Genomic DNA, 113,648 nt, shown 5'->3' with positions numbered 1-113,648 from the left:
CGCGTGCATTAGCGCTTAGCGATGTCATTGCGCCGCGCGCAAAGCCGGGAGAGGCGTTAATCCGCCTCGCATATCGGATGGGCGTGCCCGGTCACACGCTCGCATCGCCCTTTCGCCGGCCATCGGCAAAGCGGCTTTTGGCAACAGTCGACAGCCCGATTTGCGGCAATCGCGCCTCGGGTATTGCGCTTAGGGCTGGCCATTTTCAGGTGCACGGGGTCAAGCAGCCCATTGGCACGCTTGATTTTGCCGCTGGAACGCGGCTTGCGCCCGGGCTTGAGCGCACTTTGCATTCCTTCTCGTGGTTGGCCGATCTTGCCGCTTGTGGTCCCAGCAGCGATTGCACAGGCGTTGCTGAACGGATCACGAAGGGCTGGCTTGATGCGCATGAAGCGCGTCCCAAGCCATCTGTTAAAAGCGCGGCCTGGGATGTCGAAAACGCGGGCCTGAGGTTGATCGCCTGGCTCACCCATGCGCCCTTGGTGATGAGCGGCGATCTTCGCCCGCGCTTGCTGGACGCGATAGAAGACACGGCAAGCTGGCTTGATCGCAAGGCGCTGCGCAGTGGGGCGGGTCTTGGACAGGTTGCCGGATGGGCGGCGGTTACTGCGGCTGGCCTGCTTCTTCCCGATGGACGCCCACGCAGGCTTTATGGCGAGGCGGGCCTTATCAAAGCGCTGGGCGAGCTGGTTGCCGAAGATGGCGGCGGGCTTGGCCGGTGTCCGCGGGCACAGATGGACGCGATCCAGGTGCTGACCGATCTTGCTGCGTGTTACGAGGCTGTGGACCGCGATCCACCAGAAGCGCTTCTGGTGATGCGCGAGCTTTTGGTGCCACCGCTTTTGGCTTTGCGCCATGGCGACGGTGCGCTTGGCAATTGGCAGGGGCAAGGCGCGATTTCGGCCGATCAAGTGTCGGCTCTTATTGCGGCAAGCGGTGTACGAACGCGGCCTTTGAATGAGCCCAAGCACTGGGGCTATCAACGTGTGCGCGCAGCACAGACCACAGTGCAATTTGATGCAGGGCCACCGCCGCGTGCACGCCATACAAGATGCGGCTGTGCCTCGACCCTCGCGTTTGAAATGTCTGATGGCACATCGCGCCTGATCGTCAATTGCGGCGGTGCAGCGCTCGCAGGCGGGCTGGTGCCGGCGCATATCGGGCAGGGGCTTCGGGCAACCGCTGCGCACTCCACTCTCGTCCTTGATGATGCAAACTCGACCGCCGTTTTGCTTCACGGCAAGCTTGGTAGGGGCGCGGAGACGGTCGAGGTTGAACGGCGCATTATCGGGCGCGGGTCGGGATCTCAGCGCCGCGAAGGCACGCGTATCGAGGCAAGCCACGATGGTTATGCGGCGCGCTTTGGCCTTATTCATGAGCGCATTCTTACAGTCGCCAATGATGGCAATGAGATCGTGGGCGAGGACATCCTTGTGCCCGCCTCGCGCAAAGGCAAACGCGGCAAAGTGGGTTTCGCGATCCGGTTCCACCTTGGCAAAGGGGTTGAGGCCCATCTTTCAGAGGACGGCATGGGCGCAAGCCTCCTCACCCCTGACGGCAAGCTTTGGCAGCTGCGCCTGCGCGGTGATGCACCCGGAGCAATTGGCGGCGGCGAAGACATCAAACTCACCCGCGATGACAGCATTTGGGTCGATGGTGAGGGATACCCTCACGCAACCGAACAATTGGTGATACAGGGGCTGGCCTCGCGTGGCGGGGGACAGTTTTCCTGGCTCCTCAAGAAAATGGGATAGACCAAAGGTGGCATCTCCAAAATGACGAATACAGTGATCAAACGGGCGCTTCTTTCGGTGTCCGACAAGAGCGGCTTGGCCGATTTGGGCAAGGCATTGGCCGCGCGCGGTGTGGAACTGGTGAGCACAGGCGGCACGGCGCGTACCTTGCGTGAGGCCGGCCTTGAGGTGAGGGATGTGTCCGACCTTACCGGCTTTCCCGAGATGATGGATGGGCGGGTCAAGACGCTCCATCCCACGGTTCATGGCGGGCTTCTGGCCCTGCGCGACAACGAAGATCACGTCGCCTCGATGAAGGAGCACGACATCGGCGCGATCGATCTGGTGGTGGTCAATCTCTATCCGTTTGAGGCAACCGTTGCCAAAGGGGCAGAGCGTCAGGAGATCATCGAAAACATCGACATCGGCGGACCTTCGATGGTGCGCTCTGCGGCGAAAAACCATGGCTTCGTCACCATTATGACCGATGCGGCGGACTATGCCGAGCTGCTCGATGAACTGGACGCCAATGATGGCGCGACCTCGGATGCGTTTCGCATTCGCATGGCGGGCAAGGCCTATGCGCGCACGGCCGCCTATGACGCAGCGATTGCCAATTGGTTTGCTTTTGGCGATGCCTTCACCAATCCTTTGGGCATGGAAGCTCTGAAGGCAACCCCCTTCACCGACACCATGCCATTGGCGTTCAAGCGCTCGGACACGCTTCGCTATGGCGAAAACCCGCATCAGTCGGCGGCGATCTATGTGCCCCAAGTCACCGGCACCAACGGCGTGCCGCAAGCTGAGCAGCTTCAGGGCAAGGCGCTCAGCTACAACAATTTGAACGATGCCGATGCCGCGCTTGAGCTGGCGGCAGAGTTTGATGGAGGCGATCCCGCAGTCGTGATCGTCAAGCACGCGAACCCTTGCGGCGTCGCGCAGGCTGGCACTTTGCTGGACGCATGGAATGGCGCGCTGCAATGCGACAGCGTTTCGGCCTTTGGCGGGATTGTTGCGGTCAACACCGAGCTCGATGGCGCAACTGCTGAAGCCATCGCTAGCATCTTCACCGAGGTGGTGATTGCTCCGAAAGTGAGCGCAGAGGCACGCGAGATCTTCGCCAAGAAGAAAAACCTGCGCCTGCTGGAATGCGGCACAATGCCGGACCCGCGCCGTGGCGGCTTCTTTATGAAGACGATTGCGGGCGGAATGCTTATCCAGGGCCGCGACAATGGTGCGGTCACCATGGATGACCTGAAAGTCGTGACCAAGCGCGAGCCTACAGAACAGGAACTCAAGGATTGCCTGTTCGCATGGACCGTTGCGCGCCACGTTAAGTCCAACGCGATTGTTTATGCCAAGGACGGCATCACCGCAGGGATTGGCGCAGGGCAGATGAACCGGCGCGATTCGGCGCGAATTGCGGCGAGCAAGGCGGCAGAGGCGGCGCAAACCTATGAATGGGGTGAACCCCGCACCAAGGGAAGCGCGGTTGCATCGGACGCGTTCTTCCCCTTCGCTGATGGTCTGATCTCAGCTGCCGAAGCAGGCGCAAGCGCAGTCATTCAACCGGGCGGCTCCATCCGCGACGAAGAGGTGATTGCGGCCGCTGATGAAGCGGGCCTTGCCATGGTTTTCACCGGAATGCGCCACTTCAGGCATTGATGAGGCTTTGTTTTCCGCACGCCCATCCGGGCGCGCGTCCTCGCTAGACTGCCTCCGCTACGCTCCGGCAACGCTGCGGGCGGCCACTTGGCCTTGCGGTCCGCTCGGCGGCCCGTGCTCCGCGACTCTATTGAAATGTCGGGCTGAAAACGAGGCCGTAGGCGTCGCAAGGGCGACTGCCTGCCCGTCTAGCGAGGATGCCAAAAACTGAATTGGCGCGCGAATGCGCTTTCACGAAACAAAAAACGTAACCAAATCCTATGTCGCTACGTAGATATATACTGAGCGGCCCATTCATTTAGGCGCAAGCGGGCGGCTCTTATGGGGATATTCCCTTAAGCGCCAACCCTTGGCTAAGCGCTCGATACTTGGCCCCGATGAGACGATTATGAACCTGTTTACGCCAGACCTCTTTCGCAATTTCGCCCTTGGCTTTGCCGTTGGGAGCGTGATCATCGGGATTTCGACCTTTGATGTGCTAGGGAACACTCTTGATGCACCTGTCAATGCAGCGACCCCTATCGAAGCGGCTCAGCCAAGCGGTGAATTCCTGATCGTGCCCCTGGAGATCGAAGAATGAAGCGTTTTGGTATCCTTGCAGCTGCCGCCATTGCCGCAAGCGCAATCTATGTCGCAGCGCCCAATTCGCCTGCTCACGCCTTGGAAAAGCCGGTAAACGCGCCTGCTCCAAAGCGGATTGCCCGTGAAGGTGCGGGCCTTAAAACCGCAATTTTCGCAGGTGGGTGTTTCTGGGGCGTCGAAGGTGTGTTCAGCCACGTCAAAGGTGTCAAATCGGCTGTTGCGGGCTATCACGGCGGCTCTGCTGCCACTGCCAAATACAACCGCATCACCGCAGGCGGAACGGCCCATGCAGAAGCGGTCAAGATCACCTATGATCCTTATGTGGTGCGCTATGATGAGCTTTTGCGTATCTTCTTCTCGGTTGTCGCTGACCCGACCTTGAAGAATCGCCAAGGGCCCGATGTGGGCGCGCATTACCGCTCCGCTTTGGTCCCGACCAATTCAGAACAACGCGCTGTTGCAGAGGCCTATCTTGCACAAATGGAAGCGTCCAATGTGTGGAGTCGGCCTATTGTTACCAAGATAGAAAGCCAACGCACATTTTACCGCGCGGAAACCTATCATCAGGATTTCATGGCAAAAAATCCTGGCCATGGTTACATCGTGCGCTGGGACAAGCCCAAGGTCGACGCGCTTAAAGTCATGTTCCCGCGCGACTTCAAAGCAAGCTTCCTGCGCGACAACTGACGAATTTATTGCCTGCGAAGCGTTACGTGTCTGGCGCTTGTGCCCGGCACCCATTATATGACGCGCTATGGCAAGCGCGCATGATCACTCACACGGCAATGTCGATGCTCTTAAAGTGCTCGCGCGCGATGCTCTGATCGCTTGTGGTGAGCAGTGGACCAATATGCGCGAGGCGGTGTTCCTCGAACTTGCCCGCCACAACGGTCCCACATCTGCTTACCAAATCGCCGATGACCTTTCCCAATCGCGCGGCAAACGCGTTGCTCCCAACAGCGTATATCGCATCCTCGATCTGTTTGTGGCGAACAACCTTGCGGTAAAAATTGAAAGCGCGAATGCCTTTCTTGCAAACGCGCATCCGGGCGAGGAACACGACTGCGTTTTTCTTGTGTGTGATGCGTGCGGCGGGGCCTCCCATGTCGATAGCCATGAGGTAGGCCAAAGCTTGCGCGATATTGCAACATCGCAAAAGTTTCGCGCCCAGCGCCCAGTCCTGGAAATTCGCGGCACGTGCAACGATTGCGATTGATCGTCTCAGAGTTAGAGGCGCTTGCGGTATTGCGCGTGCGCCGGAGACATACCGGTTTTATGAGGCCAACCTGCCAATTGCGTTTGCAACCCGCTCATCGACAGACCTGAAATTGCAGTGTAACGTTGCCTCTATGAATCAACCACTGCAAACACCTCTGCTCGACACGGTTCCGACACCTGACGAGCTTCGCCAGCTCAAGCCTGAGCAATTGCGCCAGCTCTCCGATGAATTGCGTGCCGAAATGATCGATGCGGTAAGCGTGTCTGGTGGGCACCTTGGCTCGGGGTTGGGCGTGGTCGAACTGACCGTTGCGATCCACTATGTGTTTAACACACCGGACGACAAGCTGATCTGGGATGTGGGGCACCAATGCTATCCGCACAAAATCCTGACCGGCAGACGCGACCGTATCCGCACCATTCGTCAGGGCGGCGGACTTTCCGGTTTCACCAAGCGTGCAGAGAGCGAATACGATCCGTTCGGTGCGGCGCACTCGTCGACTTCGATTTCGGCGGCGCTCGGCTTTGCAGTGGCGAACAAGCTGAATGATAAACCGGGCCGCGGCATTGCCGTCATTGGCGACGGCGCGATGAGCGCTGGCATGGCCTATGAGGCGATGAATAACGCTGCGCAGGCTGGCAATCGCCTCGTCGTGATCCTCAACGATAACGATATGTCGATCGCGCCTCCGGTGGGCGGGCTGTCGGCGTATTTGGCGCGGATGGTGTCGTCATCCGAATACCTTGGCCTTCGCAGCCTCGCATCGCGCGCGGTCAAGAAAATGAGCCGCCGGATGCACGAAGGGCTTCGCAAAGCCGAAGAATATTCGCGCGGTATGGTGACCGGCGGGACTTTGTTTGAAGAGCTCGGCTTTTATTATGTTGGCCCGATTGATGGGCACAATCTCGAACATCTGATCCCGGTGCTGGAAAATGTCCGCGACACATCCGAAGGGCCCGTGCTGATCCATGTCGTGACCGAGAAGGGCAAAGGCTACAAGCCTGCCGAGGAATCCGCCGACAAGTACCACGGCGTGCCCAAATTCGATGTTGTAACCGGTGAAAAGCAGAAAGGTTCTGCTGGCCCGCCTGCCTATCAAAACGTCTTTGGCGATACGCTTGCGGATCTCGCCGACAAGGACAATCGTATTTGCGCCATCACCGCTGCAATGCCGTCTGGTACAGGCGTAGACCGCTTCTCACAGCGTCACCCCGACCGCAGCTTCGACGTTGGTATCGCCGAACAACACGGCGTCACCTTTGCAGCGGGCCTCGCTGCACAAGGCATGCGTCCGTTCGCGGCGATCTATTCGACCTTCCTGCAGCGCGCCTATGACCAGGTGGTCCATGATGTCGCGATCCAGAACCTGCCGGTTCGCTTTGCGATTGACCGGGCTGGCCTGGTGGGTGCGGATGGTTGCACTCACGCTGGGTCGTTTGACATCACCTATCTGGCAACCCTGCCGAACATGGTCGTGATGGCAGCGGCTGATGAGGCTGAGCTTGCGCATATGACCTACACTGCGGTCGAATATGACGAGGGGCCAATTGCCTTTCGTTATCCGCGCGGCAACGGCGTTGGCGTGCCTATGCCAGAGACGCTTCAGAAGCTGGAAATCGGCAAGGGCCGTGTGGTTCGTGAAGGCACCAAAGTGGCCATCCTTTCGCTTGGTGCGCGGCTTGAAGAGGCGAAAAAGGCTGCCGACTTGCTGGAGGCCAAGGGGCTTTCAACAACGGTTGCCGATATGCGCTTTGCCAAGCCACTGGACGAAGACCTTATCGCGCGCCTGATGCGCGAGCATGAAGTTGTCATCACGGTTGAAGAGGGCGCGATTGGCGGCCTTGGTGCGCATGTGCTGACCTATGCGTCCGATCAGGGCCTGACCGACAACGGTCTGAAAGTGCGCACTTTGCGCCTGCCAGACACGTTCCAGGATCATGATTCGCCCGATAAGCAGTATGAAGAGGCCGGCCTTAACGCCCCGAATATTGTCGAAACGGTTCTTAAGGCGCTGAAGCATAATTCTTCCATCGTTGAGGAAGCGAGCGCTTAATGCTCCTAGCAGCGGGCATGCTTGCCATGGTTCAAGCCGCGCCTGTTACCTTCGATTCCAACGCCTATTATGAAGCGTGGTCGAGTAAAGAGGTGCGTGCCAAAATCGAAGAATGCGGGTTTGAAGAGGTCCGGGTCTACAAGAATAAGGCCAAGGCCACCGTCGTGCAGGTCAAAGATACCAGCGCGAGCGATGCTGAATTGCGCTGCGCGGCTGAGCGTATCGACAAGACGTTTTACGGCTATGAGTTTTCGCCTGAGCTTGCAGAGCGGTTCTTCGCAATCAAGGCAGAAGTCGCCCGACCACGTCAGATCGCACAGGCCCGGGCAAGGTTTGCAAGAGAGCCTGAAAAAGGCCCTCCACCCGAACGCCTGACTGGTGAAACCGATGCTGCATTGGCGAGCAGGATCGAGACATTTTGCGGCCCCAAGGCCAAAGGCGCGCTTGACGCCGGGTTTGGCCCTGCAGGGATGGTTACCATCTCTCCGGAATGGATGGGACCAATGCAAGGCAACCTAGACGCCATCGCTGATCTTGCCGAAACCATGGGATGTTTGATGCAAGCAGCTGTTATCGCTGACCTTGAGGTCGGCTTCGTCGGCAATGATGTAGCGGCAGGATCTGCTGATTAACGAGTGCTCGGCACCGTAATTGCCAGCTGGCCTGCATCCAAGGTTGTTTCACCCGCAATCGGCGGCGCATCACTAGGCTGAACCGTGGGCTCGTCTTCGCTGGCGCTTTCCTCGTCCAATTGCGCCTCATATTCAGCGTCAGCCTCGGCCTCAATTACATCAAGACCCAGTTCAATCTCACGCAAAATCGCCGGAGGTTCAGGCGGTTCCTCGCCCTTGAGCAAGGCGATATCGCGGGCGCGGCGGTAGAGATAGATGTCACGCCGCGCTCCATAAGGATCGACCGTGTCGTTCAATCGCTCGATCTCTTCGTCAAGCGCCACGCGCGAATCCAAATTCGTCACAACGAATAGCGGAATACCGTATTCTGGCGTGTCAAACGGCTTGCCCACCACAAATGGCAGCAAGGCCTGATCAAGCGTATTGCCAATCAGGTCGCGCACATTGGTAGCGCCAGCAACCGGCACGTAGAGATAAGGCCCGCCGCCAACACCGTAGAAGCCAAGCGTATTGCCAAAACCATTGGGGCGATAAGGCAGGCCAATGCCCGGCTTTTCAGCGATATCGATCAGGCCGCCAAGACCAAGCGTGGAGTTGATCGAAAACCGCACAAGCGTTTCTGCCGCCTTGCCGATCTTACCTTGCAGGAGGAAATTGAGAAAGTTTGCCGGCTCACGCAAATTGCGTACGACATTGCCAAGCCCATCGCGCAAGGGCCCCGGCAGGCCTGAGCGATAGCCATCGGCAAGTGGTTCAACGAAAACTGCATCAACTTGTTGGGTGATGCGAAAGCTTGCTTCGTTCACAGCCACCATCGGGTCGCGGTCAACGGGTCCAACTTTGCCTTCAACGACGATCTCAGTTTCGTCTTCTTCGGGCTCATCCTCTCCCGGAGGCCCTTCATTTTCCTGAGCGGGCATCAAAGACCAATCGAGTGCCAGAATATCGGGAGCTTGCCTTTCCCAAGGCCGGGCTGTCTCCAATCGCGTCGCCACCTCAACAGGAGCCACTGCGGAAACCTCAAAAGCTGCATTGACCGGCGCTGGTCCTGCCAGAAGCGGGCCCATCAACAGTGGGTTCGCCATCATCATTAGTGAAGCGCTCGGCAATCCAGATACTCCCTTTCGGCTAGATTATGCTAGCTCATCCACGCTAGCACAACTAGCGGCAATTCCCATGGCCGCCATGAACTTGCTATGACTTAGGTAGTCCGAAGAATAGAAAAAGAGGTAAGCTCGCACCCATGTCCCTTTTGCAAATGACGCGCCAAGGCGCTGTAACGACCCTGACCATTGATCGTGCCGACACGATGAACCCGCTCGGCAGTCCCGGCGACGGGGATGAGTTTGCCCGTGTGTGCAATGAGATAAACCGGGACATGGGCGTCTCTTGCGTCGTGATGACCGGGGCAGGGCGCGCGTTTTCCGCTGGCGGCGATGTGAAGGCGATGCGCGATAAAACCGGGACGTTTGGTGGCAGCACACCTGCGATCTCTGATGGTTATCGCAACAACATTCACATGATGCTGCGCGCGCTGCACTCGATCCGAGTGCCCGTGATTGCTGCGGTCAATGGTCCCGCAATCGGATTAGGGTGTGATGTCGCATGCCTTGCCGACATTCGCATCGCGAGCGAAAAGGCCAGGTTTGGTGTGACCTTCCTCAAACTCGGCATCATTCCAGGTGATGGCGGCACATGGATTTTGCCGCGCGTAATCGGGATGAGCCGCGCTGCTGACTTGTTCTACACCGGCGATGTAATTGACGCAGGCACAGCGCAAGATTGGGGCCTTGTCAGCAAAGTGGTGCCGCACGACACCCTCATGGACGAAGCCATGGCCAAGGCCGAGAAAATAGCAAGCATGCCGCCCCATTCCTTGCGCCAAACCAAGATGCTTTTGCGCCAGGGCCAGCAGATCAATTATGACACCGCGCTTGAAATGGCGGCCAATACGCAGGCGATGATGCACACTACCCAGGATCACGCCGAAGGTGTGGCGGCTTTGCTCGAAAAGCGAGCAGCCGAATTCAAGGGGGAGTAGTCAGAGGCAACTGTCATGCGCAAAGTCGCGACCAAGCTCCTGATCATCGTCGCTGCCGTATATTTGCTGGTTCTGACGATCCTGTTCGTCTTCCAGGCTCGCTTCATCTATCCCGCGCCGCAAACCCAATCAGCATTGCCTCAAAGTTTTGAGGAGGTGATGATCGATACCAGCGACGGCCTGAGCTTGCGCAGCTTCTACCGCAAAGCTGCGCTTGATGAGCCGACGCTGGTCTATTTTCATGGCAATAGCGGCACTTTGACCGGTGCGAAGGTCGCAACGCAGCCTTTGGCCGAGGCGGGCATTGGCCTGCTTTTGGTGGAGTATCGCGGGTATGCAGGTCACGCTGGTGGACCGGGCGAAGAGGGCTTTTATGTCGACGGTGACGCTGCGATGGCGTGGCTTTTGGCAAAGGGCATCGCGCGGGAGTTGACGATCATCCGGGGCAATTCGCTTGGCACTGGCGTTGCGACCGAAATGGCTTTGCGCCACCAGCCCGCCGCGCTGATACTGACAGCGCCCTTTACCAGCATGCCGGATGTGGCTGCGAACAGCCTGCCGATCTTTCCGGTGCGTTTGCTGATGCATGATAGGTTCGATAACGCAGCAAAGCTTCCCAAGCTTACCATGCCGATCCTGATCCAGCACGGCACGATGGATGAGGTGGTTCCGTTTGAACTGGGGCTTGCGCTCAGCCAAACCAATCCAGCTGTCGAGTTCCAGCGCTTTGAGGGGGCCGGTCATGGCCTTGCCTTCGAGCGTGGATCAGGAGAGGCGCGGGCGGAGTGGATTAGAGGGCTTGGGCTTAATCGCGCGCGTTAAAACCAGCGCCAGATGCCAGCTGGGATGCCGCCGATGGGCATGTGCAGCCAGGTGAAGAAGACGAAGAATATGAGGCCCACTGTCCACGGAAGCGGGCCTGCTTTTGCAAACCCTGACAATCGCGGCCAATAGCTGGTCTTGGCTTCCCACAAGGCCCAGGCCTCGCCCATCAGCCTGCGCTTTTTGCGGTCTTGAAGGCGTGCACCAACCAAGGCCAGCACGCCCATCGCCGCCGCTGTAATGGTCGTGCGCCAGCTCCAGTGAATGACAATGTGAGAAAGCGCCCACAGGGCAAAGCCCCACATCATGGGGTGGCGGGTGATGGTGAAAACACCGCGGGGCGCCGCGCGGGCCTGATCCTTTGCCATGGGTGTGGGGAGTGCCGGATTGCCGATGAAAGACCCCGCGAGCAGGATCATCGCTGGCAGGCTCAAGAGTGTGGCGATCGCCCATCCGATCTCGCCTGATCCCGGCAGATCGGCGACGGGTGAAGCGACAAAGGCAAAGTAAATCCCCGCAAATGTGACCAAGCTTACGATGGAATAAACGAGTTGGAAAAGCTGTTCACCCAAAAGGGCGACAAGCGGCGCGCGCAAGGGATGCGACATTGCAAAATGTGTGCCGACAAAGGCGCTATTCGCCGCAACCAAGGCGATGAGTGCTGGATCCATAATGTAAAATGTAACATCGCTTGGCCGCAAAGCCTAGGCCGGCGCGCCGTTTTGGCCCCGCATTCTTGGAACTATCGCCCTTCGATAGAAATCAGCTCAACCTTGAAAACAAGCGTCGCACCGCCCGGTATCGGACCGCGACCGCGCGGGCCATAGGCAAGGCTTGCAGGGGCAGCCAGTTCGATGGTTTCGCCCACGCGCATCTCAGGAATAGCCATTTCCCATGCCTTGACCAGGCCGCTCAAAGGGAAAGTGGCGGGCTCGCCTCTATCGTAAGAGCTGTCAAAGGTCTTTCCATCGATAAAAGTGCCCGCATAATGGACCGTCACCGTGTCCGCAGGCGTCGGGCTGTCACCGGTCCCTTTATACTCAAGGTAGCGCCAGCGAAGGCCCCCTTCCATCGTGTACCAGCCATCCTTGGCTTGCAGCCCGGCGAGATAAGACTGCTGCGCATTGTGGTAGCTGCGCTGATCCTGTTCCGCAGCGGTTGAGGGGCCTGTTGCTTGCGTGGCAGTATCGCCGCTTTGGGCGTTCGCGCTGGTTGCAAAAACCATTCCGCAGGCAAACGCCGCAAATTGCAATGTGCGCCCAATCTGACCCAATCGCGTCATGTCCGCTCCTGTCTTTCAAATGGAGCGAGGCCAATAAGACGCCGCCCGCTTTGTTCGAACTCAGCTCTGCTTATCAGGCAGTTGTTGCCGTTGCTGTCGCTGCGTCCGCCATATCGGTCGAATGCTCTTCGCCATCATCAGCAAGCGTGTCGAGATGCATAAGCTTCTTGACCAGCGGACTGACGAAACAGACCAAAACACCAATGACTGTGGCGACAATGCCCATCGCCCAATATATCTCAAGCGCCGCATCGCGCGTCATCTCTCCGCCTTCGCCTTGGCCCATCAACGCGCCCATCGCGCCCGCGACGAAATTTCCGCCTGCCGTGCCGAAAAAGAAGGCCGCCATCATAAGGCTCGCCATGTGCTTTACCGACAAACGGTTGATCGCAGACAAGCCTACGGGGCTCAGGCAAAGCTCACCCGTGGTGGAAAGAAGATAGAAGATGAATATGAAGACGACGGGCGTCAGGAGCACACCCGCTTCATCGGCTGAACTAAAGTTCTCAGCGCCCCAAACGGTGACAATGAACGCCAAGCCCATTTGCGCAATACCAAGGCCCATCTTGGCAGGGGTTGAAGGTTCAATCCCCGTCCGCGCCATCCATTGCCACGCGATCGCAAAGATCGGCCCCAAAAGGACGATGTAGATCGCATTGACCGACTGGAAGAAGGTGGTGGGAACCCCGCCGCGATCAACATACCGATCAGTAAACAGGTTCATCGAGCCGCCTGCTTGTTCAAACAGGCCCCAGAACAAGGGCATGAGAAGGATGAAAAATATCATCGCATAGACCCGCTCGCGTGCCTCTTTGTCGAGCTTGAAGCTTTCATAAAGGACGTAGCCGAGCAGCGCTATGCCCGAGACGAGCAAGATGCCGCCAACCGCCTCCTGATACTGGATCAGGAACCAGATCACTGCGACACCGACGAAGCCGACACCGTATAAAAGCCACTCGAAATTGAGCCCGGCGACCTTTTGTTTGAGCTTGGCAGGCACCGGCGGCTCGCCATTGCCGCGCAGCAAGCTCTTGCCAAGCACAAAGACCACCAGGCCAAGCAGCATACCAAAGCCTGCAAGGCCAAAGCCCAACGCCCAGCTGACGGTCTCACCAAGGTAGGCAGCGATCAGAACACCGGTCGCAGCGCCCAGATTAATCCCGACATAGAAGATCGTGTAGGCCCCGTCGCGGCGTGTGTCGGTGCGGCTATAAAGCTGACCCACGAGTACCGAGATATTCGCCTTGAGGAAGCCCGAACCGACGATAATAAGCGCCAAAGCAAGCCAGAAGATGTTGAGCGTGGTGCCATCGCTTTGATAGCCAGAGCCATCTCCCTCAAACGCCATAAAGAAGTGGCCAAGGGTTAAGAGGATTGCGCCAAACGCCACCGCTTTACGCTGACCCAGATAACGGTCAGCCAGCCATCCACCGAGCACCGGCGTGATATAAACAAGGCTCGTGTAAGCGCCGTAGATCAGGTTCGCGCTGCCATCGGAATACAGCCAGTGCTTTACCAAATACAGGATCAGCAAAGCGCGCATGCCATAGTAGGAGAACCGCTCCCACATCTCGGCAAAGAACAGCATATAAAGGCCCTTGGGGTGGCCCATCACCTCTTCTTGAGGCCGGGTTAGCGCAAATGCGCCTGCCACGAGAAAGCCCGCCAGCGCCAATGCAGCGATTAAGGCCGCCCAGTCAGCGTAATTCCACAAGGCAATGTCTTTGAGTTCGCCCATTGCGATACCGATCCCTCTTGATTGTCTTAGCCCGCCTAACCAGCGGACATCTCATAACGGCGGCACACTAGCGGGCATTTTGCGCGTGTGAAGCTTTTGTTTCGCAGTGATCGCACAATCTTGCGCCCGTCCCTCTCCGCCCCGCATCGCTTGACGCGAGTGAGTGTATTATGGCACTGATGCACCTAGCGAGGCGATTATGACGAAGAATTCTCCATGACGGATTTGAACCCATGACACAGGCGCGGCCCGTATATCTCAAGCTGCGCGATCAGATTGCTGCAGGCATCATCGAAGGTGATTATGCCGAAGGGGCGATGCTGCCTTCGGTGCGCACTCTGGCAGCGGAAGAAGGCGCGAACCCTCTGACTGTCGCAAAGGCTTATCAGCAGTTCCAGAACGATGGCCTTGTCGAGGTGCGGCGCGGGGTCGGAATGTATGTCGTCAAAGGGGCAGCGCAGATCCTGCGCAAGCGCGAACGTGAGCTTTTCATTGCTGAAGAATGGCCTGAGATTCGCGCGCGAATGGAGCGATTGGGGATCTCCCCTGAAGATCTGGTGGAGCGCACCTGAGATAGATCGACCATAGCTGTGCACTGCGCACCGCCTGGGTAGCTCCGATCCGGTTGTTCATCGCGATCAGCAAATCCCTTCGATCCTTGCAGTTTATTCACTGTTCTGTCACTATCGTAACCAGTCCACCGCCTTTCGGGTCTAGGCATGGACGGTAATGTCAGGTGGACAGAAAATTCAGCTTGCGAAAGCTGTTGCACAAATAGGGTACGGTTAGGCGTCATTCCTGACCGCTCGGAGGAAAACATGATACGATCCGAACTTCTCGCTGAACTGCATAAAGACAACCCCGACCTTCGCGCTGACGAAGTGGAGCAGGTGGTCGATGTCTTCTTTGACGAAATCACTCAACGTCTTGCAGAAGGTGGCCGGGTTGAATTGCGCGGGTTTGGGGCGTTTTCGACCCGCGAACGCGAGGCGCGCGTGGGCCGCAATCCGCGCACTGGCGAAGCGGTGAAAGTCCCAGCCAAGCGCGTCCCATATTTTAAGGCCGGCAAGGAAATCAAAAATCGCCTCAACAGCGATTAGATTTCGCAAAAACCGCGAGTTGCTCAAAATTTTATGTCTGCTATCGCGCGCAGCTGCGAGCTAATGCGCCGGGCTCATTCTCAGAACTCATGTTCTGGGCTCATGTTCTGGGCTGGCGCCATAGGCGGGTGTGGCGGAATGGTAGACGCCGGGGACTTAAAATCCCCTGATCCTATAGATCGTGTGGGTTCGAGTCCCACCACCCGCACCATTGGTTATTCATCCTTGCCTCTGGTCCCGGATGATACCGCACCCCCCCCAAAAAAAAGCAGTCCGTATTCGCGAGCTGTGAACGTGCGCGCGCTGTGGTGAATTTATGGCGACCTTTCAAAGATTGAGGAATGGTTTCTTGCCACTAGGGATCGTTTCGAGGAGGCTCTTCGTCTTCCCATTAATTCTTGCGCTCTAGCTCACAGCCTCGCGCTGCTTACGCATTTTTACGCGCAGTGCAGCGGCCCTAGGCAGTCAGTGCGAGCGACGGATTTATGGATTATACAACCGGCGATCATCGACACGGCGTCTCCGACGAAGATACACCTGCTGCCTCGGAGCAACGTATTGTCCAACAAGCAGGTGAAGCTGCCAAGGAGCGTGCGCGATCCACGCGCCACCTCCCCTTGATCCGGGCAGCCAAACTTGTCGCGCCGCATGGCGAATTTGTCTGCGTGGTGCGCGATGTTTCGGAAACAGGCGTGCGCCTGCGCCTGTTCCATGCGACCCCGACTGGCACTCTGATTGAGCTGCATATGCCGTCTGGCGGCATCTATGAAATTTCTCCGGTACGGGAGGCGGGCAATGAAGTCGGTTTTGAGTTTAAAAATAGGATCGATCTTGCCGATTTCTTGTTAGCAACGCCGAGCGTTGCAAAACGGGGGCTAAGGCTTGGTCTTGCCTTCCCGGTACAAATTAACTCGCTGAGCGGGCCGGGCGAGGGCATCGTTGACAACCTTTCACAACAAGGTGCTCGCTTCTTTTGCGAAACGCCTTTTGCGCTCGACCAGGCACTGCGTGTGCAATGTCTGGAAGAGGAGATTCGTTTCGGCGAAGTACGGGCAAAAGTGCGCTGGCGGCGCGATAGCGAATACGGCATCGTGTTTGAAGATACGCTTTCGCTTGACCAGTTTGCAGAGCTCGCCGCGAAACTGCAGTGCCCCGACTTGTTGCGATAAAGCCGCTCGAACTTCTGCACCGGGCCCAAGACCCTAGGCAAATCCCGTAGTTTTTTGGACGATTTGCTACGCGTGTTTACGTCTCGCTAACCAATTTCCTTCACTCACCGGATTGAGCTGGCCGCGAATGTGCGAGCCAGAGGTTAAAAAGCCAAGCGCTCAAGACGGGGACCATCTATGACGCAAGGAAGCGTTCAAAATCCGGGAACATTGAACTGCGACGTTGCCATTATCGGCGCAGGGCCAGCAGGGCTGACCGCCGGATATCTGCTTACCAAGCAAGGCAAATCGGTCGTCATCATCGAGAAAGACGAAACCTACGTCGGCGGGATCAGCCGTACGGTTGAGCACGAAGGCTATCGTTTTGACATTGGTGGGCACCGCTTTTTCTCAAAAAGCCAGGAGGTCGTGGACCTTTGGAATGAAATCCTGCCCGACGATTTCATCCAGCGCCCCCGCATGAGCCGCATTTATTACGAGGGTAAGTTTTATTCCTACCCCCTTCGCGCATTCGAAGCGCTTTGGAACCTCGGCATCTTTCGCTCGACCGTGTGCATGGCGAGCTATCTCAAATATAAGCTGTTCCCGATCAAAGACGTGAAAAGCTTTGAGGATTGGACCACCAATCAATTCGGCAAGAAGCTCTATTCGATCTTCTTCAAGACCTACACTGAGAAAGTGTGGGGCATGCCATGCGATGAAATGAGCGCCGATTGGGCGGCGCAGCGTATCAAGGGCCTATCGCTTTGGAGCGCAGTTACCGACGGGCTTAAGCGCAGCCTTGGGCTGAACAAAAAGCCCAATGACGGGATGGAAACCAAGACCCTGCTTGAAACCTTCCGCTATCCCCGGCTTGGCCCGGGTATGATGTGGGATGCGGCGCGCGATCACATTCTGGCGACTGGCAAGGGCGAGGTCCTGATGGGCCACGGCCTTGATCGCCTCGCCAAAATCGGCCCCAATGACGAGGGTTACGAATGGTCGATGAGCGCGAAGGGTCCTGCGGGCAGTGCCACGATCCGCGCACGGCACGTCATTAGCTCTGCGCCCATGCGCGAACTTTCCAAGCGCATTCACCCGCTGCCACAATCAACCCTTCAAGCCGACAACCTTCGCTACCGCGACTTCTTGACCGTTGCCTTGATGGTGAAATCCGAGGACCTCTTCCCCGACAATTGGATTTATATCCATGATGACCGGGTGCAGGTTGGCCGCGTGCAAAACTTCCGCAGCTGGTCGCCTGAGATGATCCCGGATGAAAGCATGGCCTGTGTTGGCCTTGAATATTTCTGCTTTGAGGGAGACGGCCTGTGGTCATCTTCCGATGAAGACCTGATTGCACAAGCCACCCGCGAGATGGAAATTCTGGGCCTGTGCGACCCTGCCAAAGTCGTCGGCGGCGCAGTTGTTCGTCAGGAAAAGGCGTATCCCGTCTATGACGACGACTACGAAGCCAATGTCGATGCGATGCGTCATGAGCTTGAGGAAAAACACCCGAGCCTGCACCTTGTAGGCCGCAACGGTATGCACCGGTATAACAATCAGGACCACGCGATGATGACCGCTATGCTGACGGTTGAGAACATCGTGGCTGGAAAGCGCGTTTACGACACATGGTGCGTCAATGAGGATGCCGAATATCACGAAGCAGGCGATGAGGGCGCTGAAAAGGCCCTGTCTGCAAGTGGGCCAGATAGAGAGCCCGCAAGTGATGAGACCAAGCCGCTTAATGAAGATCAGATCGCAGCGCTCACGTCTTTGCGCGGTGTGCCAGAACGTATTGCCCGCGATGAGGCTTCTGAAACTGACATCCGCAAGAGCGCCTGATGAACCGGCTCGCGCCTTTACTTGCTAAGTTCAGCGATGCGCGGTTTGTCCGCTATCTGCTGGCAAGCGTTGGCGCGCTGGCGGTGGATTTCGGCAGCTTCCTTGCGCTTATGGCCATGGGCGTGATGGCAGCGCCTGCCTCTGCCATTGGCTATTCGTTTGGTATTCTGGCGCATTGGCTGATGTCGAGCCGCGCCGTTTTTCAGGACCGCGTGGCCGCCTCTGGCACTGCCCGCTCGCGGCAAAAGGCGCTGTTCGTGATTTCTGCCCTGGTCGGTCTTGCGCTTACCACGGCGATTGTCGGCATTGGCGATTGGAGCGGGATTGACCCGCGTGCAGCAAAGCTGGCCGCGATTGGCGTCAGCTTCTTTGTCACATGGTTGATCCGCGCAAAAATCGTCTTTCGCGAGGACACCTCGCTTCATCAGAGCGCGTGACCCATGTTGGTGGAACGCCGCAGATCACCCTTTCCGCTTGGCTTCCTTGGGAAGACCGCGCTCGTGTGGGCTTTGGTCAGCGCCTTTCTGATAACAGCTAGCTGGAGCGCGATCACCGGCCTCCATTTCTCAGACCCTGACGATATCTTGCGCCTTATCCAGGTGCGCGACCTTTTAGGGGGGCAAAGCTGGTTTGACGTGACGCAGACCCGCGTGGATGCGGCTGGCGGCGGGGTGGCGATGCATTGGTCGCGGCTCGTTGATCTTCCCTTGGCAATAGTGATTTTTGCGCTCACCCCGATTGTGGGTAGCGCAATGGCTGAAACAGTCGCGATTGTGCTTGTCCCGCTCATCACGCTGGGTTTTGTCATGCTGCTTGCCGCGCGCATCGCGTGGCGGCTTTGGGGCGATGAAGAGGCGGTTTTCACAAGCCTTGTGATCGTCATTTCGATACCCGTTGTGTTCCAGCTTTCTCCGATGAGGATTGACCACCATGGCTGGCAATTGGTCTGCGCGCTCGCGGCGGTGAATGGCTTGCTCGCGCGTTCAGCGGTTCGCGGCGGCTGGATTATCGGGGCAAGTTTTGCCGCTTGGCTTTCGATTTCCATCGAAGGCCTGCCTTTGGCGGCGATAACCTTTGCAGTGCTTGCCCTTCGCTGGCTGCGCGATCCCAAGGCGGGCGATTGGTTGGTGAGCGCGATCCAGGCTTTGGCCCTGGTCAGCGCTGCCCTCTTCGCCTTGACCCGAGGATTTGGCGATCTTGCCACCTATTGCGATGCGATCAGCCCGATTCATCTGGCGATGTTTGGCTGGGGCGCATTGTGCCTGACCTTACTGGCCCAACCGGCGCGCGTGCCTTTGGGGGTTAGGCTTGCCGGCTTTGCACTTGCAGGCGGCGGCGCGCTTGCCATGCTGATGCTGAGCGCGCCCGGATGCGCCAGTGGCGGCGGCTTTGCGCAGGTCGATCCTCTGGTGTCCAAAATCTGGCTTTCCAATGTGCTGGAAGGTCGGCCGATGTGGGAGCAGGTTCTGGCTATCGCCCTGCAATATATCGCAGCGCCTTTGATCGCGATCTTTGCTTGCCTTCAGTTGATGGTTCGCTCGCATGAAGGTTTGCGTGAGTTCTGGCGGGACTATGCGCTTATTCTTGGCGGCGCTTTGGCGGTCTCGATCTTTGTCGCTCGCACCGGCGCTGTTGCCTGCGTTCTGGCAAGCCCGCTTGTCGCGTGGCAACTGCGGCGCTGGATGAAGGCGATCCGTTCGATGGAAGGCCCTATCCCGCGCATGGCAGCCATGGTGGGCGTTGCCTGCGCGCTTCTGCCTGCCATTCCGGCCTTGGTGCTGACCAGCGCAATGCCTGTACGTGCATCGGTTGGGGGCGCAGCCGATGTGCCCATTCGGGTTGCTGATTGCCGCGTACAAGACGCAGCCGCGACGTTAAACGCGCTTCCCGAGGGCGAGATTTACGCTCTTCTTGATATTGCGCCCGAACTCCTTTTGGTGAGCGATCACAGCGTCGTTGCGACCGGTCATCACCGGGGTCATAAAGCGATGAAGATGCTTATCGAGACGGCACTTGCCACGCCTGAGGAAGCGCGAGAGGCTCTGCAACAGCGCGGTTCGCGCTATGTCGCGATGTGTCCTGCGCTGTACGAATCGCAAACATATGCGAGCATCAGGGCAGAGGGATTTGTCCCGCAATTGGCCAAGGGCAATGTGCCAGACTGGCTAGAACCTGTGGGAATTCCAGGAGACAACGGCCTAAAGCTGTGGCGGGTTAAGCCGGAATGAAATCCCCTCGGCTTTATGCCGGAATAAAATCCCCTCGGCTTTATGCCGGAATAAAGTCCATCGCGACGCCGTTGATGCAGTGACGCTTACCCGTTGGACGCGGGCCATCGCCGAAAATGTGACCCAAATGCCCGCCGCAATCGGCACAGTGCACCTCGGTGCGCGGCACGCCGATTTTGTAGTCGGTTGACGTGCCCACCGCGCCTTTATCAATCGGCTGCCAGAAGCTGGGCCAGCCTGTGCCGCTGTCATATTTGTGCGCGCTTGAATAAAGGCGGTTGCCGCAGCCTGCGCATACAAAGGTGCCGCGGCGCTTCTCTTTGTCGAGGGGCGAGGAATATGCCCGTTCGGTCCCCGCATCGCGCAGCACGTAATATTCAGAGCGCGTAAGCTTGCGCCGCCACTGTGCCTCGGTCTTGGTTACGCGGAAATTGCCATTGGCTGTGCGCGCCTGAACCTCGGACCCGCATCCGCCCAAAAACGGCAGCATGGCAACTATCCCGCTGGTGGCGAGGAACGAACGGCGGTTGGTCTTTTGTGACGGCATGTGAGAGCCTCCAATAAACACTGGTTTCACTCAGTGAATACGTAAGCCAGGCGCAAAAGGTTACACTTTGGCCGCCGAAAAAATCAAAATTGCGTGATTTCGACCTCGAGCTTGCGGAAACCGTGCACGAAATTGGCGCGCACCCGCTCGACATCACCGGCCACGTGAACCCGCATCCGCCGCTTGTGCATTTCTTCAAGAAGAATGCGCAATTGCAGCTCTGCGAGACGCGCACCCACACAGCGGTGAATGCCATAGCCAAAGGCGATGTGGCGTTTGGCGTTCTCACGCGAAAGGTCGAGCGTGTGAGGATCAGGGAAGATTTCTTCCTCGTGATTGGCAGCCAGATACCAAAGGATGACTTTTTCACCCTTCTTGATCGTCTTGCCAAACACTTCGGTATCTTCGGTGCAGGTGCGGCGCATATGCGCAAGCGGGGTCTGCATCCGCAGCATTTCCTGAACCGCGTTCGGAATGATGTCGGGGTTCTCTTCGAACTTCTTGCGCTGATCCGGGAATTTGTCGAGCGCGTGGACGAAGCCGCTCATCGAATTGCGGGTGGTGTCATTGCCGCCCACGATGAGCAGGATGAGATTGCCCATGAACTCCTCAGGGCGCATCTGGTTCATCGCCTCGGAGTGGATCATCATCGAGATGAGATCATCGCCGGGCTCTTTATCCTGCGTCCGCTCGATCCAAAGCGATTGGAAATAGGCCGCCATTTCGTGGAGGAAACCCCAGCGCATTTCATCGAGCTCGCGTACAGTGGCAAGCTCGGTATCGCCGGACCAATCCGACCAGAAGGTGAGCAGGCGGCGGTCTTCCCAAGGGAAGCCGAACAAGATGGCGAGCATGCCGGTCGTGAGCTCGATAGAGACCTTGTCGACCCAATCAAACACTTCGCCGCGCGGGAGGGAATCGAGCAGTTCGCCCGTTCGTGCACGGATTTCCGGCTCCATCGCGGACATGCCCGATGGCGTGAATTTGGGGGCAACAGTGCGGCGCTGGCCGGTGTGCTGCGGGCGGTCCATCGCAATGAACATCGGCAATTCGCGGCGATCGACGCCTGCCTCGGCGAGCTCTTCTTCGCTCAGCCGGTCAAGGATGGTGATGCCGCCGTGCTCCCAGCTAGACGAGAACACTTCGGGCAAGGCTTCGATATGCTGGATCGCCTTGTGGCCGACCACGGACCAATAAGGGCCAAAGGGGCTGTCATCGATATAGTGGAGCGGTCCGGCTGCCTGCATCTCGGCAACAATCGGCTGCCATTTGTCCTCGTAATAAATGTCCGAGCGGCTCAAATCCCATTTGTGGGAGTGCGTCGGAACATCCTCGGGATGCTTTGCGAAGTGTTCTGTGAGCGCCTTGTAAGCGGTGGGCGAAGTGCGCACTTCGGGACGCGCCATTGGATTGTGCGGTGCTACGGTGGCCATGTCTCTCTCCTGTAGGAAGCACGACTCTTCTCCCGTCGCACTATCCCCTCAAGTGTCATCCTGCCTTAACTGACAGCAATGTCAATATGAGTTTTGATCCGCCACTTATTTGGTCTGTTGTTTAGGCAACTATTCAGCTGGCTCCATTTGGGATGCTTTGCGCCGGAAAGACCAGCGCTTTTTCTTCGTGCCAGCATTGCCTGATTTCATCACTTTCTTGCGGAAGAGCATAGAGCCGCCTTTGACGAGGAGCACTACCCAGACCATCTGCCATGCAAGCGCGCCGATATGGGTCCACAAGGTCTCTTCCAAAGCTGCGCGGGCCAGCATCGCAAAAGGTGAGGACAACGGGAAGGCAATCGCCACCATCTCCAGCGCGGAGCCGGGCTGTGTGATGGTGTAGGCGGCAAGGAAGAACACCATAAGCTGCATCATGGTGACGGGCATGGACATGGTCTGAACTTCGCGAACCGTGCTCGCCATTGCGCCAATGGTCAGGAACAGCGCGCCCAAGAGCAGATAGGCCATGGAGAAATAGAGGACGCCGAGCAAAAGGAACATCGACCAGCCAACCGCAGGGCCGGGAAGCTCGCGGAAATTGGTCTGTGTGACGGTCACAATCGCGTCCTCTGCAATCGCCCAAAAGCCCCAGCCAAGCGTGCCCCAAACGGCAATCCCGACGAATGATACGCCCAGCATCGCGAACAGTTTGCCCATGAATACCGAATCCATGGGGATCGCAGCGGCAAGGATTTCGATGACCTTATTGCCCTTTTCCTCAGCCAGATTGGAGAGCACCATTCCAGCCAAAAGCATGGTCAAAAGGAACATCACCATTTGCGCAGCCTGCGCTGTACGAATGCGGTTTGTGCGTTCGGACGCTGCGCTCGATGTGACTGTTGTCGTCTGCGAGGAGGGAACCGTGAGCGGGCTTGCCGCCATCGCCTCGGCCGCCATTAATTCGACCGGGCCTTTCCACCGCCGAACTTGCCCTTCGGTGCCGACCACTTCGGGCGCGCTGAGCGTGCCGGTTATGATTGCGGCGTAATTGCCTCGGCGCTCTTCCATGAATGCGCGCGCGTCAAAGGCGGGATCGTCCGCTGCCTCGGTGACTTCGCGCAGCACCGGGACCGCGCCCCCCAATTGCGGGGCGAGCCTGTTACGCGCAGCCATAAGGGCCGCGCTGTCGTCTGCGGCCATGGCAACGCCCACTTCGATGACGGCGGCCTGGCGCGATACTTGCCCGCCAATACTGCCTGCCAATCCGCCCACCAGCACCGGGAACAGCGGGCCGATCAGGAAGAACAGGAACGCGCGGCTGAACAGGACAGCGACAAAATCGCGCCTGGCAATTACCCATGCCGCTTCGAGTTTTGACAGACGCGGAGATGCGTTGATTGCAGCTTGGCCCTCGGCGCTCATTTGGCGTCTCCTTGTTGATCCGCCTCAAGCTGTCGTGCTGCTGCCTCGCCAGCAATTGCGACAAAGGCATCGTGCAGACCAGCACGCTCGATAGAGAGCGACAAGATACCCGCTTCCCCTTCGATCAAAGTCTTGAGCAGCGGTTCGACCCCTGTTTCGGGCAGCGGGAAGTAGAAAAAGTCGCCTTCGCGCCGGGTCTCTTCGGGAAGGGCGCTGGTCCACCCTCCCTCGCGGGCTCTTGTCTCAAGACGGACTTGTGCCGGGATGCGGTCACGCGCTGTCTCAACGCTGCCTGCATAGGGCACTTTGCCACCGGCGATAATGGCAACGCCTTCGCACAGGCGCTCGGCATGGTGGATGACGTGGGTGGAGAAAATCACCGTCACGCCGTCTTCGGCAAGGTTGCGGATCATCCCTTCAAGCTTACCCTGATTGATCGCGTCGAGCCCTGAGAAAGGCTCATCCAGCACCACAAGGCGCGGGCGATGGACCAGAGTGCCGAGCAATTGCACGGTTTGCGCCATGCCTTTGGAAAGCTGGCGGATGGTGCGGTTTGCAGCGTGCGCCAGATCGTGGCGCTCCAGCAATTCCATGCCGCGCTCGCGACCTTCGGCCAAGGAAAGCCCGCGAAGCGCGCCCATAAAGGCAATCGCCTCGATAGACTTCATCGCAGGGTAAAGCCCGCGTTCTTCCGGCAGATAGCCGATCAGGCGGCCAATATCGTGGGGTCGGTCGTGGCCAAAGATCATCCGCACGCCGTCGTCCGGGTCGATGATGCCCAGCAGCATCCGCAAGGTTGTCGTCTTGCCTGCGCCATTTGGGCCAAGCACACCGTAAATCGCGCCCTCGGGCACTGACAGATCGACGCCATCGACCGCCTTCGTGCCATCAAAGCTTTTGACGAGCCCGCGCGCTTCGATGGCCAAGGGACGATCCTCGGCATTCGCACCTGATTGGAGGCTTGTATAAAGTGGTGAGCCGTTGTCTGGCGTCATGTGATCATTTACCGGCATATGCATGAAAAGGGCAGTTAAGGCGTGAAACTGAACGGGAGCAACCCCAACCATGGTTAACGGGCCTGCAACTTCTGGGCTTGAAGAACGCATTGGCGCCAAGGCGAAAGAGCTTGGTTTTGCCAGTGTTGGCTTCACGACGGCTGCAGAAGATCCCTTGCGCGCCAAACGGCTTGAAGAATGGCTGGGAGAAGGGCGTCACGCCACCATGGAGTGGATGGAAAACCGCCTCCACCACCGCCGCTCTCCGCAAGGGTTATGGCCGGAGGCCAAGAGCGTCATTGCGCTTGGCATGAGCTATGCGCCAGCACTTGATCCCCTCGCGCTTGAAGAGGCGGGAACCCGCGCGCGCATTTCTGTCTATGCACAAGGCAAAGACTATCACGATGTGGTGAAGAAGCGGCTGAAAGCACTGGCGCGGTGGCTAGTGGACGCGGTGCCGGGTACCGAGCTGAAAGTCTTCGTCGATACAGCGCCCGTAATGGAAAAGCCCTTAGGCGAGGCCTCAGGGATTGGGTGGCAGGGCAAGCATACCAATCTGGTAAGCCCGGATCATGGCAGTTGGCTGTTTCTGGGGGCGATTTATACGACGCTCGAATTGCAGCCCTCGACACCTCACCGCGACCAATGCGGGTCGTGCCGCGCGTGTCTCGACAGCTGTCCCACCGATGCCTTCCCCAATGCCTACACCATCGATGCAGGCCGCTGCATTTCATATCTTACGATTGAGCATAAAGGGCCAATTGCGGAGGAATTTCGCGCGCCCTTGGGCAATCGCATCTATGGCTGTGATGATTGTCTGGCGGTGTGCCCGTGGAACAAATTTGCCAGCGAAGCCTATGCCGCAAGCGAATTCCTGCCCCGCGCTGAGCTGACCGCGCCGCGATTGGCGGAACTGCTGGCGCTTGATGATGCAGGGTTTCGGGCGCTTTTTTCCGGCTCTCCGATCAAGCGGATCGGGCGCGACCGGTTTGTGAGGAACTGCCTTTATGCAGCAGGCAATAGCGGGGAGCCATCACTGCTCACCCAAGTCGAGCCTTTGATCAAGGACGCCGATCCGGTGGTCGCTGAAGCCGCCGCATGGGCAAGAGCTCAGCTCACCTAGGGTTCTGACCCTGGTCTTCGTTATTGTGCTCACCAAGCAAGGGTGCATCGCCAAGCGGGCCTTGCTCCCAATCGCTAAACCGGTTGGGATCGCGCATCTGAAAGAGCGCGCCTTCGCTGGGGTGGTGCGACCGCTCAAAAAAGCCAGTCGCGTTCAAGTGCTCGTCCTTGATCACTTCATCAAGATCAACTGCAGGCATACACGGGATGTTCGCCCCGCGCATGATTTGAACGCATTCATCCGTGGTCTTGGCCGCGCTCAGCTCGCTGATTTTTGCGTAAAGCTCTGGCGCACAGCGCACCAGCGTCGCGGTGTCTTTCCAGCGATCCTGGCTTGCAAATTCAGCGTCACCCAAAAGCTTAACCACCAGCGGGAAATGCGGAAGGATATAGGGCACGATGCTGATCCATCCGTCTTTGGTCTGGAAAGGCTGACGGTTGGGGTCGACCTGACGGCTGTAGCCTGCGCCATTGTTGGGCGGATCGAAGGTGTGGCCGTCCAAATGCTCTTTCATCATGAAGCTTGCGAAGGCTTCGAACATGGGCACTTCGATGTGCTGTCCGCGCCCGGTGCGCAGGCGGTGGGTGATCGCAGCCATCGTGGCATAGGCGGCGTGGAGCCCCGCGACCTTGTCTGCGATGAGCGAGGGGAGATAGCGCGGGCGTTCATTCCCATCGACGCGCGGCAAAAGCGATGTCGTGCCGGTCGCAGCCTGAATGACATCGTCATAGGCTTGAAGCCCTGCATAAGGACCGCCTGATCCAAAGCCGACGCAGTGGACGTAAATAATGTCAGGCTTAAGCGCTTTGACCGCCTCATAGCCAAAGCCGAGCCGCCCGATAGCCTCTTCGCGCACATTGTGGATGAACACGTCTGCCTCGCTCAAAAGGCTGCGCAAACGCTCCACATCCGGGGTCTGCTTAAGGTCGAGCATCAATGATTTCTTGCCGCGATTAAGCGCAATGAAACCGGGGCCCATGCCCGGTGTTTTCGCATGCTTTGCCCCGTAGCGGTAGACATCGCCCCCCGGCGCTTCGATCTTGGTGACCTCGGCGCCGTAATCGGCCAAAATCTGCGTTGCATAGGGGCCAAAAACAACGCTCGTGAGGTCGACGACCTTTAGGCCTTCGAGCATCGGCAAATTGTCTTGCGGGCCTATTGCCAAGGTTTAGCTCACATCATCTCTTTGATAGGAACTTGCGGGTCGGCAAGCAGCGCAGGATCAATCTTGCCCGGCTCGCTTTCCAGCAATTTGCGCCCTTGGACGTAGTCCTTCATCGTGCCGACACAATCAAAGGCAATGGGCCGCCCTTCCTTCATGTAGACAACCGTGAATTTGCGGGTCGCAGGGTCCCCGCGCACGATCGTGTCGTCATATCCGATGTTGAGCCCGGCGGTCTGGAGCTTCAAATCATACTGGTTGGACCAGAACCACGGCAGCGCGTGGTAGGGCTGTTTGTCGCCCATGATCGCCTTTGCCACTGTGTTCGCCATATCATTGGCGTTTTGCACCGATTCCAGCCGGATCACGGCGCTGTCGGCAAAGGGGTTGGCGTGGGCGGCGCAGTCTCCAATAGCAAAGACATCGTCCAGCGTCGTGCGGCAGAAGACATCGACATCCACTCCATTGGAGCCTGCTGCGCCCGCTACGATGAGCGGGCCAACGGCTGGCACAATGCCAATGCCCACGATGACCATGTCGCAAACCAGTGTCTCGCCATTGTCCAGCAGCACGCCGGTAACGTGGCCATCCTCGCCGATCACTTCTGCGACGCCTTGATTGAGGCGAATATCGACCCCGTGGCGGGCGTGTTCGGCGGCGTAGAATTCCGAAATCGCAGGGCCAGCCACCCGGGCGAGCAAGCGGTCCTGCATTTCAACCACAGTCACTTCGCAGTCGAGTTTGCGCAGCACAGCGGCCGCCTCAAGCCCGATATATCCGCCGCCAATGACAACCGCGCGCCGTGCGCCTCTTTCAAGGGCATCCATCATCCCATCGGCATCGCGGCGATCCCGAACGTAGAATATGCCTTTGAGGTTTGCGCCCGGAATGCCCAGCCGCCTCGGGTCTGCTCCGCCTGACCAGATCAGTTTGCGATAGCCAATTTTCGAGCCATCCAACAAAGTGAGTTCATGGCGCATCCAGTCGATTTCGCTGACGCCGTTGCCAAGGCGAAGCTCTACGCCCTTTTCGGCCCAGAACTTCTCTGGCCGGATCATAATCCGTTCCCAGGTCTTATCGCCAGCAAGGTATTCCTTGGACAAAGGCGGGCGCTCGTAAGGCGGGTGAGCTTCGCGCCCGATCATCATGATCGATCCCTCATGCCCTTGTTGCCGCAAGGCAATCGCCGCCTGCGCACCGCCATGGCCAGTGCCAACAATCACGACATCAGCCGATGCCGAGGTAGGTCCCGTTTCACTCATGCCGCGTGCGTTCGCCCAAAACGTGGGCTTTCGTCAAGCTTGAAGCGCCGAAATGAATGGGGCGATCACCGCTCCAGCAGGTTACGAGCCTGGCTTGCGATCTGGGCGAGCGCTGCAGGGGCAACAGGTGGCGCATTTTGAGCTCTTGCGATCATGGACCGGAATTGCACAATCGCCCGAGCATTGGTCTCTGCCCAGCTTGCAATCGCGCCTTGGGGGTCGTCCTTGCCCCCTTTACGACGGGTGAGGCGGCGCAAAAACTCGATCCGCATATGCTGGAAATCGCGTGCAAGCCCATCGACCAGCAAACGCTCCCACACATTGGAAGGCGACATATGTGCCGCCACCCCTTGCGCCCAATCAATCCCGATGCGCCGCCCGATATCGCCAAATGCCTGGGTGAGTACGGCAGGGTCAATCCCGGCTTTAAGCGCAAGACTGGCAAGGCCCACTGACCCGTCATAGTCGAACAAATCCGCCACTTTGCCAGCAAGATCGGCAGGCGCGCCCTGTTCGATAAAGCTTGCGCGAAGAGCGTTTGAGCGATCCAGCGTGTCCCCGCTAAGAAGGCTTTCGCGCTGTTTGTTCAACACGTCCACGCCCGCGTTAAGTTCAGCCACCATGGCGCCTGCTTCGACCCGGCCACCGGTTGTGCGAAGAACATCTGACATCAGATTGCCAACCGCTGCTGCTGCTCTTTCAAGCAGGGTGATGCGCGCAGGCTCTGGCATGGTGGAGGCGTCAATATCCGCCCACAACGTCTTGAGGTCATAAAGCCGTTCAACCACCACAAAGGCGGCGGCGACATCGCTTAAGCCAACGCCTTCTTCTTCGGGCAATTCAAACGCATGGATCAGGCCCAGCCGATTCACGATCCGGTTGGAAAGATCGGTTGCGATCAGTTCGCGCCGCAATTGGTGATCGCGGATGTAGGAGACATATTTGCTCTGCATCGGCTTTGGGAACAGATCGATGAGATTGCTTTCGAGCACCGGATCATCGGGCAAACCGCTTGCCTCGATCGCGTCCTGCAGGGCAAGTTTGGTGGAAGAGAGGATCACCGCAAGCTCTGGCCGGGTAAGCCCTTTTCCGTCCGCTGCGCGCCGCATATAGGTTTCGCTATCGCCAAGCCCCTCGGTGCGCCGATCAAGCGCGCCCATTTCCCCAAGGCTTTCAATCAGGCGAATATAAGAGGCGCTGGCCTCGGCCCCGCCTGCCTCTGCGATGGAAAGGGCAAGCGCTTGCAGACGGTTGTCCTCCAGCACGATCTCACCCACTTCGTCGGTCATCTGGGCCAGCAGCGTGTTGCGCTTTGGCGTGGTGATTGCGCCGTCACGGGTGGCAGCGGCAAGGGCGATCTTGATGTTGACCTCATTGTCCGAGCAATCGACCCCGGCTGAATTGTCGATGAAGTCGGTGTTGATGCGGCCCCCGTTCAGCGAGAAGGCGATACGCCCGGCTTGCGTAATGCCAAGGTTTGCGCCCTCGCCAATAACCTTTGCGCCAACCTCGCGTGCATCAACGCGCAAGGTATCGTTGGCAGGGTCGCCCACTTCGATGTGGTTTTCGCTTTCCGCCTTGATGTAGGTGCCAATGCCGCCAAACCACAAAAGGTCCACTTGCGCCTTCAGAATGGCTGAAATCAGATCGTCCGGCCCGATTTCCTTCTCTTCAATCCCCAGCATCGTTCGCGCTTTTTTGGAAAGCTTGATGCTTTTTGCTGCCCGCGAGAAAACACCGCCGCCTTTGGAGATGAGGGCAGGATTGTAATCCTCCCAGCTCGACCGTGGCAGGTCGAACATGCGCTTGCGCTCTTTCCAGCTGGTTGCGGGATCAGGATCGGGGTCGATAAAGATGTGGCGGTGATCGAAGGCTGCGACCAGCTGAATAGCTTTGGACAAAAGCATCCCATTGCCGAACACATCGCCCGACATATCGCCGCAGCCAGCGACGCGCACGCTGTCTTTCTGAACGTCGACCCCCATCTCTAGGAAGTGGCGCTGGACGCTGACCCAGGCGCCTCTGGCAGTGATGCCCATTGCCTTGTGGTCGTATCCGTTGGAACCCCCACTTGCAAAAGCATCGTCGAGCCAGAAACCAGCATCTGCCGCAATGCCATTGGCAACGTCGGAGAAGGTGGCCGTGCCCTTGTCAGCGGCAACCACGAAATAGGGGTCTTCGCCATCGTGCACACGCACAGCCTTGGGGTGGACCACTTTGCCGTTCACGATGTTGTCAGTGATCGACAAAAGCGTGCGGATGAACACCTGATAGCTTGCCCGGCCTTCTGCTGCCCATGCGTCGCGGTCGATTGCGGGCGATGGCAGTTCCTTGGGATAAAAGCCGCCCTTCGCCCCGCTTGGCACGATCACCGCGTTTTTGACCTTTTGCGCTTTCATCAGGCCCAGAATTTCAGTGCGGTAATCATCGCGCCGGTCAGACCAGCGAAGCCCGCCACGCGCTACTGCGCCAGAGCGCAAGTGAATGCCCTCAACCCGCCGCGAATAGACGAAGATTTCGCGCCATGGCACAGGCTTTGGAAGACCGGGGACTAGGGCAGAATCGATCTTGAAGGCGAGCGCTTCTTCGGCCGCTGGCGCAAAGGCGTTGGTGCGCAACATCGCGTCAATCACCGCGCGGTACAGCCGCAAGAGCCGGTCGTCATTGATCGCGCTGACTTTGGCGAGCCCCCTGGTGAAAGCTGTAATGGCAGACTTGATCGCCATCTCCCTTTCGTCAGAAGTGGCGCCTGCAAGATCGGGGTCATGGCGCGCTGTAAACAGGTCAACCATGGCAGCGGTAACATCGCTTGCCCGCTCAAGCGCATCGACCACGGGATAGATGGTGAAGTTCGCACCCGTCTGGCGCAGATAGCGATAGATTGCGCGCAGCCACACGGTCTGAGCCGCGCCAAGGCCATTGGCGACTACAAGCCGGTTGAAAGGATCATTTTCCGAATGGCCGTTAAGCACTTCTGCAATCGCGTTTTCGATTGCATCTGCGCGTTCGATCAGCCCGTCAATCGATGCCCCTTGCGGCGCGATCAGAGTGTATTCGTGGATTGTCCCAAGCGTGCCCCCCTCAAGCCGGGTGGGCACTTCGGACAGGACGCGAAAGCCAAAGTTTTCGAGCACCGGCACCGCATCAGACAGCGCAACCCGGCCCTCGACATGGTAGATTTTAAGCCGCAAATCGCCGCGCGTGTCATTGTCGAGCTTATACAGGCGGCACGACCGCGCTTCGGGTGCTTCGCTGGTCGCGATTGCGTGAAGCTGCGTGATATCGCGCGCTGCTTCTGCTGCGCCATAACGCAAGCGGTAACCGGGTGGGAACGCTTCGGCATAGCGCTGCGTGATCGCGGCGACGCGGGCGCTATCATTGCCCTTTGCAAGATGGGTTTCGACCGCCTCGCTCCAACCTTTGAGAAGGTCCTCGAGCTGCGCTTCAATCGCCTCAGCGTCGGGCATTTTGGCAATGCTGCGCGAATCAAGCAGGAATTGCAGCATGGCAAGCGAACCGCCATCGACTTGCAAATTCCAGCTCAGCAAATCGAGCCCGGTGGCCTCGGTCAAAAGCGCCTGGATTTGTTGTCTGAGTTGTGTCGAGAGATAGTCGCGCGGCAGCCAGACAAAGGCAAAGACGTGGCGACCAAGCGGCGATTGCACCAGGATGATGCGCGGGCGCGGACGGTCAACAAGGCTCATCATCGCGCTTACAAGCCGGGTGATATCCTTTTCTTCGAACGAGACCAGAAGATCGCGCGGCAAAGCGCTAAAGGCATGCGCGAGCGCTTTTCCGGCATGGCCTCTGGGGTCAAAGCCAAGATCCGCTGTCATAGTGGCAAGCGCGTTGCCGATGATGGGAACCTTGGACGGCGGCGCGGCGAGAGCGGCGCTGGTCCAGACGCCGGCATGAACGCTGAGCGCGGTTAACTTCTTGCCCTCTCTAACCGGCACAAGGAACACATCCAAAGGCGTGCGGCGGTGAACATTGGAGACCTGATTGGCCTTTACCGCCAGAAGCTTGCGGTCAGGTCCGCCTTTTTCGAACCATTCAAACGCGCGCTCAAACGACGCATCGGCAAGGATAGCCTTGGCGCTCTTGCGGCAAATGCCAAGCGCATCGCTGGTCTCGCCATCGCGGGTGCGGGTCAAAGAGCCAAGCTGTGTCAGCATCCCGCCATTGAGCCAGTCGAGCAGCTTTGCGCTGTCGCTTTCCCCAAGCGCTTGCGCATCGCGGGCCATGACGCTGCGCATCTTTGGCCAATCAGAAACGGCCGCGCGCACGTCTTCCAGGGTGTTGCGCAGATCGCTTAAAAGAGCGCGGCGCTGTTTTGCATCGACACGCGGTGTTTCGATGTAGATGAGCGATTCTTTGAAGGCATCCTTGTCGCCGATCGCTGTGAGGAGACCGTCCTCGTCGCGCGTGACGGGCGCAATGGGGTGGAGCAGTTGGTCAATCCCAAGGCCGCTTGCCGTGATCGTCGCAGCGATGGAATCGACCAGAAACGGCATATCATCATTGATGATAGCGATGCGCAGGCGCCGTTCACTTGTATCAGATTCGTGATGGATGACGCTGCTCGACGAAGCGCGCTTTTGGGCAGCCACAAGCAGGAACTCAACCGCGCCATCAAGGTCCGATTTCTCGATTTTTGTCTCACCGGGAAGGATCGAGGCCACAAGGTGCTTGGACAGCGCTTGCTTGAGGGTTTTGGGGGAGGCTTTTGAAGCCTTTGAACTCGCATCAGACTTCACGCTCATCGCCTAGGGCTCCTCTCCTGGCCTAAAGGCCGTCGCCACTGAAACATTGCCTCTGAAACATCGCCTTTGAAACCCGGCGGCACAGCCATGACATGGCCTGCAGTTCCATTAGACCTGTAATTTTATTATAACGGGACATTCTTATCGTGCCGCCCAATACAGCCCCTTGGGGTGCGCGTGCAAGCCCGATTAGCCCTTAGGCTGCAACGCTTTGGCACGCTTCAACGGTCAGCTCGAGCGAGCGCAGGCGCGCGGACGGATCATAGGTCGCGCCGCACAGGATGATTTCATCTGCGCGCGTGCGTTCGACGAAGGCTTCGATGTCTGCGCGCACCTTTGCGCGCGTGCCCATAGCGGCGGCCTGGCTCAAGTGATCGAGCATGGCGCGGGCAGGCGCGGGAAGCGTCGATGTATAGTCCGCAATCGGCGGTGGCAGCTTGCCCGGCGTGCCCGAGCGAAGCGCGACAAAGCTTTGTTGCTGGCTCGACGCGATCAGGCGGGCCTCTTCCTCGGTGTCAGCGGCAAAGACATTCATCGCGACCATCACATGGGGTTTTTCAAGCGCTTCGGATGGCTGAAAATCGCGCCTGTAAACTTCCAATGCGCTGTCGAGATGATCGGGGGCAAAGTGCGCGGCAAAGGCATAAGGCATGCCAAGTTTCGCGGCCAGCTGCGCGCCAAACAGGCTTGATCCCAGCATCCAAAACTCGACATTTGATCCAAGGCCGGGCGTGGCGGTGATGGGTAGCTCAACATCGCCGGTCAAAAGCGCGCGCAGTTCGAGCACATCTTGCGGAAAATATTCAGACGCCTTGTGAAGGTCCTTGCGAAGCGCGCGTTGCAATTCTGGCCCTGCACCTGGCGCTCTGCCCAGCCCAAGGTCGATGCGGCCGGGAAAAAGCGCGTCCAGAGTGCCGAATTGTTCCGCGATCTGAAACGGGGTGTGATTGGGCAGCATAATGCCGCCCGACCCAATGCGAATGGTGTGTGTCGCATTGCCGATATGGGCGAGCACGACGGAGGTTGCTCCGCCAGCGATCCCGTCCATCGTGTGGTGTTCCGCGACCCAGAAACGCTTGCAGCCCAGTTTCTCGGCATGGCTTGCGAGTTCGCTTGCACTGGCGAAGGCTTCGGACACGGTCCCGCCTTCGCGAACCGGTACAAGGTCGAGAACGGAAAACTGCGTCATGGATGATCCCTTCCAGCGGCTAACTTGCTGCTGGTTCAATTTGCGCAAGATAGCCTTGCGCGGTCAAGGCCTCAGGGCTCGACGGCGCCAAATCGATCACCGATTGCCAGCTTGTCCGGGCCGCGTCCTCGCGCCCGGAAAGCACTGCGATTACGCCTGCCTCAAGACCGATCGCCGGGTCTGCCGGGGCAAGCGTGCTGGCCTCCTCAATCGCGGTTTGCGCCTCGTCCAAACGCTCCAACCGGCGCAAAAGTGTGGCTTTTAACAGCCAGGTGCCTGCTTCATCAGGGATAAGCTGTGTCGACAAATCAAGCTCGGCAAGCGCGTCTTCCAGCTGGCCTGTCGCAACCAGAACGCGGGCCAAATCCGACGCGATGATCGCTTGCATGGGGGCAGAAGCGGCGGCCTGTGCATCGCTGCGCGCCGTTTTCAAAAGCGTGGCCGAACGCTCCAGATCCTGCGCTGCCAAAGCCGCATTGCCAGCCATGGCGCCAAAGCGCGCCTTTGCTCGCATTTCGTCGCCGGGCGTATCATCGCGCGCGGCGATAAAGGCACCAATTGCATCGTCCCAAAGGCCAAGCTCGGTCGCGGCTAGCCCAAGGCAATGGTTTGCAAGGATTCGGTCGCGCCCCGCGCTATCATTGCGGCGCAGCTGTGCAAGGGAGTGCGCGCGCGCTGCCTGATCTGGCAACATCCCAAGGCACTCTGCGAGCCAAAGAGCGGCAGGGTCTTGCTCAATGCTTTTTTCCTGCGGCGCACGCTCAGGGCGATTGCGCAGCTCGTCGGGCGTGCCAAGCGGGCTGATCACCGATGGATTAGGGCCAACCTGAAGGGCAAGAACCAGAAGGGATGTGATGAGGGTCAATTTCGGAGATTCCGTTAGTAAAAGCTGTCCACCAACGCCAAAAGCTGCGCGATATCGGCCTCGCGCGAAAGGCGGTGGTCGCCATCCTTTATCAATGTCACCTGTACGTCATCCGAACGAAGCGCTGCGGCAAGCTTGATACTGATCGCCCAAGGTACATCGTCATCGCGTTGGCCGTGGATCAGGCGAACGGGCGCATCAATCGGGATTTCACTCAGCAGCTGCAATTGCTCCTGCGCATCGGCATAAAAGCCCGGGTGCGTGGGGGTGGGCTCTGGGCCGTAAGGGTTTTCTTCGAGCACAATCTCGCGCCGTAGCAGTTTTTCCCGCTTGGCTTCGCTAAAGCCCCAGACGGTGAAATCGGGCGCCGAGGCGATGCCGATAATCCCGGCGAGCCGCTTTCCCAAAGCGGCTCCTAACAAAAGCATCAACCACCCGCCCATCGAAGAGCCCACGACCAGCACTGGGCCTTCGACATAGGCGTCAATCAGAGCCAGCACCTCGTCGCGCCAGCGTGACAAAGTGCCATCGGCAAAGTCGCCCGAGCTTTCCCCGCAACCGGTGTAATCCAGCAGCAGGCATGCGCGCCCTTTTGCCTTGGCATCTTCAAAAATAGCGGTCGCCTTGCCGCCTGCCATATCGGACATATAGCCGGGCAGGAATACGAGCGTTGGGCCCAAAGATGATGAACTCCCAGCGGTGTGCTTGAACGCAACGCGCCTGCCATCGGGCATTTCGTGAAAACGTGTGTCGGTCATCGGCTTTTCTTGCCCACAAGAGCGTATTTAGTGCAAGTGTTGTCATCAAGCTGACCGGGAGAGCGGCTAGGAGAGGCAATATGACAAAGACATCAAAATCTATCGGCACACCGTCCGTCACTCGGCGCGGGGTTTTTGCTCTTGCGGGAGCCTCCGCCGCCATTGCCGCAACCCCATCCGTTGCGACCACCCACGGCAAGGGCTTCACCCATAGCGTCGCCAGCGGTGAGCCGCAAAGTGCAAGCGTGCTTTTGTGGACGCGCTATGTCGCAGGCGAAGAGACCACTTTGACATGGCAAGTGTCGCCGCGTGAAGACTTTGCCGACATCGTGAGCGAGGGCGAAGTTGTGGCTTCTGCGACCCGCGATTTCTGTACCAAGGTGATCGCTAAAGGCCTGTCTGCCGACACATGGTATTTCTACCGCTTTATGTCGCCCGAAGGCACCGTGTCACCCATTGGTCGCACGCGCACTTTGCCTGAAGGCCCTACTGCGAATTTCCGCATGGCGGTGTTTTCATGCGCCAACTTCGGGTTTGGCTATTTCAACGCCTACGCGCACGCAGCCGAGGCCAATGACGTGGACCTCGCGGTGCATCTTGGCGACTATATTTACGAATATGGCGGGGACACTTATCCGTCCGAAAACCAACGCCACCCTGATCGCCGCGTTGCTCCGGGCGGAGAAATTGTCGCGCTTGCTGATTACCGCTTGCGCTATGCGTCCTACCGCGCAGACCCGGATTTGCAGCGTCTGCATCAAGTTTTGCCTATGATCGCGGTGTGGGATGACCATGAAAGCACGAACGATTCATGGAAAGACGGTGCGCAAAATCACCAGCCTGAGACAGAAGGCGATTGGGAGGTCCGCAAGGCCATCGCCAAACAGGTCTATCGGGAATGGATGCCGGTATCCGATGAACCCTACGCCGCCTATGACGTGGGCGATCTGGCAACGCTTTTCCGCATCGACACACGGCTGGAAGGGCGCGAGGAACAGTTTGACCTCGTCGGCATGATCCGGGATTCGCAAGGGCCCGATGAGATACGCGAGATTTACCGCGCGCTTCGCGAGGGCGCATGGTCAAATCCTGATCGCCAGCTTTTGGGCGCGCCTCAAGAGGAATGGCTGATCGATGGGTTCGCGTCTTCAAAGGCGCGCGGTGCCACATGGCAGGTGCTTATCCAGCAGGTTTTGATCGGCAAACTCTCCGCGCCCCAAGGCATTGCGGGCCTTTTGGGCGACAATGTCCCCGAATTTGCCCGCGCGCGCTTGACCGCCGCAAGTCTTGCCGCCGAAGTGGGCTTGCCGCTCAATATGGACGCATGGGACGGCTATCCCGCCGCGCGCGACCGCGTGTTTGACGGTGCGCTAGAGGCGAATGCCAACCTCGTCGTGCTGGCAGGTGACACCCACAATGCGTGGGAATTTGCCCTCAAGCATAAGGGCGAGCCCGTCGGCGTCGAATTCGCCACAAGTTCGGTCAGCTCACCGGGGTTTGAAGGCTATCTTTCAGGCTTTCCCCCCAAGGCGCTAGCCGGTCTTTTGGTCCAGACCAATGAGGAGCTTCAATGGGCCGACACATCGCAGCGCGGATATATGGTGGTGGAGCTTACACCTGATGCCGCGACTAGCGAATGGCGGTTTGTCAAAGGCATCAAAACCAGATCAACCGAAATCGCCGAGACGAGGACGGCGATTGCCAAGCCTCGTCCCGATTTTGCGACCTAGGTCCTGACCCTAGCAGGTCGCCTGCGAGAGCCTTTCAAAGCTGATGGGTTAAGTATCGGGCTGTGTGTCAGTCTATTACTCAGATTTCGCAAGGTTTATCCCCGCCGAATCATACGGCCTCGCCTTCGATTCCGCGCTTTGATCCAGTACAAAAAGATTGAGCCGAGGTGATTCAGACCTCGGCTCAAAAACGAAACCGACGCGCAGGACGGTCCCGACTGCAAACCCGTAATGAGGGCCTAGATTTAACAAATCAATCCTGCGCGACAGATTTAAGGCAAAAAATATGAAGCGAAGAATTGTTGATGCAAAGGCAGATCTCGACGGTGACATCACCCATGTCCGGTTCGATGGAAACACCAACTTTACCTCGGTTGGCCGCGCAATACCAATGGCCCGCCGCGGCGATATTCAGGGGGTGCACGTTGTCGAACGAAAAGGGGCAAAAACTCACTTGAGAACGAACCCTGACAGGCAATCACGAAACAACCTAGACCATATGGCGGGTGGCAAATAGATAACTCGGGGCGGGCTTTCGGGTCCGCCTCGTTTTCAATCCCGGCTGAAAATCTGTTCAATCGCCAGCTCGAAAATTTCCGCGATGGAAAAGGCGAGGGGGAGCGAAGGGTCATAGCGGCCTTTCTCGATGGCATTGACGCTTTGGCGCGATACGCCGAGGCGGTCGGCCAGGTCTGCTTGCGACCAATCGCGTTCTGCGCGCAGCACTTTGAGGCGATTTTTCATGTCTCGTCCCCGATCATACATCGCCCCCAATCATACATGGCCCCCAATCATACATGGCCCCCAACCATACATGGCCCCCAATCATACATGGCCCCACGTGCCATAGGTGATGCGGTTGACCACCGAGCCAAGGGCAAGGCCTGCAAACCAGATGATTGCATACCAATAGGCGTCGATATGCGGGACGAGGTCTGCGCTTTCGAGCATGCCCCAGACAGAGGCCGCGCTCATGGCAAGAGCTGAGGCGACGAGCGTCTGGCGAATGGTCAGCATCCGCATAAACTCATCGGTTTCCTCAAGGATAAGCCGCCCGATTGCCCAAAAGAACCCAGCGACGGCAAGGCCGGGCAACACGCCCACCCCAAGACGCACCGCATAGGGTAAATCGCCAAGCCTATCGAGGAAGGTGAGCGCTGCAAAAGACGCAAGATAAAGCGAGGTCAACACCGCCACTCGCTTGATATAATTGCGCTGTGCCTGACCTTTGGTGACGCAATCGCCCGTCCCTGCTTCGTTTTTGTTCAGCATCGACATGAAAGCGGCTGCCATACAAGCAAGCGGCACAATCATAAGCGTGAAAGCGGTTGCCTTGCCTTCGATGGCTCCTGACAAGACGAGCCCGACAACCGCGCCGCTCGTGCCAAAGGTCATGCCGATCCAGAACAGCGGGCCGCGGCCAAGAAAGCCAGCGGCTTTGCCCGGTTTTGCGGTGTCCGCGTTCATCAGCCACAAACCTTCGAACAGCGTCCGCTCTTACCCTGGATCGAGCCGTAGGCTGCACCAACCAAACCCATGGTGATCCCGAAACTCGCGGCCGAGCTAAGGTCAAGATAATTGGTGTAGAACGCGGTCGCGATGATGATTGCGGCCCAGATGAGAGATTTGTGAGTTGTCGTCATTGGTCAAGTGTCCTTTCAACTATGGAAAGCATACTTGTCATTGATTCGGATGAATGTCAAGCCTGCTTTCCAAAATGACCAAGCTGCTTTCCTACATGGGGGCCTCGGCATAGGGTACGCGCTTTGGCGTCCCGGTGCCTTATCCCCTGTTTGCAAAGGGTTTGAATGGTGGCTGATTTGAAAGTTGACACATCAATTGCGCATTTTGCGCATGACCTTCTGTTTCGATTGAATTTGTTGGAAAATGGGAGATTTTCAAAGGGCAGGCTTCGGTGTGCCATCGGCCCCGTTTTTTTCCGCATTACGGCGCATGATGACGCATGATGACGTATGATGACAGGGCGAGATTTCATCCCTATATACCCGCTCATGGCAAAGATGCTGACCATCACTACCACAACACCCACGGATTTCCGGGGGCGGCTGCTGCCAGTTTGATCCAGCACGCCGCGTCGCCCGGTTTCGAGGTGGCGCAGGTGTCCTCCCTGAAATCGGTTAGAACCCAAACACCGCTCTTTGCGTGCGTGACTTGATGTCCTAAAGCGCGCCAAACGATACGGAATAGACAATGACCGAACTGCTCAAAATCAGCCTTCCCGATGGCTCGTTACGCGAGGTGGAGCCGGGTTCAACGCCTTACGATGTCGCCGCCGCGATTGGCCCTGGCCTTGCCAAAGCCGCTTTGGCCGCGCGCGTGAATGGCGAAGTGCGCGACATCAATCGCCCGTTTGATGGCGACGCTGAGCTTGCGCTGATTACGGCCAAGGATGAAGAAGACGCGCTGGAATTGGTGCGCCATGACTATGCCCACCTTCTGGCAGAGGCGGTGCAGGCTTTGTGGCCGGGTACGCAGATCACCTTTGGTCCGGCGACCGATGATGGGTTCTATTACGATGTGATGGCGCCCTCTTCGCGTGAGCCGTTTGGGCTCGAAGACTTGCCCGCCATCGAGGAGAAGATGCGCGAGCTTATCCAGGCGGACAAACCGCTTCGCCGCGAGGTGTGGAGCCGCCAGCAGCTCATTGAGAAATGGGAAGCCGAGGGTGAGGCGTTCAAGGCTGAATGGGCCAAGGAACTGCCGGAGAACGAGGAATTGACGGTCTATTGGTCGGGCGATGACTGGCTCGACATGTGCCGGGGTCCGCACTTGGCATCGACCGGCAAGCTTGATCCGCAAGCCTTCAAGCTGATGCGCACCGCTGGCGCTTACTGGCGCGGCGACCAGAAGAATGCGCAATTGACGCGCATCTACGGCACCGGCTGGCTCAACAAGAAACAGCTGAAAGCACACCTCCACCGGCTTGAGGAAGCGCAGCTGCGCGATCACCGCAAGCTTGGCCGCGAGATGGATCTTTTCCACCTTCAGGAAGCGGCCCACGGCAGCGTGTTCTGGCACCCCAAGGGCTATCGCATCTGGCGCGAGCTTGAGGCCTATATGCGCCGCAAGATGGACGGCGCTGGCTACCGCGAGATCAAGACCCCGCAGGTGATGGACGCTCGCCAATGGGAGCGATCGGGCCACTGGGGCAAGTACCGCGAGAATATGTTCGTCATCCCCGACGAGGTGCCCAACACCGAGGATGAAGGCGACATAGTCTCCAAGGACGCAGACTGGATGGCGCTGAAGCCGATGAACTGCCCCGCGCACGTTATGGTCTTCAAGCAGGGCATCACGTCCTATCGCGACCTTCCGATCCGGCTGGGCGAGATGGGGTGTTGCCACCGTAACGAGCCGCACGGCGCGCTCCATGGCCTGATGCGCGTGCGCCAGTTTACGCAAGACGATGCGCACATCTTCTGCACCGAGGATCAAGTTGTGGAGGAGGTCCAAGCCTTCATCACCTTGGCCGATGAGGTCTACGGCGACTTTGGGTTTGAGTATAAGATCAAGCTCGCGCTTCGCCCCGAACAACGCTTTGGCTCGGATGCGGATTGGGACAAGGCGGAGCAGGAACTGCGCGATGCTCTGACTGCGAATGGGCTTGAGTGGGAAGAGCTTCCCGGCGAAGGCGCGTTCTATGCGCCAAAGCTGGAATGGCACCTCACTGATGCGATTGGGCGCACATGGCAGGTGGGCACTATCCAATCGGACCGCGTGCTGCCCGAACGCCTCGATGCGACATATATTGGCGAGGATGGTGAGAAGCACCGCCCCGTCATGCTCCACCGTGCGATCTTTGGTTCGTATGAGCGCTTTATCGGCATTTTGATCGAACACTTTGCAGGCCGTTTGCCCGTGTGGCTCGCGCCAACGCAGGCTGTGGTTGCGCCGATTGTTTCGGACATTGATGGCTATGCGACGGGAATTGAGGCGAAGTTGGAGGCGGCTGGCATTCGCGTCGCAAGCGACCTTCGCAATGAGAAGATCAACTACAAGATCCGTGAGCACTCCCTTGCGAAGGTTCCGCACCTTCTGATCGTGGGCAAACGCGAGGAAGAGGAAGGCACGGTTGCAATCCGCACTTTGGGTGAGAAGGACCAGAAGGTCCTGCCGCTGGATGAGGCAATCGCGATGCTAACCAAGGCTGCGAGCGCGCCGGACCTTAGGGCCTAGGGCTTGGAATTTCTCGACGGGTTTAGCGCAGCTCAAATTGCGGTTGCGGTTGCAGCGACCCTTGGTGCCGCCTTCATTCGCGGGCTGACGGGGTTCGGATTTGGCATCTTGCTGGTGCCGATCCTGGCGCTTGCCCTGACCCCGGTTGAGGCTGTGCTCTCGATCAACATCATGGCGGGGCTATTGGCTTTGACCGAAATCCGCCTGATCCTGCGCGAAGCAGAGCGAAGTGCATTTGTGATCGGTGCTTTGGTTGTGGTCGCAACTGCGCCGGGTCTGATGCTGCTTAATGCGACCCCTGCCAATCTGGCGCGGCTTTTGATCGCGCTAATCGCTTTGTCGGCCTTTTTCGCGATCCTTTTGCCAAAGCGCGGCGCTGCCCAGCCCGGTCCGATAACGACGGGCGCAGTAGGTCTATCAGCAGGCGTGCTTACAGGATTTGCTGCGATGCCAGGGCCGCCTGTTGTGCCCTATTACGTAGGGCGCGATATTCCGCGCATGACGGCGAAAGCCTCGATGATTGGCATTTTCGGCATCTCGGCCATGGCAGGGATTGGGTCAGGCGCAGCGATCGGCGTGCTTCAATGGCGCATTGTGGTGCTCGGCCTTGCGCTCTTCCCGCTGGTGATGCTTGGCAATTGGGCAGGCAGCCTTGCGTTTGGCAAGGTGAGTGATCCGGTGTGGCGGGGTTGCGTTGGCGTGGTTCTTGGCGCGGCGGCCATCGCTGCGCTGGTCAAGCTGATTTAGGACAGGCGCGCTAAATGAGCCCTTGCTAGTTAAGCCAACGCGCAGCGAGCACCGGGCCAGCATTCACTTCGCGAAGCACCAGAGCATAGCGATCTGCGCCGTCGATATTGAGCGCGCCTTTGGCAAGGGCATGGCTCGCTTCGCCGCCCTCCCAAACTGCCAATCGCCGTTCGCCCTTGAGAACATTGGTGTACGCAATGCTGCGGCCTCGGTTCTCTCCCCGGCCAATGGCGACCTCAGCTCCGGCGTCAACTCCGACCAGCACAAGTTCAGCCTGCCGGCGAGTTTTTCCAGCCAGCCCGATGCCGAACCCTCGCGCATCGCTACCGCGAACCCGAATTGCGGCGTCCACCTTTGCACCGGCGCGCGCGATCTTGCTGCGTATTGCGTCTTCGCGTGAACCCACTTCGCCAAGTTGCCCTGCAACGACCAACTGCGGGGTGTAGACCCCGTTGTATCCGCTAAGTCCGCGCTGCGCGTAAGCGCGCTGAAGGTCGGTGTTGGCTTCAGATGCGAGGCTGTCTTTCCATCCCAGATAATCCCAATAGGTGACCGGCCGCGAGATCACCACGATCCCTTCTTCCTGGTCGAGCCTTTTGGCCAAGCGGTCTGCCGGAGGGCACGATGAGCATCCTTGGCTGGTAAAAAGCTCGATCAAAACGGGTTCTGAGGGGGCAACATAGGATTGCGCGCCGCCGCTTTCGGGAAGCAGAGCAATGCCTGCTGCCAAAATCCCAGCGCCTACGATGGAGGCCTGAAAATACGGACGCATAATTTCTCTCACTTGGTTTTTCTCAAGTGGAGTTTCGCGGGGGATTGGGATTGGTTACACCTTAAAGGAGTGCGACCCTAAAAGCCGGTCCTAAAATGGGAGCGCTTGGCCCGCAAAAACCAGTGCGGCAGCGCAAGATAACACGACAACGCTGTTCAACGCTTCGGTTTGGCGTGCTTTTGCCGCCATGAATGTGCTGCGGGACAGTGCGATTGCTCGGCTCATCTTTTCGCTAATCGGCCCAAAGTCCTAACGATCAGTTAAAATCGAGCCTCAGGCACAGGGCATTTGCTGGCTTGCGCAATGAAATCCGCCGCCGCCTGCCAGCACCGCCTCAGCGGGAAGGCCTACGGTGGCACGGTCTGGGAACAGGGCCGCGATGGCTTCGACCCCCGCTTCGTCATGGGGAGAACCAAAGGTAGGTACCACCACAAGATGAGTTGTAATGGCAAAGTTCACATAGCTTGCAGGCTCAATCGCGCCATCGCGGGTGATGAGGCCGGGTGAGGGAATGGTGATGACCTCTACGCCCAAATCCTCAGCACGCGCCTTTGCATCGGCGTAAATGCCCGCATTGGGGTCGTCAGCGCCCGTGGCCTCAGGCACCACAAGACGCCCCGGCCCGACAAAGCGGGCAAGGTTATCGACATGCCCATCGGTGTGGTCATTGATCAGTCCATCACCCAGCCACAATATCCGATCAAATCCCAGAATCTTTGCAAGTTCAGCCTCAATCGCCTCACGGCTCATTCCCGGATTGCGATTGGGGTTGAGGAGACATTGCTCAGTCGACGCGGCAAGGCCTGTCCCATCGCCGTCCACCGCGCCGCCTTCAAGGATCATCGGTGACACTTTCAAGCGCAGGCCAGCATCATGGGCAAGCTCTTCCCCAATCTCTTGGTCGCCCTCCATCAGATATTTGCCGCCCCAGCCATTAAAGCCAAACCGGCAAGCGGTGCGCCCATTGGCACCCGTCACAACCAAAGGCCCGGTGTCGCGCAGCCAGATATCGCCAAAACTGCGCCGTTCGAGCGTTACGCCATCGCTCACCAGCGATCGGGCACGGGCCTCGTTGGCTTTATCTCGAACCAGAAGGCGCACCTCCTGCCCGCTATCGGCCACCGCATTGGCAAAGGCGGCGATTTGTTCTTGCGCCGGGCCAAGCCAACCGGGCCATTCTTCGGCAAGGTGCGGGAATCCAATCCACAACCAATCCTGGCGGGCCCATTCTGGCGGCATCAATGCCAGCTTTTCTTGGTTGCTCACTTATTCATTCCAATCGATTCAGATCGATTTCTCTTACAGATGAGCTTGCAGGCAGCAAGCAGCTTGGCCAAGTGTGCGCGCGATGACGGAACATGACGATCAGAATTGGAAAGGGGCTTTGACCCGTGCGCGCGCCCATGCGCCGTTTCTGGCACGCTCTCTTGATCGTCAGGAAGAACTCGAGCGGCTTTTAACCGCAGGCGAGGGGGAGGCAGCGCTTGAGTGGTCGCGGGGTCGCGGGGAGCACGAGGATGCAGGCATTGGCCTTCGCCGCCACCGTCTCGGCCTTGCAACTACCCTTGCGATTGGTGATCTTGCTGGCGCATTCTCGCTTGCCCGCGTCATGCAGGAACTGAGCTGCTTTGCCGACTATGCGCTGGATAAAGCGATCCGCACCGCGATCTGCGACCGGACAGGCGAAGATACAGGCAAAGGCATGATCGCTTTGGCTTTGGGAAAGCAAGGTTCGCATGAGCTCAACTATTCTTCGGATATTGATCCGATCCTGCTCTATGACCCTGAAACCCTACCGCGCCGCGCCAAAGACGAGCCGGGCGAAGCAGCGCAGCGTTATGCGCGTTCCATCGTCAAGCTGCTGTCTGAAAACACGGCGGAAGGGTACGTTTTGCGTGTCGACCTGCGCCTGCGTCCTGCAAGCGAGATAAGCCCGCTCGCAGTCCCCATCGCATCGGCCATGACACATTATCAAGGCCAAGCCCTCGCCTGGGAGCGCGCCGCATTTATCCGTGCCCGTGCAGCGGCAGGAGACGTTCAGGCGGGAGAGAGGTTCCTCATCGAAATTGCGCCCTTTGTCTGGCGCCAACAGCTTGATTTTGGGGCGATTGAGGAAATCCGCAAGCTCACCCACCGCATCCGCGAAGAGTATGACGGACCGCCAAATCCGGGACCGGGTTACGATGTAAAACGTGGGCGCGGCGGCATTCGGGAGATCGAATTTTTTGCACAAACCCATCAGCTCATCCACGGCGGGCGCGACCCTTCTCTGCGTTCGCGCAGCACGCGCAAGGCTCTCGACGCGCTTGCCAATGCAGGCCGGATTGAGGTGGATCATGCGCGTATTCTGGGCGAAGGCTATGACCGACTGCGGGTGATTGAGCACCGGTTGCAAATGGTCGAAGATCGCCAAACGCACAGCCTTCCCCAAGGCGAAAAACTGGAGCAGGTGGCATTGCTCGATGGCTTGGGGAGCGGCGCTGCGCTTGTTGACGAGCTGACCGAGCTGACCTCGCGGACCGGCGCAATTTATGACGAACTTATTGGACAGGCAGCCCCCAAGCCTGCCCCCACACCAGAGCCAGAGACCCGCGCGAAAGAGCTAGCGGCGCTCGGGTTTGATGAACCCGACCTTCTCGCTCAGCGCATAGAAGGTTGGCGCGACGGGCGATTTGCCTCGGTCCGTTCGCCTCAGGCTTTGGAAGCGTTCGACCGGCTGCTCCCCTTATTGCTCAACGCCATTGCACAAAGCGATGATCCGGGCCTTGCCATCACCCGTTTTGAAGGGGTTATCGAGCGCACACAGAGCGCGATAACCCTCTTCCGCCTGCTCGCAGCGGAGCCTGCTTTGATCGACCGACTGGTGGCTGCGCTGACCTTGTCGCCGGTGCTGGCTGGAACCCTTGCCCGCAGGCCAGAGACGCTCGACGTGCTGCTTGAACGCGAGCCGATTGATTTCAGCGACACCTATGCGCGCACGCTTGAACACATGCGCGACGGCGCAGAGCGCGATGATTACGAGGCCAAGCTTGACCAGATCCGCCATGTCATCAGCGAGGCGCGCTTCACCTTGGGGATCAGCCTGCTTGAAGCAGAGCACAAACCCTCGCGTATCGCGGCGGCTTTGTCTGAAATTGCCGAAGCGGCGATCACGGCTGCCCTTGAGGCAGCACACGAAGAATTTGCGCGCACGCATGGCCGAATTCCCGGCAGTGAGCTTGTCGTCCTAGGGCTTGGGAGGCTTGGTGGAGGCGCGCTTTCGCCTGCCTCTGACCTTGATATGATTTACCTGTTCACTGGTGATTTTGCTTCAGAATCGGACGGGGATAGGCCGCTTGGTGCAACGCTTTACTACAATCGCCTTGCAAGCCGAGTGAGCGCAGCGTTGAGCGTTCCGACGGCGCAGGGCGCTCTCTACGAAGTGGACACAAGGCTTCGCCCTCAGGGCAAGCAAGGCCCGCTTGCCGTGTCGGTGGAGGCCTTTGCCAAATATCAGGCGACTGCGGCTTGGACTTGGGAGCATATGGCCTTGAACCGCGCGCGCGTCCTTGCAGGCTCATCGCAGGCGAAGGCGCAAGTTGACCGGGTTATTGCCGATACGCAATGCATGGTTCGCGACCCGCAAAAGCTTAAAGCAGACGTGCTTCAAATGCGCGCCGATATAGCTGCGCACAAAAACCCCAAGGGCGAGCTTGATGTAAAGCTTCTTCGTGGCGGATTGGTGGATGTGGAGTTTCTCGTCCATTTCCTTCAGCTTCGTCATGGGGCAACGAACGCAGCCGATCATCCAGCGATGCTCTCCCCCGATTTTGCAAGCGCTATCCCTGCTCTGATTGAGCAAGGCTTGCTCGAGCGGGAACTTTGGCCTGCCTACGATCTTATGACTGATGTGCTCGTTGCAGGACGGTTGCTTGCCCCTGAGGGAAGCAAGCCACCGCCCGCAGCTGCCAAAGCCCTTGCGAACAGCTGTGGGCGCGCTAGCTACGCTGAGCTTGTTGCCGATGTAGCAACAGCGCGCCAATGCGTCGCGCGGTGTTGGGCGAAGAGTTTTGACGAGAATTTGGAGACTTAAAGCGATGACCGATTTTCCAACCGTGGGTGACACGCTTCCCGATATTGCGATGGGCACACCCGAAGGCGGCACGGTGAAGCCGTCCGATTTCGCTGGCAAGAAGCTCGTTCTGTTTTTCTACCCCAAGGACAACACGCCCGGTTGCACGACCGAGGCGAAGGACTTCACCGCTCTTAAAGGAGAGTTCGACGCAGCCGGCGTTGAGCTCCTCGGCATTTCCAAAGACAGCGCGAAAAAGCACCAGAACTTTATTGCAAAGCACGATCTGACAACGCCGCTTGCCACTGATGCAGAAGAGGGCGGGCTTTCCGATGCGCTTGGCATTTGGACCGAGAAACAAATGTACGGCAAAACCTATATGGGAATGGTGCGCACGACCTATCTCGTGGCCGCTGATGGCAAGATCGCGCAGGTCTGGAACAAGGTGAAGGTGAAAGGGCACGCCGAAGAGGTTCTGGCTGCGGCTAAGGCTCTTTAAGCAATCATGCAAAGCGCTGCTCAATCGGTTTCAAGTGCCATTCGCGGCGCACTCCTCACAAGCGACCCGCGTGCCAAATGCTTTGCCACGCGCGATGTTGCCCGGCGGTGGCGCAAAGGCGCGCTTGCCTTTGCTTTCGACGAAGCGATGCCAGAGGAGCCCGCACGGCCAGAGCGACCCGAGCTCCTCCCACCCAACAAAATGCCCAAGCGCGGCAAATTCGGCTCCCAGCGCGCTCGCATCGCCATGTGGCACAGTCTGGCGCACATCGAATTCGTCGCCATCGACCTGGCGCTCGATATGGCAGGCCGATTTGGCGCTGAGATGGGCGAGGAGTTTGTCTCCGACTTCCTTTATGTCGCCGCGGATGAGGCGATGCATTTTGCACTGCTGTCGCGAAAGCTTGAGAGCATGGGCAGCCACTACGGCGCTCTGCCTGCGCATGGCGGATTGTGGCAAGCAGCACATGAGACAAGGCACGATGTCGCAGCGAGGTTGGCGATTGTTCCGATGGTGCTTGAGGCGCGCGGTCTGGATGTAACACCGGCAACGCTAGAGCGGGTCAAAGCGGCCGGTGATGAGCATGGCGCAAAGATTTTGACCCGCATTCTTGACGATGAAATTCGGCATGTCGGGTTTGGGACCAAATACTTTTTGCGCATCGTCGCAGATTCTGGCGAGAGGCCCGAATCTGTCTGGAAATCCCTTGTTCGCAAGCATTTCAGAGGGCTGGTTAAGCCGCCATTTAACGACTCAGCCCGTCTTGCTGCCGGTTTATCGCGAGGTTTCTACGAAGACATTGCGGTTTAACGAATCACGCCGATAACACTTTCTTACAAGTTCGGTGCTCAAACCTGAGTCGCGAATCATTAACCACGCCAACTGAGGGTTTTCGGCCCTTTGAGAACAAAACATCGGCGTTGTTGTAAACTGTGAGTGGCGTAAAGCGCGCCAGATAGGACCGGGTCAGTATGAGCACGCTTTGGCGTCCCATTTCGAAAGCAGCTTCTGCATTATGCGCTGCTGCCATGCTTTTTGTGAGCCCCGGCGTTCACGCAAATTCTTCTGCAAACACGGCTGCTGATATCACCGCGCCAGTACGCGAAGCCCAGGCTGAAACCCTTGCCAATGGCGATGAGCGTTTCCGTGAACTGTTTGCAAGCTGGACCGCTCTCGATAGCGTGAAAACGCCTCAGGAAAACGAGCCGATCTCGGTTTTTGAACGTCCAACTGTTTCTGTCCCGTCGCTGACTCCTGTGAACGGCGCGCGTTTGACGAGCAATTTCGGGATGCGCAGCCACCCGGTGCGTGGCGGCCGCCGGATGCACAAAGGCGTCGATCTTGCAGCGCCGACCGGAACGCCGGTTTACGCCGCCGCCGATGGACTTGTTAGCCTTGCCCGCAGTGGTCGTGGCTATGGGCTTTACATCAAAATCGATCACGGAGCGGACCTCGAAACCCGTTATGCACACTTGTCGCGCCTCGCTGTTTCTGCAGGGGAGCGCGTCGAGAAAGGTGAGATCATTGGTTACGTCGGATCGACCGGTTGGTCGACTGGACCACACCTTCATTACGAAGTGCGCGTAGATGGGGTTGCAGTTGACCCAATTCACTATATGGTATCAGACAGAGAGCCAGCGAGGCTTGCCGAAACCGAGCAGACACTGCTCGAAGGACGGCGCCGGGTTGGTTCGGGCGGGGAGTAGTCCTCGCGAGTCGAGTTTGCGTCCGTTTATTCGGACTAGAGCTGCCCGCCTATGAGCGGGTCGGACATTGGAGAGGGTGTCCGATATTGGGCGGCGGGTTATCCCGCCGCCTATTTTTTTGCCTGTCTCATTCTCCCCCATACGAAATGGCTTGAGCAGCGCTGGCCTTGCGTTAGGTTGCTCCTAGAGACTGTTTGCCAGGCCTTTGTTGTGAGGCTTTGAGCGACTGGAATGGAGAGAGACATGAGTTTGCACCCGATCGCCCATGCGGCGTCGCGCCCCGACCACCCGGCTGTCATTATGGCTGGAAGCGGGGCGCAGATGACTTTCAAGCAACTGGACGAGGCCTCCAATCGCTTTGCCCATTTGCTGCGCGACCGTGGGTTTGGCCCATCGGATGCCTTCGGGGTGCTTCTGGAAAACCGGATGGAGTATTTCACCCTTATCTGGGGTTCGCAGCGGTGCGGGGCGATGTTGGTTCCGATTTCGACCCGTCTAACCGCTCCAGAAATCTCCTATATCTTGCGCGATTCTGAGGCGAAGATTCTCATCACCTCACCCGCTTACGCAGAAGTGGTCGAAGGGATCCGCGCCGAGCTTCGCGAACTTGAGATCCTCGTCGTGGATAGCGGCGGCGATGATGACTTTGATGCAGCTTTGGCAGAGCAATCGGCGGAGACAGTCACAGACCCGACGCCGGGCCAGGTGATGCTCTATTCCTCGGGCACCACGGGCCGCCCCAAGGGCGTGCGCCCACCGCCCCCACCTGATCCAGATGTGCAAGCGCCCGTCCCCCTGATGGGCTTGGCGACCATGGGTGCCGGGATGCCGGCGGATGGCTCAATGGTCTATCTGTGTCCTGCGCCCCTCTATCATGCGGCCCCGATCGGCTGGGCCTCTACCGCTCAGCGCTTGGGCGGTACAGTCGTGGTTATGGAGAAATTCGACCCTGAAGACGCGCTTGCGGCGATCGAGAAATACAAGATCACCGACAGCCAATGGGTGCCCACCCACTTCGTGCGCTTCCTCAAACTCGATGAAGAGGCTCGCAATCGCTACGACCTTTCATCGCACCAGCGCGCGCTTCATGCTGCCGCGCCGTGCCCTGTTCCGATAAAGCACGAGATGATCAGCTGGTGGGGGCCCATCATCAACGAATATTACGCCGGGTCCGAAGGCATCGGTATGACCTTGGTGAAATCCGAGCAATGGTTGGAGTACCCCGGCACCGTGGGGACGGCGATTTACGGCAAGCTCCACATTTGCGGTCCCGATGGTGAAGAAGTGCCAGCGGGCACCGATGGCCTGATTTATTTCGAAAATGATCTCCTGCCGAGCTATCACAAGGACCCTGAGAAGACGAAAGAGGCGATGCACCCCAAGGGCTGGATGACGCTGGGTGATATTGGCCATGTCAATGAGGCGGGGTACCTCTTCCTCACGGATCGCAAGAGCCACATGATCATTTCGGGCGGGGTCAATATCTACCCGCAGGAGATCGAGAATTTGCTGGTCACTCACGACAAGATCATGGACGCAGCCGTCATCGGAGCCCCGTGCCCTGAGCTTGGCGAGAAGGTCGTGGCGGTCATTCAGCCCATGACGATGGATGATGCAGGCGATGCGCTTGAGGCGGAGCTGCGCGATTTCCTTGCGCCCAATTTGGCCCGCATCAAAATGCCCAAACAGTTCGACTTTCGCCCGGACTTGCCGCGCGAGGCCAATGGCAAACTCTATAAGCGCGAGCTTCGCGACGAGTATGCAGCAAAGGCGGCAGGGTAAGTCATGAGCAAACCTGCTGTTCTGCCAGAAGACATCGCCCGCGAGGTGATCGCGCCTGAAAGCTATGCTGAATGGAACGGCGTGCTCGATACATTCGACCGGCTTCGTGAAGAGATGCCGGTCGCAAAAGTTATCGCCGAGGATGACGTGTTCGAACCCTTCTGGCTGATCACAAGATACGAAGATGTGATGCGCATCTCGAAGGACAACAAGACCTTCCTCAACAATCCAAAACCGGTGGTTTTTTCGACCCGAGAGGCAACGGCGTTCTCTCAAGCAGCGACCGGCTCCAACATGCTGGTCGATAGCCTTGTGGTCTTCGATGCGCCGATACACCCCAAATATCGCAAGCTCACCATGGATTGGTTCATGCCGCGCAATCTGGACAAGATCGAAGCGGAGATCCGTGCTCTGGCGCATCGCACGGTGGACCGGATGATTGAAGCCGGGCCCGAAGTCGACTTCGTCATAGAGGTATCGGGCCCTTATCCTTTGCATGTGGTGATGCAGATTCTCGGCGTTCCCGAAGAGGATGAGCCGCGCATGATGATGCTGACCCAGCAGATGTTCGGCGGGCAGGACGCTGACCTTTCGGGCACCGGCATGGACAACATGACGCCTGAGCAAGTGCTCCAGCTTGTCTCTGGCGCGGTAAAGAGCTTTGAGGACTACTTCGCCCAGCTCGCAAAAGATCGCCGCGCGAACCCGACAGATGATGTAGCCAGCGTCATCGCCAACGCACTGGTCGATGGAAAGCCGCTGCCGCCGCGCGATCTGGCTGGCTATTACATCATTGTTGCAACCGCTGGCCACGACACCACCAGCGCGTCGACCGCAGGGGCGATGATGGCGCTTGCCAATGATCCGGAGCAATTCGCGCGAGTGAAGGCGGACCGCTCGCTCCTGCCCGGCATCGTCGAAGAGGCGATCCGTTGGACGTCGCCGGTGCAGCATTTCATGCGCACGGCGGCCGAGGATGTCGAAGTGGGCGGGCAGCAAATCAAGGCGGGCGATTGGATGATGATCAACTATGTCGCAGCCAATCATGACCCGGCGCAGTTCGAAAACCCTCGCAAATTTGATGCGGCCCGCTCTCCCAATCGCCACTTGGCTTTCGGAGCAGGGGCTCACCAGTGTCTGGGGCTGCATCTGGCGCGGCTGGAGATGCGCATTCTGTTCGAAGCGCTGCTTGACCGGATTGAGAGCATTGCGCCTGCTGGCGAGGCCAAGCGCTCTAACAGCACATTTGTGGGTGGGCTAAAGACGCTGCCTTTGCGGATTACGCCCGCCTCGTAATGCAAGCCCCCATCCCGCGCGCGCTGGGGAGCGGGAGCTCAGACTAACCACAATCCGGCCTTACTTCGGGGCACCTGCAGGAAATTCTGAACGCTCGGAGCGTGATCAAGCTTTTTATATGTTGATATATTCGCAATAATTCAAGAGTTCGCGTGAAAGATATGTTCGGCACACGTATTATTGAAACAACAGATCCGATTTTACTGTCTTTTTCAGACAATATCTGTTAATAACACATTCATGGGATGGATTTGGAAACGTGCCGCTTTTTGTGAAGGCGGAGGCGTTTTTACGAGCAGCAAACTCGTGAAAACCGCCTCCCTTTATGAAAAGGAGGTGAGTTTATGACATTACTAGAAGCCCACAATCTGCCTTTCGCCATCGCGTTGGGCGCGCTTTTTGTAATCGCCTTGCTCCAGGTTTTTGGCGTAGGTGATTTGTTCGATAGCGCGAGCGACATTGAGATCGAAGTGGACGCCGATATCGCAGATGGGCTCCAGGCTAGTGGCTTTATGGACGGATTGTTTACCGTCCTTGGCCTTGGCAAGGTGCCGTTTCTTATCTGGTTATCCTGTCTGCTCTTTGTATTCTCGCTCACCGGTGTGGTGGGCCAATGGATCATCGGCGCAGCCATCGGTCAGCCGTTAGGGGCGGGGCTGGCAGCTTTACTGGCCGGCGCAGCGGCATTGCCCATCAATGGCATGTTAGTACGTCCATTGGCCAACATCCTGCCGCAAGATGAAAGTTCGGCGGTAGGTCTTAACAGCTTGGTTCGGCGTGATGCTGTCATTCAGACGGGAATTGCGCGGCTCAAATCGCCGGCCCGTGCTGAAGTGAAAGATGCCTTTGGGCATCCCCATTTTGTAATGGTCGAACCGCAAGACCCCGAGGCGGAACTGGCCGAAGGCGAAACAGTCATGCTCGTGCGCCGCGAAGGAGAGATCTTTTTCGGCGTGCGCTACGAAAGCCCGCTGCTTCAGCCATGAACCGAATTATTTGATTGGAGAAGAGATGGACCTGATTACACTTCTTATGTTTGTTGGTGGCGGCATTGCGCTGCTGCTGATCATCTTCATTATGCTGACGACGCTTTACCGCCGCGCATCGAAGGAAACCGCATTTGTGCGGACCGGTGTTGGCGGTGAGAAGGTCGTGATGAACGGCGGCGCTTTGGTGCTGCCTGTCTTCCACGAGACCATGCCGGTCAACATGAACACGCTTGTTCTCGCGGTTGTTCGCCGCGATGCGGAGGCTCTCATTACGCTCGACCGTCTGCGGATCGACGTGAAGGCGGAATTCTACGTCCGCGTTCGCCCTGATGCAGGCGCGATTGCGATGGCCGCGCAGACGCTGGGCCAGCGCACGATGCAACCGGAAATGCTCAAAGACCTGGTGGAAGGTAAATTCGTCGACGCGCTGCGTTCGGTCGCCGCTGGCATGAGCATGAACGAACTGCACGAACAACGCGCAGATTTTGTGCAAAAAGTGCAGCAAGTGTCGTCCAACGACTTGGCCATGAACGGGCTTGAGCTTGAATCGGTCTCGCTCACCGGTCTCGACCAGACCAGCATCGAACACTTCAACGCCAACAATGCGTTTGACGCAGAAGGCCTGACCAAGCTCACCGAGCAGATCGAAGCGCGCAAGAAACTGCGTAACGATATCGAGCAGGACACCCGCGTTCAGATGGAAAGCAAAAACCTCGAAGCGGATCAGAGAAGCTTCGAGATCAGTCGTGACACCGAGTATGCTCGGCTTGGCCAAGAGCGCGAAGTCGAAGTGCGCCGCGCATCGCAAATGTCTGAAATCGCGCGCGAACAGGCAGAGCGTCAGCGCGAAGCGGATGCTGCCCGGATTGAGGCGAAGAAGCAGGTCGATGCGCAGCAGATTGAGGCGGACCGCCTTGTCGAAGAAGCCCGGATCGATCAGCAACGCGCGCTTGAGATCGCTCGTCAAGAGCAGCAGATCGCGGTGCAGAACAAGTCGCGTGAGGAAAGCCAGGCCAAAGCCGAAGCGGATGCTGCGCGTGCTCTGGCGGTTGCCGCCGAAGAGCAAGTTGTGACCTCGCGTGAAAGCGAAATTGCAGAGCGTCAGAAGAAGATCGAGCTGATCGAAGCGGCGAAAGTGGCTGAGCGTGACGCGATCTCGATCAAGGTCGAAGCGGAAGCCGAAAAGGACGCGGCGGCCAACCGTGCTGAGGCTTCACGTCTCGAAGCCAAGGGTCAGGCGGATGCCGAAATCCTCCGCGCCGAAGCGGACCGTGTGCGCTTTGAAGTGGAGGCTGCAGGCCAACGGGCCGTCAATGAAGCTGCGAACATCCTTTCGATGGATCAGATCAGCCTTCAGACCAAGCTTGCTCTGCTCAAGGTTCTGCCAGAGGTCATCCGTGAAAGCGCCAAGCCGATGGAAGCGATCGATTCGATCAAGATCGTTCAAGTCGATGGGCTTACTCAAAAAGGCGGCGGTTCGTCGGGTGCACCGGGGGCCTCCGGTGGAGGCTCAGGCAATCTTGCGAACGACGCTGTCTCCGCAGCCCTCGCCTACCGCGCGCAGGCCCCTGTGCTTGACGGGCTGATGAAGGAACTCGGCCTTGATGGCTCATCGCTGGGCAGCCTTGCACAAGGTGCGGCAGCGGAAGTGGCACCGGCCAATGACAAATCGCTCGCCGAAATCATGAGCGATGTGGCCGAGCAAGTCGAAGAAGCCGAAGAGCGCCACGGCAGCCAAGAGGGCGAAGCGGCCGAATAACCCACTACCGTCACCCTGGCCTACGAGCCGGGGTCCAGCTGACTTAGCGACTGTGCAAAAGAAGCTGGACCCCGGATCAAGTCCGGGGTGACGATGTCTTCGGGAAAGTTACCCCGGCCACCGGGTCGAGCTCCGAGGCTGTGCGGGTTTTCTATTTTTCTGGAGTGTACAACACGCGATCGTGGGAGTGCGCCGACCCGAAATCAGGTGGCTCCGGAGATTTATCTATGACCGTTCAATCCTCGTAAAACGCGAGGAAGGTCGCAAGAAGCGATTCTACCGTTTCATCATTCGCTTCGAGCCCTGCTTCATTGACCAGGTCAGCTGCGCTGTCCGCATCAATTAACTGATAGTCACAAAGCCCGTTCTTCCAGAACCCGATATATCCAAGTCGATCAGCTGAATCGAGTTGCAGCCCGAAGCTAGGATTTGATTTGCACTCCGGAATGTCTCTGTTGTCATAAGGTTCGATTAACATGAACTGGTCGGCATCCAGTTCACGGACTCTATCGCCGAACCAGTCTGCCCATTTATCGAATGAAAACATCATGTCCATCTTTCAGACCTAGACTCTCCATACACTCGGGTCGAAAACGGGCATTCACACAAGAGAGGGTCTTAAAGAACTAGCCGCTTCTCAATTTTAGAATCAGCCCAACAACCTTTCCGCCATCGCGCGTACATCCGCGCCCATGTCTTCTCGCTCCAGCGCCAGTGCCAAGGTCGCCTCGACGAAGCCAAGCTTGCTCCCGCAGTCATAGCGATTGCCGTCGAACGTCACCGCGTGGAACGGTTGGGTTCCGATCATCTTGGCCATGGCATCAGTTAGCTGGATTTCGCCCCCTGCACCCTTTTCCTGCGTCTCAAGCGTGCGCATAACTTCGGGTTGGAGGATGTAGCGGCCTGAGACGATCTTGTTGGATGGGGCCTCTGACACCGGCGGTTTTTCAACCAGCCCGGTGACTTCGGTGAGTGCCCCGTTCTGCGCGCCGGGCGCGATAACACCGTAGCTGGAGACCTCTTCCATCGGCACTTCGAGCACGCTGATGAGATTGCCACCAACTTTTTCGTACGCGTCGACCATCTGTTTCATACAGCCGGTGCCGCCCTTCTTGCCGATCATCAGCTCATCGGGAAGGAAGATCGCAAAAGGTTCATCCCCCACAATCGCGCGCGCGCACCAGATGGCGTGTCCCAAGCCCATGGGTACTTGCTGGCGCACGGTCATGATGTCGCCCGGTGTTGCGCGGGTGGGGTCAAGCACACCCATGTCTTTACCGCGAGAGCTCATCGTGTCTTCAAGCTCGTAGGCGATATCGAAATGCTCAACGATGGCCGTCTTGCCGCGGCCGGTCACAAAGATCATCTGCTCGATCCCTGCCTCGCGTGCTTCGTCAACGGCATATTGGATAAGCGGACGGTCGACGATTGGCAGCAATTCCTTGGGGATCGCCTTTGTTGCTGGCAAGAAGCGAGTGCCCAGCCCTGCCACGGGAAAGACGGCTTTCTTGATCGGTTTCTGGCTCATTGGATTTGCCCCTGGATCCATTGTTATTGTTTGCACGCCACGTGCCCTGTGCGCTGCCCCCGTGTCAATGATGCGGATGGAGTGCGCGCGCTGAGTTGCGCGCCAGCGAGGTTTTGATAAGGCGTTTCTTCATGGACAAACTCATTATCAAGGGCGGCAACCGCCTTTCCGGCACTATTCCTGTTTCAGGCGCGAAGAATGCGGCACTGACGCTTATCCCATGCGCGCTTCTGACCGAAGAACCGCTCACCTTGCGCAACCTGCCTCGGCTTGCCGATATTGACGGTTTCCAGCATTTGATGGGGCAGTTTGGCGTAAGCGTAAGCATTCAGGGCAACAACCGCCCTGAAGATTTTGGCCGTATCGTCACCTATCAGGCAGCGCGTGTTACCTCGACCGTTGCGCCCTATGATCTGGTCCGCAAAATGCGCGCCTCTATCCTTGTGCTTGGGCCGATGCTCGCTCGAATGGGTGAGGCGACGGTTTCGATGCCGGGCGGCTGCGCGATTGGGAACCGGCCGATTGACCTGCACCTAAAAGCGCTTGAGGCGTTTGGGGCAGAGATTGAGCTCGCTGCGGGCTATGTCAAAGCTACCGCGCCAAAGGGCGGGCTTCCCGGCGGCGATTTTGACTTCCCCGTCGTCTCAGTGGGTGCGACCGAGAACGCGCTGATGGCAGCGGTGCTTGCGAATGGGACAAGCCGCCTGTTCAACGCCGCGCGCGAACCTGAAATTGTGGACCTGTGCAATTTGCTTGTCGCGATGGGCGCAGAGATTGAAGGGATCGGTACAAGCGACCTCACCATCCATGGGGTAAAGCGTCTGCACGGCGCGACTTACCGCGTCATGCCCGACCGGATCGAGGCAGGCTCCTATGCCTGCGCTGCGGCAATCACCGGAGGCGAAGTGCGATTAGAAGGAGCGAGCGCGCACGACATGGCCTCAACCCTCCACGCGCTCCAGAGCATTGGCCTCCACATTGAAGAGGATGCGAAGGGCGTCACCGTCAAATCGAATGGCGTGCTTAAACCCACCGACCTTACGACCGCGCCCTTTCCGGGTCTTGCAACCGATATGCAGGCGCAATTGATGAGCCTTTTGTGCAAGGCTGAAGGGACAAGCGTCCTTAAGGAAACCATCTTCGAAAACCGCTTTATGCACGTGCCGGAGCTTGCGCGTATGGGCGCAGACATCTCGACCGAGGGGCGCACCGCTATCGTGAAGGGCCCAGTGCATCTCACCGGCGCTGAGGTGATGGCAACGGACCTGCGCGCCTCAATGAGCCTGATTATCGCAGCGCTTGCCGCAGAAGGGGAGACGACGGTGCGCCGCATCTATCACCTTGATCGGGGCTATGAGCGATTGGAGGAGAAGCTCCAACTGCTCGGTGCCGATATCGAGCGGGTGGACGACTAAGGTTTGCGCCAAAGGGCGGGGCTTCGCCTTGGGTTGGCCTGCAAATCGCCTCAGACTGCCCTTCCGGTGCTCACGACCCCAAAGGTCGCTGCGCGCCGGGTGTCAGCCCCGCACAATTTTCGGCGAAACCCAAGCCAAAGCGTCTGTGCCTGAGTGTTAGTTGGTTTGGACGCTCCGCTGCGCCACCAACCACACCCGAATGGCGCTTGCGAGGCCCGGCGGGGTATCGGATTGGATGCGCTCCGCATCGATTTTTGCGACCAGCGCGCTCACTGGCGTATCTGCTTCATCCGCTGCTGCCTTGAGCATATCCCAGAAGACCGGCTCAAGACTGATGCTGGTCCTGTGTCCTTCAATCGCAATCGAGCGTTTGACCGGCGGGTGATAGGGCGGCGTCGGCATTTGGCTCACTTATAATGCTCACGCCGATCAGAGAATGTGCGTACACGCTTGCGCCATGCGCGGTAACTTCCCGGCTTCAGATTATCGCGCATAAGCTCTTTGACCTCGCGCTCTTTAAGGCCAAACTCGGCCTCGATCACGCCAAAGGGCATGTGGTCGCTCAATGCCATTTCGATGACGGCGCTGATTTCAGATTGTGAGAGGTTTGTGGACATTGGTGGCTTACCTTTGCGAGCCCCCTACTCTGCTATTGCGTCAACCGCCAGACGCCTAAGCATCAATGGCCTTTACAAGAATTTTGGGGTAGCGTCTGGCACCAAACTGTTTCTAGGGTTTGCGCCATGGCTTCTGCCCACCACAATCTCACGGACAAAGAGAAGGAAACCTTGCGCCTGATTGCACGAGGGCATGATGCGAAGTCTGCAGCAAACGAACTCGATCTTTCGGTGCACACGATCAATGAACGCCTGCGAAATTCGCGGCGCAAGATGGAGGTCACAAGCAGTCGCGAAGCGGCCCGAAGGCTTCTTGAAGTGGAGGCAGAGGCTGTCGAGACAGGACCCAAAGATTTAGCATACAAGGAATTGAGGGATGCAGATCTCCTCGCGGTCACCGATCCTCTTCCCATCGTCAAACAGGGCCGCACAATGGCCCTCTGGATTGGAGGAATCGCCATTATGTCTATAACCATTTCTGCTCTTATCTTTGCCCTGTCCGGCACGCTGACCCCGGCCCAACCCAACACGCAGATTGCGATCGCCGAGTTGGCGCCAGTAGATCCCGCGCCCGAAGAGGCTGCTCGCGCATGGCTCACACTGGTCGATGCCTCCGATTGGCAGGCTAGCTTTGAGGCGGCAGGCGCGGCTTTCCGAGAACCCAACACTGTCGAGGGGTGGCAGGCTGCGTCACAGCAAGCGCGAACGCCGCTCGGCTCGGTCACGAAGCGTGAGGCCATCAAAACCGAATTTGTGAATGCCCCGCCAAATGGCTTTATGCTCGTACGTTTTCTGACGAGTTTTGAAAGCGGTGCCACCACTATCGAGACTGTCACCTTGGAACGCGAGGCAGGTGGTCTCAAAGTCGTCGGCTATCTGATTGAATGAAACGGTGCAGCTTTATCTAGGCCGCCCGCGCCTTTGCCAGAAGCTTTGCAAAGCGGCTTTTCTTCGCATCGCCAAACGGCTGAAGCGTTGCGGCGCATTGGGCTAGCTCTTCGGTCGAGAGCGGGTGTTGGAATTGAAGGCCGAAATAATCGTCTTCATTCCAACGCACAGTCGCCAGCTGCGGCGGAAGGCCGGGCAGCTCAAAGCTGATAAGCCCCTGAGATCGAAGATCGTCTTCACAAATGATTTTTGCACCTTCGCAGGAAAGATCGACCAGCAGCGCGTCCATCGCATGACGTCTGTCCTGAACGCGCGCCATTGCCTCAAATCTGAGCCGCATTGGCCGCAAAGTGTGTTGGGTATCTTCGCGCAAAAACTCATCCAGAGTGATGGTGCATCCAAACCGGTATCCCGCCTGGCGCGACTGTGCCCAGACGCGTTCGACCGGGTAAGTCATGCCATTGGCGAGCTGTAAGAGGGTGCGCGATTCGGGCGGCACATCGTGCAAGAAGCCAAGGCCAACCCCTTTTTCGGACACATCGCGAATGAGACACAAATATTCGCCGCTTTGACACACAAGCTTTGCACGGCGCAGCATAAGGTTTGCCCTATGCGATTGGCGCTGCGATTGGTCCTGCGACTGGTCTTGTGCCTCGTGCTTATCGGCACGGGTTTCGTTTCGGTTCGACTGTTCCACCTTGCTTGCTCCTGAAGCGCTGGAGAAGATGTGGACCGAACGCACCCGGTAGCTCCCTCTTTTCGGAGAGCTTTTTCACAGGGTTCACACCTTCGTAACCTGTATTAAGGAAAGCTAGGCGAAGAGAGTTAAGAAAGTCCTAATGCGCAGTGTCCCCGACCACGTGGCGGCGCCTTGTCAAAGCTCTTCTGGCATCACAACGTACTTGTGAGCCTCGCCTATGCCAGACCTGTCATGCGACCGCCGTTCCCTCGATCTCGATCATGATGTCAGGGTGATAGAGTTCATTCACGCCAAGCAATGTTGAAACGATTTCGGCCCCTGCTTCGCCATGGATCGGCATGATCTGTTCGGCCGCTTCCATAAAGGCGGTCACATCGGTCACGTAAAAATTGAGCCGCACCAGATTGCTTGCATCCATCCCGGCCGAGGCCAGCGCGTCGAGAAGGCATTGCCACGCGGCCTTGTACTGCGCGACCATATCGCCCGGGTGCAGCGGCGCGCCTTCGGCATCGCTCGCGGTCTGGCCGGAGAGATAAAGCGTGCGTTCCCCGCCGTTTACCTCGACCCCGTGGTTAAGACCAAAGCCTTGCAGCCAGGCGCTCGGATTGTGTGTCGTCTTTTGCATTATTCCCTCCCTGTGATCTTTGTATATCGCCTGCGATCAATACATATGCTGGCCGCCATTGATGCTCATCGTGGAGCCGGTCATAAAAGCGCCGTTGTCGGATGTGAGGAACGCGACACCGCGCGCGATTTCTTCTGCCGTCCCAAGTCGGCCCACCGGAATTTGGGCGACGATTTTCTCCAGCACTGGTTCGGGAACAGCTGCGACCATATCGGTGTCGATATAGCCGGGCGCAATTGCATTGACGGTGACGCCAAACTTTGCCCCCTCTTGTGCGAGCGCTTTGGTAAAGCCGTGAATGCCTGACTTGGCCGCGGCGTAGTTGACCTGGCCATATTGACCAGCCTGACCGTTGATAGAGCCAATGTTGACGATCCGGCCCCATTTGCGCTCTCGCATACCGGGGAAGGTGGCTTTGGCCATGTTGAAGCACCCGCCAAGATTGACGCGCATCACGTCATTCCAATCCTCAAAACTCATCTTGTGCAAAGTGCCGTCGCGGGTGATCCCGGCATTGTTAACGACGATATCGACCGGCCCGTATTCTTCCGCGACCTTGGCGCATCCTTCAAGGCACGCCTCGTGATCGCCCACGTCCCATTTGTAGGAGGGGATGCCGGTTGCTTTGGTAAAGGCGGCCGCTGCTTCATCATTGCCGCCATAATTGGCGATGACCGTGTGGCCTTGGCGCTTGAGGCGTTGGCAAATAGCCTCACCAATTCCGCGCGTTCCTCCGGTGACTATGGCGACTTTACTCATGACTGATACCTTCCATCCGATGATGGCGCTAAGAGTAGCTGTGCCGTAGCGTCAGGCAACAAAAAACCCCGCTGGAAGGCGGGGTTGCATACGAATGTCTAATAGGCTGTCTTTCACAGAATTGGTCAGCGGATCGAGGCGATCGAGACGGTCGCGCTCTTGACTAAGGCGCACGCCAGCGGTCACGTCGAGATTGGGCGAGAGACGGAAGCTACCGCCAAGGTCGACCGTTTGTGCAGAGACTGCGTCGAGCGTGTTGCTCGACCGGCCAGCGATGCGCTCATCTTCAAGCTCAATGCGCGGTTGAAGGCGGCTGGGTTTGTCAACGCGGGTTGGCTTTGCCGGTTCAAACTGCGCAAGGTCGGGCATGCCCAGGTCCCGCAAGCTGTTATCAATAACACTCCGCCCTGATGGCGCGGTAGCTGCTGGAGCTTGTGCACGGGCAAAGCTTGTGTAGCCGCGCGCAGTGCCGAGGTTGAAGCGGTTCGCCTGAACACCGGCAAGCTGCGATCCGGTGCCGGGCGCTTTATCGATTGCTGAGCGGACAGATATGGCGCGCGCCACATCATTGTCGAGCCGGACGGCCACAGTCACTGTGCGCTCATTATTGGAGATGTTTGCACCCAATGGCGTGAACCGAATGCCGCGCTCACGCGCTTTTTCCGCAACCCGCGCAGCCAATGCTGGATCAACAGAGGCAGGCGTGAAAAGTTCAAAGGCAGAAGATTTGGATGCAAGATCGCTCTCGCCGAGGCTAACCACCGCAAGACCAGCGGACGGCAGGACAAGAGAAACAGCCGCAGCAAACCCAAGCAACGACCGAGAAGCGCGCTTGTGCTCGCCTCCTGTGCCCGCTGTCTTGATTGATCCCTGTTTCACTGCTCTTCCAATGCCTTTTGCTAAAATCTACCGTTATAGCGTTAGACCAAATTCTGTCTGAACCTTCGCTGACGTTACGTCTGCCTTGGCTCTCCGGTCACAAATAGCGACTCGACCTTTTTATTACCAGACAGTGTTAGAAGTATGACAGCGGCCCCCGCAATCGATTCTGCAAGTGCCCGCGCGGTTAACCTTGCACCTGTTGCGAAGAGCACACAGGCCACCTGACCTATGCCGCATCTCCATAAGCGCCCAGAAATGCCACAGGCGATCAATTCAGGCGGGGTAAAGGACCCCATTCCTAGGCGGTCACTCCACGATGGCTGAAAGTTGTCGGTGAAAGTGCGCTTGCCCGAAGGCCTGCGCCCGTTATAGAGCATAACGCAGGACGTTAAGAGGGACATACATTCGCTGTGACACGCGCAAAACTAGCATTTACTAAGCCCGCGAAACTCGCAATCGGTGCTCTGGCTATCGTAGGCCTTGCCGCGTGTGGAGGGTCTGAGCGCCCTCGCACTGAGCTTGCAGCAGCCCAAATCAACACGATTGGCGTAAACGCTTATCTTTGGCGCGGTGCGCTTGAAACGTTGAGCTTTGCCCCGCTTGCAACCGCGGACAGCAATGGCGGCGTGATCGTAACCGATTGGTACGCCAACCCTTCAAACCCGGAAGAACGGGTCAAGGTTTTCGTGGCGATCCTCGATCAGGACCTTCGCGCAGACGCACTTCGGGTGACCGCCAACCGTCAGGTTTCGCAAGGCGGAAATTGGGTCGATGCCCCGGTTCAGGCGGCGACTGTGCAAAAGCTTGAGGATATTATCCTTACCAAAGCGCGTGATCTTCGGCGTAAGGCTTTGTCGGGCAGTTAAGCCTGCCTGGTCTTGAAAGACCAATGCATCACGATGATCGGAAACAGGGGGCTGCGATGCGCGGCCCTCTTGCGCTTGTCGTGGGGCGCGTTAGCGAGAAATCATGAACGATACACGATTCGAACCGGCAAAAGCCGACAGGCGCTGGCAAGCTGCTTGGGACAAGGCTGGCACATTCAACGCCGATTCCAATAGCGATAAGCCAAAATCCTACGTGCTTGAGATGTTTCCCTATCCATCGGGGCGCATCCACATGGGGCACGTGCGCAATTACACGATGGGCGATGTGCTGGCGCGCTACAAGAAGATGCGCGGGTTTGAAGTGCTCCACCCGATGGGCTGGGACGCGTTCGGGATGCCTGCCGAAAACGCGGCGATGGAAAAGAAAGTGCATCCTGGCGCCTGGACCCGTTCCAACATTGAGGCGATGAAAGCGCAGTTGAAGCGCATCGGTTTTGCGCTCGACTGGACCCGCGAGTTCGCGACCTGCGACCCTGAATATTACGGGCATGAACAAGCGCTGTTCCTCGATATGTATGAAGCAGGGCTGATTGATCGGCGTTCGTCAGAGGTCAATTGGGACCCGGTGGATATGACTGTGCTCGCCAATGAGCAGGTGATTGACGGCAAGGGCTGGCGTTCGGGCGCTGAGGTCGAAAAGCGCAAGCTGGACCAGTGGTTCTTGAAGATCACCGACTTTGCCGAAGACCTGCTCGACGGGTTGGACGATCTCAAAGACTGGCCCGACAAGGTCAAGCTGATGCAGGAAAACTGGATCGGGAAATCGCAGGGTCTGGAGTTCAGCTTTGACCTCTCGAACGGAGAGAAGCTGCCGGTTTACACCACGCGGCCCGATACGATCTTCGGCGCGAGCTTTGTCGCGGTTGCAGCCGACCACCCTGTGGCGCAGGCGCTCAGCGGTGACCCGCAAGTCGCGGCATTCATCGAGGAATGCAAGAAGGGCGGCACCACGGCGGCGGCACTCGAGACGGCGGAGAAGCTGGGCTTCAAAACCAGCATCACTGCCAAGCACCCATTTTCGGGTCTGGACCTTCCAGTGTTCATCGCGAACTTTGTGCTGATGGATTACGGCACAGGCGCGGTCATGGGCGTACCGGGCCACGACCAGCGCGACTTTGAATTTGCGACGAAATACGAGCTTCCCATCACCCGCGTGGTGGCAAAGGACGTGTCGGAGGCCGATGCCCCCATGGGCGGCGAAGCGGAAAGTGGCGACGGCGTGATCGTCAATTCCGACTTCCTCAATGGGATGAGCGTTGAGGACGCCAAGGCCGATGTGATTTCCCGCGCCGAGGACGGCAGCTGGGGCAAGGGCACCACCGTTTGGCGGCTGCGCGATTGGGGCATTTCGCGCCAGCGGTATTGGGGCACGCCCATCCCCTTCATCCATTGCGATACCTGCGGGATTGTCCCCGTGCCCAAGGACCAGCTTCCCGTAACGCTGCCCGAGGATGTGGATTTCGAGACGCCCGGCAATCCGCTGGAGCGCCACGCCACGTGGAAGCACACGTCTTGTCCCAAATGCGGCGGGCAGGCGCGGCGCGAGACCGATACGCTCGACACATTCACGAACAGCTCGTGGTATTTCCTGCGCTTTGCCTCGCAGCCTGCGGACAAGCCGTTTGACGCTGAAGAAATCGCCAAGTGGATGCCGGTCGAGCATTATATCGGCGGGATCGAGCATGCGATTTTGCACCTGCTCTACGCGCGGTTCTGGACGCGGGCGCTGGCGCACATCGGCAAGTTTGATGTGAAAGAACCCTTCGCCTCGTTGTTTACGCAAGGCATGGTCACGCACGAGACTTACCGTTCGGGTGACAGGGGTTGGCTCTCTCCCGATGAGGTGCGCATCGAGGGCGAGAAGGCTTTCGCGCTTGATAGCGGCGAACAAGTCGAGCGCGGCCGCGTCATCAAGATGTCGAAGTCTAAGAAGAACGTCGTCGACCCTGACAATATCATCAATGACTACGGCGCTGACGCGGTGCGCTGGTTCATGCTCTCAGATTCGCCGCCAGAGCGTGATCTGCCATGGTCCGAGGCCGGGATTGAGGGCTGCTATCGCTTCGTCCAACGCCTGTGGCGCCTGTTCGATCAGCTTGATGAAAGCGCAACCGGCGAAGACAAACCGCTCGCCCGCCGCGCACACCAGACAATCGTGGCTGTTGCCGACGATATCGAGGCATTAAGCTTCAACAAAGCGGTGGCGCGCATTTATGAGCTCACCGGTGCGGCTGAAAAAGCCGCGCCAAGCGAGTCTCGTAATTTCGCCATCCGCGCGCTGCTCCATATGGTCAGCCCCATGATGCCGCACCTCGCCGAAGAAGCGTATGCCAAGATGGGCGCAGACCATCTGCTCGCTGACGCCCCATGGCCGACACACGACGAAGCCATGCTGGTCGAGGATGAGGTCACGATCGCCGTGCAGCACAAGGGCAAATTGCGCGACACCCTGACTGCCCCCAAAGGCGCGTCCAAAGAAGATTTGGAAGCGATGGCGCTCGCCTCAGAGAAGGTCCAGCGCTCACTTGATGGTGCAGAAATCCGTAAAGTCATTGTCGTGCCCGACCGGCTCGTTAATATCGTCACCTGATGAAGTGTAGCCCACCCTTTTTGGCCGCCTTTCTGGCTTTTGCCCTTGGCCTGCCCCTTTCAGGATGCGGGCTCCAACCGCTCTATTCGGGCGGCGCATCAAGCTCTGTGGCGCAGGGCCTCGCCGCAATCGACGTCCCCGCCATTCCGGGGCGCGACGGCTGGCTTGTTCGCAATGCGTTGCAGGATCGGCTGGGCGCGGCAGGCGATGTGGGTGGTTATCGTTACCGCCTTGATGTGCGGCTCGATGATGCGCTTGAGGCTTTGGGCGTACTCAACGATGATACGATCAGTCGTGAGCTTCGTATCCTGCGTTCGCGCTATCAATTGGTGGATTTGAGCACGGGCGAAATCCTGCTTGATGCGACCGCCGGGTCGGACGCGGGGATCGATGTGGTTTCCAGCGAATACGCCACAATTGCCGCGGAACAGCGCGCGCTCGAAAACCTGGCTCAAGAAGTGGCTAGCCGGATGGTAACTCGGGTTGCCTTGACGCTCCGGGAGCGTGAGCGCGCTGTGTCTCAATGAGGCCGGCATAATGAAGGCCAAGCACACCGAATTTTCCCGTGGGCTGCCCCGGTCTGCGTTTGAGGCCTCGATATTCTTCTTTTGCGGCCCAGATGAAGCGGGTGCCTCTGCTGCTGCAAACAAAGTGATCGCGGCTCTGCCTGAGGCAGGCGAGCGGATCGAATTGTCCGGCGGCGATCTCAAACGCGATCCAGCTCTGCTTGGGGATGAAGCGCGGTCAGGTTCGCTCTTTGGCGACAAACGCCACATTTTGGCGCGTGTGGCCGGCGAGGAAGCGCATGATGCGTTAAAAGCGATGATTGAAACGAGCGACGCAGGCGCGGGGCAAGCAGCGCCAGTACTGATTGTGGCAACCTCTGCGACGGACAAATCGCGTACCGCAAAACTGCTCGAAAAGCGGCCTGACGCGCTTGTCACCATGTTTTACCAGCCTGACCTACCCAGCGTTGCAGGTGCGGTGCGCGCCATGGCGGATGCGGCGGGTTTGCGTCTGGGAGGCGATATGGCCGAGCGAATCGCACGAGCCAGCGGCCTCGATGTGCGCCTCGCCCAGTCCGAAGTCGACAAGCTGGCGCTTTATCTTGACGCATCATCGCAAAATCCGAAGACCGCGAGCCCGCAAGACTTCGCAGAGATTGGTGCCCCCACCGATGACGATGGCTTTGGCCCCGTGGTTAACGCAGTTTTTGGCGGTGAGCTTGGGAAATTGCCAAACGAACTTAAACGGATAAAGGAGCTTGGCCTTAATCCGGTTGGCCTTTTGCTAGCTCTTGAAAGGCGCGCCACGCAGCTTACGCTTATTGCCGCCAGGCTCGGCCCCCGAGGCTCTTTTGACAATTTAGGCAAGGGCGAGAAAGCCCAGCTCGGCATCTTCTGGAAAGAAGAACGCGAAATCCGTCAACAGCTTGGCCGCTGGCCGGGCGTGAAGCTTGATCGCTTGATCCCGCGTCTCACAGCCCTTCATCAAAGCCTGCTGTCAAACAGTCAGGCCGCAGAGCTCTTGCTTGCGCAAGACCTCACTCAAATCGCCAGATTTGCTGCGAAACGGTAGCATTTTCGGACAAGCGCAAATTCCCACACTGGCGCAAAATGTAAACCTGTGTAAGAACCCCTAAGCATACTTTAACGGTGCAGCGTTAGGGGGGCCTGCGATAGCGGGCAAAAAACATGAATTCCCACACCGGCGTGCTGCTTGATGCAGCGCAGTCCGAAAAACTAGCGAGACCAATCGCGCCTTCGCTGGAAAAGCGCCGTTTGCGCGCTTTTGCGGTAATGATGATTGTGGATGCCGTCTTGCTGCATCTGGCTTTTGCACTGGCAAGTTTGATCTACCAAGGGACGTGGTGGGGTCCGCGGAACATGGTTGCGGTGCAGACTATGTTGCCGGTCTTCTTTACCATTGCTCTTTACAATGGGACCTATGGCGGCAAGTCACTTGGCGATTGGATATTTGCATCCAAACGCGCTCTTATGGCGCTGGTGGTTTCAACCGCGCTGATCAACTTCCTTGCGTTTTATACCAAGTCTAACGCTGAATTCTCACGTGTTTCGGTCACTCTGGGCCTGATTTTGTCTGCTTTGGCGCTGGTTTCCTTCCGCCGGGTGTTGCTGACATTTATCAACCGCTTCTGGCAGGGGCGCACCACCAATGAGCTGGTCATCGACGATGATGGTCCAAGCTTTGTCGCGGAAAAAGGCGAGGTCATTCTTGCGTCTGATTACGCGCTTGACCCCACAAGCCATGACCCTTTCATGTTCGACCGCTTGGGTAAGCTCCTGCAAAATCAGGATAAGGTCGTAGTGAGCTGCCCTCGTGAGCGGCGCGCACAATGGGCGTTCTTGCTCAAATCCGCGGGCGTTCACGGTGAGATCGTAAGCCAGCCTGCCCACGAGCTGGGCGCGCTGGGCGTGCATCACTATGAAGCGCAAGACCGAACCACGCTGATCGTATCCAACGGTCCCTTGAAACTGCGTTCGCGCATCTCGAAGCGCCTTTTTGACACAGCGATCGTAGGCGGGGCGTTGCTGGTTTTGTCACCGCTGCTGGTGTTGGTTGCCATTCTTATCAAGCTAGCAGATGGCGGCCCTGTCCTGTTTGTTCAGCGCCGCATGGGCCGGGGCAACACCTTCTTCAATATGTTCAAGTTCCGCTCGATGAAGGTGGAAAAGAACGATGCCGAGGGTGCGCGTTCGACGGGCCGCGAGGATGACCGGGTAACCCGCATAGGGGCCTTTATCCGCAAAACGAGCATTGATGAGCTGCCCCAGCTGATCAACGTGCTTAAAGGCGATATGTCGATTGTGGGCCCGCGCCCACACGCGCTTGGCAGCCAGGCGAACAACAAATATTTCTGGGAAGTCGATGCGCAATATTGGCGCCGTCATTGCCTAAAGCCGGGTCTCACGGGCTTGGCGCAGGTTCGCGGTCACAGAGGTGCGACTGAGAAGGAATCTGACCTCACCGACCGCCTACAATCAGACCTTGAGTATATCTCGGGCTGGTCACTGCGGCGTGATATCGAGATCGTATTCAGGACTGCTCTCGTGCTCAGTCACGACAATGCCTATTGATGATTGAGCGGTCACGTCTGGGCCTTGCGGCCGCCAACACGTCCCGACCTAGTCCTGAGGTACGCTAAAGGTGCCGGTGACCCGGCCGTCGGAGCCTGTTTCACTTGAACTGCCGCCCGCTGCACGCCCGTCGATCGTCGAAAGGCCGCTCGCCAGGTCAATTACGAGGCGTCCGCCGTTTAGCGTGTCACCGCCCCGGCGCAACGAAACATTGCCCGCCATGGTGATGATCCGCCTGTTAAAGTCATAAACTGCCACATCACCCGACGCTCGTTCATTTCCGCGCGTCACAACGACACTGCCATTAGCGGTAATACGCTGCACATCCAGCGAGCCATCATCGGTGTAATTGGCAAGCATCCGATTGGAGCGCACTATCAGCCCTGCCTGATTGACGGTGACGCCGCCGCCTAGAACCACGCGGTTAGCGCGGTCGTCAAAGTCGATACTGCCTGCATCAAAGGAGACAGGCGCACGGGTGTTGTGTGAGGAAATGCTCTGCGCCTGCAGCGTCATGCCGCCTGCCAGAACACCGCCCAATACCAGCCCTCCAGCGGCCCAGCCTAAAGCAACTTTTGCGAGCGCAATCTTTCCCAGTTTTGCAGTCATAGTGCGTTCCATCATGGGACCCTCAATTTGCCCGGCACCATAGTGAACCGTGCATTCCCATCAAGCGAGATCGTGCGCGCATCAAGGTCTGCACGCATGGTATTGGCGCTAAAACTACCAGCAGGAACCACGCCTTCGACTCCGTCAGACCCGGTCATCGTGCGGCTTTCAAGATTGAATGAAACGCCGCTTGCTTGAATCGCATAGCCGTCTGCGGTGCGCACGCGCATGGTGCCATCGACATCGACCACCTCGCTGTTGATGTCATAAACCCCGCCTTCAGCCGAAAGCCGCGCGGGGCCATCTTCGAGCAGGAGTTGAGCGAGAAGGTCGTTCATGCGCACTTTACCTTCGGCGCTGGAGCGCTGAACCGCTTCGCCTGCGGTGATGGAAAACGGGCGGCCTTCATTATCGCGGCCCCGGTACATGGCATTGTCAACGCTCAGGCGTTCTTCGATTACAGACACCTGCGTGCGATCAAGCAGAAAGCTGACTTCGCCGCGCGGCGACAATGGCGTGATAATCATCAATGCTGCAAGCACGCCCACACCCATGGGCAAAGCGCGTGCAAGAAACCCGACAAGTTTGTCATGGGCACCGCCAGGCGTCGCAAAATCCTGTCTTTTGCTGCGAAGCGCCTGTGCGCGCTGGGTTTCGATGCGGCGTTTGATGACCATGGGACGCCAGCTTAGCTATAGTAACCTTCATTGTGGCTGAATATGTCGCGGCCATCCCAACCAGCGATGTCGAGCGCGGCGCGGGTTGGCAGAAAATCGAAACAAGCCTGTGCGATTTCCATCCGGCCCTCACGTTCCAACCGCACGATCAACTCATCGCGCAGGCGGTGGAGGAAGCGCACATCGGATGCTGCGTAGTCACGCTGCGCCTCGTTCAGGACAGGTCCGCCCCAGTCAGACGATTGTTGCTGCTTGGAGATATTTTCGCCGAGCAGTTCATCGGTCAGGTTCTTAAGTCCATGCCGGTCGGTATAGGTCCGCACCAGCTTGCTGGCGATCTTGGTGCAGAAGACCGGCGCTGCGACGACGCCCAGATAAAACTGGATGGCGGCAAGATCAAAGCGGCCGAAGTGATAAAGCTTTACCCGGTTCGGGTCGGCCAGAATGCGCGAGAGATTGGGCGCGTCATAATCGCTGCTCGGGGAAAAGCGCACAAGGTGCTCATCACCCGAACCATCGGAGATTTGCACCACGCAAAGGCGGTCCCGGTGAGTGATAAGACCCATCGTCTCTGTATCGACCGCAAGATCGCTCGTGCCTTCAAGGACGCCGTCTGGCAGGTCTTCTTCGTGAAAATGTACTGTCATATTGCGCCTGCCCCTACGCCACATTGCAATAGAGGGAAAGGGGGGGATATTGGGTAGGCGATGTCTCGCCTCTGCCTTGCTGCTAAGTGTACCCACAAACCCATGGCGAGCGACCAAATCCCTGAAAGCTGGCGAGCAGCGCTAGAACCGGTACTGGCAACCCCTGAGGCCAGAAAGCTTGGCGGGTGGCTGAGCGCTGAGGAGAAGGCGGGCAAGATCATCTATCCCCCGCGCGGGGCCCGGCTTGCGGCATTAGAGGCAACGCCTTTACCAGAAGTGCGCGTGGTGATCCTTGGCCAAGATCCCTATCATGGGCCGGGACAGGCGCACGGGCTCAGTTTCTCGGTGCAGGACGGGGTCAAACAGCCGCCGAGCCTCGTCAATATCTTCAAAGAGCTTGAAAGTGACCTTGGTATCCCCCGCCCGCAAACCGGCAATTTGACGCCGTGGGCAAGGCAAGGCGTGCTGCTTTTGAACAACACACTAACCGTGCAAGATGGACAAGCGGGCAGCCATGCAGGGCGCGGCTGGGACGCGATCACGGATGCCTGTGTGCAGGCCGTTGTAGACGCCGGCGCGGTTTGCGTTTTTATCCTTTGGGGCAGTCATGCCGCGAAAAAGGCGGGACGGGTAAAGGGGCTTGGCACTGCTGCGCACCACCTGGTCCTTCAATCCCCGCACCCCTCACCCTTGTCCGCCCATCGCGGCTTCTTCGGTTCCAAGCCGTTTAGTCAGGCGAATGCGTTTTTGGACGCCCAAGGGCGCGGAAGTATTGATTGGGCACTATGATCCCAGCATTCCCACTTGCATCAAATGCGCTGCATAGGCGCGAAAGGAGCACCGAGACGATGAGCGAGAACCCCGAAGATATCGTCCTTTATGAGGTCAACAATGGCGTCGCGCTGGTCACGTTGAACCGCCCCCATGCGATGAATGCAATCAACCGGCAGCTAAGGCGTCGTTTGTATGATGTGATGCGCATGGCCGACGCCGATGGAGCGGTCAAAGTGGTGCTGCTGACGGGCGCTGGTACGCGCGCCTTTACCGCTGGCCTCGACCTAAAAGAGCTTGGCAGCGAAGAGGGCGCATTGGGGGCGGCCAATGACACAGACCCTGCCAACAATCCTGTCAAAGCCATCGAAGTGTGCCGCAAGCCTGTGATCGGCGCGGTGAACGGAGTTGCGATCACGGGCGGTTTCGAAGTGGCGCTTGCCTGCGATTTTCTGGTTGCGGCGACCAATGCGCGCTTTGCTGACACCCATGCGCGGGTCGGGATTGTGCCGGGCTGGGGGCTTTCACAAAAACTCTCACGCATGATCGGGATCGGGCGGGCGAAAGAGCTCGCCTTCACCGGCAATTTCCTTGACGCTGAAACGGCTTTCAAATGGGGCCTTGTCAATCATGTGGTGGAGCCAGAAGACCTTCTTGCAACGGCTATGAAACTGGCCGCAGACGCAGCGAGCATCGATCCCGAATTCTTGCGCAGCTATAAGCAGCTTATCGATGATGGTTATGCCGTGAGCTTTGGTGAAGGCATGGCGATTGAGGCCGAGCGATCATCCTTGGCCAATTCGCAGGTTGCCCCCGGCGAGGTCGAAGCGCGACGGTCCAAGGTGCAGGCGCGCGGGCGCTCGCAATAAAGCGGGTTACTCAGCAGTTGGCGGCGTAAGCTTGCGCAAGGTCATATTGCCAAGGCTGCTTTCAAGGCGCAGCTCGCCGTCCACCAATTGCCCCATCACGCCGTCGAAATCAGCAACGCCCAGATCATTGCGGTGAAAATCAAAGACGATGGTCTGGCCCTCGCGCACTTTGCGGTTCCCTGAAAGCTTGAATGGCCCGGAAAGCACCTGATAGCTTCTGAGATAAAGCTCGATTGTCTCTGGCTTGTCGCAAGTGTCACCCGGTGACCATTTACCATCCATCACAGGTGTCAGGATGAGTTCGCCATTGGCACACAGCCCGCGTACATCGGCAAAGGAAAAGGGCTCGCCACTGTCGGCCCATTGAATGCGCAGGAAGGGGCCGTCTTGGGCATCCTCAACCGCGCTCCATGTGAATTCAGGCGGGACCGGCTTGGGCTCACTTTTAAGGACGATAGCCTCGTTGATCTCTTGCCAGGTGCCCTTCGCTCTCAAATCGAGCCCACCCACCGAAAGGCCCCATTGGAACGTTCCATCTTCGCGCACGATCATGCCCATGGCCGTCTCGAAGCTGTTTCCGTCATAGCGGCCTACAAACTTCGATTGTTCCTGGGGTTGCGACGCCTCTTCGGTTTCATTTTGATCGGGTGAAGGCGTCTCTTGGGCAAGGGCCGCCGAGGGAAAGCCTGCCACCAAAGCGAGCAAAAGAGGTTTCAAATCCATCATCAGGCAATAACAGGCCTGATCCGCAAAAGCGAAGGGCGGATCAAAATACGCTGGTAAGCCTCAATCCAACCGTGACGCCGGTCTTGCGCGAAGCAATAGCGCTGTCATCGATTTGCAGGTCAAAGGTGAGGCCGTGATTGTCGGCAAATTGGTAGGTGTAGAACAGCTCAACACCCTGCTCATCTTCAAGCCCCAACCGAAAGGCCACATCCTCAACCAGCTCATCGGTGAGCGAATATTGGAAGTATGCAGCGCCAAACCGGTCTTGTGGGCGAAACCGCGGATTGCCCGAAACACCGAAATAGCCCGAATAATCGAGGAAAGTCGGGTCTCCCATCGACGCCTGAAAGCGGGCGATGATGCCCCAACCTTTGCCCGGAGCCTCGGCATAGCGGGCGACATATTGATAGGCGGAAAGCTGTACCGCGAGCTCGCCGCTTTCATTGCCGAATGTGCCGATTGGCTGCGCGGGCGGGGTGAGCGCGCTTGGCAGGATATCGCGGGCAAAATCGTCACGAGACGAACCGACAAGAGCGAAGGTGTAGTAGCCCGGATTGCCCTTGATACTGGTGATTTTCGTGGCGGATGCCAGAAATGCGACGCCGTTCCTGAACGGGTCTTCCAATCCGCTGCGTTGATATTGGCTGTCCACATCAAACACCCAAAGCCGGTACAAGGTTTTGCCTTTAGGTAGGGTCAGCATCGCGCCTGTTACTGTGTTCGGAGCGACGCCAGAGGGCGGTAATGCGATGCCAAGGTTTTGAAAGCCGAAGTGCCCGTTGCTTTCTATCAGCGGGATAGCGGCAGAGACATCCAGAAGGTTCATCTTTCCCACTTCCAAAGTGGTGCCGTTCTTCCATTTGTATTGAAGGCTGGCGGACAGATCGACTTTGCCTCTGCCCTCACCCCTGAACAATGCCGTATTGCCCGGGACAAGGCCGATTTCGCCGTTGGAATCCTCGCCCCAACGAAACTCTGGGCGCAAATTGAGGGTGAGGTTGGACGAACCGCCAATAGCGCTCGCATTGGCTCTGATGAAACCATCAATTCGCCCGCCATACCGCAGGGTTGAGGGCGCATCCCCCGAAATGGGTAGATCGGAGATGTGTGAGGCAACGAATTTGACGTTGACGGGATCGGCTTTTGGAGAAGACAGCGGCGTGGTGACTTCTGCCTCGGGCAAAGGCTCTGCGCCTTCAGGCGCCGTTTGCGCCAAAGCAGGGGCTGCGGCCGCCAGTGCAATCAAGCTCAAAAACACCTGGCACGCGCGCATTGCGCTGCCCTTGCAGATAATCATTGCCTCTTTGATCCTCTCTCAGAGGCACCCTGCACTGTGCCTTCCTTATCGGCAATACAGATGGCCGATAAAGTAAGTGAAAATCAAGGCAGTACGTTAGACTATTCTATCGCGGACCGCACTTTATCTACCGCTGTATCAATAATATCACCGCAAGGAATGCGTGGTATTTATCGCGGTAATTCAGACACTCCCATGAGAGCTTCGTCCACGGCGCGGGCACACTGGCGTCCTTCGCGAATGGCCCAGACCACCAGGCTTTGGCCCCTGCGCATGTCGCCGCAAGCAAACACGTTCTCGACGCTGGTGGCGTAGTTTTCTTCATTCGCTGCGACATTGCCGCGATCGGTAAGCTCTACGCCCGATTGGTCGAGAAGGCCCGCTTTGATCGGACCGACAAAGCCCATTGCAAGGAAGATGAGGTCCGCTAGGATCGTGAATTCGCTGCCCACGATTTCGCGCATCTGGTGGCGGCCGTCGTCGTCCTTGACCCATTCGACCCGCGCGCATTCAAGGCCGGTGACTTTCTCGCCGTCGCCCACAACGCGTTTGGTAAGGACCGCCCAGTCGCGCTCAACGCCTTCTTCGTGACTCGACGAGGTGCGAAGCTTCAAGGGCCAGTTCGGCCACGTCATTGCCTTGTCCTCTTTTTCAGGAGGCTTGGGCATGATCTCAAGCTGTGTAACCGACGCGGCGCCCTGACGGTTGGAGGTGCCAACACAGTCAGAGCCCGTGTCACCGCCGCCGATCACGACGACATGCTTGCCTGTGGCCTTGAGTGTTCCGCGCGGAGCGGCTCGGGCTTCGTCGTCGCCTGCGTTACGCTTGTTCTGCTGGGTCAGAAATTCCATCGCGAGGCGAACGCCATTCAATTCAGCGCCAGGAATTTGCAACTGGCGTGCATTCTCCGCGCCGCCTGAAAGCACCACGGCGTCATAGTTTTCCTGCAAGGACTGGAACGAGATATCGACGCCCACTTCCTTGCTGGTTTTGAACGATACCCCTTCGGCTTCCATCTGCTGACAGCGCCGGTTGATGAGGTGTTTTTCCATTTTGAAATCTGGAATGCCGTAACGAAGAAGTCCGCCGATCCGGTCGTTCTTCTCAAACAATGTCACCGAGTGGCCCGCGCGCGCCAATTGCTGCGCGGCCGCCATGCCGGCAGGGCCAGAGCCCACAACGGCGACCGATTTACCGGTCTTTTTCGCAGGCACTTGCGGCGTGACCCAGCCTTCTTTCCATCCGCGATCAACAATCGCGCATTCGATCGATTTGATCGTGACCGGCTGATCAACGATGTTGAGCGTGCACGACGCCTCGCAAGGCGCGGGGCAAATACGACCTGTGAACTCTGGGAAATTGTTGGTGGAATGGAGAACGTCCAAAGCGTTCTTCCAATCGTTTTCGTAAACGAGGTGGTTCCAATCCGGGATCATATTGTTCACCGGACAGCCGTTGTGACAATACGGAATCCCGCAATCCATGCAGCGCGAGGCTTGGCTTGTCAGCGTCTCGTCATCGGGCTGCACCACGAATTCGCGGTAATTGTTCAACCTCTCTTTGGGGTCGAGATAGTCGCGATCACGCCGGTCGAGTTCGAGGAAGCCTGTGTCTTTACCCATTGTTCTGTCTCTTTATTCCCCGGTCTTTATTCGGCCGCCACACTTGCCGCTTCAAGGCGCTCTGCCTCGATTGCTTGCAAAGCGCGTTTGTAATCGGTCGGCATGACCTTCACGAATTTGGTGAGAGCATTGTCCCAGTCAGCCAGAAGATCAGCGGCGACCTTGCTCCCGGTATGGAGCTGATGGCGCTCTACCAAGATACGCAGACGCTCTGCATCGTGACGCAGCATATCGCCCATGCCAAGGTCGTTGACAGAGCGGGTGCGCTGGCTTGGCCGGCCTGTTCCCTCGTCGACGTCGGCTTCCGAAGAAATTGGCACAAGCTCGACCTGAGCGTGGTTTACCAGCTGCGAGAAGTCGCCGGCCGCATCATAGACATAAGCCACACCGCCGCTCATGCCCGCTGCAAAGTTGCGTCCCGTTTTGCCAAGCACGACGACAACGCCGCCCGTCATGTATTCGCACGTGTGATCGCCAGTACCCTCGACGACGGCAATTGCGCCCGAGTTGCGAACCGCAAAGCGCTCTCCGCCAACGCCTGAGAAGTAAGCCTCGCCCGAGATCGCTCCGTAGAGGACGGTGTTGCCGACGATGATGTTCTCATTCGCCGCGCGTGGCGCGTTCTCTGGCGGACGCACAATAATGCGCCCCCCCGACAGCCCCTTGCCGACATAGTCATTGGCATCGCCGACCAGATCAAGCGTCACCCCATGTGCAAGCCATGCGCCAAAGCTTTGGCCGGCAACACCCGTCAGGTTGATACGAACCGTGTCCACCGGCAGGCCTTCATGCCCATAAATCTTGGCGATTGTGCCAGAAAGCATGGTGCCAGCGGTGCGGTTGACGTTGCGGATCTCGTAATTGAGCTCCACCGGCGTCTTGGCGCTGATCGCCTCGCTCGCATCGGCGATAAACTTGTTGTCGAGCGCTGCATCAAGACCGTGGTCTTGAGTCTCGGTGTGGTTGAGAGGGGTGCCTTCGGGAAGCTCTGGTGCGTAAAGCAGGCGATCAAGATTGATCCCGCGTGCTTTCCAGTGGCGATGCATCCGGGTCATGTCGAGACGGTCGACCCGGCCAACCATTTCCTCAACCGTTCGGAAGCCCATTTCGGCCATGATTTGGCGCAGCTCTTCGGCAACGAAGAACATGTAGTTGACCACGTGCTCAGGCTGTCCAGTGAAGCGCGCGCGCAGCACAGGGTCCTGTGTCGCTACGCCAACGGGGCAGGTGTTGAGGTGGCATTTGCGCATCATGATACAGCCAGCTGCGATCAGAGGCGCGGTGGCAAAGCCGAATTCGTCAGCGCCCAGAAGCGCGCCGATGGCGACATCGCGCCCGGTGCGAAGCCCGCCATCAACCTGCACCGCGATGCGCGAGCGAAGGTCGTTGAGAAGCAGTGTCTGCTGCGTTTCGGCAAGCCCGATTTCCCAGGGGGAGCCTGCGTGCGTCAGCGAGGTCAGAGGCGATGCGCCTGTCCCGCCGTCATAGCCCGAAATCGTGATATGATCGGCTTTCGACTTCGACACACCAGCGGCAACCGTGCCCACGCCCACTTCGGAGACAAGCTTCACCGAAATGCGCGCAGATGGCTGCACGTTTTTAAGGTCGTGGATCAACTGCGCCAAGTCTTCGATTGAGTAAATGTCGTGGTGCGGCGGCGGGGAAATGAGGCCCACACCCGGCGTCGAGTGACGCACCGCGCCAATGCGCTTGTCGACCTTGTGACCCGGCAATTGCCCGCCTTCGCCCGGCTTTGCGCCTTGCGCCATCTTGATCTGAATATCGTCAGAGTTTGCAAGATATTCAGCCGTCACACCAAAGCGGCCCGAGGCCACCTGTTTGATGCGGCTGCGCATCGAATCGCCGTTTTCGAGTGGTTGGAAGCGGAACGGTTCTTCGCCTCCTTCACCCGTGTTTGAGCGCCCGCCAATGCGGTTCATCGCAATCGCCATGGTCGAGTGCGCTTCGTGGCTGATCGAGCCAAGGCTCATAGCGCCGGTAGAGAAGCGTTTGACGATTTCGGACGCGGGTTCGACTTCATCAAGCGGAAGCGGTTGGTCCGCTTTCTTGAACTCCATTAGCCCGCGGATTGACAGGAGCCGCTCATTTTGATCGTTTACGCTTTTGGCAAACTCTTCATAGTTTGCGTGATTGTTCCCGCGCACAGCGTGCTGCAATTGTGCGACGTTTTCCGGCGTCCAGGCGTGCTCTTCACCGCGCAGACGGTATTGGTAGATGCCGCCCACATCGAGCATCCCCTTGTAGAGCGGATTGTCGCCGTACGCTTGCGCATGGCGGCGGATTGCCTCCTCGGCGACCTGGTCGAGACCAACACCTTCAATGGTCGTGGCGGTGCCAGTGAAATACTTCGCGACAAATTCAGACGACAGCCCAACCGCGTCAAAAATCTGCGCGCCGCAGTATGACTGATAGGTCGAAATGCCCATTTTGGACATGACCTTGCGAATGCCCTTGCCCACCGCCTTGATGTAATTCTGCTGAACTTTCTCTGGGCTAAGCTCTGAGTGCTTCTTGGCGCGAATATCTTCCAGCGTTTCGAACGCGACATAAGGGTTGATCGCTTCTGCGCCGTAGCCTGCAAGCACGCAGAAATGGTGCACTTCGCGCGCTTCGCCGGTTTCAACGACGAGGCCCGTTTGCATCCTGAGGCCTTGACGCACGAGGTGATGGTGCACCGCTGCTGTCGCCAAAAGCGCTGGCATCGGAATGCGGTCCTCACTTTGTGCGCGGTCAGAGATTACGAGGATGTTCTGGTCTTGCAGCACCGCTTCGGTTGCGGCCCAGCACATTTCCTTGATTGCCATCTCAAGGCCCTCAGCCCCGGTGCTGGCATCCCAAGTCATGTCAACCGTCGTGCAGCGAAACGCGCCGTCCAAAACCGCTTCGACCGAGCGGATTTTGGCCAGGTCATCATTGGTGAGGATCGGCTGTTCGACTTCCAGGCGCTTGTGCGTACCTGCATCATGACCAAGCAAGTTGGGGCGCGGGCCGATCATCGAAAGAAGGCTCATCACCAGTTCTTCACGGATCGGATCGATCGGCGGGTTGGTGACCTGCGCAAAGTTCTGCTTGAAATAATCGTAGAGCAGCCGTGCTTTGTTCGACAGCACCGCAATCGGCGTGTCGGTTCCCATCGAACCGATAGGATCATCGGCATTCACCGCCATGGGCTCCAGGAATTTTGTCACATCTTCCTGAGTGTAACCAAAGGCTTGCTGGCGCTGGAGGAGGGATGTCTCCGAGACCAGAACCTCGGAAAGCTCAGGCTCAATCTCAACGATATCGGCAAGCTTATACTGCGCTTGCTTCAGCCAATCGGCATAAGGCTCCGCCGTCGCCAAATCAGCTTTGAGCTCTTCGTCTTCAACGATGCGGCCTTCTTCAAGGTCGATCAGGAGCATTTTACCCGGTTGCAGGCGCCATTTGCGAGTGATGTCTTCCTCAGCAAACGGCAAGACGCCGCTTTCCGAGGCAAGGCACACAATGTCGTCCTTGGTGACGCAGAAACGCGCCGGGCGAAGGCCGTTGCGATCCAATGTTGCACCGATTTGGCGGCCATCGGTAAAACACACGGCTGCTGGACCATCCCATGGCTCCATCAATGCCGCATGGTATTCATAAAATGAACGCAGTTGAGGGTTCATCTGCTCGTTCTTGCCCCAGGCTTCCGGGACAAGCATCATCATCGCGTGGGCAAGCGAATATCCGCCTGCAAGCAGCAATTCCAACGCGTTATCAAGGCAGGCTGTATCCGATTGCCCATGGGGGATGATAGGCCACATCTTATCAAGGTCAGGCCCGAGAAGATCGCTCTCCATCGTGCGCCTGCGCGCATTCATCCAGTTCACATTGCCGCGAACGGTGTTGATCTCGCCATTATGCGCAATCAGCCGGAATGGGTGCGCCAAACGCCAGCTTGGGAAGGTGTTGGTCGAGAAACGCTGATGCACAAGGCCCAGCGCCGAGATGCAGTCAGGATCGCGCAAGTCATCGTAGAAGCTGCGCACTTGCTCACACAAGAGAAGGCCCTTGTAGACAATCGTACGGCTGGAAAAGCTCGGTACATAAAGGTCGGTGAGGCCGGGAAGCTCGTGCTTCTCGGCGAGTTTGGCGAGCGGGTTCTGCACCTGCTTGCGGATCACGATAAGCTTTCGCTCAAATGCGTCCTGATCCTCGCAATTTGCGCCTTTGCCGATGATCGCTTGTTGGATCACAGGCATCGAATCGATCACAGCCTTGCCAAGGCCATCCATCGTTGTCGGCACATCGCGCCAGCCAAGGAAGACCTGACCTTCTTTGGCGGTAAACTTTTCAAACTGTTCGGTGACAAAGGAGCGCGCCGCCTCGTTCTGCGGCATGAAACACATCGCAACGCCGTATTCGCCGGGCTGCGGCAGGTTCACATCGTGCTTACCCGCCCACTTGCGATAGATCGGGTCAGGGATCTGCATGAGCAGACCCGCTCCATCGCCCAGCAACGGATCAGCGCCCACCGCGCCCCGGTGGTCAATCCGCTCCAGAATCTGAAGCGCTTGCTCGATAATGGCATGACTTTTCTCACCCTTGATATGGGCGACCATGCCTACTCCGCAGGCGTCATGTTCATTTACCGGGTCGTAGAGACCCTGGGAATCGGGGTATCCCATGGCGAGGTTCCAATCTGTCAGATGCCACTGCTCGAAGGCTTGTGCGCGAAGCTTCCCGCAGCGGCGAGTATAATCGAAGCCAGGCATCGTAATGCCCGCGCTCCGTTTGAAACTCTATGGCAGATGGAATGGATATATTGCAACCGCGAAGGCTGAAATTTTATGTCGCCGAGGTCGAAGTTTTGGTTGTTTTACGCAAGGCCACTTGCAAAAAACGCGCAATCTTAGCCAAAATTGCCCGATTAAGCTGCTCCGCGAAGGTCTTGCAGCCGTGCCAGGGCGCTGCGCAATTCCTCTTCGGTTTGGCCAATCACATTGTCGTTTGAACGCGCGCGCGTGCCTTGATCAAATCCGCGCTCTGTAAACAGGGACAGCGCTTTGAGAGCTTGGGCCAAAGCAGCTTCGCGGGTGGCTTCGCCATGAACGGCGCGTGCACGCTCTTGTGTTTGGTGTTCATGCAGAGCGCCGGCGAAACGCTCAACCATTTCGACAAGGCTCAGGTTTTCCGCAGGCTTCTGGCGCAGTTTTTCCAGAGCATTTTCCGGGTTCTTTGTGACCGTTGCATCAGCAGGTTCAGGCGAAAGGACGGTCTTTGCAGAGTTTTCTTCAACCCAAACGCCATTGCGCTCTGGCAGCGATGCAAATTCGCTCAGATCAAGTGCGCGCGGCTTTTGGTTGCGTACCATGGTTCCGACGTGTGCGTCTTGAGCCGTTAGTGGAGTTTGAACAGAGTCTGGAGTTTGCGCTGCTTCGCAGGTTGCGCCCTCGCACGATTCGATCAAAGCGTCCTTGAAGTGTTTGCGGGTAAAGGCCCACTCGCCTTTTGCATTGCGAGACGCTTCATCCCCGAAGTCCTCTGGCGCTTCGATATCGTAGCCGCGCTGTGCCAATTCCCCGAGCTTGGGTTCACGTTGACTGAATTCGTCTCCAGCCGCATCGCCTACTTGTTCGAATGCTGGGTCTGCGTCCTCCACTTCAGAAAACTCAGACGAACCGTGCGAAGGGGTTTCTTCAAGCGGGGCATCAAGGCTTTCGCTGCCCAGATCAGCGGCGGGATTGATCGGTTGAAGTTCGCGCGATTTGAGTGCGAAGACAAGGCCGCCTTCGCCATCCATCAGTTTTGTCCGGTGTGACAACGCGCTGGCAACAATATAGCCAAGCAGAGCGCCAGCAAGACCGAACCCAACCGCAAGGATGATACGCATCATAAGCAATGGGAGGTAAATTCCGGTCAGGGAAGAAACGCGAGCAATTGGCTGGTCAGGAAGAACTGCGGTCATCAAGGCAAGCAGCAAGCCGCCCCAGATCGTCACCATCGGCACGAAGGCGCGGTGTTTGGGAACAGATAGAAATGAAGAGGCCTTGCGCGCGCTGCTCTTTTGTTTGCGCGGCGCAGACTTGCCGTTTTCTACGGCCTCAGCGTGCTGACGGACAATTTTGCCGATGTGATTGCTCGATTGCATTGCGCTTTTTGCCTTCTTTGGGCCCTTTGGCGCTTATGTTTCGCCTTAGGCCTGTAACCCCTGGTCGCGGCCCACCGGTTGCGATGAGCCTGCGTCTAGGCTCTGAGCTAAAAGGATATGGTAAACATCGAGATAACGCCGCGCATTCAAATGCCAGTCGTGGCGTGTCTGCACGTGTTTAAGGCCATTTTCGCGCAAAGAGCTCCATTCCTCACGCCGCTCAAACAGATCGGCAAGAGCCTCAGCGCAGGCGGCCGGATCGTCAGGTTCAAACAAGACGCCGGTTTCGCCGTGAGTGATAAGCTCGCGGTGACCCCCGACGTTGGAGGCTGCGACCAACCGTGCTTGCGCCATCGCCTCAAGCGGCTTTAGCGGAGTGACTAGGTCGGTGAGACGCGAGGCTTTGCGAGGATAGGCAAGCACGTCGATCAATGAATAATACCGCTCCACCTCATCGTGAGGGACGCGGCCTGTGAAGATCACCGCTTCGGGTTCGGGAAGGGCGCTTGCCGCTGTGCGCCACTGTTTGTCCATATTGCCAGCACCCACAAGGAGGAGCCGCGCATCGGGATGCGATTGGCGCAAAAGAGGCATCGCCGCGATCAAATCATCGACGCCCTCATAATCATAGAAACTTCCGATGTAGCCGATGACAGGGGTTTCAGGGGAAAGCCCAAGGTCGCTTGCGAGGGCTTCATCGCGCGCAGGCGGCTCTCCAAACAGGGTAAGGTCAACGCCATTAGGCATCACGCCGATTTTGCCGCCGGGTATGCCGCGCTCAATCAAATCATCGCGAAGGCCGTTGCAAATGGTGAATACGGCATCGGCGCCTTGCGCGATTTGCGTTTCAAGCCGCCGGGTGAGGCGATATTTCATCGACCCTTCGCTGCCGGTAAGATTGCCAACGGCTGCATCTTCCCAAAAGGCGCGGATCTCATAAACGAACGGCACGCCGAGCTTGCGCGCGGCACGCATCGCGCCGCCGCCACAAAGTGCAGGGGAATGTGCATGGATCACATCCGGGCGCCATTCTTCAGCGAGCTCTAGGATTGCATCCTTCAAGGCTGCCATTTCGCGAAACTCTGCCACACCCGCAGGGCCCTTTGGTGTGCCCGGTGTGCGGTGGAAGGTGAGCCCATCAAAGGTCTCGGTTCCCTCAGCCCAGTTCGCCTCATTATTGTGACGCTGAGACGTGATACCGCGCACTTCCAGGCCCGCCGCCTCTTGCGCCTTCAAAATAGCGCGCGTGCGAAAGGTGTAGCCGCTGTGCAGAGGGAGCGAGTGGTCAAGGACGTGCAGAATTCGAGTCATAGCAGGCGCTTTAAACCAATTGTGCTTAACGCTGCGTCAACCGCATTGCGGTAGTGCGTCGCATATGATCGACTATTTCGCTCTCGCTTTAGGGCATGGCCTGCTTGTGCTTGCATTCTTGCGGCTGGTTGTTCGCGACAATCTGGATATCGATCCTGCGATCACTCAGATGAAAGAAGCGGCTCAGGCGAAAAAACCCAAAACGCGGGCCAATCGGCGAAAGGTCGAGGCACCTTCTGCGCATGAAGAGGGTGCGCCCAAGCCATGATCGATTTCGTCTTCCTCGCCTTTATCGGCTTTGTTTTGGCTCTGGGTTTGAAGCGTCCTTATTTGTGGGTGTTGCTGTATGTCTACATCGACATTCTTGCCCCCCAGCTGATCGGTTATGGCGTTATCCAAAGCGTGCCGGTTTCGCTGATCGCATTTGGCGCGGCCTTTGTCGGCTGGGTCTTGTTCGACCGCAAAGAGGGTGCGCGTTTCTCCTTGCGCCAGGGCCTTCTTCTGGCCTTGCTCGTCTGGTGTTTTATCACTCTCCAATTTGCCGATTTCCCCGAGGAAGCGGCGACCAAATGGGATTGGGTGTGGAAGGCAATGGTTTTTGCCATCTTCCTTCCCTTCACCGTGACGACACGGGCCCGGATCGAAGCGCTCGCGCTTACCTTGGTGCTCACTGTTGGGATGATCGTGATCTCAACGGGTATGAAAACGGTGCTGGGCGGAGGTGGATATGGCAGCCTTAAATTCTTCGTCAAAGACAACAGCGGGATTTACGAAAGCTCGACGCTGGCAACGGTGGCGATTGGCTTGATCCCGGTGATCATATGGTTCACCCGGTTCGGCACCATTATAAAGCCACACTGGTCGGTCACCGCCTTTGCGGTCGCCTTATGCTTTGCCTGTTTGATGATTCCCATCGGGACCGAAGCGCGCACCGGCCTTGTGTGTATCGCAGCCCTGGGCATATTCTTGCTTCGCTATACCGAAAAACGCCTCATGTTTATCGCCGCAGCCCCTGTGCTGGGCCTGATGGCGCTGCCCTTCTTGCCGCAGAGCTACTACGACCGCATGGCCACCATTGCTCAACCGGGCGGCGATGAAAGCGCATCTACCCGGATGCAGGTGTGGAAGTGGACCATCGATTACGCCTCTGAGAACCCTATGGGCGGCGGGTTTGACAGCTATCGTTCCAACTCCTTCACCTACACCATGCCGGTCAAGGAGCAGAACGGGAACACCACCACAACGCAATACCGCGCAGTGACCGATGAGGCGCGCGCCTTCCACTCGTCTTTCTTCGAGCTATTGGGAGAGCAGGGTTATCCCGGCCTTATTCTTTGGCTTCTCTTACACGGGCTAGGCGTCCTCCAGATGGAGAAGACTTACCGGCGGTGGAAGGGCAAAACGGATGAAAGCGAGGCGTGGATTTCGCCGCTCGCGGCCGCCTTGCAGATTGCCAGCCTCATCTACCTCATCGGCGCGACCTTCCAGGGGATCGGGTATCAGCCGGTGATGCTTATGATCGTAGGACTTCAAATCGGGCTTTATTCCTACGTCACGAGGCTTGATTCGGCCAAGCGTGAAGCGTCTGCAGATCGCGCCAAGCCGGGCTCTCGTGCGCGCTCTGGTGATGGGGAACAGGCAAAGCGCGGCCCCCGCAAAAGACGCGGTGCCGTAACGGCATAGCGCCAAGCCCCCTTCCTCCCCTCGCTTTATCGTTGCGTTTGGGCCTTTCGCCTGCCATTACGCCGACCGACTTAACGTAAACGTAAACCATGCGAGCGCGTTCGAACGCACATCGCTTTAGGGAAGGGAGCCACGCACATGACACCTCAAGATCTGGCCGCCAAAACTGGCGAAAACATCGGTACTTCGGAATGGGTCGAAATGACTCAGGAAAAGGTCAACATGTTTGCCGATGCAACCGGCGATCATCAGTTCATCCATATCGACGAAGAAAAAGCCAAGATGACCCCGTTCGGCGGCACCATCGTGCACGGCTTTATGACCTTGTCGATGATCCCCTATCTTGGCGCGAACAGCGACACGCCGAAGATTGATGGTGTAAAGATGGGCGTGAACTATGGCGGCAACAAAACCCGCTTCATCGCGCCTGTTCGCGTTGGAAAGCGCATTCGCGGCCATTGGAAACTTCTCGAAATGGTCGAAAAACGCCCCGGTCAGTGGCAGCAAACCGCCGAAATCACCATCGAGATCGAGGGCGAGGAAAAGCCGGCTTTGATCTGCGAATGGATCACCATGCTTTTCGTTTGAGGAATTTCTGAGTCCCTGCGCAGGCAAGGACCTTCCTCGACCGATCACCAAGTTTCAAAAAACCCCCGCCTTTGCGGGGACACGCCTTAGAAAAGGACACCCCCATTATGTCACGTGACGCAGTCATCGTCTCCACCGCTCGCACCCCAATTGGGCGCGCTTACAAAGGCGGGTTTAACGCCACTCCGGGCGCAACGCTCGGCTCCTTCTCCTTCGCAGCAGCGGTCGAACGCTCTGGCATCGATGCAGCAGAAATCGACGATGTGGTTTGGGGCGCAGTGCTGACCCAGGGCACGCAGGCTGGCAACATCGGTCGCCAGGTCGCTCTTCGCGGCGGCGCGCCAACTTCAGTTGCTGCGCAAACCATCGATCGTCAGTGTTCATCGGGCCTTATGGCTATCGCGACGGCTGCCAAGCAGATCATTGTGGACGGAATGGACGTTGTCGTTGGCGGTGGTCAGGATTCCATCTCGATGGTCCAGACCCCTGAAATGCGCGTGGCTCCCGATCCCTCGTTGATCGCTATGCACAAGGATGTTTACATGCCCATGCTCGGCACCGCTGAAACGGTCGCTGCGCGTTACAACGTCAGCCGCGAGGCGATGGACGAATACGCTCTGCAATCGCAAATGCGCACTGCCGCTGGTCAGGAAGCTGGTCACTTCGATGCCGAAATCGTGCCTGTGACCACCACCATGATGGTGAAAGACAAGGCAACCGGCGAAGTCAGCAGCCAAGAAGTCACCATCACCAAGGACGAAGGCAACCGTCCTTCAACCACATTGGAAGGTCTGCAAAGCCTCCAGCCGGTCATGGGTCCGAACATGACCATCACCGCCGGTAACGCATCGCAGCTTTCCGATGGTTCCTCCGCCAGCGTGTTGATGGAAGCCAAGGTTGCTGAGCAAAAGGGCCTCGAACCACTGGGTCGTTATGTTGGTATGGCGGTTGCGGGCACTGAGCCTGACGAAATGGGCATTGGTCCTGTCTTCGCTATTCCAAAGCTTCTCAAAGCCAACGGCCTTACCATGGACGATATCGGCCTTTGGGAACTCAACGAAGCGTTTGCTGTGCAGGTTCTTTACTGCCGCGACAAGCTTGGCATCGACAACGATATCCTCAACGTCAATGGCGGCTCGATCTCGATCGGTCACCCTTACGGCATGACGGGCGCACGTTGCACCGGCCACGCGCTTATCGAAGGCAAGCGCCGCGGCGCGAAATACGCGGTTGTCACCATGTGTGTCGGCGGCGGCATGGGCGCAGCGGGTCTTTTCGAGATCTTCTAAAGCTCGTCACTTTTGGAATAATAGGGGAGCGCTAGACGTTGGTCTTTGCGCTCCCTTCTTCCCTGTCCAACCAATGCTGGCTATAATTCTGGGTCGTACTCGCTACAGCCCAGTAGCAAAACGTCTGCATGGTTTTCGGGCTGGCATTTGCCGTCAAGCAAGGCGGTAATCCTTGCAATGCGGCGCAGCATAGTCCGCTCCAAAGGTGCCTTGGGGTTCCAGCTAGCGCGGTAATGGATGCCGGCCACCAGGACGATCATCTCATCGCGGGTGAGCGCGCTTATCTCTTTGTCAAACAGCGTCTGCGCGGCACTTGATGGTGATGAGAAAAACGCGCTTTCGACGCTGCCGTAGCGCAGGTCGCTAAGGTAGAAGGCCATGATCTTTTCCTTTGAAAGCGTCTCTTCGATGCCTCTCGTCCACCCTTTGCGATATTCGGCCACGCTTTCGCCTGCGGGGACAAGGATATCATAGCGCGTCGCCACTTCCTGCGTCAGCGTGGTGGGTCCGGCTCCGGGGGTTTGCGTGTCGAAGCCATTGTGCTGTGCGAAGTTCGGGTCTTCAACGGCGATGATCATTTCCACAAAAGCGGGCGTATCGACCTCATCAAGGCGGTTGTCTCTTGCCATTGAAGCGGCGAGAGATTTCGCCGAAGCCTGCGCATCAATGGTTTGCACCCACGCGTTGTATTCCCCCTCTGACATTCCCTTATCGAGCCAGGGTTCCGGCTCTGAACAGGCCGACGCAGCGAGTGTGGCGGCAAACACCGTAACAATTGTGAGCGAGCCGCATGAAAAGGTTTTCATGCGGATAGTTGTTCGCAAGTGCGCCATGCAGTCAACCCAAAAGGCTGGCTAGCGGCATCAAATTTCATTGGCGGCTTGCGCCCGCTGCTTGAGCGTAGCAGACTGGAAATATGGGGATCATCGAAATCATCGGCATCGCTGGCAGCGTAAGCCTGCTTTCGGGCTGGCGACTTTACCTGTGCGTGTTTGCAACCGGGCTTGCGATGCGATTGGACGCGCTGCCTGTGCCTGAACATCTCGCCAGCCTTGGCGTTCTGGAAAATCCATGGGTGATGGGGATCGCAGCCTTTGGAGCCTTGGCCGAGTTTTTTGCAGACAAGGTTATGTGGCTCGATTCGTTGTGGGACACACTGCATACTTTGGTGCGCCCGGTGGGAGGGGCACTGCTGGCGCTTGCGATTGTCGATCCGTCTGATCCGGCGATGCAGGTGATTGCTTTCCTTTTGGGAGGAGGGGCAAGCTTCTTGGCGCATGGCGGGAAAGCCTCGGCGCGCGCCGTTGTAAACACATCGCCAGAACCGGTTAGCAATGTGGCCGTGTCTGCAACCGAAGATGTCGCCACCATCGGCCTGCTTTGGCTGGCTTACGAATATCCTTTCGCCGCAGCAGGCATCGCTGCATTCCTTATCGTGCTGGTAACCGGCCTCTTGTGGATGGCGCAGAGGATTATCAAACGTCTGTTTTTCCGCAGCCCAAAAGGCGTTCCAGAAGGATAAGTCGGCGGCTTAATTGCCCCCCGATGCCTGCCCTTCATTGCTGGTATCGGCGACCATATTGCCATCAAGGCCTTTGACCACAGCGGCTTGCATGGGCCGGTTGAGCTTGGTGTGATCTTCGCTTGGGCCAAGCAGGCCGCTTACAAATTCGACCATCTGGCTAACCATGCCGCGTTCTTCGGCCGGTTTAATCCGAACTGTTTTGCCAGACTCAACCACTACAAAGTCATCGCCGCGCACCAGAACCGCGTTGGCAGAGCTGCTGGTTTTGACAAGATCGCCGACCTGCAACTGAGTGCCTTGCGCACCGTAAAGCGATTTGTCGCCGCGAATGACGGAAACCTGCCCATCGGCCTCAGAAATGCTCCAGCCGGAGTTTTCAGCCAAGGCTGCGCTCCCCATGCAAAAGGCCGCTGCTATGCAGACTGCTTTGGAAATTGGCGCTTTGGAAAACCGGATCATCATTGCCCCCATGGCTCAGTATCGAGTGAGAGGGTGACCTTAAGGCTAAGGGCTTACCCGTGGCTTTGAACTTATGCTTAAATCCGGGTAAAGGTGTTCCAGTTCAGAGGTTTGCGCATTTCGCCTTTGCGAACGACCTCATGGGTATGGGTTTTCAGGAATGCTGGACCACAAATTCCTCAACCACGGGCGCAACTTTTGTGCGCCAACGGCTGCCGTTGAAAATGCCATAGTGGCCCGCGCCCTCGGCCATGAAGTAACGCTTCTTGTCCTCGTCCAATCCGGTGGCGAGCTTCAAAGCGGCTTTGGTCTGGCCCAGACCTGAAATATCGTCGCGTTCACCTTCGATCGCGAGGAGCGCGGTGTCGGTGATCTGGGTAAGATCAACCACTTCGCCTTTATGCTCGAATGTGCCGTTCGGGATTGAGTGTTTCTGGAACACTTCTTCGACCGTTTGAAGGTAAAATTCTTCGGTCATATCGCACACGGCGCGGTATTCGTCGTAGAAATCCTTGGTCGCCTGCGCGCTAGCATCATCGCCCGTGGTAAGGTGTTTGAACATCTCATAATGGCTCATCATGTGGCTCTGCAGGTTCATGCTCATGAACGCTGAAAGCTGCATAAAGCCGGGATACACCTTACGCCCAGCACCGCGATATTGCATTGGCACAGTCGCGATCACCGATTGGCGGAACCATTCAATCGGGCGGTTCATTGCGTGGTCGTTGACCGAAGTGGGGCTTTCGCGCGTGTCGATTGGCCCGCCCATCATGGTGAGCGTCGCAGGAGTTCCAGGCGATTTGTGCTGGTTCATCAGCGCAGTCGCCGCAAAGGCAGGGACCGACGGCTGGCAAACGGCCAGCATATGGGGGCGCTGGCCGGGGGTCACTTGCTCGATATATTCAAGGAATTCGATGATATAATCGATGTAATCATCAAGGTCGAAGGAGCCTTCGTGCACCGGCACCGTCTTTGCATCAGCCCAATCGGTGATATAGACTTCGTGGCTTTGAAGCATCCGCTCAACCGTTCCGCGAAGGAGCGTGGCAAAGTGGCCGCTCATTGGAGCTACGATCAGCATTTTGGGACGGTTATCGTCCACCCCATCAAGGCGAAAACGCTTAAGATCACCAAAGGGACGGTTCATCACCGTTGCTTCGATCACCGGATAAATCCGGCCATCCACGTCGACCTCGGTAATGCCAAAAGCGGGCTTGCTGTAAGGAGCCGTCGCATGGGCGAACACGTCGAGCGCATTGGCTGTCATCGTACCCAGGCCCAATTTGGACCATGGGTTTGCTGGATGCGTCAGCATTTCTGAGCTCATTGAAGCAACCGTGCTCACTGAATTGAGCCAGCTGCGCTGGATTTCATAAGCTTTGTAAAGCATGTTTGGCCCGTCCGTTTTTTGGGCGCGCGACCCCATCACGCGGTGTTTTATAGATCCGTTACATGGGCATTGGCAGAATATTGTGCAATGCACAATAACCGACTTGCGCATTCAAGCCCCAACTTTTAGCGCTTTTAGAGGTGAAATTTGTATTCATCACGCCTACGTGGGGCTCAGTATGAGTGGGCAGATAACAACCGAACAGATCAGCGACGGCGAATTGAAGGTGAACCTTGGGGGCGAAAATGACGCTCTCGAGGAGGCTTCAAAGTCGCGTTCGCTTGCGCCATTGAAAATGGTTTACCGCGAGGCGGCGAAATATCCGCGCGAGGTGATCTTTGCGCTGATCGCTTTGTCTGTAACGGCGGCAGGCACGCTTGCGATCCCTGCGGCGATCCAACTGATTGTGGACCGCGGGTTTGGCACTGTCGAAGAAGGCACCGAAATCGCGCGCTGGTTCAGGTATCTGGGCATGATCGTTGTGGTGATCGCTCTTGGTACAGCCGCGCGGTTTTACTTTGTGAGCTGGATCGGGGAGCGCGTTGTCGCCGACATCCGGCGCAAGGTGCACCGCAATCTGCTGCGTTTGTCGCCCGCTTTTTACGAAGAAAACTCGCCCAAAGAAATCTCCAGCCGGATGACGTCTGACACGGCGATCATTGAAACGGTCGTCGGGACCACGGTTTCTGTTGCCTTGCGCAATGTGTTCTTGGGTATCGGCGGCACGATTTACCTGTTCTATCTGCTGCCCAGCTTCACCATCTGGTTGGTGGTGGGCATTCCGGTGATGGTCTTGCCCATCGTCATCTTTGGCCGCCGCATCCGCACCATCTCGCGCGACAGTCAGGACCGCGTGGCTGACGTTGGCGCTATGGTGACCGAAGTGCTTTCCGCGATGAAGATCGTCCAGAGTTTCGGGCAGGAAACCCGCGAGTCTGATCGGTTTGGTGATGCGGTAGAGCGCACATTCAATACGGCCAGAAAGCGCATCATTTTGCGCGCGGTGATGACGTCCATCATTATTTTCGCGCTGTTTGGTTCGATTGTCTTCCTGCTGTGGCGCGGGGCAGAGGCGGTATCGGTTGGCGAGATGACGTCTGGCACGCTCCTCGCATTTCTGGTGGGCGCGATGATTGTAGCGGGTGCGTTTGGCGCTTTGACCGAAGTGTATGGCGACCTTTTGCGGGGCGCTGGCGCGGCGAGCCGTTTGGCAGAGCTTCTCGAAACCGAGCCTGTGATCGCGCCGCCTGCGCGCCCCGAACAATTGCCGAGCCCTGCGCGCGGGAGCCTCTCGTTTCGGAACGTCACTTTCCGTTATCCAGCAAGGCCCGAAGACACCGCGCTCAATGATTTCAACCTTGAGATCGAGCCGGGCGAAACCATTGCGATTGTCGGGCCGTCTGGTGCAGGTAAATCGACGATCTTCCAACTGGTTGAACGTTTCTATGACCCGCAAGGGGGCACGATCCGCTTGGACGGTGTGCCTTTGACCAAGGCGGACCCGGCTGATGTTCGCCAGCGCCTTGCTTTTGTACCGCAGGAAGGCGTCCTGTTCAGCGCGAATGCCCGCGATAATCTTCGTTATGGCAATTGGGGAGCAAGCGATGAAGACATTTGGGACGCGGCGCGCGCTGCCAATGCTGAAGAGTTTTTGAAAGCGCTCCCCCGAGGGCTCGACACTTATCTTGGCGAAGGGGGTACGCAATTGTCGGGCGGTCAGCGTCAGCGTGTGGCGATTGCGCGCGCGCTTCTTCGTGATGCGCCGATCCTGCTCCTTGATGAAGCGACCAGCGCACTGGACGCACAATCCGAGCAATTGGTGCAAAGCGCGCTGGATGAACTAATGAAGGACCGCACCACGCTTGTGATCGCGCACCGTTTGGCGACCGTGCGCGCCGCGGACCGGATCATTGTGCTCGATCAGGGCGTCATCGCTGAACAGGGCACACACGCAGAGCTTTCCGCTGCCGGGGGGCTTTATTCGCGCCTTGCCAAGCTGCAATTTGCAAGTAATCAGGCGGCCTGAAGTGGTCCTCTGCGTTCAAGTGCAATTGACTTAAACCGCGCAGCGTGGCCATGACGATCACGATATGACTCTTCTCCAATTGCTCATCATTGCCGTGGTGCAAGGGATCACCGAGTTCCTGCCGATTTCGTCGTCAGGCCATCTCATTTTGATCCAGTTTTTCACCGGCTATCCCGACCAGGGCCCGCTGATTGATGTGGCGGTTCATGTGGGCTCTTTGCTCGCGATCATCGTCTATTTCTTCAAAGATGTGCTGGTCTTGGCGCGTGGTGGTTTTGCCAGCATCGGGGTAGGTGCAAAAGCGCCCAATGCTCCGCAAGAGCGGCGATTGTTCTGGTGGATCGTGCTTGGCACCATCCCGGCGGTTGCCTTTGGCCTGTCGATCAAAATGGGCGTTTTCAACGGTATCGCGAGCGGCATTTTCGGGGTCGAAATTATCGATGGTGATCTGATGGCGTCGATCCGTTTCACCGACCTCATCGCCTTCAACTTGATTTTCTACGGCATCCTCTTGGGGCTTGCTGACAAGGTGGGGCAGGAAGTCAAAGAATTTGAAGATATGAGCTGGCGCGATGGCCTTATCGTGGGGCTTGCACAGGCGCTTGCGATCATACCGGGCACGTCGCGTTCGGGGGTCACCATGACCGCTGCGCGCTTCCTTGGGTACAAGCGGGTGGAAGCAGCACGCTTCTCGTTTCTCCTGTCGATCCCAGCGGTCGCGGGGGCAGGCGTTTTGATCGTGCCGGAGATTTTCGATGCGGGGATGGAGCTGGCGCTCGATGCGCTTATCGCAGGCGCGCTTACCTTTGTGGCGGCGTTTGCGACCATGGCGTTCTTGATGAATTTCCTAAAGCGGGCCTCGATGATGGTTTTTGTACTTTACCGGGTGGCTATGGGCGTCGGGCTGCTCTATTTCTTCTAAGACCTCAAACCCATAGGCAGCGCGATCGAGGTTTGAGTCAAAATGGCTCAGTGCAAGGAGAAAAGGCGCAGGAATATGTCAATATTTCAAAACTTTTGGACGCTGCGATGGGCCATTTTGGCCAAATCCGTTCCGGACATCCCAATGGCTTTGCTCTCGAACCGGAGCCTGCTTGAAAAGGCAATAAGCCTTCCCGTCGCAGGCTTAGGCCCGATAGCTGTGCCATTGGGATGCCTCGACCGCGCTGCCTATGGGTCTGAGGTCTGACATGGCACTTATCCTCCTCTTCAACATTGGCGCTCTGCTGGGCTGGCTTGGTTCTATCGTTTTGCGGCTTGATGAGCCTGGCGCGGTGTTGCGCATGATGCTGGTCGGGATTGTCGCTAGTCTGACCGCTGGCCTCCTTGCCAACGGCGGCACGTTCCTGGGCTCGCTTAGCCTGTTGGGGTTTGGTGCTGGCGTGGGCGTCACATTGCCCGCAATTGTTGGCTATTACGCATTTGCCACTCGCCAGGCTTAGACGGGGGCTGCCCCAGAGCCGCGACCACCGCGAAGGTGGTATTCCAAAGTGCCCTTATTGATCACATTATCGACGTCAATGACGGCGGAATTAGCGTAGGTGAAACCCGGCGCGAGGTTGCGATAGAGCCGATCAAAATCGCGCTCCACCGTCTGGCGATAAAGATCTTCAAAGCTTTCGATCACAAAATATGTCGGTTGAAGATCGCTGATTACATAATCGGTGCGCATGACCCGGTCGACATTGAGCATGATGCGATTGGGGCTCTTGGCCTCGACCGCAAACTTTGCCTCGGTTGGCCCCGATAGAATGCCAGCACCGTAAGCGCGAATGCCGTCTGCCTCTTCGATGAGGCCAAATTCGACCGTGTACCAATAGAGCGCGCCCAATGATTTGAGCCGATTATACCGCATCGCCTTCCACCCAGCGCGGCCATATTCCTGCATATAGTCCGCAAACACAGGGTCGGTCAGCATCGGCACGTGGCCAAAGACATCGTGAAAGACATCGGGTTCTTGAATGTAGTCAAACGTCTCACGCGTGCGGATGAAATTGCCTGCTGGAAAGCGGCGGTTCGCAAGGTGCCAGAAGAATACATGATCGGGGATCAGCATCGGCACGGGGATGACGCTCCATCCGGTAAGCTTGCCCAATTCTTCCGACAACTCGCCAAATTCCGGGATGCCGCCACGCGAAAGGTCGAGCTTGTCGAGTCCCGCCAGAAAGGCGCTCGCCGCGCGTCCGGGGAGGACCTCCATCTGGCGCTTGAACAAATCATCCCACACCTGATGATCTTCGCTCGAGTAATCGGTTTGCGCAGGCTCAATCCAATCCTCGCCCACATGCGCAGGCTTTGCGAGTGGAGCGGTGAACACATCGGCTCCCAACTCTGGAAGTGCGGTGTAATCGGTGTCAGGATGCGCTTTTGTGGCCATAAAGTATCATTTGATACTACTGACCCACTAACGCAAGCACAATAAGGGGCAATCCATGGCGCTTAAGGGCAAAGAATACCGCGAACTTCTGGAGCCGATGACCGAAGAACTGGTGGGCATGGCGCGCTGGGCGCGGGCGACGGGCGCGCGGATTGTCGTGATCTTTGAAGGGCGCGATACGGCGGGCAAGGGCGGCGCGATCAGAGCGGTTCGCGACAAGCTGAACCCGCGCCAATGCCGCACGGTGGCGTTATCCAAGCCGAGCGAAGAAGAGCAGACGCAGTGGTATTTCGAGCGTTATGTAAAGCACCTTCCCCATGCAGGCGAAATCGTGCTGTTTGACCGTTCGTGGTACAACCGCGCAGGGGTTGAACGGGTGATGGGGTATTGCACCCAAGAGCAGGCAGAGGCGTTTTTGACGGTCGCCCCGACGTTCGAGAAGATGCTCACTGATGATGGCATATTGCTGTTCAAATACTGGCTTACCACCGATCAGGACCGTCAGGAGGAACGCCTTAAGGAGCGAGGCGAGGATCCACTGAAGCGTTGGAAACTGTCGCCTGTCGATCTGGCAGCGCGGGAGAAGTATCAGGCATACACTGATGCGCGCGAGGCAATGTTGAAAGCAACGCACACGGACCACGCACCCTGGACCCTGGTTGATTTCAACGACCAGAAGGGCGGCCGGCTCACGCTAATCCGCGACCTGCTCGACCGCATGCCCGATATGCACATCGAACCTCCAAAGATCGATTTTCCTGACCTTGGGCATGAGCCCTATGCGGAAAGCTATGGCGTGATCGAGCCGATCAAGGATTATCCGATAGATTGACAATTCCGCGACTTCGATATAAATATGATATCATAATTATATCGAAGGAGTTTCTCTATGTCTGGTCACTCTGTGCCTATGACGTCGAGCCGGGAGAGAGCCGGTTCTGCCTACAATGGCTATCTCATGCTGGCGATCTTCAGCGCTATCACATTGGCGGTGGTCTTTATGATCATTGGTGCGATCCCGCCCGAAGGCGCGGCCAAATCGGTCAAGTTGGCCTTTGTCGGGACGCTCGTCACAGGCGCGCTTGCAGTGCTGTTCGGCCTTATCGGTTTCTTTATGATCCAGCCCAATCAGGCGGCTGTCATCACCCTGTTTGGCGAGTATCGCGGGACGGTGCGCAAGGAGGGCCTGCAATGGGTTTGGCCATGGATGATCAAGCAAAAGGTCAGCGTTCGCGCCCACAACATCCATTCCGAAAAGGTCAAGATCAACGACCTGCGCGGCAACCCGATTGAGGTTGCCTGCAACGTGGTCTGGCGCGTTTCGGACACCGCACAGGCCGTGTTCGACGTCGATGATTACAAGGAATTTGTGAACATCCAGATCGAAGCGGGCCTTCGCACGGTAGGCGCGCGCCATCCATATGACGATATGTCTGATGACGACAAAACCACCCTTCGTGGCAGCGCCGATGTGGTCAACGCCGAGCTTCGCGAAGAGCTGAACGAGAGGCTCGCCGTAGCAGGGATCGTGGTCGATGAAGCGGGCCTTACCCACCTTGCCTATGCACCCGAAATCGCAGGCGCGATGCTGCGCCGCCAACAGGCAGACGCGGTCATCGCGGCGCGCAAGAAGGTGGTTATCGGTGCGGTTTCAATGGTCGAGGATGCTTTGGCCAAGCTTTCACAAGATGGCATCATCGACCTTGATGACGAGCGCAAAGCCGCCATGGTCTCCAACCTGATGGTGGTCCTGTGCGGTGACCGCGAGGCGCATCCGGTGGTCAACACGGGCACACTTTATCAGTAACCTGCAAACCTGAAGGAGGCAGCGATGGCTGCACCCTCAAACAAACCGCCTGGAAAAAAGGCATACGCATTGCGGCTCGATCCGGCGGTTCACGCTGCGGTCGAGCGGCTCGCGGGCGCGGAATTGCGGTCTGCCAATGCGCAGATCGAGATGCTTTTGCGCGAGGCGTTGGAGGCGCGCGGGATCAAGGTGGAGAAGACCAAAACGCCAAGACGCGGGCGGCCACCCAAGAGCTAGAGCTGCGCGCTGGCCTTGGTGATTTGCCGCCCGTCGCTGGCAAAGGCGCCCAGTTCAAAGCCGTCTTCGCCTTTGCGCATCACGAGATTGAGCGCATCACCTGCAATCGCTGGCGAGACACCTCTAAAGGCAAAGTGGCGCAGGCGGTTGTCGCCAAGTTCGCTTGCCGCCAATTGCAGGAGCAGCGAAGCGCTGAGCGGGCCGTGCACCACAAGCCCGCGATACCGTTCAACCGCGCTCGCATAAGGTGCATCATAGTGGATGCGGTGCGTGTTAAATGTCAGCGCCGAATAGCGGAACAGCAGGCGCTCATCGGGCACGATAAGGCGGTGCGCGTCCCACTCGCTTGCATCGAAAACGCCTTCTCCCGGTTCAGGTGGGCTCAGCGGCGCATCAGCAGCAGCGGCCTCGCGGTAGACGAGCGTCTGTGTTTCGCGCACCGAAAGCGTACCATTGGCCTTGGTCTCATGCTCGACATTGACGAAAGCAAGCTTGCCGGAACCCCCCTCTTTCTCAGCTATCGAGGCAACCCTGCTGGTGCGCTCAACCACGGCTCCAATGGCGATGGGAGCGATGAAGCGAATATCACTCGACGCCCACATCCGGCGCGGCATTTGGAACGGTGGAAGGAAGCTATCGGGGCTCTCATCACGGGCCGGGTGGCCATCTTCACCAAGCGCGGCGGTCCGCGCGTCAGGGGTACACAGCGCGAGGTGGATACCTTGCGGCATGATCCATCGCTCAGGAACGTCGATGTTGAATGTCGCGCACCACTGCGTCGCGGTTTGCGGGGTCAGCGTATCGTGAGACTTTTGCTCACGCCCGATCCAGTCGTCGAAACTCATGTCGCTCTCTCGAATACTGCGGCAATCCCCTGACCACCGCCAATGCACATTGTCTCCAGTGCGTAGCGAGAACCGCGTCGGTGCATTTCGGCTGCCATATCGGCAAGAATACGCCCACCGGTCGCCCCAATCGGGTGACCAAGCGAGATGCCTGAGCCGTTTACGTTGAGGATTTCGCGGCGCGTATCGTCCTCGCTCCAGCCCCAGCCTTTGAGGACGGCGAGCACTTGCGGGGCGAAGGCTTCGTTGACTTCGACAAGGTCGATATCGTCCCAGCTGTATCCGCGCCGCTCAAACAGTCTTTCGGTCGCAGGGACAGGCCCGATCCCCATGCGCGACGGGTCGCAGCCCGCCGCGGCCCATCCGCCAAACCAGAGCGACGGGGTAAGGCCCAGTTCTTCAAGCTTGTCCTCTGCCACGACAAGGCACGCAGCAGCCGCATCGTTTTGCTGGCTCGCATTGCCAGCAGTAACGATTGCCTCGGGGTCACGTTTCCCGTCAATGGCGCGCAATTGGCCCAGCGTTTCCATCGAAGCGTCTGAGCGGAAACCCTCGTCACGCGCAAAGGTTACCGGATCGCCGCGACGCTGAGGCACATCAACGGGGACGAGGTGATCGTCAAACTTGCCCGCTTCCCATGCGGCGGCGGCATTCTGGTGCGAGCGCACGGCGTAAGCATCGGCCTCCTCGCGGGTGATGTTGTAGTCTTTGGCCAAGTTCTCAGCTGTTTCGATCATGCCGGTTATGATGCCGAAACGCTCTATTGGCTGGCTCATCAGGCGGCCTCGCGAGAGGCGATCATGCAGCGTGATATCGCCCATCCGCGCCCCGCCGCGCCCTTGCAGCGTGTAGTGCTCGACATTGGACATGCTCTCACATCCGCCTGCGACCACCACGTCTGCCATGCCCGTCTCAACCATCATTGCCGCATTGGCGACCGCTTGCAGCCCTGACCCGCAACGGCGATCAAGCTGGTAGCCGGGAACTTCGAGCGGAAGGCCAGCGGCGAGCCATGACCAGTGTCCAATCGCAGGCGCTTCCGCGTTGCCATAACCTTGGGAGAAAACCACGTCATCGACGCGCTCCGGGTCGATGCCGCTACGCTCGACCAGTGCCTTCAAGATGATCGCGCCAAGCTCGCCAGCGTTCAGGCTGGAAAGCCCTCCGAGGAACTTGCCGACGGGTGTGCGAAGGGGAGAAACGATGGCGGCGCGCCGGGGTGATGAGTGGCTCATTAGCGGTTCCTGTAATCGGCGTTTTCATCGGACAGAGCAACGGTCCCTGCATCAATCAGCTTGGCGATTGCGCCAGAAGACAGGCCCAGTTTCTCGGCCAGCACTTCTTCAGAATGCTGTCCAAGGAAGGGCGCAGGGGCGGGGTTGCCTGCCTCATGTTCTGGCATATTCGCAAAAGAGCGCGTGGCTGGATATTCAAAGCCCGATGGGTTGGCAGGCGAGGGCCCAAAAAGCGGGTTCTGCGTCACAAGCACCGGGTCGTTTGAGGCCTCGTGATGCGAACGGTATTTTTCAAACGTACAGCCTTCTGTTGCCATGCGCCCGGAAAGTGTCTCGTAATCATAGGTTTGCGCCGCGGCTTGAAACAGGTCGAACAGCCGGTGGCGGTTTTCGAAGCGGGGGCGGTCGCCAGCGTTGAAATCGACGCCCAGTTCAGCTTCGAGCGCGGCAATTCCGTCTGCAACACCAAACGCAGCAACAAGGCCCGTCCATTGCTTGGGCGTGAGCGCTGCAACCATAAAGCGGGTGCCGCATTTCGTCTGGAAATCGCGCCCAAACGCACCCCAGATCGCATTGCCAAGCCGCTCTCGGTCGGACCCGCGATAGAGCATTTCGGCCATGGTGCCCGAATTGGCGAGCGTCCCGATTGCGACATCACCCAAAGGCACGCGCATCTCGCTCCCTTGTCCGGTCACCCCGCGGTTGTGGAGTGCGGTCATCAAGGCAAATGCGGAATAAGCGCCAGTGATAAAATCCCACGCTGGCAGTGGCTGGCTGATCGGCAGAGCGGTTTCAGGGTCCCATTCCTCTGGCCCCGTCATCAGCGGGTATCCAGCAGCGGCATTGACGGTGAAGTCCATCGCCTGACGCCCATCGTGCCAACCCATGATGCGCACACTAATCATGTCGCTTCGTTTGGCCTCCATCGCAGCGTGGCTGAGGAAGCTTTTTTCGGGCAGATTGGTGATGCACTGACCGGTTTTCGCAGCAAGCTCGACGCATAGTTCGCGCCCCTCGCCGCTGCGCAGGTCCAGGGCGACCGACTTCTTTGCGCGGTTCAGGTTCTCCCAAGAGAGCGAGCGGCCCTCTTTGGTCAGCATATAGCGGTCGTAATCAAGCCCGCCCGCCTTGTGGTCCACGCGGATGACTTCCGCGCCCATTTGCGCGCAATAAAGGCCCGCTGTTGGCGAAGCGACAAAGCTCGACACCTCTACAATCGAGAGGTCGTTTAGGAGTTGGTACATATGTGTCCCCGGTTGGGCCCAATGGTATTGGGACCCAAGAAATCAGCCGTTCAGAGCTTCCCATTCGCGCAGCATATGCTTGGCGATTTGAAGCTGGAGGATTTGCGTTGTGCCTTCGTAAATGCGGTAAATGCGCGCATCGCGGTAAAAGCGCTCGGCGTCGTATTCGGCCAGATAGCCCGCGCCGCCATAGACCTGCACCACACGGTCCACCACGCGGCCACACATTTCACTTGAGAACACCTTAAAGGCGGCGGCTTTGATAAGGATATTCTCACCCCGATCAGCGCGGCTTGTCACGTCGCGCATCATCGCTTCGGCGGCGTAGATCTCGATCTCGCTATCGGCGAGCATTTGCTGGATCAGCTGGAAGTTTGCAATCGGTTCGCCAAAGGCCTTGCGCTCATTGGCGTATCGGATCGCTGAATCAAGCGCCCGGCGCGCATAGCCTGCTGCTGTTGCGCCCACAGAAATCCGCCCGTTATCAAGGCTCTGCATCGCAAAGCGGAAACCCTTGCCGGTTTCGCCGCCTAAAAGCGCCTCTCCCGGAACCTCCACATCGTCGAGCATAATGTCTGAGATGTGGCTGCCCGATTGGCCCATTTTCTTGTCCGGTGATCCGGTGGACACGCCAGCCGCATTCATCGGCACCAGAAACGCGCTGACGTGTGCGTTCTTGGGAAGGTTCTCCTTCTCCGTACGCGCCATGATAAGCGCAACATCGGCATGGGGGGCATTCGTGATATAGCGTTTGGTGCCGTTCAAAACCCAGCCATTGCCATCTGCGCTTGGGCGCGCGGTGGTTTGCAGGCCAGCGCTGTCCGATCCCGATCCCGGCTCAGTCAGACCGAAGCAGGCGATCTTGCCTTCAGCAAGCTTTGGAAACCATTCTGCGCGCTGATCCTCGGTTGCACCGTTTTTAAGAGCGCTTGCGAACATCCCTACATTGATCGAGAAAATTGAACGATAGGCGGGTGCTGCATAAGCCATGATGTTCACGGTGCGCGCATATTGGCTCATATTGAGGCCCGCGCCGCCGTATTCTTCGGGCACGGTCAGGCCAAACAGGCCCATCTCGCGCATCTCTTGTATGATGTCAGCGGGGACCGCGTCGTTCTCAATCACTTGAGGTTCTGCCGGGATCAACCGCTCACGAACGTAGCGCTCCAATTGCTCGGCGAATTGTTCGAAAGTCTCTTCATCCATGCCCGGATTGAAGGTGGCTCCTGACTGCAATTGGCCAGTTTGAGGTGCGTTCATTCGTCCTCTTCCTCTTCAGCTTCCTGTGAGCCCTGCTCAGATGCGGCTGCAGTCTCTGGTGCAGTGCCTGCGAGCACGCCTTCGGGAAGACGGCGTTCGTCCAGCATTTCAGCCGCCTCATCGAGCGCCTGTGCCTCGTCCACGCTGACCGAGCCCGGACCATCCGCCCCGCCCGCATCACAGGCGCAGAGGAGGGCTCCGGACATCAAAGCAGCGCCTAATGCGGGCCACCTTGCGGTCATGGCCTAATTGATCTCTTCTGAGATTTCCGCAGCAGCAGCGGCGGCAGAAGCAGCTTCTGCAGCAGCAGCAGCTTCGGCTGCGACATTCGCCGCCGCTTCAGCAGCTTCTTCAGTTGTCTCAAGGCTTGGCGCCGTGTCAGCTGGATCGACTTCTTCAAGGACGGCGGGATCTTCCGCTGGCTCTTCGGCCACTGGCTCAAGCGCCTCGTCAGCGGGCATTTCAACCGTGTCTGGCATCGCTTCGGTTGATGCATCGTCAGTGCTGCCACATGCGGCAAGACCAAGGCTGCCAAGAGCGGCGATTACTGCGAGTTTCTTCATGTGGGTATCCTCCTACCAAACGTCATAATGTGTTCGGGCAACGGTGTAGCGGGCGAGGCGGCGTTAAGCCAAGCCCCAATTGATGGACCGAAACGGTACACTGGCCAAACAACGGCTCCCGCTGTTGCGGTTTGCCCGATATATCGCTAGGCATGAGAAGCTATCTGAAACCCTCCGCCCCTCCCATGCCGCAGCGCATTGCCAATGCGTTTGACCACGGGTTTTTCCTCGCTGTTCTTTTGTTGGCACTCCTCCTGTTCGCAGGAACTGCCGCAAATGCGCAAAGTGCTCAGCCGTTTTTGATCAAGGAAAACGGACGCAGTTTTCCGACGCTTCAGGCAGCAGTCGATGCGATTGGCGACCGGCGCGGAACGATTGAAATCGCACCTGGCACCTATCGCCAATGCGCTGTCCAAACCGCTGGCGTTGTTATCTACGCAGCGCGCGAAGCGGGAACAGTGATTTTTGACCGGCGCGCGTGCGAAGGCAAAGCGGCTTTGGTGCTGCGCGGCCTTGGCGCTGAAGTGCGCGGGCTTACCTTCACCAATATGGCAGTGGGCGATGGCAATGGCGCTGGCATCCGGCTTGAAAAGGGCGCTCTCAACGTTGCCTATTCGCGCTTTATGAACAGTCAGCAGGGCATTCTCACCGCCGACAATCCCACAGGGCGCATCTATATCCTGCGCTCTACCTTCAGCGGGCTTGGCACTTGCGAGCATTCAGCAGGCTGCGCGCATTCGATCTACATTGGCAATTATGGCGAGCTGACGGTGCGCGAAAGCCGTTTTGAAAAGGGCCGGGGTGGCCACTATGTCAAGGCGCGCACGGCCAATGTGATCCTCGAAGACAACAGCTTTGACGATGCACAAGGCACCGGCACCAATTACATGATCGACCTTCCCGCAGGCAGCAAAGGCACGATCGCCAACAACTGGTTCGTCCAAGGCCGCGATAAAGAGAATTATTCTGCGTTTATCGCTCTGGGAGCAGAAACCCTGCTGCACGATCCTGATGGTTTGGTGGTGAAAGACAACACCGCACGCTTTGTGCCGGGCCTCAACCGGGCAAGCGTATTTCTCGCCGATTGGACCAACTCCCGCGTCGTGATGAGCGGCAACAAGCTGGCGCGCGGTTTGACGAAATACGAGCTTCGGTAACTTGCGCGAATTTCTCACGGCGCTAACCTTGCGTGCATGAAATCAGCTTGGGCCACTGTTTTTTCGATCTTCGCGCTTTGTGCTGTCGTAGTCGCTTTTGTCAAACCTGAACCGTTGTGCGCTGATAGTTGGCCTGCCCCTTTTCAAGAAACTTACCTTTCCGAATGCGGCCAGTTTCGTCTGATTGTTGACCCCGCGCCCGATACAGAGGTCGATGCGTATTATGACAGTCAACACACCGGTTTTGCTTCGGAGCAGCCACACGCAAATGCAAAGCTAGAGGCACGCATCCAAAGCGGTGGTTGGGAGACCACTTGGCAGGGCCCTCTCGAAAATGTGATCGCTCCAACCCATGCGATGGTCAAGGATGATGGCCGCTATGTGGTTACTTTCGACAATTGGTATTCAACCGGTCATGGCAAGAATGTTCTGGTGATTTACCGCGAGGATGGCTCACTTGTGCGGTCAATGGAGCTCACCGACATCGTACCGCAGTATTATAAGGATACCCTTCCCCATTCTGTGAGTTCAGTCAATTGGCTCACAGATGCACTGTTTGTAGAAAACGAGGATGCGATCATTCTTGAGATAGATGGTCCCGGTTCCTCTTTCGCAGCGAGTGACGAAGACACCGTATTCCTCAAGATTGAACTGGATAGCGGTGAGATTGTCGCACGCCGCGAACCTGGTTGGTCAAACGCGCTTAGCGAGGCGGGAAGCCTCGCACTCGAACAAGTAAACGACAACATTGAATATCAGTTTATGTTGCGCAACCCAATCACCGCGCCCGAAAGTTGCGAGGTTTGGCGTTGGCGAAATTATCTTCGCGAAGCGTCAGAAAGGGAAAGGGGAGACGGCGCAAAGAATGTTTCTCCAACCGTCCTTTTGCCGTTCGGGGCGGAAGATCACAAACGCACTTTCGCGAATTTCAAGACCTTCACAACTGATCGTCGTTTGTCGAATAACCATCGGGCAGTTGCAGCGCCATGTGCACCTGACGTGCTTATCGCGATGGCGCGTGAAATCGCCGAGAAAGCCGAAGGCGAAGAGGTATCTGAGCCATATTCCAGTGTGACCCTATACATTTCGACACAAAAGGGCGTCTATGAGGAGGTCGCAAATCTCTTGTCAGCCACAGGTATGATGTTGGTCTGGTTGGACCCCAATCGACCCATTCCTCAAATCCCCGCAAGAATGCCCGATAATCTGACCCGCATCACGGAGCTAAGGGAATACAAAATGGAGCTGGAGGCAGAGATACGCGCTCAGAAATCAAGGTAGACCGAGCTTAACCACCAAACCCGTGAGCAAACGCCACCTTGCCGCTGGGCATTTCCTTAAACGCCGCCTCGGTGAGCGCGTGGATTGTCTCTTCATCGCCCGGTGCCTCTGGCCGAATTGTGACAGGAATTTCGGGACCCCTCATCTCAGCAAGTGTCCTGATTTGTCGCGCTTGGTAGCGAGATAACGCGCGTTGTGCGGATTGTCGGGCAGCTGGTGGTGCACCCGCTCGCTGACCGTGATCCCGGTCGCCTCAAGGCTTTTCACTTTGGCCGGGTTGTTGGTGAGAAGGCGGATGCTCCGCGCCCCGATCAGTTCCAGCATTCGTGCCGCCACGGGAAAATCGCGGGCCTCATCGGGAAGGCCGAGGCGCTCATTGGCCTCAACCGTGTCGAACCCCTGATCCTGAAGACGGTAGGCGCGAAGTTTGTTGATAAGGCCAATTCCGCGCCCTTCCTGACGCATATAGAGCAAGATGCCCCAGCCGCCGTCTTCGCGCGCATGGGTCGCCATAGCTTCAAGGCTTGCATCCAATTGCGGGCCGCAGTCGCATTTAAGGCTGCCCAAAACATCGCCGGTCAGGCATTCGGAGTGAAGGCGCACAAGAGGTTCACGGTCGCCCGATTGCTCGCCGATGATGAGCGCTACATGCTCGCGCGTGTCAGCGGTGGACCGAAAGGCGATGATCTCGCCCGTCTCGCTGGCCGACACCGGAAGGCGCGCGCGGGTGATGATATCGAGCCGCCCTGCATCGGTGTATGCGGCAAGGTCACTGGCAATAAGCGGATGAGGCTCGCCCCCTTCGACAGGGTCGACCATAAAGGCGGGTAAAACGCCAGCGATGCGCGCATATTCCATCGCCGCAACCGCTTCATCGGCCCAATCGATAGGCTCGGCTTTGAACGGGCCTTTGAACGGATTGTTGAGGTCAAGCGAAGGGTCGGCAATCGGGCGCGCCACATCCAGCGACATGGCCTCGCCCGAGCGGATAAGGATAGGGGTGTGTGGCAGATCGCTTTGGCCTTTACCGGGTGCCGCCTCTCGTTGATTGGTCAGCTTCAATGTCGCTGCGCGTGCTGCTGAAATCAGCAGGTGGCTCGACCTTGCCCCGCTCGCAATTGCCGTTTCAATCGGCAAAAGCACCGGCCCGCCCGCAAAATCCAGCGCCCAGCCATGCCTCAGCGCGTCAACCGCCTGCGCCGCGCGGCGCTCTGGCGAAGGGCTTTTCAGATCGGGGGCAGGCTTGTCGCGCATCGAATTTAGATATCGAACTCGGTCACAAGCGGAATGTGGTCTGACGGCTTCTCCCAATCGCGCGCGTCTTCCAACAGGCTGTGCCCGGTTGCTCTGGCGGCAAATTCGGGAGAGGCCCACATATGGTCAAGACGCCGGCCACGGTCATTCACGCGCCAGTCCTTGGAGCGATAGGACCACCAGCTAAAATATCGTTCCGGATCGCGGATGTGTTCACGGCCAATATCGACCCAGCCGTGTGCCTTTTGAAAGCGCTCCAGTGTTTCCACCTCGACCGGCGTGTGGCTGACAACTTTCAAAAGCTGTTTGTGGTTCCACACATCGCTTTCAAGCGGCGCAATGTTGAAATCGCCTACGATCAAGGTGGGCACGTCAAGCGACTTGGCCCAATCTGTCATGCGCTCCAGAAAATCGAGTTTCTGGCCGAATTTGGGGTTTTTTTCGCGGTCAGGCTCGTCGCCGCCTGCGGGGACATAGACATTGTCGATGCGAACGTTTTTGCCGCCAACTTCGCGGTCCACAACCTCCACGCCCACATGACGCGCCTCGCCATTGGCCTGCCAATCGTGACGGGTCACCTCGCGGATCGGAACGCGCGAAACCGTTGCGACCCCGTGATACCCCTTTTGCCCGCAGATCGCCTGATGTTCATAGCCCAGCGCTGCAAGCGCATCGGCCGGAAACTGATGTTCCTGACATTTGATCTCTTGCAAGCACAGCACATCAGGCCCTTGCATTTCGAGATATTTCTCAATGATGGGAAGGCGCAAACGCGCAGAGTTTATGTTCCAAGTGGCAACGCTAAGCATGCAGGGTCAATTAGGCGTAAGTGCCGCGCCCCACAAGCTTTGGCCTAGGCGCCAGACAACAAAAAACCCCAGCACCGGGGGGCGTTGGCGCTGGGGTTCCTTGTTAGCGTTCGTCACGCTTGGTCAAGACGGACTTTCACGAGAAAAGGGCAACAGGGGGGAAACCCTTTCTCATCCGTCTTACCTACGGTTTTACCGGGAGTTGGCTTTCACGTAAATGAACGTGGTCCTAGGTTTGTCGCAGAATTACAACTTTTCGAGGGCGAGGCGTTCATCCCGGTCGACGAGAAGAGCGACGCGGATCGCGGAAGGTGAATGTCGAATCAGGAACGGCAACGCCATAGCGGTGATTCCTGAGGCGAACGGTCGTCCGATGATTTTGCGCATCCAGGGCTACCCAGTGTGTGAGCTCCAATCCGCCGGGCGCGCCGGGCTTGCGCACAAAAATCAGGTTGATTCGGCCAAACTCAGGCTTGTTCGGGTCACGCACATCAATGCTAAGAACATCGCTGCTTCCGGTTGGCACAAGCGTACCGAACTGTTTTACGTCGCGATTAGGATCAAGCAGCGCGCCCAAAGGTGAACTCTTGATGGGCCAGCGTTCAACCTGATTGACCTCATAGTCGATCATGTAGAGCGATTTGCCGTTGGAAACCACGAGGAGATCTGCGTCCTTGCCGTAATCGAAGCGGATTTTGCCCGGACGCTTTAACGTCATCGTGCCTGCCACAGTGTTGCCGGCGCGGTCGATCTGGTTGAAGTTGGCCTTCATCGTCGAAATCGCGCGCAATGCGGTTATAGCGCGGTCAAGGTCGGCGCTGCTGGACTGGGCCTGCGCCGGAGGCGCCAAAGAAGGGGTGGTGTTTGAATTGCCCAGCGATAGGCCAAGCGCAAGAGTGCCAGCGGCAGCAAACGCAATGCCGAGCGGGCGGAGGAGTTTCATCGTTTTCATAAGATGACAGTTACGCTGATTGCGTTGAACTGTCGATGAACTTCGCGACGAACGTGGCGATGAATTTGCAGACACTGCAAGGCTTTCCATCCCGCAGTCAGCCAGACCTTACTTGATCTTGGCTTCCTTGAATTCAACGTGCTTACGAACCACGGGGTCATACTTGCGGAAGGTCATCTTCTCGGTGATGTTGCGCGGGTTCTTTTTGGTCACATAGAAAAAGCCGGTGTCAGCAGTCGACACGAGACGGATTTTCACGGTTGCTGGCTTCGCCATTGCAAATTCCTACAAATACAGGTGAGGCCAAATGGCCGTAAAAACAAAGAGCGGCGCTTGCTTGTATCCAAGCACGCCGCCTTACAGACGCGCGCCTCTGAGCGATTCACGGGGAAAAGTCAAGCAGAGTCGCGGTCTCAGGATGACAGTATCAGGATCACAGTCTCGGGGCCACGTCTCGGGGCCACAGTCTCGGGGCCACAGTCTCGGGGCCACAGTCTCGGGGCCATGGTCTTAAGGCTCACCAATCAGAACCGTTCACTTTACCGCGCCTGGATTTTACATCGCTGCGCACTTTCTTGGCCTTGAGGCGCTGTGTCTTGCCCACGCGGTTCACGCGGGATTTGGCGCGTTTCTTGGGAGCGCGATGCGCAGCCTCAAGCATTTCGGCCAAACGTGCGCGGGCAAGCGTGCGATTCGCTTCCTGTGTACGGTGTTGGCGCGCGGTGATGAGAAGGTCGCCCGATGTGGTCAACTTGGATCCTGCAAGCGTGCGCAGCCTTGCAAAAACGGGCGGGGGCAATCGCAGCGCGTAAATATTGACGCGCAATTGAACCTCGGTTGCAACCTTATTGGCGTTCTGACCGCCCGGGCCAGAGCCTGCGAGGAAACTCTCCTCGGCAAGGGCATGGGCGCGGTTGAGAAGCGCCTTATCCATCGTCCTGCTCTGGAGCGGCGGGCTGGGGTGAAACCGGTTCAGGCGCAACTGTTGGTGAAGCCTCGGGTAAAGCTGGCGGCGTAGGGGCCGTTAGCCCGGCGCGCAGGAAATCCTCGGGGAAAGGCGCGTGCGCTGTAATCGCGGGCTTGCCTTCACGCTCCACCGCAATCGTCTCTGCGTGAAGCATGGTGCGCGGTGCGCCCTTGTTCTGGCCGCGCACTGGCCCATAGACCGGATCACCCAAAAGCGGCGCACCTAACCCTTGCAATGCATGCACTCTGAGCTGGTGTGTGCGCCCTGTCTCGGGCCGGAAACGGATGAGCGAGCGCACGCGGTCGCCCTCTCCGATGGTTTCAATCAGCTCCCAATGCGAAACAGCAGGCTTGCCCTTTTTCGCAGCAATCATGCGCCAGCCTTTCTCAGCAGAGCTGATTTTGGAAAGCGACAGCTCAATCGTGCCGGATTGCTCGGCGGGCAGAAAGTCGATCACCGCGAGATAGGTCTTGGCCACAAGGCGATCTTCAAAAGCTTTGTTAAACCGTTTCAACGCCTTGGGATTGCGCGCCAGCAACAAACAGCCTGATGTGTCCGTATCAAGCCGGTGGACGGGGACCGGGCGGCGCTGAAACCCAAGCTTCAGATCGTCGAGATGGTCGTTAAGGCACGGCCCGCCGCGCTTTGGGCGATCCACCGGGAGCCCGGCTGGCTTGTTGATGACGAGCGCTTCGCCGTCTTCAAAGAGAATGGGGATGGAGGTCATAATAGCCCCCTATCGCCTCGCCCCCCGCTTGTCGAAGGGTGTTTCGCTAGACCAGCCTGGCCGAGAACAGTCCGCGCACCGCATTTCCAAGCTGAAAACCGCCCGCAAGATCATCCAGCGTCAATTCTGCCTCGCGCGCGCGGCCTTTCTCGATCAGATATTCGCGCAAGATGCCCGGTAACAGTCCATGCGACGTCGGTGGGGTGAGCAAGATTCCACCGCGCTCAACAAAAATGTTGGTGAAGCACCCTTCGGTTACAAAGCCGTCCTCGCGCACCAGAACCGCTTCGCTGCCGCCAAGCGCTTTGGCTGCGTTTAATGCGTCCTCGTAAAAACCGCGGTCGCTGGTCTTGTGGGCGAGGCGCCAATCGCTGGGGTCCAGCGGGTTTGGCAAGGCGACCACCGGGACAGGCCCGGCAAAGGCTTTCGGCAGGGGTGCGGTTTCAATGACGCTCGCCCCGCTTTTTGAGGTGAGCAGACGCACCTTGGAAGGCTCAGCCAGCTCAAACACCAGCGCTTGAATTTGATTGCGCAAAGCATGGCGATCAAACTCAAACCCGAAGGCCTTGGCGCTGCGTTTCATGCGCGCGAGGTGCAATTCGAGAAGCGCAATCCCTGTTTCAGGGTCGAACGCCATCGTTTCAATAAGGTCTGCGCCGCCAGCAGTGCTCCCCTGCGAATTCTGGCGCGCAAAGCCCGCTTTCACCTCGCACTCGCGGCGCTCGACCAAGGGCTCGCTATCGGCGACAATCGCAGAGCCCACGCCCAGAATGGCGCTGCCCTGCCCGTTTTCAATCGGGGTCAGCCGCAAGGTGCGGATTGCCACATTGAAGGCTGCCGACCCGTCAGCGCCAATCCGCCCAATCGCGCCGCAATATGCCCCTCGCGCATCGCGCTCTGTTTCTTGGATAAGCTCCATCGCCCGGATTTTGGGCGCGCCGGTGATCGAGCCGCAAGGGAACATCGCGCGCACCAGATCGCTGGCGCCCATGCCTTCTGCAAGCTTGGCGCGCACGCTGGATACCATTTGGTGGACGGTTGGATAGCTCTCAATCGCAAAGGGAGCATCGACCCGAACGCTTCCCGGCACCGCAACGCGCGAGAGGTCGTTGCGGATGAGGTCCACGATCATCAAATTCTCGGCCTTGTCCTTGACCGATCCTGCCAGTTCCTGCGCCAAGGCGGCGTCTGCCGCCGCATCACTCCCACGCGGGCGTGTGCCCTTCATCGGTTTTGCCTTTGCGCGGCCTTCAGGGTCGAGTGCCACGAACAGTTCTGGCGAAAAGCTCAAAAGCCAATGTGAGCCATCGAAAACAATGCCGCCGTATCCCGCATTCGCGCTCCCCCGAAGCTGCGCATAAAGCGCCAAGGGATCGCCGCGATAAGAGCCAGCCAGAGGATAGGTCAGATTGGCCTGATAAATATCTCCATCACGAATGGCCTCGCGAAGGGTCTCAAATGCGGCCTCATATCCCGCGGGTGACAATTGCGGTTCCATCGGACCAAGCCGCGCCTCACCATCTGCCCGTGCCGCAAGCCATGCGGGCACGTCTTTGGCTGCAATCCGCGTCGGCGCATCGAACAGTCCCAGCCACACAAGCGGACCCATCGCACCGCTTCGCGCAGCGGCAAGGGGAACAAGCTTATCTTCAAGAACGAGCCCCGCTTCATAAGCGATCATACCGGCAAGCTCTGCGTCATCGGGTTTGGCCTTTTGGCGCGCTGCCTCGGCCGCTTCGAGCGCCGGGATCACATCTTGGGGCCGGTGGGCTACAAACACCTCACGCGGCGCCGAATAATACAGCGCATCAGCCGCAGCGCCCACCCCACCATTAACCGGTGCGCGGGCGTCGTCGAGCAGTACGAAACACTCTGGACTATCAAGCTGACCCATCGCCTTCGAGCTTTAGGCCCCTCACACTTCCAAGTCGATAGGGACCTTTGGGTAAATCGAGCCTCGCGGTTGACCAAATCTTCGCTGAGCGGCACATCTTGGCCAAACGAATTCTGGGTAAAGGTAACACACGCGATGAGCGAGATATTTCTGGGTCTTGGTGGCAATGGCGAAAATCAGAGCCTCGCCCTGTCGCGGGCCAACCGCCATGGCTTGGTCGCAGGGGCAACCGGCACGGGTAAGACGGTCACACTCCAAGGTCTGGCTGAGAGCTTTTCCGCTGATGGCGTGCCTGTCTTCGTTGCCGATGTAAAAGGCGATTTGTCCGGCATTGCGATGCCCGGTTCGCCAAAGTTCAAACATGCCGAAAAGCTTGAGAGCCGCGCAAAAGAGCTTGGGATGGAGGATTACGCCTATTCCGATAATCCCGTGATCTTTTGGGATTTGTACGGCGAACAAGGCCACCCCATCCGCACCACCGTGACCGAGATGGGCCCGCTCCTTTTGGCGCGTCTGCTTGATCTGAACGACACGCAGGAAGGCGTCCTTCAGATCGTTTTCCGCTATGCCGATGACAATGGGCTCTTGCTGCTCGACTTTGGCGACCTGCAATCGCTTCTCCAATGGGCGAATGAGAATGCTCAGGAGTTGTCGGGCGCAGGATATGGCAACGTCTCGCGGCAATCGGTGGGCGCGATCCAGCGGCAATTGCTCTCGTTTGAATCGCAAGGCGCCGCCCACTTTTTTGGTGAACCCGCGCTTGAAATCGACGATTTTCTTCAAAAAGACGAAGAAGGACGTGGCTATGTGAATGTGCTGGCCGCTGACCAGTTGATGCGTTCGCCAAAGCTTTATGCGACCTTCCTTTTGTGGCTTTTGGCAGAGCTGTTTGAGACCCTTCCCGAAGTGGGCGATCCTGAAAAACCAACGCTCGTCTTCTTCTTTGATGAAGCGCACCTTTTGTTCGATGACGCGCCCAAAGCGCTTCAGGATAAAATCGAACAGGTGGTCCGCTTGATCCGGTCAAAAGGCGTCGGCGTTTACTTTGTCACCCAGAACCCGATCGACATTCCGGAAGAAGTCGCAGGGCAATTGGGCAACCGTGTGCAACACGCCCTTCGCGCCTTCACCAAGCGCGACCAACGCGCGATCAAGGCGGCTGCGGAAACCTTCCGGATCAACCCTGATCTCGATGTCGAAGCGGCCATTACCGAGCTCAAAGTGGGTGAGGCGCTTGTCTCCACCCTCGACGAAGAGGGCGCGCCCACGATTGTGCAACGCACGCTCATCAAGCCGCCTCGCTCGCGCCTTGGCCCGGTGAGCGCCAAAGAGCGCGCCATCATCCAGTCGGTGAGCCCGTTCGATGGGAAATATGACCAGGTGGTCGACCGTCAGAGCGCCGAAGAAGTGCTCGCGCAAAAAGCAGCGGACGCGGTAGAGACCGCTCAGGAAGTCGAAGAGAAAGGCGAAGAAGAGGTCGCCAAACGCTCACGCAAGTCCACATCGATCTGGGAGAAGGCGATGTCGCGCGGGGCCAAGGTTGCAGCGGGCGGCGTTGCTGGCGTGGCAGCCGCGGCTGTCCTCGGAAAGAAGTCGCGCGCCAATCCGGTCGCATCGGGGCTGACCTCGGCGGCGGGTTCGATCGCAACCGATTTGGCCGGCCCTATCGCCGGGCGATTTGTGCGCAATCTGATCGGCGGATTGATGCGGTGAAGCTGGCGTTGGCCAGCCTTGCAGCGCTCGCTCTTGGAGCGTGCACTCCTCCAGCGTTCCCTGAAGGTGCAAGCGGTGTATCGCCGCAGCCTGCAACGCCTGCCACGCCTGCCACGGTGGTGGTCGCCTTTGACCGTGAGAGCATAACGCCGCTTATCGTTGAGGGGCTTGCCGACCGTTCCACCGGGCGCGAAGTCAAAGCCAATGACCCGGTGCGCATCGCCAGCATTTCCAAACTGCTGATGGCGCTTGCAGCCCTGCGCTTGGCCGAACAGGGTGTGGTCGATCTGGACGCGGATGTGTCGGCGTATCTGGGCTACAAGGTCCGCAGCCCCGGCTTTCCCGATACCCCTGTAACGCTGCGGCAATTGATGGATCATCGCTCTGGCCTGCGCGACGCGAGCGGTTATGTAATCCCCTTGGGGGATAGCCTTGAGGAAAAGCTTCAGGACCCGGCAAGCTGGTACGCCGATGCGCCGCCGGGTAGAGCGCCGTTTGAATATGCCAATATCGGTTCACCCGTGGTGGCCAGCGTTTTGGAGGCGGCAAGCGGCGAGCGCTATTATGCACTCTTGAACCG

107 protein-coding genes and 1 tRNA gene (2 of these 108 running past the window's edge) are annotated in these 113,648 nt (G+C 58.0%); 54 read left to right on the top strand and 54 right to left on the bottom strand.

Annotated features, from left to right (window positions below; translation table 11 throughout):
* The 7 genes from EH31_RS14920 to EH31_RS14890 all read left to right on the top strand — a co-directional run.
* Positions 1-1,754, top strand: partial view of a heparinase II/III family protein gene (locus tag EH31_RS14920; protein ID WP_034961752.1) — the 3' portion only. The gene continues 196 nt to the left of window position 1, outside the view; 1,754 of the gene's 1,950 nt are visible here — the last part of the coding sequence; its start codon lies off the left edge, out of view; it ends in the stop codon at positions 1,752-1,754.
* Positions 1,755-1,775: 21 nt separating this feature from the next.
* The gene (gene purH / locus EH31_RS14915; protein ID WP_034961751.1) at positions 1,776-3,398 is read left to right on the top strand and encodes a bifunctional phosphoribosylaminoimidazolecarboxamide formyltransferase/IMP cyclohydrolase; all 1,623 of its coding nucleotides are present in this window, start codon (positions 1,776-1,778) and stop codon (positions 3,396-3,398) included.
* A gap of 349 nt (positions 3,399-3,747) precedes the next feature.
* Positions 3,748-3,978 carry a hypothetical protein gene (locus tag EH31_RS14910; protein WP_152553591.1) on the top strand — a complete coding sequence of 77 codons (231 nt, stop codon included), beginning with the start codon at positions 3,748-3,750 and terminating at the stop codon, positions 3,976-3,978.
* A complete protein-coding gene (gene msrA, locus EH31_RS14905) occupies positions 3,975-4,667 on the top strand; it encodes a peptide-methionine (S)-S-oxide reductase MsrA (RefSeq protein ID WP_034961748.1) in 693 nt (230 codons plus the stop codon). The genes EH31_RS14910 and msrA overlap by 4 nt, the downstream gene beginning before the upstream one ends.
* A gap of 67 nt (positions 4,668-4,734) precedes the next feature.
* Positions 4,735-5,196 (top strand): Fur family transcriptional regulator, encoded by a 462-nt coding sequence (locus EH31_RS14900; RefSeq protein WP_034961746.1) that lies wholly within the window; start codon positions 4,735-4,737, stop codon positions 5,194-5,196.
* A 133-nt stretch (positions 5,197-5,329) separates the two neighbouring features.
* Positions 5,330-7,252, top strand: a complete 1,923-nt coding sequence (gene dxs / locus EH31_RS14895) for a 1-deoxy-D-xylulose-5-phosphate synthase (protein WP_034961743.1) — start codon at positions 5,330-5,332, stop codon at positions 7,250-7,252.
* Complete coding sequence (locus EH31_RS14890) at positions 7,252-7,884, top strand: hypothetical protein (RefSeq protein WP_152553590.1); 633 nt, start codon at positions 7,252-7,254, stop codon at positions 7,882-7,884. The genes dxs and EH31_RS14890 overlap by 1 nt, the downstream gene beginning before the upstream one ends.
* Here the strand turns inward: EH31_RS14890 and EH31_RS14885 are convergent.
* Entirely contained in the window at positions 7,881-8,993 is a 1,113-nt protein-coding gene (locus tag EH31_RS14885; protein ID WP_161782158.1) for an MlaA family lipoprotein, read from the bottom strand. The genes EH31_RS14890 and EH31_RS14885 overlap by 4 nt on opposite strands.
* 134 nt (positions 8,994-9,127) lie before the next feature.
* Between EH31_RS14885 and EH31_RS14880 the strand changes: the two genes are divergently transcribed.
* Both EH31_RS14880 and EH31_RS14875 read left to right on the top strand, forming a co-directional pair.
* Positions 9,128-9,925 carry a crotonase/enoyl-CoA hydratase family protein gene (locus EH31_RS14880; protein WP_034961739.1) on the top strand — a complete coding sequence of 266 codons (798 nt, stop codon included), beginning with the start codon at positions 9,128-9,130 and terminating at the stop codon, positions 9,923-9,925.
* Between the two features lie 15 nt (positions 9,926-9,940).
* Positions 9,941-10,747, top strand: a complete 807-nt coding sequence (locus EH31_RS14875) for an alpha/beta hydrolase (protein ID WP_051699313.1) — start codon at positions 9,941-9,943, stop codon at positions 10,745-10,747.
* Here EH31_RS14875 and EH31_RS14870 read toward each other — a convergent pair.
* The 3 genes from EH31_RS14870 to EH31_RS14860 form a co-directional block, all read right to left on the bottom strand.
* On the bottom strand, positions 10,744-11,418 hold the full coding sequence (locus tag EH31_RS14870) for an NnrU family protein (RefSeq protein WP_034961737.1): 675 nt from the start codon (positions 11,416-11,418) through the stop codon (positions 10,744-10,746). The genes EH31_RS14875 and EH31_RS14870 overlap by 4 nt on opposite strands.
* A 71-nt stretch (positions 11,419-11,489) precedes the next feature.
* Positions 11,490-12,029, bottom strand: a complete 540-nt coding sequence (locus EH31_RS14865; RefSeq protein ID WP_241765948.1) for an FKBP-type peptidyl-prolyl cis-trans isomerase — start codon at positions 12,027-12,029, stop codon at positions 11,490-11,492.
* Positions 12,030-12,102: 73 nt separating this feature from the next.
* A complete protein-coding gene (locus EH31_RS14860) occupies positions 12,103-13,767 on the bottom strand; it encodes a peptide MFS transporter (protein ID WP_034961735.1) in 1,665 nt (554 codons plus the stop codon).
* A gap of 233 nt (positions 13,768-14,000) precedes the next feature.
* Between EH31_RS14860 and EH31_RS14855 the strand changes: the two genes are divergently transcribed.
* From EH31_RS14855 to EH31_RS14825, 7 genes are all read left to right on the top strand, one after another.
* Positions 14,001-14,339, top strand: coding sequence for a GntR family transcriptional regulator (locus EH31_RS14855; RefSeq protein WP_034961732.1), 339 nt, complete (start codon positions 14,001-14,003; stop codon positions 14,337-14,339).
* A gap of 246 nt (positions 14,340-14,585) precedes the next feature.
* Complete coding sequence (locus EH31_RS14850) at positions 14,586-14,867, top strand: integration host factor subunit beta (protein WP_034961731.1); 282 nt, start codon at positions 14,586-14,588, stop codon at positions 14,865-14,867.
* A 124-nt stretch (positions 14,868-14,991) separates the two neighbouring features.
* Positions 14,992-15,078, top strand: a tRNA-Leu gene (locus EH31_RS14845).
* A gap of 454 nt (positions 15,079-15,532) precedes the next feature.
* Positions 15,533-16,036 carry a PilZ domain-containing protein gene (locus EH31_RS14840; protein WP_161782157.1) on the top strand — a complete coding sequence of 168 codons (504 nt, stop codon included), beginning with the start codon at positions 15,533-15,535 and terminating at the stop codon, positions 16,034-16,036.
* Positions 16,037-16,213: 177 nt separating this feature from the next.
* Complete coding sequence (locus tag EH31_RS14835) at positions 16,214-17,863, top strand: NAD(P)/FAD-dependent oxidoreductase (RefSeq protein ID WP_034961729.1); 1,650 nt, start codon at positions 16,214-16,216, stop codon at positions 17,861-17,863.
* Entirely contained in the window at positions 17,863-18,300 is a 438-nt protein-coding gene (locus EH31_RS14830) for a GtrA family protein (protein WP_034961721.1), read from the top strand. The genes EH31_RS14835 and EH31_RS14830 overlap by 1 nt, the downstream gene beginning before the upstream one ends.
* 3 nt (positions 18,301-18,303) lie before the next feature.
* Positions 18,304-20,091 carry a hypothetical protein gene (locus tag EH31_RS14825; protein WP_051699311.1) on the top strand — a complete coding sequence of 596 codons (1,788 nt, stop codon included), beginning with the start codon at positions 18,304-18,306 and terminating at the stop codon, positions 20,089-20,091.
* Positions 20,092-20,131: 40 nt separating this feature from the next.
* Here the strand turns inward: EH31_RS14825 and msrB are convergent, their stop codons facing one another.
* The 4 genes from msrB to EH31_RS14805 all read right to left on the bottom strand — a co-directional run bounded on the left by msrB (position 20,132) and on the right by EH31_RS14805 (position 24,488).
* Positions 20,132-20,638 (bottom strand): peptide-methionine (R)-S-oxide reductase MsrB, encoded by a 507-nt coding sequence (msrB, locus tag EH31_RS14820; protein WP_034961719.1) that lies wholly within the window; start codon positions 20,636-20,638, stop codon positions 20,132-20,134.
* 83 nt (positions 20,639-20,721) lie between these two features.
* The gene (locus EH31_RS14815; RefSeq protein ID WP_034961717.1) at positions 20,722-22,071 is read right to left on the bottom strand and encodes a cytochrome P450; all 1,350 of its coding nucleotides are present in this window, start codon (positions 22,069-22,071) and stop codon (positions 20,722-20,724) included.
* Positions 22,072-22,200: 129 nt separating this feature from the next.
* Positions 22,201-23,493, bottom strand: a complete 1,293-nt coding sequence (locus EH31_RS14810; protein WP_034961715.1) for an ABC transporter permease — start codon at positions 23,491-23,493, stop codon at positions 22,201-22,203.
* On the bottom strand, positions 23,490-24,488 hold the full coding sequence (locus EH31_RS14805) for an ABC transporter ATP-binding protein (protein WP_051699334.1): 999 nt from the start codon (positions 24,486-24,488) through the stop codon (positions 23,490-23,492). The genes EH31_RS14810 and EH31_RS14805 overlap by 4 nt, the downstream gene beginning before the upstream one ends.
* A gap of 70 nt (positions 24,489-24,558) precedes the next feature.
* Between EH31_RS14805 and queG the strand changes: the two genes are divergently transcribed.
* Positions 24,559-25,611: a tRNA epoxyqueuosine(34) reductase QueG gene (gene queG / locus EH31_RS14800; protein WP_034961713.1), complete on the top strand. Its 1,053-nt coding sequence runs from the start codon at positions 24,559-24,561 to the stop codon at positions 25,609-25,611.
* Here queG and EH31_RS14795 read toward each other — a convergent pair.
* The 6 genes from EH31_RS14795 to EH31_RS14770 all read right to left on the bottom strand — a co-directional run bounded on the left by EH31_RS14795 (position 25,604) and on the right by EH31_RS14770 (position 35,610).
* Positions 25,604-26,746: a CaiB/BaiF CoA transferase family protein gene (locus EH31_RS14795; protein ID WP_034961899.1), complete on the bottom strand. Its 1,143-nt coding sequence runs from the start codon at positions 26,744-26,746 to the stop codon at positions 25,604-25,606. The genes queG and EH31_RS14795 overlap by 8 nt on opposite strands.
* Positions 26,747-26,784: 38 nt before the next feature.
* Complete coding sequence (locus tag EH31_RS14790) at positions 26,785-28,035, bottom strand: NAD(P)/FAD-dependent oxidoreductase (RefSeq protein WP_034961710.1); 1,251 nt, start codon at positions 28,033-28,035, stop codon at positions 26,785-26,787.
* Between the two features lie 65 nt (positions 28,036-28,100).
* A complete protein-coding gene (locus EH31_RS14785) occupies positions 28,101-32,798 on the bottom strand; it encodes an NAD-glutamate dehydrogenase (RefSeq protein WP_034961708.1) in 4,698 nt (1,565 codons plus the stop codon).
* A 196-nt stretch (positions 32,799-32,994) separates the two neighbouring features.
* Entirely contained in the window at positions 32,995-33,987 is a 993-nt protein-coding gene (locus EH31_RS14780) for an LLM class flavin-dependent oxidoreductase (protein WP_034961706.1), read from the bottom strand.
* A 19-nt stretch (positions 33,988-34,006) separates the two neighbouring features.
* Positions 34,007-34,852 (bottom strand): tetratricopeptide repeat protein, encoded by an 846-nt coding sequence (locus EH31_RS14775; protein WP_034961704.1) that lies wholly within the window; start codon positions 34,850-34,852, stop codon positions 34,007-34,009.
* A gap of 14 nt (positions 34,853-34,866) precedes the next feature.
* Positions 34,867-35,610, bottom strand: a complete 744-nt coding sequence (locus tag EH31_RS14770; protein ID WP_034961702.1) for an alpha/beta fold hydrolase — start codon at positions 35,608-35,610, stop codon at positions 34,867-34,869.
* An 80-nt stretch (positions 35,611-35,690) separates the two neighbouring features.
* Here EH31_RS14770 and EH31_RS14765 point away from each other — a divergent pair, with 80 nt between their 5' ends.
* A complete protein-coding gene (locus EH31_RS14765) occupies positions 35,691-37,340 on the top strand; it encodes an alkaline phosphatase D family protein (protein WP_034961700.1) in 1,650 nt (549 codons plus the stop codon).
* A 286-nt stretch (positions 37,341-37,626) separates the two neighbouring features.
* Positions 37,627-37,857 (top strand): DUF3892 domain-containing protein, encoded by a 231-nt coding sequence (locus EH31_RS17420; RefSeq protein WP_081853437.1) that lies wholly within the window; start codon positions 37,627-37,629, stop codon positions 37,855-37,857.
* Positions 37,858-37,892: 35 nt separating this feature from the next.
* Here the strand turns inward: EH31_RS17420 and EH31_RS14755 are convergent, their stop codons facing one another.
* The 3 genes from EH31_RS14755 to EH31_RS17670 form a co-directional block, all read right to left on the bottom strand.
* Complete coding sequence (locus tag EH31_RS14755) at positions 37,893-38,084, bottom strand: helix-turn-helix transcriptional regulator (RefSeq protein ID WP_034961696.1); 192 nt, start codon at positions 38,082-38,084, stop codon at positions 37,893-37,895.
* Between the two features lie 81 nt (positions 38,085-38,165).
* Positions 38,166-38,807: a hypothetical protein gene (locus tag EH31_RS14750; RefSeq protein WP_034961695.1), complete on the bottom strand. Its 642-nt coding sequence runs from the start codon at positions 38,805-38,807 to the stop codon at positions 38,166-38,168.
* The gene (locus tag EH31_RS17670; RefSeq protein WP_161782156.1) at positions 38,807-38,983 is read right to left on the bottom strand and encodes a hypothetical protein; all 177 of its coding nucleotides are present in this window, start codon (positions 38,981-38,983) and stop codon (positions 38,807-38,809) included. The genes EH31_RS14750 and EH31_RS17670 overlap by 1 nt, the downstream gene beginning before the upstream one ends.
* A gap of 568 nt (positions 38,984-39,551) precedes the next feature.
* Between EH31_RS17670 and thrS the strand changes: the two genes are divergently transcribed.
* Positions 39,552-41,537 (top strand): threonine--tRNA ligase, encoded by a 1,986-nt coding sequence (gene thrS / locus EH31_RS14745; RefSeq protein ID WP_034961693.1) that lies wholly within the window; start codon positions 39,552-39,554, stop codon positions 41,535-41,537.
* Positions 41,538-41,540: 3 nt separating this feature from the next.
* Positions 41,541-42,284 (top strand): sulfite exporter TauE/SafE family protein, encoded by a 744-nt coding sequence (locus tag EH31_RS14740; protein ID WP_034961691.1) that lies wholly within the window; start codon positions 41,541-41,543, stop codon positions 42,282-42,284.
* A gap of 25 nt (positions 42,285-42,309) precedes the next feature.
* Here the strand turns inward: EH31_RS14740 and EH31_RS14735 are convergent, their stop codons facing one another.
* Complete coding sequence (locus tag EH31_RS14735) at positions 42,310-43,068, bottom strand: DUF1223 domain-containing protein (RefSeq protein ID WP_206742045.1); 759 nt, start codon at positions 43,066-43,068, stop codon at positions 42,310-42,312.
* Between the two features lie 261 nt (positions 43,069-43,329).
* Positions 43,330-44,295: an agmatine deiminase family protein gene (locus EH31_RS14730; protein ID WP_034961894.1), complete on the bottom strand. Its 966-nt coding sequence runs from the start codon at positions 44,293-44,295 to the stop codon at positions 43,330-43,332.
* A 109-nt stretch (positions 44,296-44,404) separates the two neighbouring features.
* Between EH31_RS14730 and glnE the strand changes: the two genes are divergently transcribed.
* From glnE to EH31_RS14690, 8 genes are all read left to right on the top strand, one after another.
* Positions 44,405-47,128: a bifunctional [glutamate--ammonia ligase]-adenylyl-L-tyrosine phosphorylase/[glutamate--ammonia-ligase] adenylyltransferase gene (gene glnE, locus EH31_RS14725; protein ID WP_034961690.1), complete on the top strand. Its 2,724-nt coding sequence runs from the start codon at positions 44,405-44,407 to the stop codon at positions 47,126-47,128.
* Positions 47,129-47,132: 4 nt separating this feature from the next.
* A complete protein-coding gene (locus tag EH31_RS14720; RefSeq protein WP_034961688.1) occupies positions 47,133-47,606 on the top strand; it encodes a peroxiredoxin in 474 nt (157 codons plus the stop codon).
* A gap of 6 nt (positions 47,607-47,612) precedes the next feature.
* Positions 47,613-48,416, top strand: coding sequence for a ferritin-like domain-containing protein (locus EH31_RS14715; protein WP_034961686.1), 804 nt, complete (start codon positions 47,613-47,615; stop codon positions 48,414-48,416).
* A 218-nt stretch (positions 48,417-48,634) separates the two neighbouring features.
* Positions 48,635-49,312: a M23 family metallopeptidase gene (locus tag EH31_RS14710; protein WP_051699332.1), complete on the top strand. Its 678-nt coding sequence runs from the start codon at positions 48,635-48,637 to the stop codon at positions 49,310-49,312.
* A gap of 243 nt (positions 49,313-49,555) precedes the next feature.
* Entirely contained in the window at positions 49,556-51,094 is a 1,539-nt protein-coding gene (locus EH31_RS14705) for an acyl-CoA synthetase (RefSeq protein WP_034961684.1), read from the top strand.
* A gap of 3 nt (positions 51,095-51,097) precedes the next feature.
* Entirely contained in the window at positions 51,098-52,390 is a 1,293-nt protein-coding gene (locus EH31_RS14700) for a cytochrome P450 (protein WP_034961682.1), read from the top strand.
* A 344-nt stretch (positions 52,391-52,734) separates the two neighbouring features.
* Positions 52,735-53,376, top strand: coding sequence for an OB-fold-containig protein (locus EH31_RS14695; RefSeq protein ID WP_034961680.1), 642 nt, complete (start codon positions 52,735-52,737; stop codon positions 53,374-53,376).
* Between the two features lie 25 nt (positions 53,377-53,401).
* A complete protein-coding gene (locus tag EH31_RS14690) occupies positions 53,402-55,138 on the top strand; it encodes a flotillin family protein (protein WP_034961677.1) in 1,737 nt (578 codons plus the stop codon).
* Between the two features lie 235 nt (positions 55,139-55,373).
* Here EH31_RS14690 and EH31_RS14685 read toward each other — a convergent pair whose 3' ends face one another.
* Both EH31_RS14685 and galU read right to left on the bottom strand, forming a co-directional pair.
* Positions 55,374-55,688 (bottom strand): immunity protein TriTu family protein, encoded by a 315-nt coding sequence (locus EH31_RS14685; RefSeq protein ID WP_152553589.1) that lies wholly within the window; start codon positions 55,686-55,688, stop codon positions 55,374-55,376.
* Positions 55,689-55,787: 99 nt separating this feature from the next.
* A complete protein-coding gene (gene galU / locus EH31_RS14680; RefSeq protein ID WP_034961672.1) occupies positions 55,788-56,666 on the bottom strand; it encodes a UTP--glucose-1-phosphate uridylyltransferase GalU in 879 nt (292 codons plus the stop codon).
* Between the two features lie 131 nt (positions 56,667-56,797).
* On the opposite strand from galU, the gene murA reads away from it, so the two are divergent.
* Positions 56,798-58,081, top strand: coding sequence for a UDP-N-acetylglucosamine 1-carboxyvinyltransferase (murA, locus tag EH31_RS14675; protein ID WP_034961670.1), 1,284 nt, complete (start codon positions 56,798-56,800; stop codon positions 58,079-58,081).
* A 156-nt stretch (positions 58,082-58,237) separates the two neighbouring features.
* Here murA and EH31_RS14670 read toward each other — a convergent pair whose 3' ends face one another.
* A complete protein-coding gene (locus EH31_RS14670) occupies positions 58,238-58,483 on the bottom strand; it encodes a ribbon-helix-helix domain-containing protein (RefSeq protein WP_034961668.1) in 246 nt (81 codons plus the stop codon).
* Between the two features lie 5 nt (positions 58,484-58,488).
* Entirely contained in the window at positions 58,489-58,698 is a 210-nt protein-coding gene (locus EH31_RS14665) for a TIGR03643 family protein (protein WP_034961666.1), read from the bottom strand.
* Positions 58,699-58,824: 126 nt separating this feature from the next.
* Here EH31_RS14665 and EH31_RS14660 point away from each other — a divergent pair, with 126 nt between their 5' ends.
* A complete protein-coding gene (locus EH31_RS14660; RefSeq protein WP_034961664.1) occupies positions 58,825-59,586 on the top strand; it encodes a helix-turn-helix domain-containing protein in 762 nt (253 codons plus the stop codon).
* Between the two features lie 16 nt (positions 59,587-59,602).
* On the opposite strand, the gene EH31_RS14655 is transcribed toward EH31_RS14660, so the two are convergent.
* The 4 genes from EH31_RS14655 to EH31_RS14640 form a co-directional block, all read right to left on the bottom strand.
* Positions 59,603-60,283, bottom strand: coding sequence for a PilZ domain-containing protein (locus EH31_RS14655; RefSeq protein WP_206742044.1), 681 nt, complete (start codon positions 60,281-60,283; stop codon positions 59,603-59,605).
* A gap of 232 nt (positions 60,284-60,515) precedes the next feature.
* Entirely contained in the window at positions 60,516-60,911 is a 396-nt protein-coding gene (locus EH31_RS14650; protein WP_034961660.1) for a RidA family protein, read from the bottom strand.
* Positions 60,912-60,947: 36 nt separating this feature from the next.
* Positions 60,948-61,670: an acetoacetyl-CoA reductase gene (gene phbB / locus EH31_RS14645; RefSeq protein WP_034961659.1), complete on the bottom strand. Its 723-nt coding sequence runs from the start codon at positions 61,668-61,670 to the stop codon at positions 60,948-60,950.
* Positions 61,671-61,721: 51 nt separating this feature from the next.
* Positions 61,722-62,549 carry a hypothetical protein gene (locus tag EH31_RS14640; RefSeq protein WP_241765947.1) on the bottom strand — a complete coding sequence of 276 codons (828 nt, stop codon included), beginning with the start codon at positions 62,547-62,549 and terminating at the stop codon, positions 61,722-61,724.
* Between the two features lie 413 nt (positions 62,550-62,962).
* On the opposite strand from EH31_RS14640, the gene EH31_RS14635 reads away from it, so the two are divergent.
* The 5 genes from EH31_RS14635 (at position 62,963) to EH31_RS14615 (ending at position 69,127) form a co-directional block, all read left to right on the top strand.
* Complete coding sequence (locus EH31_RS14635; RefSeq protein ID WP_034961658.1) at positions 62,963-63,418, top strand: DUF3576 domain-containing protein; 456 nt, start codon at positions 62,963-62,965, stop codon at positions 63,416-63,418.
* Positions 63,419-63,521: 103 nt separating this feature from the next.
* Entirely contained in the window at positions 63,522-66,029 is a 2,508-nt protein-coding gene (gene leuS, locus EH31_RS14630) for a leucine--tRNA ligase (protein ID WP_034961656.1), read from the top strand.
* A complete protein-coding gene (gene lptE / locus EH31_RS14625; RefSeq protein WP_051699309.1) occupies positions 66,029-66,556 on the top strand; it encodes an LPS assembly lipoprotein LptE in 528 nt (175 codons plus the stop codon). The genes leuS and lptE overlap by 1 nt, the downstream gene beginning before the upstream one ends.
* Positions 66,557-66,566: 10 nt before the next feature.
* The gene (gene holA, locus EH31_RS14620) at positions 66,567-67,607 is read left to right on the top strand and encodes a DNA polymerase III subunit delta (protein WP_034961653.1); all 1,041 of its coding nucleotides are present in this window, start codon (positions 66,567-66,569) and stop codon (positions 67,605-67,607) included.
* A gap of 116 nt (positions 67,608-67,723) precedes the next feature.
* Complete coding sequence (locus EH31_RS14615) at positions 67,724-69,127, top strand: sugar transferase (protein ID WP_034961651.1); 1,404 nt, start codon at positions 67,724-67,726, stop codon at positions 69,125-69,127.
* Between the two features lie 48 nt (positions 69,128-69,175).
* On the opposite strand, the gene EH31_RS14610 is transcribed toward EH31_RS14615, so the two are convergent.
* The 3 genes from EH31_RS14610 to EH31_RS14600 are packed head-to-tail and all read right to left on the bottom strand — an operon-like array spanning position 69,176 to position 71,060.
* Complete coding sequence (locus EH31_RS14610) at positions 69,176-69,736, bottom strand: LptA/OstA family protein (protein ID WP_051699331.1); 561 nt, start codon at positions 69,734-69,736, stop codon at positions 69,176-69,178.
* A gap of 11 nt (positions 69,737-69,747) precedes the next feature.
* Complete coding sequence (gene lptC / locus EH31_RS14605; RefSeq protein WP_051699308.1) at positions 69,748-70,413, bottom strand: LPS export ABC transporter periplasmic protein LptC; 666 nt, start codon at positions 70,411-70,413, stop codon at positions 69,748-69,750.
* A gap of 11 nt (positions 70,414-70,424) precedes the next feature.
* Complete coding sequence (locus EH31_RS14600; protein WP_034961646.1) at positions 70,425-71,060, bottom strand: ribonuclease D; 636 nt, start codon at positions 71,058-71,060, stop codon at positions 70,425-70,427.
* A 102-nt stretch (positions 71,061-71,162) separates the two neighbouring features.
* On the opposite strand from EH31_RS14600, the gene ung reads away from it, so the two are divergent.
* Both ung and EH31_RS14590 read left to right on the top strand, forming a co-directional pair.
* The gene (gene ung / locus EH31_RS14595; RefSeq protein ID WP_034961644.1) at positions 71,163-71,849 is read left to right on the top strand and encodes a uracil-DNA glycosylase; all 687 of its coding nucleotides are present in this window, start codon (positions 71,163-71,165) and stop codon (positions 71,847-71,849) included.
* Positions 71,850-71,908: 59 nt separating this feature from the next.
* The gene (locus tag EH31_RS14590; protein ID WP_051699330.1) at positions 71,909-72,700 is read left to right on the top strand and encodes an enoyl-CoA hydratase; all 792 of its coding nucleotides are present in this window, start codon (positions 71,909-71,911) and stop codon (positions 72,698-72,700) included.
* 6 nt (positions 72,701-72,706) lie between these two features.
* Here EH31_RS14590 and EH31_RS14585 read toward each other — a convergent pair whose 3' ends face one another.
* From EH31_RS14585 to EH31_RS14560, 6 genes are all read right to left on the bottom strand, one after another.
* On the bottom strand, positions 72,707-73,417 hold the full coding sequence (locus EH31_RS14585) for a hypothetical protein (RefSeq protein ID WP_206742043.1): 711 nt from the start codon (positions 73,415-73,417) through the stop codon (positions 72,707-72,709).
* 49 nt (positions 73,418-73,466) lie between these two features.
* Complete coding sequence (locus tag EH31_RS14580) at positions 73,467-74,723, bottom strand: carbohydrate porin (protein ID WP_051699307.1); 1,257 nt, start codon at positions 74,721-74,723, stop codon at positions 73,467-73,469.
* 170 nt (positions 74,724-74,893) lie between these two features.
* Positions 74,894-76,345 (bottom strand): glutamate synthase subunit beta, encoded by a 1,452-nt coding sequence (locus EH31_RS14575; protein WP_034961640.1) that lies wholly within the window; start codon positions 76,343-76,345, stop codon positions 74,894-74,896.
* A gap of 26 nt (positions 76,346-76,371) precedes the next feature.
* Positions 76,372-81,012: a glutamate synthase large subunit gene (gene gltB / locus EH31_RS14570; RefSeq protein ID WP_034961879.1), complete on the bottom strand. Its 4,641-nt coding sequence runs from the start codon at positions 81,010-81,012 to the stop codon at positions 76,372-76,374.
* A gap of 242 nt (positions 81,013-81,254) precedes the next feature.
* Positions 81,255-82,475: a hypothetical protein gene (locus EH31_RS14565; RefSeq protein ID WP_034961638.1), complete on the bottom strand. Its 1,221-nt coding sequence runs from the start codon at positions 82,473-82,475 to the stop codon at positions 81,255-81,257.
* A 45-nt stretch (positions 82,476-82,520) separates the two neighbouring features.
* Positions 82,521-83,786: a TIGR04063 family PEP-CTERM/XrtA system glycosyltransferase gene (locus EH31_RS14560; protein ID WP_034961635.1), complete on the bottom strand. Its 1,266-nt coding sequence runs from the start codon at positions 83,784-83,786 to the stop codon at positions 82,521-82,523.
* A gap of 64 nt (positions 83,787-83,850) precedes the next feature.
* Between EH31_RS14560 and EH31_RS17755 the strand changes: the two genes are divergently transcribed.
* From EH31_RS17755 to EH31_RS14540, 4 genes are all read left to right on the top strand, one after another.
* Positions 83,851-84,054, top strand: coding sequence for a hypothetical protein (locus tag EH31_RS17755; RefSeq protein WP_034961633.1), 204 nt, complete (start codon positions 83,851-83,853; stop codon positions 84,052-84,054).
* Positions 84,051-85,469, top strand: a complete 1,419-nt coding sequence (locus EH31_RS14550; protein WP_081853435.1) for a DUF5935 domain-containing protein — start codon at positions 84,051-84,053, stop codon at positions 85,467-85,469. Before EH31_RS17755 ends, EH31_RS14550 begins: the two co-directional genes overlap by 4 nt.
* A 138-nt stretch (positions 85,470-85,607) precedes the next feature.
* Positions 85,608-86,057, top strand: coding sequence for a MaoC family dehydratase (locus EH31_RS14545; RefSeq protein ID WP_034961631.1), 450 nt, complete (start codon positions 85,608-85,610; stop codon positions 86,055-86,057).
* Positions 86,058-86,164: 107 nt separating this feature from the next.
* On the top strand, positions 86,165-87,346 hold the full coding sequence (locus tag EH31_RS14540) for an acetyl-CoA C-acyltransferase (protein WP_034961628.1): 1,182 nt from the start codon (positions 86,165-86,167) through the stop codon (positions 87,344-87,346).
* Positions 87,347-87,426: 80 nt separating this feature from the next.
* Here the strand turns inward: EH31_RS14540 and EH31_RS14535 are convergent, their stop codons facing one another.
* Positions 87,427-88,152, bottom strand: a complete 726-nt coding sequence (locus EH31_RS14535; protein WP_034961626.1) for a transglycosylase domain-containing protein — start codon at positions 88,150-88,152, stop codon at positions 87,427-87,429.
* Positions 88,153-88,262: 110 nt separating this feature from the next.
* Between EH31_RS14535 and EH31_RS14530 the strand changes: the two genes are divergently transcribed.
* Positions 88,263-88,868 carry a DUF4126 domain-containing protein gene (locus tag EH31_RS14530; RefSeq protein WP_034961624.1) on the top strand — a complete coding sequence of 202 codons (606 nt, stop codon included), beginning with the start codon at positions 88,263-88,265 and terminating at the stop codon, positions 88,866-88,868.
* Between the two features lie 9 nt (positions 88,869-88,877).
* On the opposite strand, the gene EH31_RS14525 is transcribed toward EH31_RS14530, so the two are convergent.
* Positions 88,878-89,270 carry a hypothetical protein gene (locus EH31_RS14525; RefSeq protein ID WP_206742042.1) on the bottom strand — a complete coding sequence of 131 codons (393 nt, stop codon included), beginning with the start codon at positions 89,268-89,270 and terminating at the stop codon, positions 88,878-88,880.
* A gap of 214 nt (positions 89,271-89,484) precedes the next feature.
* The gene (locus tag EH31_RS14520) at positions 89,485-90,720 is read right to left on the bottom strand and encodes a polyhydroxyalkanoate depolymerase (protein WP_034961875.1); all 1,236 of its coding nucleotides are present in this window, start codon (positions 90,718-90,720) and stop codon (positions 89,485-89,487) included.
* A gap of 295 nt (positions 90,721-91,015) precedes the next feature.
* On the opposite strand from EH31_RS14520, the gene EH31_RS14515 reads away from it, so the two are divergent.
* The 4 genes from EH31_RS14515 to EH31_RS14505 all read left to right on the top strand — a co-directional run bounded on the left by EH31_RS14515 (position 91,016) and on the right by EH31_RS14505 (position 94,188).
* On the top strand, positions 91,016-92,746 hold the full coding sequence (locus EH31_RS14515; protein ID WP_241765952.1) for an ABC transporter transmembrane domain-containing protein: 1,731 nt from the start codon (positions 91,016-91,018) through the stop codon (positions 92,744-92,746).
* 64 nt (positions 92,747-92,810) lie between these two features.
* A complete protein-coding gene (locus tag EH31_RS14510) occupies positions 92,811-93,668 on the top strand; it encodes an undecaprenyl-diphosphate phosphatase (RefSeq protein WP_034961619.1) in 858 nt (285 codons plus the stop codon).
* 75 nt (positions 93,669-93,743) lie between these two features.
* Positions 93,744-93,935, top strand: a complete 192-nt coding sequence (locus EH31_RS17665; protein ID WP_161782155.1) for a hypothetical protein — start codon at positions 93,744-93,746, stop codon at positions 93,933-93,935.
* Position 93,936: 1 nt separating this feature from the next.
* On the top strand, positions 93,937-94,188 hold the full coding sequence (locus tag EH31_RS14505) for a hypothetical protein (RefSeq protein WP_241765946.1): 252 nt from the start codon (positions 93,937-93,939) through the stop codon (positions 94,186-94,188).
* On the opposite strand, the gene phhA is transcribed toward EH31_RS14505, so the two are convergent.
* Complete coding sequence (gene phhA / locus EH31_RS14500; protein ID WP_034961616.1) at positions 94,185-95,123, bottom strand: phenylalanine 4-monooxygenase; 939 nt, start codon at positions 95,121-95,123, stop codon at positions 94,185-94,187. The two genes, EH31_RS14505 and phhA, sit on opposite strands and share 4 nt — an antisense overlap.
* A 55-nt stretch (positions 95,124-95,178) precedes the next feature.
* On the opposite strand from phhA, the gene ppk2 reads away from it, so the two are divergent.
* Genes ppk2 through EH31_RS14485 form a run of 3 tightly spaced genes read left to right on the top strand, consistent with a single transcriptional unit; the run spans position 95,179 to position 97,167 of the window.
* Positions 95,179-95,955 carry a polyphosphate kinase 2 gene (gene ppk2, locus EH31_RS14495; RefSeq protein WP_034961612.1) on the top strand — a complete coding sequence of 259 codons (777 nt, stop codon included), beginning with the start codon at positions 95,179-95,181 and terminating at the stop codon, positions 95,953-95,955.
* A 57-nt stretch (positions 95,956-96,012) separates the two neighbouring features.
* Positions 96,013-96,930, top strand: a complete 918-nt coding sequence (locus tag EH31_RS14490) for an SPFH domain-containing protein (RefSeq protein WP_034961610.1) — start codon at positions 96,013-96,015, stop codon at positions 96,928-96,930.
* Positions 96,931-96,954: 24 nt separating this feature from the next.
* Complete coding sequence (locus EH31_RS14485) at positions 96,955-97,167, top strand: type II toxin-antitoxin system antitoxin (protein ID WP_034961607.1); 213 nt, start codon at positions 96,955-96,957, stop codon at positions 97,165-97,167.
* On the opposite strand, the gene EH31_RS14480 is transcribed toward EH31_RS14485, so the two are convergent.
* The 6 genes from EH31_RS14480 to EH31_RS14455 are packed head-to-tail and all read right to left on the bottom strand — an operon-like array spanning position 97,164 to position 102,314.
* Entirely contained in the window at positions 97,164-98,012 is an 849-nt protein-coding gene (locus EH31_RS14480) for an HTD2 family dehydratase (RefSeq protein ID WP_034961605.1), read from the bottom strand. The genes EH31_RS14485 and EH31_RS14480 overlap by 4 nt on opposite strands.
* A complete protein-coding gene (locus tag EH31_RS14475) occupies positions 98,009-99,247 on the bottom strand; it encodes an acetyl-CoA C-acetyltransferase (protein ID WP_034961603.1) in 1,239 nt (412 codons plus the stop codon). The genes EH31_RS14480 and EH31_RS14475 overlap by 4 nt, the downstream gene beginning before the upstream one ends.
* Positions 99,247-100,491 (bottom strand): CoA transferase, encoded by a 1,245-nt coding sequence (locus EH31_RS14470; protein ID WP_034961601.1) that lies wholly within the window; start codon positions 100,489-100,491, stop codon positions 99,247-99,249. The genes EH31_RS14475 and EH31_RS14470 overlap by 1 nt, the downstream gene beginning before the upstream one ends.
* Before the next feature lie 42 nt (positions 100,492-100,533).
* Positions 100,534-101,751, bottom strand: a complete 1,218-nt coding sequence (locus EH31_RS14465; protein WP_241765945.1) for an acyl-CoA dehydrogenase family protein — start codon at positions 101,749-101,751, stop codon at positions 100,534-100,536.
* Positions 101,748-101,957, bottom strand: a complete 210-nt coding sequence (locus EH31_RS17750; protein WP_169738775.1) for a hypothetical protein — start codon at positions 101,955-101,957, stop codon at positions 101,748-101,750. Before EH31_RS17750 ends, EH31_RS14465 begins: the two co-directional genes overlap by 4 nt.
* 39 nt (positions 101,958-101,996) lie before the next feature.
* On the bottom strand, positions 101,997-102,314 hold the full coding sequence (locus tag EH31_RS14455; RefSeq protein ID WP_034961598.1) for a hypothetical protein: 318 nt from the start codon (positions 102,312-102,314) through the stop codon (positions 101,997-101,999).
* A 152-nt stretch (positions 102,315-102,466) separates the two neighbouring features.
* Between EH31_RS14455 and EH31_RS14450 the strand changes: the two genes are divergently transcribed.
* Positions 102,467-103,471, top strand: coding sequence for a right-handed parallel beta-helix repeat-containing protein (locus EH31_RS14450; protein ID WP_152553587.1), 1,005 nt, complete (start codon positions 102,467-102,469; stop codon positions 103,469-103,471).
* Between the two features lie 36 nt (positions 103,472-103,507).
* Complete coding sequence (locus EH31_RS14445; RefSeq protein ID WP_034961597.1) at positions 103,508-104,752, top strand: hypothetical protein; 1,245 nt, start codon at positions 103,508-103,510, stop codon at positions 104,750-104,752.
* Between the two features lie 7 nt (positions 104,753-104,759).
* On the opposite strand, the gene EH31_RS17415 is transcribed toward EH31_RS14445, so the two are convergent.
* From EH31_RS17415 to pabB, 8 genes are all read right to left on the bottom strand, one after another.
* Positions 104,760-104,897, bottom strand: coding sequence for a hypothetical protein (locus EH31_RS17415; protein WP_199797047.1), 138 nt, complete (start codon positions 104,895-104,897; stop codon positions 104,760-104,762).
* A complete protein-coding gene (ribA, locus tag EH31_RS14440; protein WP_051699305.1) occupies positions 104,894-106,006 on the bottom strand; it encodes a GTP cyclohydrolase II in 1,113 nt (370 codons plus the stop codon). Before ribA ends, EH31_RS17415 begins: the two co-directional genes overlap by 4 nt.
* A gap of 5 nt (positions 106,007-106,011) precedes the next feature.
* Entirely contained in the window at positions 106,012-106,815 is an 804-nt protein-coding gene (locus EH31_RS14435) for an exodeoxyribonuclease III (protein WP_034961596.1), read from the bottom strand.
* 271 nt (positions 106,816-107,086) lie between these two features.
* On the bottom strand, positions 107,087-107,767 hold the full coding sequence (locus EH31_RS14430) for a LolA family protein (protein ID WP_034961595.1): 681 nt from the start codon (positions 107,765-107,767) through the stop codon (positions 107,087-107,089).
* A gap of 108 nt (positions 107,768-107,875) precedes the next feature.
* Positions 107,876-108,043 carry a 50S ribosomal protein L33 gene (gene rpmG, locus EH31_RS14425; protein WP_034961594.1) on the bottom strand — a complete coding sequence of 56 codons (168 nt, stop codon included), beginning with the start codon at positions 108,041-108,043 and terminating at the stop codon, positions 107,876-107,878.
* 241 nt (positions 108,044-108,284) lie between these two features.
* Positions 108,285-108,701 (bottom strand): alternative ribosome rescue aminoacyl-tRNA hydrolase ArfB, encoded by a 417-nt coding sequence (arfB, locus tag EH31_RS14420; protein WP_034961592.1) that lies wholly within the window; start codon positions 108,699-108,701, stop codon positions 108,285-108,287.
* Positions 108,694-109,461 carry an RluA family pseudouridine synthase gene (locus tag EH31_RS14415; protein ID WP_051699304.1) on the bottom strand — a complete coding sequence of 256 codons (768 nt, stop codon included), beginning with the start codon at positions 109,459-109,461 and terminating at the stop codon, positions 108,694-108,696. The genes arfB and EH31_RS14415 overlap by 8 nt, the downstream gene beginning before the upstream one ends.
* 46 nt (positions 109,462-109,507) lie before the next feature.
* Positions 109,508-111,355 (bottom strand): aminodeoxychorismate synthase component I, encoded by a 1,848-nt coding sequence (gene pabB, locus EH31_RS14410; RefSeq protein WP_034961591.1) that lies wholly within the window; start codon positions 111,353-111,355, stop codon positions 109,508-109,510.
* 135 nt (positions 111,356-111,490) lie between these two features.
* Here pabB and EH31_RS14405 point away from each other — a divergent pair, with 135 nt between their 5' ends.
* On the top strand, positions 111,491-113,068 hold the full coding sequence (locus EH31_RS14405; RefSeq protein WP_034961864.1) for a helicase HerA-like domain-containing protein: 1,578 nt from the start codon (positions 111,491-111,493) through the stop codon (positions 113,066-113,068).
* A protein-coding gene (locus EH31_RS14400) for a serine hydrolase domain-containing protein (protein WP_051699303.1) crosses the window boundary here: on the top strand, positions 113,065-113,648 show its 5' portion. The gene runs 634 nt beyond the window's last position; only the first 584 of its 1,218 coding nucleotides appear in the window; its start codon is at positions 113,065-113,067; its stop codon lies off the right edge, out of view. The genes EH31_RS14405 and EH31_RS14400 overlap by 4 nt, the downstream gene beginning before the upstream one ends.

Origin of the sequence: Erythrobacter longus (assembly GCF_000715015.1) — a bacterium.
Classification (GTDB): domain Bacteria; phylum Pseudomonadota; class Alphaproteobacteria; order Sphingomonadales; family Sphingomonadaceae; genus Erythrobacter; species Erythrobacter longus.
The sequence above is the reverse complement of the archived record's forward strand: the minus strand, read 5'-3'. Positions and strand labels throughout refer to the sequence as shown.

Coding starts and splice junctions, on each gene's coding strand:
- EH31_RS14510 (WP_034961619.1), top strand. CDS start 92,811: ATGACTCTTCTCCAATTGCTCATCATTGCCGTGGTGCAAGGGATCACC.
- EH31_RS14865 (WP_241765948.1), bottom strand. CDS start 12,029: ATGACGCGATTGGGTCAGATTGGGCGCACATTGCAATTTGCGGCGTTT.
- msrA (WP_034961748.1), top strand. CDS start 3,975: ATGAAGCGTTTTGGTATCCTTGCAGCTGCCGCCATTGCCGCAAGCGCA.
- EH31_RS14890 (WP_152553590.1), top strand. CDS start 7,252: ATGCTCCTAGCAGCGGGCATGCTTGCCATGGTTCAAGCCGCGCCTGTT.
- EH31_RS17415 (WP_199797047.1), bottom strand. CDS start 104,897: ATGAGGGGTCCCGAAATTCCTGTCACAATTCGGCCAGAGGCACCGGGC.
- EH31_RS14480 (WP_034961605.1), bottom strand. CDS start 98,012: ATGAGTTTCGACGACTGGATCGGGCGTGAGCAAAAGTCTCACGATACG.
- ppk2 (WP_034961612.1), top strand. CDS start 95,179: ATGGCGCTTAAGGGCAAAGAATACCGCGAACTTCTGGAGCCGATGACC.
- EH31_RS14450 (WP_152553587.1), top strand. CDS start 102,467: ATGAGAAGCTATCTGAAACCCTCCGCCCCTCCCATGCCGCAGCGCATT.
- EH31_RS14575 (WP_034961640.1), bottom strand. CDS start 76,345: ATGGGTAAAGACACAGGCTTCCTCGAACTCGACCGGCGTGATCGCGAC.
- EH31_RS14530 (WP_034961624.1), top strand. CDS start 88,263: ATGGGGATCATCGAAATCATCGGCATCGCTGGCAGCGTAAGCCTGCTT.
- EH31_RS14720 (WP_034961688.1), top strand. CDS start 47,133: ATGACCGATTTTCCAACCGTGGGTGACACGCTTCCCGATATTGCGATG.
- EH31_RS14430 (WP_034961595.1), bottom strand. CDS start 107,767: ATGAAAACGATGAAACTCCTCCGCCCGCTCGGCATTGCGTTTGCTGCC.
- gltB (WP_034961879.1), bottom strand. CDS start 81,012: ATGGGATACCCCGATTCCCAGGGTCTCTACGACCCGGTAAATGAACAT.
- EH31_RS14695 (WP_034961680.1), top strand. CDS start 52,735: ATGACATTACTAGAAGCCCACAATCTGCCTTTCGCCATCGCGTTGGGC.
- EH31_RS14780 (WP_034961706.1), bottom strand. CDS start 33,987: ATGACGCAGTTTTCCGTTCTCGACCTTGTACCGGTTCGCGAAGGCGGG.
- EH31_RS14730 (WP_034961894.1), bottom strand. CDS start 44,295: ATGCCGCCAGAATGGGCCCGCCAGGATTGGTTGTGGATTGGATTCCCG.
- EH31_RS14535 (WP_034961626.1), bottom strand. CDS start 88,152: ATGAAAACCTTTTCATGCGGCTCGCTCACAATTGTTACGGTGTTTGCC.
- EH31_RS14590 (WP_051699330.1), top strand. CDS start 71,909: ATGAGCGAGAACCCCGAAGATATCGTCCTTTATGAGGTCAACAATGGC.
- EH31_RS14755 (WP_034961696.1), bottom strand. CDS start 38,084: ATGAAAAATCGCCTCAAAGTGCTGCGCGCAGAACGCGATTGGTCGCAA.
- EH31_RS14705 (WP_034961684.1), top strand. CDS start 49,556: ATGAGTTTGCACCCGATCGCCCATGCGGCGTCGCGCCCCGACCACCCG.
- EH31_RS14610 (WP_051699331.1), bottom strand. CDS start 69,736: ATGACTGCAAAACTGGGAAAGATTGCGCTCGCAAAAGTTGCTTTAGGC.
- EH31_RS14765 (WP_034961700.1), top strand. CDS start 35,691: ATGACAAAGACATCAAAATCTATCGGCACACCGTCCGTCACTCGGCGC.
- EH31_RS14465 (WP_241765945.1), bottom strand. CDS start 101,751: ATGAACGCACCTCAAACTGGCCAATTGCAGTCAGGAGCCACCTTCAAT.
- EH31_RS14825 (WP_051699311.1), top strand. CDS start 18,304: ATGTTGGTGGAACGCCGCAGATCACCCTTTCCGCTTGGCTTCCTTGGG.
- EH31_RS14700 (WP_034961682.1), top strand. CDS start 51,098: ATGAGCAAACCTGCTGTTCTGCCAGAAGACATCGCCCGCGAGGTGATC.
- EH31_RS14615 (WP_034961651.1), top strand. CDS start 67,724: ATGAATTCCCACACCGGCGTGCTGCTTGATGCAGCGCAGTCCGAAAAA.
- EH31_RS14880 (WP_034961739.1), top strand. CDS start 9,128: ATGTCCCTTTTGCAAATGACGCGCCAAGGCGCTGTAACGACCCTGACC.
- EH31_RS14445 (WP_034961597.1), top strand. CDS start 103,508: ATGAAATCAGCTTGGGCCACTGTTTTTTCGATCTTCGCGCTTTGTGCT.
- EH31_RS14710 (WP_051699332.1), top strand. CDS start 48,635: ATGCTTTTTGTGAGCCCCGGCGTTCACGCAAATTCTTCTGCAAACACG.
- EH31_RS14505 (WP_241765946.1), top strand. CDS start 93,937: ATGGCACTTATCCTCCTCTTCAACATTGGCGCTCTGCTGGGCTGGCTT.
- glnE (WP_034961690.1), top strand. CDS start 44,405: ATGACGGAACATGACGATCAGAATTGGAAAGGGGCTTTGACCCGTGCG.
- EH31_RS14565 (WP_034961638.1), bottom strand. CDS start 82,475: ATGCAATCGAGCAATCACATCGGCAAAATTGTCCGTCAGCACGCTGAG.
- EH31_RS14805 (WP_051699334.1), bottom strand. CDS start 24,488: ATGACGCCAGACAACGGCTCACCACTTTATACAAGCCTCCAATCAGGT.
- queG (WP_034961713.1), top strand. CDS start 24,559: ATGGTTAACGGGCCTGCAACTTCTGGGCTTGAAGAACGCATTGGCGCC.
- EH31_RS14470 (WP_034961601.1), bottom strand. CDS start 100,491: ATGTACCAACTCCTAAACGACCTCTCGATTGTAGAGGTGTCGAGCTTT.
- pabB (WP_034961591.1), bottom strand. CDS start 111,355: ATGGGTCAGCTTGATAGTCCAGAGTGTTTCGTACTGCTCGACGACGCC.
- galU (WP_034961672.1), bottom strand. CDS start 56,666: ATGAGCCAGAAACCGATCAAGAAAGCCGTCTTTCCCGTGGCAGGGCTG.
- EH31_RS14660 (WP_034961664.1), top strand. CDS start 58,825: ATGGCTTCTGCCCACCACAATCTCACGGACAAAGAGAAGGAAACCTTG.
- EH31_RS14475 (WP_034961603.1), bottom strand. CDS start 99,247: ATGAGCCACTCATCACCCCGGCGCGCCGCCATCGTTTCTCCCCTTCGC.
- purH (WP_034961751.1), top strand. CDS start 1,776: ATGACGAATACAGTGATCAAACGGGCGCTTCTTTCGGTGTCCGACAAG.
- EH31_RS17420 (WP_081853437.1), top strand. CDS start 37,627: ATGAAGCGAAGAATTGTTGATGCAAAGGCAGATCTCGACGGTGACATC.
- EH31_RS14750 (WP_034961695.1), bottom strand. CDS start 38,807: ATGAACGCGGACACCGCAAAACCGGGCAAAGCCGCTGGCTTTCTTGGC.
- EH31_RS14835 (WP_034961729.1), top strand. CDS start 16,214: ATGACGCAAGGAAGCGTTCAAAATCCGGGAACATTGAACTGCGACGTT.
- EH31_RS14405 (WP_034961864.1), top strand. CDS start 111,491: ATGAGCGAGATATTTCTGGGTCTTGGTGGCAATGGCGAAAATCAGAGC.
- EH31_RS17755 (WP_034961633.1), top strand. CDS start 83,851: ATGATCGACTATTTCGCTCTCGCTTTAGGGCATGGCCTGCTTGTGCTT.
- EH31_RS14715 (WP_034961686.1), top strand. CDS start 47,613: ATGCAAAGCGCTGCTCAATCGGTTTCAAGTGCCATTCGCGGCGCACTC.
- rpmG (WP_034961594.1), bottom strand. CDS start 108,043: ATGGCGAAGCCAGCAACCGTGAAAATCCGTCTCGTGTCGACTGCTGAC.
- ung (WP_034961644.1), top strand. CDS start 71,163: ATGGCGAGCGACCAAATCCCTGAAAGCTGGCGAGCAGCGCTAGAACCG.
- EH31_RS17750 (WP_169738775.1), bottom strand. CDS start 101,957: ATGTCCGGAGCCCTCCTCTGCGCCTGTGATGCGGGCGGGGCGGATGGT.
- EH31_RS14685 (WP_152553589.1), bottom strand. CDS start 55,688: ATGATGTTTTCATTCGATAAATGGGCAGACTGGTTCGGCGATAGAGTC.
- EH31_RS17665 (WP_161782155.1), top strand. CDS start 93,744: ATGTCAATATTTCAAAACTTTTGGACGCTGCGATGGGCCATTTTGGCC.
- EH31_RS14545 (WP_034961631.1), top strand. CDS start 85,608: ATGACACCTCAAGATCTGGCCGCCAAAACTGGCGAAAACATCGGTACT.
- holA (WP_034961653.1), top strand. CDS start 66,567: ATGAAGGCCAAGCACACCGAATTTTCCCGTGGGCTGCCCCGGTCTGCG.
- EH31_RS17670 (WP_161782156.1), bottom strand. CDS start 38,983: ATGACGACAACTCACAAATCTCTCATCTGGGCCGCAATCATCATCGCG.
- EH31_RS14795 (WP_034961899.1), bottom strand. CDS start 26,746: ATGCTCGAAGGCCTAAAGGTCGTCGACCTCACGAGCGTTGTTTTTGGC.
- phhA (WP_034961616.1), bottom strand. CDS start 95,123: ATGGCCACAAAAGCGCATCCTGACACCGATTACACCGCACTTCCAGAG.
- EH31_RS14850 (WP_034961731.1), top strand. CDS start 14,586: ATGATACGATCCGAACTTCTCGCTGAACTGCATAAAGACAACCCCGAC.
- EH31_RS14435 (WP_034961596.1), bottom strand. CDS start 106,815: ATGCTTAGCGTTGCCACTTGGAACATAAACTCTGCGCGTTTGCGCCTT.
- msrB (WP_034961719.1), bottom strand. CDS start 20,638: ATGCCGTCACAAAAGACCAACCGCCGTTCGTTCCTCGCCACCAGCGGG.
- EH31_RS14900 (WP_034961746.1), top strand. CDS start 4,735: ATGGCAAGCGCGCATGATCACTCACACGGCAATGTCGATGCTCTTAAA.
- EH31_RS14580 (WP_051699307.1), bottom strand. CDS start 74,723: ATGATTATCTGCAAGGGCAGCGCAATGCGCGCGTGCCAGGTGTTTTTG.
- EH31_RS14600 (WP_034961646.1), bottom strand. CDS start 71,060: ATGACAGTACATTTTCACGAAGAAGACCTGCCAGACGGCGTCCTTGAA.
- thrS (WP_034961693.1), top strand. CDS start 39,552: ATGACCGAACTGCTCAAAATCAGCCTTCCCGATGGCTCGTTACGCGAG.
- EH31_RS14525 (WP_206742042.1), bottom strand. CDS start 89,270: ATGGGGAGCGCAGCCTTGGCTGAAAACTCCGGCTGGAGCATTTCTGAG.
- EH31_RS14520 (WP_034961875.1), bottom strand. CDS start 90,720: ATGCTTTACAAAGCTTATGAAATCCAGCGCAGCTGGCTCAATTCAGTG.
- EH31_RS14455 (WP_034961598.1), bottom strand. CDS start 102,314: ATGAAGAAACTCGCAGTAATCGCCGCTCTTGGCAGCCTTGGTCTTGCC.
- lptC (WP_051699308.1), bottom strand. CDS start 70,413: ATGGTCATCAAACGCCGCATCGAAACCCAGCGCGCACAGGCGCTTCGC.
- EH31_RS14810 (WP_034961715.1), bottom strand. CDS start 23,493: ATGAGCGCCGAGGGCCAAGCTGCAATCAACGCATCTCCGCGTCTGTCA.
- EH31_RS14860 (WP_034961735.1), bottom strand. CDS start 13,767: ATGGGCGAACTCAAAGACATTGCCTTGTGGAATTACGCTGACTGGGCG.
- EH31_RS14485 (WP_034961607.1), top strand. CDS start 96,955: ATGGCTGCACCCTCAAACAAACCGCCTGGAAAAAAGGCATACGCATTG.
- EH31_RS14650 (WP_034961660.1), bottom strand. CDS start 60,911: ATGCAAAAGACGACACACAATCCGAGCGCCTGGCTGCAAGGCTTTGGT.
- EH31_RS14550 (WP_081853435.1), top strand. CDS start 84,051: ATGATCGATTTCGTCTTCCTCGCCTTTATCGGCTTTGTTTTGGCTCTG.
- EH31_RS14875 (WP_051699313.1), top strand. CDS start 9,941: ATGCGCAAAGTCGCGACCAAGCTCCTGATCATCGTCGCTGCCGTATAT.
- EH31_RS14670 (WP_034961668.1), bottom strand. CDS start 58,483: ATGCCGACGCCGCCCTATCACCCGCCGGTCAAACGCTCGATTGCGATT.
- EH31_RS14540 (WP_034961628.1), top strand. CDS start 86,165: ATGTCACGTGACGCAGTCATCGTCTCCACCGCTCGCACCCCAATTGGG.
- EH31_RS14690 (WP_034961677.1), top strand. CDS start 53,402: ATGGACCTGATTACACTTCTTATGTTTGTTGGTGGCGGCATTGCGCTG.
- EH31_RS14415 (WP_051699304.1), bottom strand. CDS start 109,461: ATGACCTCCATCCCCATTCTCTTTGAAGACGGCGAAGCGCTCGTCATC.
- EH31_RS14785 (WP_034961708.1), bottom strand. CDS start 32,798: ATGAGCGTGAAGTCTGATGCGAGTTCAAAGGCTTCAAAAGCCTCCCCC.
- EH31_RS14790 (WP_034961710.1), bottom strand. CDS start 28,035: ATGAGTGAAACGGGACCTACCTCGGCATCGGCTGATGTCGTGATTGTT.
- EH31_RS14490 (WP_034961610.1), top strand. CDS start 96,013: ATGTCTGGTCACTCTGTGCCTATGACGTCGAGCCGGGAGAGAGCCGGT.
- arfB (WP_034961592.1), bottom strand. CDS start 108,701: ATGGATAAGGCGCTTCTCAACCGCGCCCATGCCCTTGCCGAGGAGAGT.
- EH31_RS14855 (WP_034961732.1), top strand. CDS start 14,001: ATGACACAGGCGCGGCCCGTATATCTCAAGCTGCGCGATCAGATTGCT.
- EH31_RS14770 (WP_034961702.1), bottom strand. CDS start 35,610: ATGACCGACACACGTTTTCACGAAATGCCCGATGGCAGGCGCGTTGCG.
- phbB (WP_034961659.1), bottom strand. CDS start 61,670: ATGAGTAAAGTCGCCATAGTCACCGGAGGAACGCGCGGAATTGGTGAG.
- ribA (WP_051699305.1), bottom strand. CDS start 106,006: ATGCGCGACAAGCCTGCCCCCGATCTGAAAAGCCCTTCGCCAGAGCGC.
- murA (WP_034961670.1), top strand. CDS start 56,798: ATGGACAAACTCATTATCAAGGGCGGCAACCGCCTTTCCGGCACTATT.
- EH31_RS14665 (WP_034961666.1), bottom strand. CDS start 58,698: ATGTCCACAAACCTCTCACAATCTGAAATCAGCGCCGTCATCGAAATG.
- EH31_RS14870 (WP_034961737.1), bottom strand. CDS start 11,418: ATGGATCCAGCACTCATCGCCTTGGTTGCGGCGAATAGCGCCTTTGTC.
- EH31_RS14815 (WP_034961717.1), bottom strand. CDS start 22,071: ATGGCCACCGTAGCACCGCACAATCCAATGGCGCGTCCCGAAGTGCGC.
- EH31_RS14830 (WP_034961721.1), top strand. CDS start 17,863: ATGAACCGGCTCGCGCCTTTACTTGCTAAGTTCAGCGATGCGCGGTTT.
- EH31_RS14560 (WP_034961635.1), bottom strand. CDS start 83,786: ATGACTCGAATTCTGCACGTCCTTGACCACTCGCTCCCTCTGCACAGC.
- leuS (WP_034961656.1), top strand. CDS start 63,522: ATGAACGATACACGATTCGAACCGGCAAAAGCCGACAGGCGCTGGCAA.
- EH31_RS14515 (WP_241765952.1), top strand. CDS start 91,016: ATGGTTTACCGCGAGGCGGCGAAATATCCGCGCGAGGTGATCTTTGCG.
- dxs (WP_034961743.1), top strand. CDS start 5,330: ATGAATCAACCACTGCAAACACCTCTGCTCGACACGGTTCCGACACCT.
- lptE (WP_051699309.1), top strand. CDS start 66,029: ATGAAGTGTAGCCCACCCTTTTTGGCCGCCTTTCTGGCTTTTGCCCTT.